The following is a 115,343-nucleotide window of genomic DNA, read 5'->3' as shown; positions in this document are numbered from 1 at the left end:
GGAAAAGATTTACCTAAAGACAAGCTGGAAAAAGCCGTGAAACTTTCCGAGGAAAAATACTGCGGGGTAACTGCCGTTTACAAAAAAGCCATGGAAATAGAAAGTGAAATCAGGATAGTGGAATAAATTGAAATTCTTCTGGTTTGAGTAAAAGCAACGGTTTCTGTTGCTTTTTTTTGTGCTTTGAACAAATTAAAGACTTTTTTGTCTTTTATAATTGAATTTAAAAATCAGAAATTGAAACAAAATTTGAAAACAATGAAAACAATTGGAAAATTAACAGGAATGATTGCATTGGTTGCAGTGTTTGCTATGCAGGTACTTGCGACCGATTACAAGCTGGATAAATCGAACAGCACAGTGAAATGGAGCGGGAAAAAAGTAACCGGAGAACATTACGGAACCATTGATTTAAAAAGTGGTAATATGGAAGTGGACGGCAACAAAATTAAGTCGGGAACATTTGAGATGGACATGACTGCTATTGTTAATGAAGACCTTTCAAATGAATCGATGAATAAAAAGCTCGTTGGCCACCTAAAATCTGACGATTTCTTTTCGGTTGACAAACACCCGGTATCAACTTTGGTTATTAAAGAAGTAAAACATAAATCGGGGACCACTCATTCTTTTGCCGGCAGTTTAATTATTAAAGGAATTAACAATCCGGTAAATTTTGACGCAGAGGTGGTTATTGATGGTGATAATCTTAGAGCCAAAGGAAAAATGGATGTTGATCGTACATTATACGATATTAAATTCAGGTCTGGCAAATTTTTTTCCGACCTGGGTGATAATCTGATTTACGACACGTTTACTCTCGATTTCGATGTGGTTGCAACGGAGTCGGAAGGTACAGCACTGTTGGAAATGAAGTAATTTATTAAACAGAAGAACACGAAAATACCCTGGAGAAATCCGGGGTTTTTTCTTTAAAATAAATTGATTATGGAAACAATAATACACAAATCCTCAGAACGGGGGCATGTAGATCATGGCTGGCTGAAAGCTACACACTCATTTAGTTTTGGCAATTACCATAACCAGGATAAAATTCATTTTGGGAAACTAAGGGTGCTGAATGACGATATTGTTGCTCCATCCCGGGGTTTCGGAATGCACCCGCACCAGGACATGGAAATTATTACCATTCCGCTTTCGGGTGCATTAAAACATGCCGATAATATGGGAAATGAAGCGGTAATAACTACAGGAGAAGTGCAGGTTATGTCTGCCGGAACAGGGGTTTTGCATTCAGAGCACAATGCCTCTGATACCGAACCGGTAAATCTTTTCCAGATTTGGATATTTACCGACCAGAATGGTCACAAACCCCGGTATGGTCAAAAATTCTTTTCGCCTGAAGGACGCCAAGGAAAATGGCAGTTGCTTGTTTCCTCAGACGGTCGGGAAGATTCGCTTCGTATTCACCAGAATGCCTTCATTTCAACAATTAACTCCGATGAACTTGCTGAAACTTTGTATCAGCTTAAATCGCCAGGAAATGGAGTTTATTTTATGGTTACTGAAGGTTCAGTGATAATTGAAGAAACAGAACTCGGAAAACGCGATGCTGCCGGATTTTGGTCGTTTAGCGAACCACTTAAAATTCAGTTTAAAAAACTTTCAAGCTTAATCGCTATTGAAGTGCCCATGCATTAAATCAATTTTTCAAAAACCCGGTTTCATTTTTTTCGTAGTAGTTTTTGTACTTTAGTTTTTAATTCAAATCCTGAAATTATGATGAAATCGGTAAACCCTGCCACCGGGGAAGTTATTCAAACGTTTGAAACGCATTCTGAAAAGGGGGTGGAGAAAATTATCAATTCGGTTGATAAATGCTGGCAGCAGTGGAAAAAAACCTCTTTCTTTCAGCGAAGTCAGATAATGCAAAACCTGGCAACTTTGCTTAAAAGTAACAAAGAAGAACTTGCCCGTTTGATGGCCATGGAAATGGGAAAAGTGTTGCACGAAGGAATAGCTGAAATTGAAAAGTGTGCATGGGTTTGCGATTATTATGCAGCAAATGCCGAAAATTTTCTGGAAAATGAAGCCATTGAAACCGATTTTTCCAGGTCGTATGTCAGTTACCAACCTCAGGGCACCGTGCTGGCAGTAATGCCCTGGAATTTTCCTTTCTGGCAGGTATTCCGGTTTGCAGCGCCCACCATAATGGCCGGAAATACTGCGGTTTTGAAACATGCCAGTAATGTTCCCGGTTGTGCCATGGCCATAGAAGATCTTTTTCGCGAAGCCGGTTTTCCCGAAAACGCTTTCCGTACCCTGCTTATTAAAAGTGATCTGGTGGAAGGGGTTATTAAACACCGGGCCGTGAAAGGAGTCAGCCTTACCGGAAGCACACCTGCCGGTAAAAGTGTGGCGTCTGTTGCCGGAAGTGTTTTAAAAAAATGCGTGCTTGAGTTGGGAGGAAGTGATCCGTATCTTATTCTGGATGACGCTGATTTGGTTTCTGCGGCCAAAACCTGTGCAACAGGAAGGCTTTTGAATGCCGGACAAAGTTGTATTGGAGCCAAACGCTTTATTGTGGTTGATAAAGTTTATTCCGAATTCCTGGAATATTTTACTTATGAAATGAATAAAGCAACCTTTGGCGACCCATGCGAACCCGAAACAACCATGGGGCCATTGGCACGTACCGATTTACGCAACGAACTGCACAAACAGGTTTCCCTTTCAGTAAAAAAAGGCGCTGAGGTGGTTATTGGTGGGGGAATTCCCGACCGTAAAGGTGCATACTACCCTCCTACTGTTCTGGATAATGTAAAACCCGGAATGCCTGCTTATGATGAGGAATTGTTTGGTCCCGTTGCCTCTGTTATCCGGGTAAAAGATGAAAATGAAGCTGTGAAAATTGCCAACGATTCAATATTTGGACTTGGTGCGGCTGTATTTTCGAAAAACATCAAAAAAGCTGAAAAAATTGCCGAAACCCAGTTGCAGGCAGGATGCTGTTTTGTCAACGATTTTGTGAAATCGGATCCCCGCCTGCCTTTTGGCGGAATTAAGGAAAGCGGTTTTGGCCGGGAACTCTCTTCGCATGGCATCAAGGAATTCATGAATGTAAAAACGGTAGTCGTAAAATAATTTGGGTGGCGCGGTTTCCGAACCGCGCATTTTATCCTTCTCGCAAAGCGATCACTTTGTGACGAACCGTGCATTTTACAATTTACTTCATGGTGAATATTGTCGATCCACTTTCTGGTAAACCGCATATTTATTCCTCAAATTTTTTAGTTTTACCTCATTGTTTAATCAATCAATCATTACCTGATATGAGAAACCTGTTTTATATCCTCTTTTTTTTCTCTGTTATTCTGAATTCTTGCAAACAGAACGATTCGTTAACCGAGCGAGAAATCAACTTCAATTCCGGCTGGAAATTTATCCGGGCTGATATTCCCGGAGCTGAAAAACCTGATTTTGATGATTCTGCGTGGCGAACACTTGTTTTGCCTCACGATTACAGCATTGAAGATCTGCCTGAAAAAGAAGGTGTAAAACAAATCGGGCCTTTCTCAGAAGAAAGTGAAGGAGGAATTTCCACAGGGCATGTGGTGGGCGGAACAGCCTGGTACCGTAAACATTTTACGCTGAATAACACCGATGAAGGCAAAATCGTTAAAATCCTTTTCGACGGTGTTTACATGAATACCGATGTGTGGATAAACGGGCATCATCTGGGAAATCATCCCTATGGTTACACCGCGTTTTCGTTCGATTTAACTGATCATTTGCTTCCTGTCGGAGAGGAAAACGTACTTGCGGTTCAGGTGAAAAACGAAGGCCAGAACTCCCGCTGGTATAGCGGTTCGGGCATTTACCGCAATGTAACGCTCTTAAAAACCAATCCGGTGCATGTGGATTTGTGGGGAATTTTTGTGCGCACAAAAGCCGTTTCAACTGAAAATGCTACAGTGGCGGTTGATGTCAGGCTGATGAATGAATCCGCAGAAGATAAAAGGGTAACACTAAAAATGGAATTTCGCGATTCGGACGGGAAATATGTCACTCATTTTGAAGATGAAAAAGAACTGGCTGCCGGACAGAAAACGACGTTTAAACAGGAATTCGGGCTGCCGGATTACCGGTTGTGGTCGCTGGATAATCCTGAATTATATACACTTGTTGTACAGTTGGTTGACGGGAAAAAAATTATTGATGAGGTTATGGAAACCTTTGGAATCCGCACCATCGAATTTTCGGCTGAAAAAGGATTTTTGCTGAATGGCGAAAACGTACTGCTCAAAGGCGGTTGCCTGCATCACGACAACGGTCCGCTGGGGTCTGCTGCATTTGATTACGCTGAATTCCGCCGCGTGAAAATCATGAAGGAAAACGGGTTCAATGCCATTCGTTCTGCCCATAATCCCCCATCGAAAGCATTTCTCGATGCCTGCGATCAACTGGGTGTGCTGATTATGGACGAGGCATTCGATATGTGGCAGGTTCCCAAAAAACAGGAGGATTACCATTTGTATTTCGATGAGTGGTGGGAAAAAGATTTGGAGTCGATGGTGCTGCGTGCCCGGAATCATCCGTCGGTGATTATCTGGAGTGTGGGCAACGAAATAAAGGAACGTGCCGATTCTTCGGGGCTTGAAATATTTAGGAAGCTAAGGGCAAAAGTGTTGGAGATGGACGACACCCGGCCTGTAACCCAGGCTATTTGCGGTTTCTGGGAAACGCCGGGCAGATCGTGGGAAGATTCTGAACCGGCATTTGCCCAAATGGATGTGCATGGGTACAACTATCAGTGGCAGCAATATGAATCCGACCATGAAAAATTCCCGGAGCGGATTATCATCGGCACCGAGTCGTTTCCCATGGAAGCCTTCGAAAATTGGCAAATGGTGGAAAAACATCCGTATGTTATCGGTGATTTCGTATGGACCGGTATGGACTATTTCGGCGAATCGGGCATTGGAAGCAGCAAGCTCGATAACGAGGATATTCCCTTTCTTCCGCCCTGGCCCTGGTTCAACGCCCATTGTGGCGACATCAGCGTGCTGGGTTACAAAAAACCGCAGATGTATTTCCGCGATGTGGTTTGGCGCAATAGTGAGCTCGAAATGCTGGTCCATGCGCCCATTCCCGAAGGCCGGGAAGAAATTATCAGCAACTGGGGCTGGCCCAACGAAATGAAAAGCTGGACCTGGGAAGGCCACGAAGGTAAACCGCTGCAAGTTTCCGTTTACACACGCTGCGACGAGGTAAGGCTGGAAATGGACGGCGAGGTCATCGGTACAAAACCGGTTTCGGAGGAAACCAAACTCACTGCCCGTTTTGATGTAACTTACCAGCCCGGCGAACTCGTTGCAGTGGGTTTGAAAAACGGACAGGAAACAGTGCGGCAGGTACTGAAAACTGCCGGCAAACCAGCCCGGCTGAAAATTACTGCCGAACGCGAAACCGTTTCTGCTTCCTATAACGATTTGGCTTATTTTAACGTGGAAGTACTCGACGAAAACGGCCTGCTGGTTCCCCATGCCGAGATTTCTGTGGAGTTTGCCATAGATGGTATTGGAACCTTGCAGGCAGTGGGCAACGGCAATCCAACCGGTATGAAAAGTTTTCAGCAACCGCAGGTTTTAACCTACCGGGGAAAATGCCAGGTCATTGTCCGTTCATCAGATCAGCCCGGCGAAATTTCGGTTACAGCCCGTTCCGAAGGGTTGGAACCCGGAACCGCAAGAGTGGATGTTTATAATTGAGCTGTATTTACTTGAGCAGGTGACTATTGATCTTCCTGGTGAGCTGGTGACTTTCCGTCACCTGCTCACTATTACTTTATTCTTTAACATTTTCATTACCTTTTTGATTCTGACTTGGGATCCCTGCTCAATTTCTGAGATTTTACCTGCAATCCTCCAACTGGCGGATCAGCTCGTGTATAGTAGTTTCGGAAACGACTATTGAGCAGGTGGACTTGGAGCCACCAGCTCCAAACGCCTTCGGTTCACCAGCTCAATCACGAGATTTTCACCCCCAATTCAGCGGCTTTCTCCCTGTTTATAAGCTTACCGTCTCTTAATCCCACATAATCACGGTACGAAGAAAACTCCCATTCAGCCGGTGTTTTTACCAGGCCACTTTTTACCGGATTTTGATGAATGTAATCAAAGCAAACCTGCGGATATTCCTTCTCCGGGTCAATAATATTGATGACGGTTCCGTACCTGGTCTCAAACCAGGCTGGAGTAATTCCGTCAATTTCGGTCAGGCAAATGGCTTTGGTTCTGTGCTGAAAAAGACTTCCCGTGAATTTGTTTTGATTCTGAATAGCCCGCGTGTAAGACCGCAGCATAATTGAAATGGAATCATTCAGCATCCGCTTCTTCGTGAGCTGGTGACTTTTGATTTTCCGGGTGAGCTGGTGACTCTCCGTCACCTGCTCATTATTACTTACCTCCACCGCCTTCACATAAACCATCAGATGAAAATGGTTTGGCATCAGACACCAGGCCAGAATATCTGCATGGGGGAGAATATGTTTTCTGATTTTTTTCAGGAAAAACAGGTAATTTTCCCCGGAAAAGAAAATGGGTTGTGAATTATTTCCCCTGTTGTAAACATGGTAGATGTGATCTGTGGCAAATTGCATGTCGATTGTTTTAGTTCTGTTTTTGACTTATAAATACGGAATTTTATTTTCTTCCGGGCTTTTAACATGATTCTTTTTAGTTGATTGGGCTGATTGAGCTGGTGACTTTGGGTCACCTGCTCAATACCGCGTTAGTTGAAAACACTATTGAGCAGGTGGACATAGAGCCACCAGCTCAACTTCGGGGCGTTCACCTGCTGACTTGGGCTCAGCTGGTGAATAACTTTATGTGTATTTTTGTTTTTCAGGAATTACCCCTCTTACTCCGCCTTCCGGATTTTTAACATCGCTTTTGTAACGCGGAATTAAATGAATATGCACATGCGGAATTGTTTGACCGGCTGGTTCATTTACGTTTATTCCAATGTTGAATCCGTCTGGATTAAATTTTTCGGAGATGATTTCTTTTGTTTTATTTAAAATGAACCAACAAGCCGATTGTTCTTTAAATGTAAGAGCAAAATAATCGGCACAATGCCTTTTGGGAATAATTAAAGCATGTCCTGTATTTACCGGAAATTTATCGTAAATCGCATAAGTAGTGGCCGATTCAAGAATCAATTCTCTTTCCGGCTCGGGATTACAAAAGGGGCAATCTGTATTTTTTTGTTTTATCTGGTTGAAATGCCGGTATTCATAAATTTCAACATTTTCATTTTTGAAAATGGATTTATATCCCAGTTTCACAATGCATTGATAGGTTGGTTTTTGATGAATTTTGTGTGTCCTGAATCCTTCGTATTTAATATCTCTTCTTACTGCAAAGTAAGCTTTTCCTGTGGGTTTCAACAATCGTGAAATTTCAATTAAAACATTGGATTGTTCTTCCGGAAGTAAAACATTTAAAACATAAAAACACAAAATTGTATCAAATTTTCCAGTTGGAAATTCCGGGAAATAATGATTATCGTAGCCTGTTATTTCAATTCCTTTCGATTTTAAAACCTCCACATCTTTTCCAAAGCCACAGCCAAAATCAAGCGTTTTGCCCTGAATCAGGTTTTTATTCAACAAAATTCTGGCAGGATAAGAAAGCTTGTCTCGTTCTTTGGCTGTTAAGTGATTATATGGATTTTCGCGTTTCATTCCAAAAATTCAAAACCGTTATTTGATGCAATGGTAACCAAAGGCTGAAATACTTCTTTAAATCGTGTTTCTGTAAAACTATTTTCAATATCAGGTAAAACAGTCAAGTAATCCAAAAGAAACTTGCTTTTGGGAGATTCTTTCTTTACAATTTTTACAGCTGTTTTTTGAAGTGAAAAAAACGGTGTGAAATAGGTTTCCAATGGAGGTAATCTGTTCTTTTTAGAACTATTAAAGGAGGGATCGGCAGGAATCAAATTCCAAATTAAATCGTGTGAAACAAAACTGTGCGGGATAAAATGTTCCATCGCATAACTTCCAACGTTCAGTTCTTTACCTGTATAAATACATTTTATGAACCCCATTTCCTGCAATGCAATATCCCAGAAAAATTTCTTTTGGTTTTCCAGATTTCCTCTGGATGGGGGTTTAATCAATTTGTTGGGAATGTCAGGAACACTGGAATTTCTTACCTGTAAAAACAAAGATAAATTCCAGTAGCAGAAATCTTTAAGAATCTTTGAATTTGCCGTTAAATAGTTTATCCATTCCGGATTTATTTTAATAATGTCATCATGTAATGCATAAAGGCACTGATTGTCGAAAGACTTTGAAGCGGCAAAAACATAATTTTCACTTTTTTTTACAAACCAGGGACTTAAAAAACGATGAGGTACATTTTTATTGAAATGCCAAAGCAGTTTTCCGGTGTCGTAATTTTTTGAAGCTGTTAAATGGCTGAAGACCTTTTGCTGTTTTTCATCAATTGGAATATTTTCAATATCCTTTATTTTCTTTACAGTATTTTGAATTAAATCGAGCTTACCAAATGAAACATTGAAATAGTTTACAGTGTACCATGAATTTGAGATCATTCGTGCAAACAAATTTCGTTTAGGAATGAGGTGATTGCCGGTTTCAATTTCCTGCAAAATGGAAATTAGCCAATAAAATTTGTATGTGGCAGTTGTGTTGTTAAAGCACGCAGCCAAATGATTAACGGGCAAATGTTTTGAATTGGGTAATCGCATTTCACTCATTACAAAGAGTATATTTTCCCGTAAAGATAAAAAATCAAAAAGTTATTGAAAGATTAAGCGAATTGAAGTTGTTTTTTTTTTTTATTGAGCAGGTGGACTTTAAGCCACCTGCTCAACTTCCTTCGGTTCACCTGCTGACTTGGGCTCAGCTGGTGAATGATTGTTATGAGTAGTGTTACTGCAAGAAAACCACGATTGAGCAGGTGATCCGCCAACTGGCGGACACCAGATCAACTTTCTTCGGTTCACCTGCTGACTTGGGATCAGCTGGTGAATATCCGTCACAAATTAATTCTGAATATTTTTTACAGCCGTTTCTATGCGCTCAATGGTTTCTTCTTTTCCCAGGATTTCGCAAATTTTGAACAAATCGGGTCCCATGTTTCCACCTACCAAACTTAAACGGAGCGGATTCATAATGGCTCCAAAACCCCAGTTTTTTTCGTTCATAAATGCAGAAAATACTTTTTTTATTTCTTCTGCCTTCCAGGTGTCAACAGACTTAAACTCTGCTGTTATGGCGGTAAGTTGTTCCGGTGTGTCTTCCTTCCAGCGTTTTTTTACGGTTTTTTCGTCGTAAGAAGTTGGCGCTTCAAAAAAGTAGCTTCCCTGTTCCCACAGGTCTGAAAGGAATTCGCAGCGTTCCTTGATTTCAGCTACCACGGAATAAATTTTTTCATCTGAAGCAGAAATTCCTTTTTCTTTTAAAACGGGATTGAACAGTTGGGTCAACTCTTCCTCTGTTTTTTGCTGGAAATAATGCCGGTTGAACCATTTGGCTTTTTCGGGGTCGAACCGCGAACCTGATTTTACCACACGTTCCAGGCTGAAAAGTTCAGTCAGTTCGTCCAGTGAAAAGAATTCCTGTTCTGTACCCGGATTCCAGCCCAGCAGGGCCAGCAAATTGATAAAAGCTTCCGGAAAATAACCATCTTCGCGGTAGCCGCGGAAAACTTCGCCGGTGGCGGGGTCTTTCCATTCCAGCGGAAAAACCGGGAAACCCATTTTATCGCCATCGCGTTTACTCAGTTTTCCTTTTCCCTGCGGTTTCAGAATGAGTGGCAGGTGGGCAAACTTTGGTTTGGTGTCTTCCCATCCCAGGGCGCGGTAAAGCAGCACGTGCAGCGGCATAGACGACAACCACTCTTCGCCGCGGATTACATGGGTAATCTCCATCAGGTGGTCGTCCACCACGTTGGCCAGGTGGTAGGTGGGCATGCCGTCAGATTTAAACAGCACTTTATCGTCGAGGCTTTTTGTGGTATTAAACGTTACGTTTCCGCGGATGATGTCGTTTTCGGTAACATTTTCGTCTTCAGGCATTTTAAACCGGATAACGTATGCTTCACCGACAGTCATTTTTTGCTGTACTTCCGCTTCGGAAAGGTTCAGCGAGTTGTTCAGCTTTTCGCGTGTGCCAATTCCGTAAGAAAAGGTTTCTTTTTTGGATTCGGCGTCAGTTCTGAGTTTTTCAATCTCCTCCGGCGTGTCGAAAGCGAAATAGGCCCAACCCGATTTCACCAGTTGGTCGGCATATTTTTCATACAACTCTTTGCGCTCGCTTTGCCGGTACGGGCCAAAATTACCTCCCATTCCTGGACCTTCGTCGGGATGCAGGCCGCACCATTTCAGGCTTTCCACAATGTATTCCTCTGCTCCGGGCACAAACCGGTTCTGATCGGTGTCTTCGATGCGAAGGATAAAATCGCCACCCTGTTTTTTGGCAAAAAGGTAGTTAAAAAGTGCGGTGCGCACGCCACCCATGTGAAGCGGCCCTGTTGGACTTGGGGCAAATCGTACCCGTATTTTTTGGTTGCTCATTGTTCTTTTTTTTATGATTCTTTGCAAAGATAGGGGAAATAAAAAATACACTTCTTTTACTTGAAATTAGTTTTTGGGAGGAGATGGAATATCCAATTGTTTACAAATTAATTCGCATATATAATCGTCTAAATCCGGGTGCCGTGGAATTACGGTTCTTTTACCATTGGCCGTGTTTTGGTATTTATCGTGCTTTTTCCCATGCTTAATAAAACCACAGTTGTGTTGATTCAGGTATTTGATGAATTTTCTGCGTTTCATGGATTAAACAAAATTCAACTCTTCTTCTGCAATCATATCACCCATAGGATTATACTGTTCACGTATATCTTCAAAATAAAGCTCCAGCGCATCTAAAATATTTTCTTTTAGCTCTTTCATGTCTTTTCCCTGGGTAAATACTTCCGGGATTTCTTTCAACTGTCCTACTAAATACCCGCTTTTCCCTTGTTTTATAACCATCGTAAGTCTCATAATCACAAGCTTTTTTACAAAAATAATCATTTCTATTCTGAATTTCCTTGCCTTCAATGAAAAAACACAACCTCTTTCCAAAATATTATACCTTTGTGGTCTGAAATTTTGGTGAATATGGAGCGAAGAGAGATTGAAATTATGGCGCCGGTGGGTTCGTACGAATCTTTGATGGGGGCCATTCAGGGCGGGGCCGGTTCGGTTTATTTTGGTGTGGAGCACCTGAACATGAGATCGCGCTCGGCCAATAATTTTTCGCTTGACGACCTTAATAAGATAGTGGACGTTGCCACCTCGAACAAGGTAAAGACCTACCTTACCCTGAACGTGGAGATTTTCGACAACGAAACTGACCAGATGCATGCCATAATTGATGCGGCCAAAAAAGCCGGCGTTTCTGCTGTAATTGCCGCTGATATTTCGGTGATTATGTATGCCCGCTCCATTGGCCTTGAGGTCCATATTTCCACACAGGTAAATATAACCAATTTTGAAGCGGTGAAGTTTTATGCGCAGTTTGCCGATGTGGTGGTTTTAGCACGTGAGATGAACCTGGGACGCGTTTGGGAAATCAGCAATCAGATAAAAGAACAACAGATTAAAGGTCCATCGGGAAAGATGGTGAAGCTGGAGATGTTTGTGCACGGAGCACTCTGCATGGCCATTTCAGGAAAATGCTACCTGAGTCTGCATGAAATGAACTCGTCGGCTAACCGTGGAGCCTGTTTGCAAACCTGTCGTCGCGCCTACACAGTTACCGACAAGGAAACAGGTGCCGAACTGGAAATTGACAACGAGTACATCATGTCGCCCAAAGATCTGAAAACCATTCATTTTCTGAATAAAATTCTGGATGCCGGTGTTTCGGTTCTGAAAATTGAAGGCCGCGCCCGTTCACCCGAATACGTAAAAACCACGGTACAGTGTTACCACGAAGCGGTGGAGGCTTATTTGGAGAAAACCTTCACCGAAGAAAAAATAAAAAACTGGGATGAACGGCTGGCATCGGTTTTTAACCGTGGCTTCTGGGACGGTTACTATCTCGGACAACATCTGGGAGAATGGAGTGCCAACTACGGGTCGAGGGCTACCAAACGGAAAATTTACATTGGTAAATGCACAAATTACTTCACCAATATTGGCGTGGCAGAGTTTAAACTGGAAACCCAAAACCTGAAAATCGGTGACGAAATAATTGTTACCGGACCAACAACCGGCGTGGTTCAAACCGTTGTTCAGGAAATCCGGTTCGATATGGAACCCGTTGAAGAAGGTTTGAAAGGACAACACATTTCTGTTCCGGTTGAAATTAAATTGCGGAGATCGGATAAAATATTTAAAGTGGTGGATGCCAGCGAGGTGAAGGAAAGACGGTAATTTTTTTTAGGAATTTACCATTTAAAAATCGCAACAGAAAAAATGAGGAGTAAGAATAATGTCAGTTTTTTACCCGCTGGTTTGGAATTTTGGTCAGTAAAGTCATATCTTCATGGCTGAAAAATAACCAATCATTATGAAACGTTTTCTTGCCCTCTTGTTTCTGTTTATTTTAGTTTACGGAGTTGCTTCGGGGCAAATTTTCAGATACCGGTTAAGCGCCAACAGTGGTATGTTTTTGGGGGAAGTTGGTAAACCTGAAGCTACTCCTCCGGTAAAAAATTCACATCCGGGCAGTGAGGAATTTTCAGCAGTTTATAAACCGGGCGTTGAACTGGAAATAATGTCGCCTGTTATCCCGGATTTTGAGTTGGGTTTGCAATTCGGTTATTCAAATTTTGCAGGCCAAACTCCAACTCCGCCATTGTATAATTTCTTTCTGTCGCGTTTTAACCCGCTTCCCGACAATTACAAATATCCTGATGAAGCATTAATTTACGATACCAAAATATTGAATATTCTGGGAACGGCCCGTTTCTATATTTTGCCGTTTAAAAGCAATATGAATATATTTTTTAAACTCATGAGCGGTGTTTCTTTTACAGGCACTGATTTTACTTTTGAGAATCCCGTTTACCGGGTTGAATACGATGTAGGTGTGCTGCATTCGCGGGGCACCAAAAACAGTGATTACCCGAAAAAAGCTGCTTTTACCGGCGGATTGGGGCTTGGCACCACCTACCGTTTGTCGGATAAACTGGATATTTATTTTGATGCCACAACATCGCTTATAAATTCTGATATTGTGAACGGAGTACCCAATTACAATTACATCAGCACGGACGGGCAATCTACAATGGAGCGAACCAATAGTTGGGCAGCAGTAGCCCAGGCCAGCATTGGCCTTACTTATTCCGCCATTCCCGACCGAAGATATAATAAAAGCAATTTTACGCGTTCATCAAGAGTAAACAAAAATCTTTTCAACAGGAAAAAGGGAGGAAAATCCTTTTCAAAACGAAGGAGATAAAAAAAGCAGTGAATGTAATATCCACTGCCTTTTTCCCAAATAAATTTTTACTTTTTACCTGCCTTGAATCAGCTTCAACCAATCAAATCTGTAAGTCCATTTATAAAAACAATTATTCAAGACAATACTAAAATTACGGTGCGCCGGCATCATTGTTTCAATATTGCCGTGGTTTAACAAATTTTAACCGGTGTACATACCATTAAATCAGGTTAGGCTTTCAAAAACTTTCTCAAGGAGTTTTTTAGTTGCCAAAATACCTTCTTTTTCAGGCAATTCGATTCCTTCGTATTCAATTCCAACCCAGCCTTTGAAACCCGAATCCTTTACAATTTTCATCAGGCGGTAAAAATCTGAGCGTGTTTCATTTCCTTCCGAATCAAAAGCATGCGATTTGGCGCTAACTCCTTTGGCATAAGGCATCAACAATTCTGTTCCTCTATAGCGATCGAATTCTTCGCCGGTTTGGTGGTTGATGATGAAGTTTCCAAAATCGGGCAAAGTTCCCACCCGCTTGTGGTCAACCAGTTCCATTACGCCAGCCAGCCATTCGCCGTGGCTCGACCAACCGCCGTGGTTTTCAACAATTACGTTAATTTTTTGGGTGTCTCCATATTCGCATAACATGCGTAATCCGTCGGCTGCCAGTTTTTGCTGTTCTTCAAAACTTCCCTGGCTTCCGGCATTAACCCGTATGGAATGACAGCCCAGAAATTTGGCAGCGTCAACCCATTTTTTGTGGTTTTCAACTGTTTTCAACCGTTCTGCTTTTTCCGGATGGCCAACCATGCCTTCGCCGTCGCACATGATTAAAACATTGGTAACGCCTTCGTTTTTGCATATTTTTTTCAACTCGGCAAGATAAGTCATATCCTTTGCCTTGTCTTTAAAAAACTGGTTCACATACTCAACTCCCTTAATTCCGTTTTCAGCAGCGAAACGAGGGAAGTCGAGGTTTGTCATTTCGTTGGCAAACAGTGTTTTATGCAACGACCATTCGGCAAGAGATATTTGGAATGGTGATTTTTTAGCAGCCCATCCGGCAAATGCAGGGGAAACAAGCATCGTTCCGGCGGTAGCAGCCAGTGTTGCTTTTAAAAAGTTCCTTCTTGATGTATTTTCCATTTTATCGTATTTTAATTTGAATGATGAAATTACAGTTTTATATTTTAAAAAAGATTCTTTTCCGGTATAAATAGTAGCATAAAAGCCATTCGAGCGCCAAAACGGTTAACGAAGTTACCAGCGCCATCAGAAATTCGGGGGCATTGAACCAATTCAGAAAACCTTTGGTAAAAATGCCAACAAATCCGTTAAACCATTGTCCACCAATTGTATTTGAGAACAGGTAAATAAAAATTGGATTCATTCCAACAATCACAAACGGAAATATCCAGCGGTTAATTTTTTTGATGTCGATGAACCAGTAACTGAGCGCCAGTACCAAAAGCGACCAACCACCCGAAGCCAGTACGAATGATGAGGTGGAAATGCGTTTAATGATTGGTGTAACTGAAGTCCAGTGCAGCAGGTAACCAGCCGCAAGGATTATAAAACCACCAATTAAAAGCTTTTTAAGTTTTTCAGCCGCCGGTTTTTCAGAAAGCAGCAACTGGCCGGCTACAACTCCCCAGATGGTGTGGGCAGCAGTTGGAATAAAATTAATGGCAACCCAACCACCGCCGGGATTGATTTTTCCCATTAAAACCATGTCCATCCATGAACCAAAATTGTGGTCTTTCACAAACGGTTGATTGTATCCTTCCAAAGGAAAAGTGCGGTATAATATTTCGGTCAGCAATAAAAGTCCGAAAGAAACGATAATTTGCACCGAAGGTTTGTAGCGCATTAAAAAGTATGCAATAAAAATAGTAACTGAAAGCTGCGAAAGCACGTTCCACAATTCCCAAACCAACTCGCGACGGTATCCGCAGTGCAAACCAACTCCAAATGCCAGCAGCAAAATGCACCGCTGAACAATGTGCCTTGTAATTTTTTGTCTGGTATCTCCTTTTTTCCGTCTTTTTGCATAAGAAAACGGCATGGCCACTCCAACAATGAACATGAAGAATGGCTGCACCAAATCCCAGAAACGTAATCCGGCCCAGGGATGGTGATGAAACTGCTGAAAAAAGGATTCCAGAAAAGTTCCGGCAATGGGTTCTTTAACTAAAACACTCCATAGGGCGGTTCCTTCTGCTACCAGAAGGAACATGGTAATTCCCCGAAAAAAGTCGAGCGACAACAAACGGGTTCCGGTGGGATCAAGTCCTTTTTGATTTACCTGGTTCATGAATGAAATTGATTTCGTTTATCGGAAAATTCATTTGTGGAAAAGTGAAAAAAAAATGCAAAAGATTTTTATACGTATTTAAACCGCTTGATATTCTTTTTCGGTGTTTTTTCAAACTCTTCGCTCACCATTTCAAACGCACTTATTTGTTCATAACGCGGAAGTTCTGCGTTCAGTTTTTTACGGTTTTCTTCCATGGCGGCTGGTAGTTCTTCCATCGAAATGTTTTCGGCTTCCATGGCCTCAAAATCGGGATATACTTTCGCAATCAGTTTCCCCTGATGTTCGGTAACTACGCATTCGGCCACGTAAGGCAGGTTGCAAATTTTGGCTTCAATTTCTTCAGGATAAATGTTTTGGCCCGAAGGACCCAGAATCATATTTTTGGAACGGCCCCGAATAAAAATAAAGTTGTTTTTATCTATCACGCCCAAATCGCCGGTTTTAAGCCAGCCATCTTCCGTGAAAGCTTCTTTGGTGGCTTGTTCATTTTTAAAGTATCCGGTCATTACATTTTCACCTTTAACCTGAATTTCGCCTACCATGTTGTACGGATCTTCTGAATCAATGCGAACTTCCATGCGGTCAACCAACCGGCCTGCCGAACCAGTCATGGTTTTGTCCCAGGCTTCATAACTGATAAGTGGCCCGCACTCGGTCATTCCATACCCAATGGTAAATCTGAAATTAATGCGCCGGAAGAATTTTTCCACGTCGGCACTCAGCGGTGCGCCGCCAATAACAATTTCGAAAAACCTTCCACCAAAAGTTCCTTCCAGTTTTTCTTTTATTTTTTTAAGCAGAATATTTTGAATACCAGGTGTTTTCAGCAGAAGTCGCATGATTGGTTTTTCGATGGTTGGCAGAATCCGTTTTTTATAAATCTTTTCAATAATGAGTGGAACCGACAAAATGAGATGAGGTTTCACCTCGCCAAAAACCTTGGTAATAATAGCGGGTGAGGGCATTCGGCTTAAAAATGTAATGTGGCAACCGAGTGTTACCGGGAATAAAAATTCGAACAAAAGGCCGTAAACATGTGCCATGGGTAAAAATGATACGATTTTATGACCCGGTTGTAACGGCATGTGTTCCCGGGCATAAACAATATTTGAAACCAGGCTTCTTTCGGGTATCATCACACCTTTTGTAAAACCTGATGTACCAGAAGTATATGAAATAATGCAGGTATCTTCGGGTTTCCAGACCTCAAATTTGAAATTTTCTTTTTTCAGTTTATTTTCTTTGTAATACTGAAATGCGTCGGACAGTTTAAATTGAATATTTTTATTTTTGGCTGCATGCAATGAAAAATCTTCCAGAACCAAAACAGCCTGAAGTTTTTCTGCTTTGTCAAAATCAATTTTGCTGAGCAGTGTTTTTGCGCCAATGATAAGTTTTGCCTCTGAATGATTGATGATGTGGTTGGTGTTGCTTTCGTTAAAATCGGGCAAAATAGGAACAATAACTATTCCTGATGACAAGGCAGATAAAAATACGGCGGCCCAGTTGGCTGAATTCCGTCCAAGTACGGCAATCTTATCTCCGCGTTGTAATCCTGACAATTGATAAAACAGGTGAAGCGATTTTATGGTAGCTGCAATATCACTGTACTTGAAATCGCTTCCTTCGTAATCTGTAAATGCAGGGCTATTCCAGTTTTTTTGAAATGCTTCGGTGTAAAGATTTGATAATGTTTGATTTGCCATTGTTTTTGAATTTTATTTGTTCAAATGTAGAAAAAATAGAGACTAAACGCACCAAATTAAAAATGATATTGAATGGATTTGAGAGATAAAAACGAATTCAGTTTTGTATTTTAACATTTTTTAAGTTTGATATTAATACATTGAATTACAAGTTTTTATTTGTTAATAAAATTAAAAAGTTTAATTAAAATTAAAATAGTATAAACATTTTGGCTACTTGTTTTTTATAGTGTTGAAGTTCTTTATTAAAACAATTTAAAAAAACAAAAACATGAAAACAATGAAAACAACAATTATTGCAGTTGCCTTAACAGTTTTGGCAAGTTTCGCTTATGGTTCAGGAAATGTAAAGTTAAATATGAACCAAACAGAGGCTGACAGAGCTTTTGTGGAAATTTCGAATGCTACGTTAACACAATTTGAAATTAAAGTTGAAGATGTGTACGGGGATTTAATTTTCAGGAAAAAAACAATGGAGCCCGCTACGAGTTACAGAAAAAATTATGATTTTTCAGCTTTGGATGACGGAATTTACACCCTTTCTGTAAAATCTGAAAAAGAAACCAATATGACAAAATTTCAAATTGAACGCAATGAGATTAACATTTTGGAAGAACGTAAAGTTGTTGAACCCCATTTTGCTATGGATGGGAACAATTGGAAAATGTCTTACCTGAATTTTCCGATGGAAAAAACCAACATTTATATTTACGATGGCAGCCAGTTGGTTTACACGAAATCTATTGACCCAACTTTTGCCATCCACGAAGGACTTGACCTTTCAAAATTGATTCCGGGTGATTACCAGGTTGTTTTTACAACCCCACAGGATATTTTTGAACATGATGTTACCGTGAATTAACAGGGAAAATTCTATATTTTTTTGAAAAGCCGGGATGTGGTAATTTCCCGGCTTTTTTTCTGCTGTAAAAATCAGTTTTTTAACCACAAAAGTGGCTTTGTAAATGGTATCTTTGCAGCGTGAAAATATGAATTACCGTTTTACATATCAGCAAGACACAACCCGGTTGGAATTACCAGTTGAAAATAAATCAGGAATTCCTGAGGCAGGACAATTGAATATTGAACGAAATGCCCCGCTTCCGCTGGAGCCAACTCCTGAACGAAAAGCAGAAACAAAAAAAGCTGATACGCTGAAACCTCAACCAAAAGCAAACGGGCCAACCACGGCGCAACAACGCTATATTTGGTGGCAGCAGGAAAATAAACTGGTAGTGGGAGATTCACGCTATATAGATCCGCGCACCGAAATTCAATTGGTTTCGCCTTCAAATAATGATAATGTTGGGTTGCAACTACCGGCACACCAGTTAAATCAAAATAACTACGACTGGCTTACTTTTTTGCTGTTGGTGGCCCTGGCAGTATTTGCGTCTGTGCGAACTACCTGGAATAAATACATGTTGCACCTTTTTCAATCGGTAGTGAATAATGCCACCTCTATAAGATTATTTCAGGAAAAAAATACTTCGGATTTACAAGGAGCTTTTCAACTTGACATAGTGTTTTATCTGGTTTTTTCAGTTTTTACTTTCCAGCTTCTGAATTTTTTTCAGGTTGATTTGCCGTTTAAAAACGGCAGGCTTTTTTTATTCAGTATAGGTTTAATTGTTGCCTATTTCCTTATTAAAAAATTAATATACAGGTTTTTTGGCTTTTTAATTGAAAAGGCTGGAGAAACAAAAGAATACCTTTTTAACATGAATAATTTTACACGGGTGGCTGGCATTGTACTCTTTCCGGTGGTTACAGTTATTGCATTTTACCCGTTCAGCAATATTAAAGTGCCGGTATTTTCCGGAATATTTCTGGTAGGAACAATTTATTTTTTACTGATTACAAGAGGATTTACAATTTTATTGAATAAACAATTTTCTATATTTTATCTCTTTTTATACTTTTGTACCCTTGAATTTTTACCCTTGGTTTTACTTTATAAGATTTTGGTGGTATAAGAGATTGGGTATAGTTTAACTTAAAGAAGCAAATTTTGAAAATCAAGAGTATTCTGGTTTCACAACCAAAACCGTCAACGGCAAAATCACCTTATTTTGACCTGGCCGAAAAAAACAATATAAAAATTGATTTCAGGCCGTTTATTCAGGTTGAAGGTATTTCGGCGAAAGAGTTCCGGCAAACGCGAATCCATATCCTGGAGCATTCTGCCGTAATTTTTACCAGCCGTACTGCAATCGATCATTTTTTCAGAATCAGCCAGGACCTCCGGCTTACCATTCCCGACAGCATGAAATATTTTTGTATTTCTGAGGCCACAGCCTATTACCTTCAGAAATATATTGTGTACAGAAAAAGAAAGATTTTTTATGGAAACGGAAATTTTTCTGATTTAATTGCGCAAATGAAAAAGCACAAGGATGAAAAATTCCTGGTACCGCTTTCTGATATTCACAAACAGGAAATTCCGGAATTGCTTGAAAAAGGCGGATTTAAATACACCAAGGCCATTTTGTACCGCACTGTTAGTAGCAATTTGTCTGATTTGCGGGATGTGAATTACGACATTTTAGTGTTTTTCAGTCCTTCGGGAATAAAGTCGTTATTCCAAAATTTCCCCGATTTTCAGCAAAATGAAACACGGATTGCCTGTTTCGGGCCAACCACAGCGCAGGCAGTTCGCGAAGCCGGCTTACGGCTCGACATTGAAGCTCCTACTGCCCAGGCACCTTCAATGACGATGGCTTTGGAACAGTACATCATTCATGCAAACAAAAACAATTAGAAAGAAAATATTTACCTTTGAAAGGCTGTCGGCAAATGAAGCAGGCAGCCTTTTTTATTGACTCATGAATAAAAATTCAGAAAGTAGTAAAGTGTCTGATTTTTCGTTTAAAAAAGCAGAACGTTTGTGCAGCAAAAAGCAAATTGAAAAATTGTTTTCTGAAGGAAATTCATTTTTGTTTTATCCGCTGAAAGTTGTTTACACTGACATTGATTTTGCCGGACCATTTCATGCCAAAGCAGCATTTTCAGTTAGTAAAAAGCGGTTTAAAAAAGCAGTGCGGCGTAATTTAATAAAACGCCGTATGCGCGAAGCTTACCGTTTAAACAAACATGTACTTGCCTTTGAAGAGAATTACACTAAAAAAATTGTTTTTTTTATTTATGTTGGCAAAGAAATTCTCGATTTCAAAACCATTGAAAAGACGATGAAGAGAGCCCTGATTGCTTTGGCAAAAACATCTACTCCGAATCCATAATTTCGGTTTGCATACGAACCGAATCTTCGTGAATTAACTGGAACAAAATTTTCACAAAAGTTTCGTTTAAATCGAGCGCTTTACCAATGTTTACGCGGTTATCCATAAGTTGTGCCCAACGGTTAATTTGTAAAGCCGTAACATTGTTTTCCTTTTTGTACCGGCCAATTTCTTTTACAATTTCCACCCTCGAAGACAACATTTCAAGTAACTCAGAGTCGATGGCGTCAATCCGGCTTCGGAGCATATCCAGGCGAGTTTCAAACTCAGGGTTATTGGCTGTTTGGTGCCTGATTACCAGTTTATCGAGCAGTTTGGCCAAATCAGCCGGGGTAACCTGTTGGGCAGCGTCGCTCAATGCACACGATGGATCGATATGCGATTCCAGCATCAACCCTTCCATGCCCATATCAAAAGCTTTTTGGGAAATTTCAAAAAGTAATTCCCTTTTGCCGGCTATGTGGCTTGGATCGCAAATAATTGGCAGGTTGGGCATAACACGGCGCAGTTCAATAACCGTTTTCCAATTGGGATAATTCCGGTAAATTGTGTCACTGAAAGGAGTGAATCCACGGTGAATGGCGACAATATTTTTTATGCCGGCCCGGTAAATGCGTTCAATGGCACCCACCCAAAGCTGAACATCGGGGTTTACAGGGTTTTTTACCATTACAACGGTGTTGCTTCCTTTTACAACATCAGCAATTTCCTGCACTACAAACGGGCTGGCAGTTGACCGTGCTCCTATCCAAACCACATCAAGACCTGCTTTCAGCGCTTCTTCAGTATGTTGTGCGTTGGCTACTTCGGTACCAACCGGCAACCCGGTTTCTTTTTTTACCATTTGCAGCCATTTTAAACCAATTGAGCCAACCCCTTCAAATGATCCCGGACGTGTGCGTGGTTTCCAAACACCGCCGCGATAAACAAAAACCCGTGGATCTTTGGCCAGTAGTTTTGCTGTTTCAAGCGTTTGCTGTTCAGTTTCAAGGCTGCATGGCCCGGAAATTAGTAGTGGATTGTTAATGTGGGGCAGCCACTCCTTTATCGGATTAATTTCAAAATTTGTACTCATTTCGATTTGGTATAAAGTTTCACAATTTTTTCTTCATTTTTTATGAAATGCGGGTTTTCGCCATCAAGAATGGTTCTTATTTTATTGGCATTTAAAATTAGTTCTTCCAACTTATCAAATTCGTTATTTTTCATGCAGTCGCGAAATTGCTGCAAGTGCTGGATATACACATTCAGAGAGTTAACCACATATTGGTTGTTTTGTTCAAAAATTGGTTTCCACATGGAGCATGAGCTTTTTGCCAACCGAACAGTTGAACGGAATCCACCGCTGGCCAAATCGAAAATAATGTTGCGGTCTTCTTTGGCCTGAACTGCATTAGCCAGGGCAAAGGCTGCGGCATGTGGCAAATGCGAAACAAAAGCTGTGCTGTGGTCTTGATCATCAGACGACATGTAGGCAATATCCATTCCAAGAACCTGGAACATTTTCTCAATCAAAGCCAGGTGTTGCGGACCGGAATCTTCGTGATCACAAATTATGGCAATTTTTCCTCTGAACAAGTCATCGATTGCAGCAGTTGGGCCTGAGTTTTCTGTTCCCGACATGGGATGGGCCGGAATAAACTGTTTTCTTTTCGGGTGGTTTTTAACCAGGTCGGTAATCATTTTTTTGGTTGAGCCCATATCGGTGACTGTTGTGTTGCGGTCAATTCCGTCAAGTACAGCAGGCAGCACTTCAAGTTCTTTATCTACAGGGATGGCGATAATAACCAGATCGGCATTTTTTATTCCTTTTTCAAATGGCTCAACCCGATCAACCAAGCCCAGTTCAAGCGCCTCACTGGCATGAATTTCGCTGGAATCTACACCAGTAAGTTCGGTTGCAAATTTCGAGCTTCGTAAATCTTTCGCCAGCGATCCGCCAATAAGTCCAAGTCCAATTATTGTTACTTTCATTTTTAAAACTTTTCAAAAAAAAAGGCCCCGGAAATTCCGGGACCTTTAGCAAAATATGTTTTTATATAACAATACCCTACTGGTTGATCCCGATTTCAGAACCAAAATAAAAATACCAGTAAAAAGATGTATTGTTAATAATAGATTTCATTTTCTTTCAATTTGGAAGCAAAGATAGATAATATTTTTAATAACGAATTAATTTTTTTGTGAAAACCTGATTCCCGTTTTCCCTGATAACAACCAGATACATGCCGGTATTTGTGTTTTCAATTTCAATTTGGGCAGAAATATTTCCCGATATGTGAGAAAGCAATTTGGAATTTACTTTCTGTCCGTACATGTTATACACTTCAAATTGAAGTTCTTCTACCATTTTGTTTAAATGAACGTCTATTCTGAATGAACCAGTAAACGGATTGGGATAAATCTGAATATTTCCGGGTGACAAAACCGGCAAGGCTGATGAAACCGGAGATTGAATAAGCAGGTTATCGATTGCCCAGCCCCAGCCATTGGCGTAAGGATCTGAAAAAAGCCGGAACCTGAAAAGAATGGTATCGCCGGCTGAAAAGTTGCCATTTTCGAGAATGTTTATTTGCCTGTTTATAAACAAATCAGGACTTCCGGCAGCAGTTGAATTGTTTCCTGTTATGGAATTGTTATAATTTGTTTCCCACGAAGAATTTTCTCTTGCATCGTAACCGTCTGTTACCGGCAACCAGGTTTCGCCATTGTCTTTGCTGCCTTCCACAATTACAAAATCCCAAAACTCGAAATCGCCAAAAACCGTTCCGTTGGTTCCGGGTTCAACCAGCACAATTTCATCAAAACTCATGGTGGCATTTTCAGCCAGAATAACAGGGTATTTCAGGATGGTTTTAAAATTGAATTCCGAATCATCTATTTCAGGACTGGGATAGGGGTGAGGGCTATGCAAAGCACCGTTTTCAAACCCATTTTCTGTAAACACGGCAAAATCTGAAAGAATAAAATCTGAAGTGGACATATCGAAATTATTCTCGTAACCTGCAACGGGATCATACATTTTTTCTACAATAAACGAAAAACTGCCCTTTAAAGGAATTCTACGGGTATTTTGTGCCACAGAAGAGTCTATTGCAACCACGGAATATTCAACTAAATCGCCATCATTTAACTGTTCAGTAAAAAAAGGAAAGATGGAAGAATATAACTTACCCGATTTATATAAAAGACCAAATGATGGTTGCGGCTGACCATTAACGGAATATTCCACGAAAACCGTATCAATTCCCAGATTGTCATCGGCCAAAACATTAATTTCCAAACTTTTACCTGTGAAAAAGTAATACGGGATAGGGTCGTGTTCAATTTTTGGACGAATGATATCTTGTCCGAAATTTATTGTAAAAAATTCGTTTGGAGCCTCAGATGGATTTCTGAAAGTCCGGCCTTTAGTATCATCAGCGCTAATATAATATTGAACCAGGTTGCTGCCGGGGTCAGGTGTCCATTCTGCTTCAAACTTGCCCGAATCATTAATTAACAAAGGAACAGAGTCGGTTTTAACCATAAAAGTATCTGAAGATATCACTACAAATAACTGATTTGTATCTAACGGAAAATCGCTGGAGATATTTACCTCAAACTGCAAGGGTTCCACTTCTTCACGGTCTTTAACCGGAGCAAAATCAAGCAACATGTTTTTCCATCCCAAATCGGCCAGAATACCCATGGTAAGCGGACCTGGATCGTGAATTGCCTGTCCCCTTCCGATGGAATGAGTCATTAGTGAGTTGATATTTCCGGACGGATAGGTATTATCGTTCAGGTGATAAATACTTGAGCCGCCGTCCCAGGAAGAGGGCGCATAAAGCCTGGGCCTGGCATTGTTCCCATCAGCCTTCGCAACGGGACTGTTTGCATACAACAAACCTGAAACAAGTGCATTTTTTAAAGGTTCTGAAGGATTTGTGTAAACCGAAGTATCAATCAAATTGTCTCCGTTAAATCGCTCAACCATCCTGTCAAAAGATGTTGCATCACCGTCTTCCCAAAACCCATATCCTCCTAATTGGTTGTCAACATAAAAAAATCCGGTAAAGCCCAGTCCGTGGCATATTTCGTGCAAAACAACCGAAACAAAATCATACATTAATACTGGGGTATTGCCATCGGTGCCGAAGTACCAGTCAATTTCTTTATTAAAATCAGCCACAATGTCGGGGCGGACAGAATCGGTAAGTTCTTTGCCTAAAATTTTTTCTGCAAGTGCTATGGGGTAATAAATTCCTTTTTGCGGAGCTCCTTCAAAATTTTTTTCAAAATCGGCAGGCGCACAACTTCCCAAAACATTTTGTCCTTTTGGCCGCCAATTTGCCTGAATATGAATAGGTACAGGCGATTCAATTAACTGCTCGAGAATGCTTACTGCGTAATCAAAAGCATCTATTGCATCTTTTGGAAAAAGACTGTATGTAACCACAAAATCAGACTTTTTTTCGGCTGATTTCAATCGATTCATTATCTCTGCCGGGGGTGGAGTAAATACCTTCTCCACCTTGTCGGAGGCATAACAAACTGGTGGTGAAAGAACAATTCCCTTTTTTTGCCACAATTTTTGCCCGGTGACAGAAATTGCTCCCACCAAAAATAGAATTACAAGAAGTATTTTATGCATGGTTTATTCTTATTTCAAACTATAGACAAATTTCGAAACTAAAAAGTTTGAAAATAAGATAAGTTTACAAATACCCACGCAAAAAAAATAAAATTCAGTTGATTTTCCGTTTCTTTTTAGAAGTCAATAGTTTGTACATTAAAATTGAGGAGGTTATAAAACCTGTCAGTGATGCTCCCAATACTAAAATCAATAAAGTTCCCATTTTTTATTATTTTAAATTATTTATTTGATATTCAATTGTATATAAAAACAAACTAATTTTTTACAATTTTGCTGGTAGCAACTATGCTTTTTCCGTTGCTAATGTTTACCAGGTAAATTCCGGGGCTAATTCCCGACAAATCTATTTCTGCTTTTGACGTATAAAATGTTTCAATTCCTGTTTCGTGCCGAATTGTTTTTCCGTACAAGTCACTCAGAATAATTTCAACCGGTTCATTTTCTGTTATTTCAGACCATTCGATAAACAAATGATTTTTGGCCGGATTTGGATAAACCTGGTAACTGCCTTTTGCAAAAAGTTCTTCAGTGCCGGTTTTCAACTCCTGAATTTTAAGGTTGTCGATAGCCCATCCAAAGCCGTTAACCAAGTTGTCGGAAGCCAGCCTGAAACGGAAAAGTACTGTATCACCGGCTTCAAGACCCGTATTCCGGGTCAGGTTAATTGTGCGATTTACAAACATACTTTCGTGAGGTGTGGCTTCGGATGTGTGGTTCGAAAAACTATTACGAAAGGCAGAATACCAGGTATCATTTATCCCCGAATCATATTGTTCTGTAACCGGCAACCAGTTTTTTCCCCCATCCTTGCTCGCTTCCACAACCACAAAATCCCAGTTTTGCGGTTCAGTTTCGCGTGTACCAGGTTCAACCAAAACAATTTCATCGAACGAAATTTGGCCTTCAGGTTGAATAATTACCGGGTATTTTAGCTGTGCCACCAGGTTGTATTTTTCATGCTCAAGTGCCGAAACCGGATAAGGATTTTGGGTGTGCAGGAGGTTGCCTGAAAAACCGTTCAAGTTTGAAATACTAAAATCGGAAACTACAAAATCGTTATCGGCTTCGTTAAAATCGGTAAAATATCCGGTTACTGCTTCGAATGCTGAATAAATTTCCACCCTTTGAAAACCCATTGCTGGGAATGACCTTTTGTTTCCTCTCGAAGAGTTATCAATAGCTGTTAAACGGTATTCCAGTATGTCAGTCACTCCAACCTGTTCAGGAAACTGCAACTTGCCGGTATAAAGTTCATTTTCTTTATCTTCGAGCTGAAAAGGTTCTTGCAAAACGCCGTTTATTTTATATTCAACAGTTACTGATTTAACGCCCAAATTATCATTTGCCTCAGCACACAGCTCTATTTCAGGCACTGTTCCGGCAACAATCTTAACCGGATTGTGAAAAAGATTTGGCACATAGTAATCTGGTCCAATGCGCAATGTAAAATTTTTTGCAGGTGCTTCTGCCGGGTTCCTGAAAACACGGCCTTTAGATGTTTTTGCTTCAATAAAATATTGAATTTTGCCGGAAATAAATTCAAGAGGAAGGTTTCCTTCAAAATTATAGGCTGTTCCGGTTTGTTTCAATTCTGCAATTTTGGTTGACGAGAAGTTATCAGTAGAATAAACAATTTTTACACTTGAAAAATCTTCGTCAGATTCAGAAATTACTCCCATTTTTACAGGAATTTCGGCCACTGCTTCTTCACTGTCTTTAAAGGGTTTAAAATCAAATTTAACCGAACTCCAACCTAATTCTGAAAGAATTTCCATAGTAATTTCACCCGGATTATGAATGGCTTCACCTTTACGGGCAGAAGGAGTCATCAGGCTGTTTTCTTCACCGTATGAATATCCTTTAAGGTGATAAATGCTCGAACCTTCGTTCCAAACAGACGGTGCATAAATCCAGTCAACAGTACTCACCTGGCTTGCTGAACCTTCCTGGCAGAACTTCAGGTTGTCTGATGTAAGTTGTCCGTGCAATTCCTTTGATGGACTTTTGAACAAGGTATTATCTGCAATTTTCTGGTTTTGGTTATTAAAAATGAAATGGTCGTAAATGCTGGGCAGATTATTATTGTTGTTAAAAAATCCTGTTCCATCTGCGCCTTTAAGGAATCCGGAAAAACCGAGTCCATGTGTTATTTCATGAAGCACAGAGCTCACAAAATCATATTGTGTTAACGGTGTATTTCCATCGGTACCAAAATACCAGTTGTATTTATTATTGAAATGGCAAATAATGTCCGGGTTGCCAGGGTTCAAATCTTTGTTGCTTAATTTTTCGGCCAAAGCAACAGGGTAATAAGTGTTTGGAAGGGGAGTTCCGTTAAAATTGTTGAAAAAAACTGCCGGACGGCCTTGCGCAAGAATATTTTCATTCATGTATTCCCAGTGTGCATCAATATGAATGGGCACTGAAGAAATTATAAGTGATTCCCAGATAGAAACAGCGTATTGAAAGGCCTGTTTGGCTTCTTCAGGAAAGTTGTAATAGGTAACCTTAATTGTTGATTGAGAAGTTCTTGCCGATTTTAACTGGTTAAACTTTTCAGGAGGCGCAATGAATGTTTTTTTTACCTCATCAAGAGCTATATTTATCAGGTTTTCGCTTTGGGCAACAGTTTCCGTTAAGCGTTCCTGAGCCCTCACATTGCCAACTAAAGCAATGAGAAGGACTAATTGAAGCGTCCACTTCATCGTATTTCGAAATTAAGGTTTGTAAAACAGTAGCTAAAGTAAAGCATGCAGGAACATCCTGAAAAAATTCATTGCTGATTTAAAAAGGTGAGATATGCTGAAATCGTATCAGCAAATTACTGATATCTTATCAGTTTAAGTAGTTGATTATTAGTAAAGACCTTGGTAATACATCCTCATTCATCATATTTTTTCCGGTAGAGATTCATTTCATTCGCAAAAAAACAATACATTTGTATTTGTTGAAGTTGTTAATATTCAATAGGTTTAAATATATTGTATCAAACATATTAAATCAACTCGGAGGCGCTTAGATGAAAAAAATCCTTGCAATTGACGACAATGAAATAAATTTAGTATTGTTAAATCAAATAATAAAACTGTATTATTCAGATTTCACTTATTTGCAGGCAACTTCTGGAAAAGAAGGTATTGAAATGGTACTAAAAGAAAAACCTGAAATAATATTACTCGACATTTTAATGCCTGAAATGAATGGTTACGAAGTTTGTACTTATTTGAAAAACAATTCACAAACCCGGCATATTCCCATTTTAATGATTTCGGCTTTGGGGCAGAATCCCATGGAGCGTACCAAAGGGCTGAATGCAGGTGCCGATGCTTTTATTTCGAAACCTTTTAGTCAGGATGAACTTCGCGCTCAGATTGATGTGGTGCTGCGTATTAAAAAAGCAGAAGATTTACTTCGGAAAAGAAATGAAAGCCTGGAAGTTTTAATTAAAGATCAGACAACAAAATACATGCAAAGTGAAGAGCGATTTCTTCAAATATCTGAGCATGCACTTGAATTTTACTGGGAACTGGATTCGAACGGAATTTTTACCTATGTTAGTCCGGTAATTGAAAAAATTCTCAGAGTAAATCCTGAAGATATTATTGGTGAAGAAAGTTATATATCACTTTTTCAGCTTAAACCTGTGAAAGTTGAAAAATCGGTACTAGAAGAAAGTTTTCAGAATAAATCGAGTTTTAAGGATATTGAAATTGAGCTGAAAGTAAAAAATCAGGATAAAAAATGGCTTTCGGTAAGCGGGTTCCCGATATTTGATAAAAATGACAAGTATTTTGGGTTCAGGGGTGTGTGTTACGACGATACCAAACGGAAACAAGCCGAAATTGCCCTGAAAAAAAGCCTGGTGCAAATTAAAAATTACCAGAAAAAGCTCAAGAATCTGAATACCGAAATTACCCTGGTTGAGGAAAAAGAACGAAGAAGAATAGCTGAAAACCTTCATGATAGCCTTGGTCAAACACTTTCACTTGCTTTCATAAAACTTTCTTCTATTGTTAATGAAGAATTTACGCCCCACGTAGAAAAAACAATTACCGAAATTTCAGATTTACTCAATAAAGCCATTTCAGAATCGCGCACTTTAACGTATGACCTTAGTCCGCCAATATTATATGAACTGGGTTTGATTCCGGCCTTTAAGTGGAAACTTGAAGAATTAGAAGAAAAACATGGTTTGCAAACCTTACTAATTGGCGAAGACCATAAAATTGGAATAAGAAAAGAATTTAATATTTTTCTTTATCGTATTGTAGCTGAATTACTCAACAATGTAATAAAACATTCGCAGGCAGATTTGGTAGAGATGGAAGTAAAAAAAGAGAAAAAATATTACTATATTTCAGTACGCGATAATGGCATTGGTTTTAAACAGCAAACGAATAAAAAGAGTTACCTGAATGGCGGTTTTGGTTTGTTAAGTATAACCGAACGGCTTGACAGTATAAAAGGTCGGCTCGAAATTAAATCAGTTTTAGGAAAAGGAACGAAGGCAACAGTAATTATACCAACGAGCGAAGGATAAAAAAATATGGCAACAAAAGTATTAATTGCAGATGATCATCAACTCTTCAGAGAAGGGTTAGTGAACTTAATTTCTTCGGCTCCCGACATTGATGTTATAGCCGAAGCAAAAGACGGAAAAGAAGCTACTGAAAAGTCTCAAAAGCTAAAACCCGATGTAGTTTTAATTGACATTGGTATGCCGGTGATGAATGGTATTGAAGCCACTCGAATTATAAAAAAGGAAAATCCGAAAATAAAGGTCATTGCAGTTTCTATGCATTCCGACAGGCAGTTTGTTAAAGGAATACTTGAAGCCGGGGCCGATGGATACCTGTTAAAAAACTGTACTTACCGCCAACTTATTGATGCCGTGCAATCTGTAATTTCGGGTAAAAAATACTTGAGCGATGATATTACAGAAATGGTCATTCAGGGCTACCTCGATCCGGAAGATGAGCATCCTGATGGCCAGATGGATCTTTCTGAAAGGGAGTTGGAAGTACTGAAACTTTATGCTGAAGGAAAATCGACCCGTGAAATTTCTGAAAAATTATTCATTAGTGTAAAAACTGTGGGTACCCATAAACAGCATATTTTTGAAAAGCTTGACCTCAAAAGCAATGCCGACATGGTAAAATATGCCATTAAGGAAGGATTAATTCAGCTTCAATAGAAAAATTTTACAAGCTTTCATCATTGGCTACTCCCAAAACTCCCAGGTAAAGTAATTTTGCCGCATCTTCCATTATTTCAGGAGTCAACACATCCGTTTTATCCAGTGGATGGTGATAATAAACCGGAAACACCGAATTACGGGTCCAAAGTAAAAAAGTATTTATTCCGGCATTTTCAAACAACGAAGCATCTGAACGTGGACGTCCGAAGTTTTTACGTTGCTCAGAAGCTGCCAGTTCGCGATGTAAAAATTTTTCATTTGCCGTTTCAAAATGATCAAAAAGTTCGGGGAAACTTTTCCCGTTCGAAACAAAAAATCCCGTTCCGTTGCCCACCATATCCAGGTTTATCATCATCACCGTTTTTTCGATTGGAAACAGCGGATCTTTCACATAGTGGGTGCTGCCATATAATCCACATTCTTCACCCCCAAACAAAATGAAAAGAACTGAGCGTTTTGACCGAATTTCAGATTTAGCCAGCGCTTTTGCAGCCCCTAAAATATCGGCAACACCCGATGCATTGTCCAGCGCCGATGGGAAAACTTCCCCCAAATAGCCTTGCCCGTCGAGGTGCCCGCCAATAATAATGACTTCATTTTTAAGAACCGGATCTACGCCTTCAATCATTCCAACCACATTGCACGATTCAGCATCAGGAAAATGTTTGGTTTCAGCAGAAATGTTGACAACCTGATTTGGATTCAACGCAAATGAAACCGGCTTCATTTCACCGAGCGACTTTTTTACTTCACTGTAATTTTTTCCTGAATCGGTAAAAAGTTGTTCAGCAACCTTTTCATCAATATGAACATATACAAAGTTTTCGAGGTGAACTGTATTCGGATTGGCCAGTTTGCCTACATATAAAAGTCCTGCTGCACCTTGTTTTACAGCATTTCTTAATTTATAGTGATGGTAAGCATAAGGCGTCCATTTTTCCAGGATGGAATCATTTTTAGTATAAGGCGTTCCCGATTCCATAATTACGATTTTTCCTTTCACATCTACATTTTCATAATCATCGTATTCCAGTTCGGGGGCAGTTATTCCAAATCCAACATAAACCAGCTCGCCCGAAACTGTACCTGACGCAGAATTGGATCCGGGAAAATAGTCTTCAGGAAAAGTGTAGTTAATTTTTTTATTGCCTTTTGCAGTATAGGAAAAACTTCCGGTTGAATACACTTCGGAATATGCATTTGGAAAATATTGAAAGTAGCTGCCGTTGCTGGCTGGCAAAATTCCCAAATCTTCAAATTTACCTGCGCACCACCTGGCAGCTTGCAGGTATTCAGGTGAGCCAGACAAACGGCCTTTGTATTTTTCATCACTTAATTCTTCTGCAAATTCAAGTATTTCGTGGCTTGAAATGGAATGGAACGTGTTTAATAATTTATTAGGTTTGGTTTCCTGAGTAAAACCCGCAAAATGGAAAGCAGTAAATAAAAGCAGAAGAAAAGGTTTTTTGAGATGCATAAATTTCAAATTTGAAAAATCAAAAGTAAAAAAATGAATTGAACTTCAAACAAAAAAAGCCCCGGGACAACTCCCGGAGCTTTCGGCCTTTTCAGCAATATTCAATCCCAATCAATCAGATATTTAATTACTTGCCAAAAAGGATTGTTTTCAGGAAATTAAAGCAGGCTTAAAATTTCAATATCCAGTTTAACTTTTGATTGTGCTGAAACTGAAATATTGTTTAAAAGCAAATTATTTATGGTGCTGTTTGCATTTAAAAATCCCTGGAATGAAAAGTGGTTTTCACCGGTTTTTTCGTATGAAGCCAGGTGAATTTCGTAATCGCCTTCTTCCAGGAAAGCGAGTTTGTAACTTCCGTCAGACTCAACTTTTGCACTTGTAACTGCATTGGCAAACAATACATTACTGTCGCCGCTGCCGGCACTTTCAGCCGAAGCATTAAACTCACCCTTTTTGTATATAAATACATAGGTTTGTGCATCGGTACCAAAGGTGTTTTCAATTTCTCCCGATACTTCGCCACATTCATCAATAATTGCAGTACGAATGGCATTTTGCAGTTCAGCGGAGGTAACAAATTTATAATCGCTGTTTCCAGAACCTTCCTGGTTCCGAACCACTGCTTTTCGCAAATCGAAATCTACAACAACCGAAGTTTCGGTATCCTGTGAAACTTCAAATGCTTTTGATACCGAAATTTCTCCGGATGTATTCGTTTCGGCAAACAAATCATGTTTTGTCTCATCTTCAGTTAAAACATAACAACCTGGCGAATTGCCTGAAGCATCGGCTTCTTTGTCGAGTACCAGCGTTATCTGGTTGTATGATTTGGCGGCGACATCACCGCTTAGCAACAGTTTTGTATTTCCATTTTGGTAGGCCGAAATTTCAATGGTTTGTTTGGTAAAACCCTCCACTGATTTTCCGTCTATTTTTACATCGGCAACTGTTACAAATGTGCCCTGAACATTAAGATCATCTGAAGGAGCATCGGTTAATTTTACTGTTAGCGTTCCTTTTTCAGCATTTTCGAGGTCATCATCTTTTGTACATTGAACAAATAAAACTACTGAAAACAAGAGCGATAATGCAATAAAAAAACTTTTTCTTCTCATGGTATCTTTTTTTAAATTAAGTTTTAAAAATTTATTATTTCACTTCAATTACTGCGTATTTGGTTAATTTCCAAAATTCATTCGGGTCTTCAATTTCCAGGTATGCAATTAAATCGTCCTGGTAAACGAAGCGATAAGAACTGTCGGAGTGTTCTGAAATTACTTCTGCTTTTTTGGCATAAAGTGGAATGGTTTGCGTGTTTCTGATATCAAGCTCTGTGAAATAATTGTCATTCATTTCTTTATTGAGGGTTTTGTTTTTACCCAGAATTCCCAGAATTCCACCTTCGCGGGTAACCACACCGTTTTCCTTCAATTCTTTAAATGTACCAAATGTCCAGTAAGCTTTATGAAGCTCGTGATCCAATTGTTGAAGTTTTTCCGTTTTATCCACAATGGAATCGGTCATAACACTTATGGAATCATACATTACCAGAATTTCCTGCGACATTTCGGTAACTTTCATGTCCAATTCTGCAAGCTGAAAATCTTTTTGCTCCAGTTCGCGTTGCAATTGCACCACCACCTCGTTTTGTTCCTTCAAATCGCTGGTGAGTTTTGAAATCCTGTTCCTGAATGATGCAAGATCGACATTCGATGAGGCAAGTTTTTCATTCAGCTCTTCAATTTTTTTCTCACTTTCTTCCAGCATGGTATTCATTAACGCAATGTCTTCAATAATCCGTTCCTTCTGATCCGGACTTCCTTCCTGCTGTTCCAGTTCAAGCTGTCCGCGTTTGTTTTTAATGAACGTGATGTTTTGCTCAATTTCGCTAATGGTACCATCCAGATCATTAATTACAGAATCTCTGGTTTCAATTAACGAGTTCAGATTGTTTTTTTCAACATACAACTCGCTGATTTTTGCATCCTTGTTGAGGATGATAATGAAACCTGTAATGGCTATTAACAAGACAATTGCTCCGGTAACAATATTCCGGAGAAGTGATTTTTCCCATTTTTTCGACTTTTTTTCTTCTTCAAAACCTTTTTCCATGGCTTTTTCCTCCCAAATTAGTTTAACATTTTACCGGCTTTTAAAATAAACTGTTCGTTTTTTAATATTCCTTTTTGCCGGAATAGTGGATATTAAACCAATTGAAGTGCCAATTGGCAAATACGTGAGCAATGACCTTTAAATCAGATTTTTATGTTCTAAAATAATTGTCTGAAATCTTATCTGTTTGATAAAGGTTTATCAAAATGATAAAGTCGAATTCAAATTTTGGAGGAATCTTAAACCGGATTATTTGGTTTTTTTCATCATACGATAAACAGTTGCCACGCCAATTCCAAGTTTTTCGGCCACAAGCGAAGTATTGTTGTTGTATTTTTCAAGGTATTTTTTTAGAATTCTGAGGTTGTATTCTTTTAACGTCATTTCCTGATCGGTGATATCTGGCATAAGTGCCTCGTTTTCCAGAACAATGTGTTCATTGGTAATTTCGTCGTTTTCAGCCAACGTAATGGCCAGTTCCATAACTGATTTAAGTTCCCTGATATTTCCCGGAAAACTGTAGGCCAATAGTTTATCAACTGCCGATTTGGAAAGAGTTTTAGCCGGAATGCCGTTCTCTTCGCAAAATCCATTCATAAAATGTTTGGCAAGCAAAATCACGTCGTTTCCGCGGTTTCGCAATGGCGGAAGTTCTATGTGCAATCCGTAAAGGCGGTAATAAAGGTCTTGCCTGAAAGTTTTTTTCAGCACCAGTTCCTGCAGATTTTGGTGTGTTGCCACAATAATACGGCAATCGGTTTTCACCGGCTTGTTGCTTCCAATGCGCACTATTTCCTTTTCCTGCAAGGCCCTCAGTAATTTAGCCTGAAGTGCTATATCCAGTTCAGCAATTTCATCCAGAAAAAGAGTTCCGCCGTGGGCTTCCTCAAACCTGCCAATGCGCCTGTAATTGGCTCCGGTAAAAGCTCCTTTTTCAAATCCAAACAGTTCGCTTTCAAGTAAATCGTGCGGAATTGCAGCCACATTCACTGCTACAAGCGGTTTGTCTGATCGTGAAGAATTGTAATGAATGGCTTTGGCAACCAGCTCTTTCCCGGTACCTGTTTCGCCGGTAATGGTAACTGAAATTCCGGTGCGTGTGGCTTTTTCAATGGAACTGTAAATTTCCTGAATTGCAGCGCTATTTCCTACGATAGTATTCTGGTAACTGTATTTTTTTTTCACCTCACTGCGCAACGAAATGACTTCGCGTTTCAGCCGTTCACCTTTTCTGATGTTTTGAACCGTGTTTAGCAGCCTTTCGCGAATATCGTTCGATTTTACAATGTAATCGTAAGCGCCAAATTTAAGCAACTCAACCACTACCTCAATTTCGCTTTGTTCTGAAATCAGAATCACCTGAATATCTTCGTTTTCGGCCTTAATTTTTTTTAGCATTTCCAGCCCTTTAATGTCGGGAAGCCGGTAATCAAGCGTGATTAAATCGGGAGCTTTATGCAAATTATCGAGGCATTCTTTGCCCGTTGTGAATGATTCAATATCGTAATCAGGATTTAAGGAAAGGTTGTGCACGAGCAATCTGTTATACCACTCGTCGTCTTCAACTACAAATATTCTGAAAGGTTTCTCGTCCATTTTTTGGAATAATTAAGCTTGTTTCTTTTTTCTTGCAATAATGATTGGAAGATAGCCATTTTTTTTTGGCACAAAAAAATGAAAAATCATTTTTGTTTCATTTCCCAGTTGGTTAAATATAATTCTAAAAAAGCGATTACTTCGGCTGTTTCTGATTTTACTGAAGTAAATAGTTCCGCAATTTCGTTTTCATCAGCATTTGTTTCCGATATGTTTTCAAGGCTTTTTAGTTTTTTGTAAAGATTTTCAGCCTTAAAATGTTTGGTGGGTGCAGCCATTTTATGTGCAGTTTCCGAAACTGTTTCCCAGTTCTTTTCAGCCACTGCTTTTTCCATGATTTTCAATCCGTCTTTCGAAGTTTTGAAGTAAAGCAAAACCATTTCTTTGAAAAATCCGGGATCGCTGACAGCAATTTTTTCCAGTTCATCCGGATTAATTTTGGGCACAGTATCAACGTTTTTGGCCGATAATTCGTTATTCCAAAACTGCGAAACAACGTCAAACAGTTCTTTTTCGGAAAAAGGTTTTACTAAAAATCCCGCCATTCCTGCCTTTTTGCTGGCTTCCTGGTCTGCCGTCCGGTCCGATGCTGTTACCGCAATAATGCAGGAATCAGATTTCTTTTTCAGGATTTCCTGTGCAGCTTCCAGCCCGTTTCTTTTCGGCATACGCATGTCCATAAAAATCACATCGAAATTGTTTTCCATAGCAAGGTGAATCGCTTCTTCACCATTTTTTGCCTCCTGGTATTTTACTCCCCATTTATCTAAAATGTTCATCAGCACAAACCGGTTAAAGTCTTCATCGTCAGCAATTAAAACTTTTCGGTTTTTAAAGTGTGCCGGAATTTCAGGAGCAAAAAAAGTTTCGTGAACAATTTTAGATTTTTCGCCCGGTAAATATGGAATTGAAACCGACATGGTGGTGCCAACACCGGGTTCACTTTCAACTGAGATGGATCCGTTTTGCAATTCCACCAGTTTTTTTACAATGGCAAGTCCAAGACCCGTCCCGCTGTATTTTTTGCCGGAAAGGTTTTCTGTTTGCACAAACTCATCAAAAATAATTTGCTGGTTTTCTTTGGAAATGCCAATTCCGGTATCGGCAACTTTGAAGTGGAGCCATATTTTTTTTGCACTTTCCGGTTCAGTTTTTACATGTAGTTCAACTTTTCCGGTTTCGGTAAATTTTCCAGCATTTCCAAGCAGGTTTATTAATATTTGTTTCAACCTTAGCGGATCGCCCAGCAAGGCATCGGGGAGTGTACTTTTTTGATTGTAAATCAATTCAATTCCCTTATTTTTTGCTTCTGCTTCCTGCACTCCGGCAACTTCTTCAAAAACCGAAGCCGGCGAAAAGTGGACTGCATCGAGCGATAACTTTTTGGCCTGAATTTTTGAGAAATCAAGCGTATCGTTTATAATTGATTTCAGGTGATTTGCTGAATGCGCCAGAACAGCCAACTGTTTCTGGTGCGATTCGCCCCGGCCCTGCGTTTGCAATTGCTCGGCCATGCTGTAAATGGCATTTACCGGAGTGCGCATTTCGTGGCTGACATTGGCTGCAAACTGCTCTTTTGCGAGGGCCAGGTTTTCTGCTTCTTCCTTGGCTTTTTTTAATGCCCGCTGGTATGCGCGTGCTTTACGCTGGTAGTTGAAAAGCAGAAAAATAACTGCTAAAAGTAAAACCATTGCGGCTGCCGAAAACATGGCCAGCCGCTTGTACGTGATTTGAGCCAGCCGGTGCGCTTCTTCAATTTTTGAAATCCGTTTATTTGATTCGTAACGCTCGCCCCACTGGACAAGCTGGTTCAGGCTATTCCCGATTTCTCCATTCCGCTCAATTAATTTCGATTCAAGAATGTTGATTTGTGAATCTTTTTCTTTTATCGATGATTCAATATCCTGAATTTCATTTCGTAGCTGGGTTCTTTCCAGGTTTTTTTCAACCAGTAAAGTGTCAACAATTACTTTTCTTTTCCCCAAAATTCCTTTTAAAAAACCTTTTTCCCTGGTTTCAGTAATAATGGTATCAACCTGTGTTACTTCAAGTTGCGAATAAATTTCACTGAACGTGGGTTCATTATTTAATGATGAATTGTGCAAATCAAGAATTCCCTGCCAGATATCGAGTTTTTCGAGAGCCAGGTTGTGAAAGGAATCAACAACACTGGCATATTCTGTGGAATAATTGGTTTGCAGATTTTTCAGTTTATTGCGCACTGCTTCACCTGTTTGGTGGTAGGGTTTCAGGTTTTGTTCTTCGTTGGTGAGCACATATAAACGCACTGAGTTTTCGATTGCAGCCAAATCAGATGCAATGTCTTTTATAATAAAAAGCTGATAATCGGGAGTAGTTTCCTGTTGTATAGAATAAACAATGTTTGAAAGACTTTTATAGGCCAGATACCCGGTAGCAATTACCGAACCTGCAATAATAACAGCCAAAAGTGTAACCTGAACTTCAATTCTTAATTTTGCCATCAAATCAGTAATTTACAATTTTCTGATTTCCAAACCTGTGGATTTGATTATCTAAACGTAAACTATCTTTTTTTGTTGAGTTTTAATTCACATTTGAGAAAGCAAAAAATAAAATGGCAGTTTATTTTCCGCGGGCCAGGTCAATTCCCATTTTCTGCCCTTTATATGTTGCTTTTGAAAATGCCTTAAGCACCTGTTTTTCGTAACGTTTATCCACCTCGAAAAAAGAGAAATTTTTCATTACCTCAATGGCTCCAATTTCTGCGCTTTTATCAGGTAAATGCTCATTTACCAGGTCTATAATCGTTCGTTTGTTAATTCCGTTTTTCTTGCCGAGAGTAAAAAAGAACCTTGAAAATTCATATCCTCCTCTTTTCCTGCTACCTCGGTCGCTTCTGTCACTTCGGTCGTTCCTGTCATTTCGGCCACTTCGTTCAAAGCGGTCGCTGCGTCCTCTTTTGTCTCGTCTTCCTCTTTCCTGCGGTTCATAATCACGTCCACTGTGCCGCGATTCATCTACATTGATGTCGGGTGCATTTTCGTAATATTTCAAAAAGCGGTTAAACTCAATGGAAACAAAACGTTTAATCAGGTCTTCCCGTTCGAGCCACGAAAGTTTTTTATAAATAACCGGCATAAACTGGCCAATTTCGGCCTCGTTCACCTCGGTTTTTTCCATTTTGTCGATGAGGCTGAACAGTTGTTTTTCGCAAATTTCCTTGCCCGATGGAACGGCTTTTTGAATGAAGGTTTTGTTTACTTTTTTCTCCACCTGGCGCAGTTTTCCTTTTTCGCGCAGGTGAATAAGAGTTACTGAAATACCTTTTTTCCCGGCTCGTCCGGTGCGTCCGCTGCGGTGAATATATATCTCCGGGTCGTCAGGCAAATTGTAGTTGATAACGTGTGTGAGATCAGTTACATCGAGACCACGGGCAGCTACATCAGTTGCCACCAGCATCTGCAAATGTTTTCCACGGAAACGCGCCATCACGTGGTCGCGCTGTGCCTGGGAAAGGTCGCCGTGAAGCGCATCGGCGTTATAACCATCCTGCATCAGTTTGTCGGCAACGTCTTTGGTTTCTGCGCGGGTTCTGCAGAAAATTATTCCGTAAATATTCGGATTGATATCTGCTACTCGTTTCAATGCAATGTAGCGGTCTTTTGCGTGAATTACGTAATAATGATGTTCCACATTTTCGGCGCCGGTATTCTTTTTCCCCACCGAAATTTCGTGTGGATTGGTCATATATTTATTGGCAATGGAAACAATTTCTTTGGGCATGGTAGCCGAAAAAAGCATGGTTTGCTTTTCTTTAGGCGAAGTTTCCAGAATGGCATCCAAATCATCCTTGAAGCCCATGGAAAGCATTTCATCAGCTTCATCGAGTACGAGCCATTTTATTTCGTTTACTTTCAGCTTTTTGCGCTTAATTAAATCGAGTGTGCGGCCCGGAGTTCCCACCACAATGGATGCGCCCCGTTCCAGTTGATTTATTTGATTTTTAATGTCGGCCCCGCCATAAACAACTACAATATTTATTTTCTTTGTGAATTTCGAAAAGTTGTTTAAATCGCTTGCAATTTGCAGTGCCAGCTCCCTTGTAGGGCTCAGAATTAATGCCTGAGTGTGATTTCCCAAATTGTCAATCTGTTGAATTATGGGCAGGCCAAAGGCAGCAGTTTTTCCTGTTCCGGTTTGTGCCAGTGCTACCATGTCGGTGTTGTTTTCCAGTAAAAAAGGAATGGTTTTTTCCTGGATGGGTGTGGGCGTTTCAAAACCCAGCAATTCAACTGCTTGCTGAATTTCAGGGCTGAGGCCCATCTCGTTGAATAATGTCATGTAAATACCTCTAAAATTTGTGGGCGCAAAGGTAACCTTTTTTAATGTATTTCAGGGATTTATATCATTTTCTTTCATGTTTTAACAAATATATAATTCTGATGGCTGGTTTTGCATTTTTTAAAACCACTGTAAAAGTAATTTCAACTGAAATCCGTTACATTTGTTTGATTTTTGTACTAATTCAGTTGAATTGTATGGAAAATAAAAAAAATATAAAACTGACTTCTTATCATATTCTGTTGCCGTTAGCAGTATTGGCAATCATGTTTAGCTCTTTTGGTATGCAGGCGCAAAACGATACTATAGTGCCGGTTGATGAAGATCCGGAAAAACTGTTGCGGAAAATAAATATACGGGATTTTACGGATGGCGGATTTAACTTTTGGGATGACGATTTTTCAGGTCATTGGGCAGGAGTTGATTTTGGGTTCAATTTGTTTGTTAATCCGGATTATTCAGGATATTCCAGTGAATTTATGGAAAATGACATTTTGCGTTCCAATTCCACCTATCTCAATTTTTTTCAGCAAAGTATCGGATTTCAGCGAAATCGTAATACAATTGGAATGGTTACCGGCTTAGGTTTGCAACTAAAAAGTTACCGGCTTGAACGCAATACTACCATCGAGCGGCTCGAGAATGGCAGAATTGAACCTCAAACCCTTTATTTCGAACAAAATCAAAAATCGAAATTGTCGGTTGTTTCGCTTATGGTTCCTTTACTTGCTGAATTTCAAATTCCTGTAAATCATTATAAAAACCGGCTTTATATTTCAGGTGGAGCTTTTGGTGGAATTCGTTTGGGAAGCCACACCAAAATAAAATACCGGATTGACGGGAAAAAGGAAAAACTGAAAACACCCGGACATTATTCTTTACAGGATTTTAAGTACGGTTTGATGTTTAGAACCGGATACCGTTGGGTAAATGTTTTTGCAACTTATGAACTGACACCACTTTTTAAGGAAGATAAAGGACCGAAACTTACTCCGGTAACATTCGGAATTACATTTATTAGTTTTTGAATTTACAGCTATGAGACCTTACATTTTAGAAGAAACCAACTGGAAACAGATTAAAAACCAGAATTACGATGTGGCAGTGCTTCCGTGGGGGGCAACTGAGCCACACAACTACCATTTGCCGTATGGGACCGATTCGCTGGAAACAGCCCGTATTGCTGCCGATGCAGCTAAAAAAGCCTGGGACAAAGGCGCTAAAGTTATGGTGCTTCCTGCTATACCGCTGGGAGTTCAAAACCCCGGACAGATTGAAATGGCTTTCTGTCTACACACGCGTCCTTCCACCCAACTGCTGATTTTGACAGATATTGTCAGGGCACTTTATAATCAGGGAATACGAAAGCTTGTTGTGATGAACGGACATGGAGGAAATGATTTCAAACCAATTATCCGCGAAATTTTACCCCAGTTTCCCGGTATGTTTATCGCCCTGAACGAATGGTTTAAAATGGTTCCCAATTCCGATTATTTTGAGGAAGACGGCGACCATGCCAACGAAATGGAAACCAGCATTATTATGCACTATTTTCCTGAGTTGGTATTGCCGCTGGAAGAAGCGGGCGAGGGGAAAGCAAAAAAATTCAAATTGAAAGGGCTGAATGAAAATACAGCCTGGACGCCCCGGCAGTGGAATAAAGTTTCGGACGATACCGGTGTAGGAAATCCGAAAAAAGCTTCAGATGAAAAAGGTAAAAAGTTTTTGGATGATGTGACAACGAAAATTGCAACGTATTTAACTGAGCTGGCCACGTGCAATTTGGACGATTTGTATGAATGAAAAGTGCAAAAACCAATAATTATCATTTCTTAAACGCACAGAATTTCTGTTATTTGAGAATAAATAAAAAACAGAAACAACATGAAACTCTTACTGATTAGCAACTCAACCATGGCAGGGGAATCCTACCTGGACTACCCAAAATACGAAATCCAGAAATTTCTTGGTAAAAACCCGGTTACAGCTTTGTTTATTCCTTATGCTGCCGTAACTTTTTCGTTTGATGAATATTGTGATAAAGTGGAAGAACGTTTTGCCGAAGTGGGTCACCACATAGTTGGAATTCACACCTTTGCAGACCCGGTAAAAGCTGTTGAAGATGCCGAAGCCATTGTGGTGGGTGGCGGAAATACCTGGCAATTGGTTCGAATGATGCACGACCGCAAACTGATGAATCCCATTCGGGAAAAAGCTTTTAACGAAACGCCCTACATCGGCTGGAGTGCCGGCGCCAACGTGGCCTGCCCTACTTTACGCACAACCAACGACATGCCCATCATCGATCCGCACGGATTTGAGTGCATTGGTCTGGTACCTTTCCAGATTAATCCGCACTACCTTGATGCCAATGCACAGGGACATGCAGGCGAAACCCGCGAGCAACGTATTGAAGAATTTATTGAATTGAATCCCGAAATATTTGTGGCCGGTTTGCGCGAAGGAACCATGCTGAAACTGAAAAACGAGAAACTGAAACTAATTGGCGACCGGAAGTGCCGCATATTTAAAAAGGGAAAAGAACCGGTAGAACTTTCATCCGATGACGATTTCAGCTTTTTAATGAAAAATGGATTTCAGGTCTAAATTTTAACAGTTAATTAGTGTTTCCATAACCCTGTATTTAAATTTGATTGAATTTAAGCTGGTTTTTGTTTGCCTGGAATTGAACGTAAACAATTCACTACCTTTGCAGTGAAAAACCGGACAAAAAATGGAACTTCTTTCAAATAATTATTTCGCCCTGTTTTTAATTGTAGCCCTTGGTTTTATCCTGGGTAGAATTAAAATTTTCGGCCTTTCGCTTGATGTATCAGCAGTTATTTTTGTAGCCCTGGTTTTCGGTCATTTTGGGGTTGTCATTCCCGAAGACTTTCAATATCTCGGGTTGGTATTGTTCATCTTCACCATCGGAATTCAGGCTGGCCCCGGCTTTTTCGAATCGTTTAAAAAAGAAGGCCGGCAACTGGCATCGTTTGCCACATTACTTATTGTAGTTGCTGCACTCATCACTGCTGCAACGGTTTACATTTTCAAAATAGATAAAAATATTGCCGTTGGCCTTTTCACCGGAGCGCTTACAAGTACACCCGGTTTGGCGGCTGCTATTGATATTACAGGTTCGCCGCTGGCTTCAATCGGTTACGGGGTTGGCTATCCGTTTGGGGTAATCGGAGTCATTTTATTTATCCGGTTTCTTCCCAAAATACTGGGCGTTTCATTAAATAAAGCTGAAGATGATTACCGTTCGAAAATGAAAGAGGAATTCCCCGAAATTCTTCGCCAAAATTTTGTGGTGGAAAATGAAAATGTTGTTGGCAAATCTATAGGAGACCTGAAAATAAGGTACATGACCAAAGCAGTGGTCTCCAGGGTTGTTCATAATGGACTGGCCATTACACCCAAACCCGAAACCATTTTGTATAAAGGCGATTTAATAAAGGCAGTAGGAACAGAAGAGGCATTAAAACGGGTACAATTACTGATTGGCCCGCCAACCGAAGAAGAAATTCCGCTGGACCCAAATTACGATGTGCGTACGGTTTTGGTTACCAATAAAGAAGTGGTAAATAAAACCATCGGGCAAATAAACCTGCTGCATACTTACAGTGCCACCATTACCCGCATTCGCCGGTCGGGGATTAATATTTCGCCCACACCCAACTCGAAACTCCAGTTTGGCGACAAGTTGATAATAGCCAGTAGCAAAGCCAATATGGAAATGGTAGCCCGCATTTTTGGCGACGACCAGAAACGTCTTTCCGATACTGATATTCTGCCTGTTGCACTCGGAATTATTTTGGGTGTTTTGGTTGGTAAAATAAACATTGCGTTAGGGAATTTTTCATTTAGTCCCGGGCTTACAGGCGGGGTGCTTATTGTTGCGCTTGTGGTAAGCCGCCTGGGCAAAACAGGCCCCATTCTTTGGACCATGAGTGGGGCTGCAAACCAGTTGCTGCGGCAGTTGGGCCTTATCTTTTTCCTGGCAGCCGTGGGTACAGGAGCGGGTGCTGATATTGTGGATACTTTTGAACAATATGGCTACCGTTTGTTTCTTTTTGGTGGCGTCATTACTCTTGTTCCAATGGTTTTGGCAGCATTGGTGGGCAAATGGTTTTTTAAAATGAACCTGCTAAGTATGCTGGGCGCCATCAGCGGCAGCATGACCAGTACCCCGGGACTGGCAGCCGCCGATTCAATGACCGACACCAATGCACATTCCATAGCTTATGCAACCGTTTATCCGGTGGCTATGGTGCTACTGATTGTTGTTGTGCAGTTAATTTCGCTGTTTCTATAGCAGGTTTCAGCGCCAGGCCGATTCTACTTTGTAAATATTGAGCTTGTTTACAATAACTTCGCCTCCATTTGAAAACAACACCAAATCTTCGGCCCCCTTTTCGGGTGTAAAATTGTTTGAAATAGCCACCAGTCCTCCGTTGGCAAACACTTCAACAGAGGCACGGTCAATCAGTATTTCAAGTGTTATTTTATTGTCAATGGGTTGAAGTGGAGCTGTGGTCCCCAGTAATGATAAAGTGCCACGTTTTACATCGTAAAGTAATTCTGTTCCGGCCTTTTTCTTGCTGTGGCGAAGATAAAATCCAAAATTATTGCAGGTTTTAATGTCAAATTCCCCGATGATATGTAAACAATCACCGCTCACTTTTTTTATAATATTTTGGTTAATTCCCGGAATCAGTTTTTCGTTTTCCCAATCGTAATTTTTACCCTGCAGCAACTCAATTTCAGCAACAGGCTTCCGGGTCAATTTATATCCAAAATTAAATTTGGTAAGTTCCAGTTCGGTGGGGAAAGTCATCTGGCCGTTAAACGGCATATCCGGAAAATTTCCTCCCTTCATCCAGGCAATCTGGATAACCCGGCCGTCTTCTTCGGGAATGTTGCTCCAGGTTTGGGTGGCGTAATAATTTTTCCCGAAGTCGCTTTTCATTTTGGCAGTTTCGGGCGAAAATTCTTCCCCGTCGAAGTTGCCAATCAGGTAGCTTCCATCGCCGTCGAACAGCACCCATTTGGTTTCCTCGGGACGGTTGCTTGCCTGCATGGGTACCAAATCGGGGCACTCGTAAAACCCGAAAATATGGCTTTTATATTCCCAGTTCACCAGGTTTTCCGATGTATAAAACGAAACGCCTTTGGATCTTTCCTCTTCCGAGGTTTTACGGTACAGCACCATCACGTATTTTTGCGAAGGTTCATGCCAAATTACTTTGGGGTCGCGGGCATCGTCGGTTTCATCGTAAGGAATTATAGGATTTCCTTCGTATTTTTCCCAGGTTCGTGCACGGTCGGTGCTGTAAGCAATTCGCTGCCCGCAATGCTGGCTGGTGTAAAAAGCAATCAGTGTTTTTACATCGCCTTGCTGTTTTCCCAGTAAATTCTTGTCATCCACAATGGCCGACCCCGAAAAAGCGGTACAGTATTCTTTGTCTTCCGAGTTTTCATCGGGATAAAGCGCAATGGGCAGGTGTTCCCAGTGGATCAAATCAGTACTTATGGCATGACCCCAGTGCATAAAGCCCCATTCTTTGCCTTTCGGATTGTATTGGTAAAACAGGTGGTATTCGCCGTCGTAATACACCAAACCGTTGGGATCGTTGTGCCAGTTTTCCTCCGGTGTGAAGTGAAACTGAGGCCGGTACAGTTCGTTGTAATAGTTTTTATCCGGTTTTGAAGCGGTCAGCAAAAAAACCGAAGCCAGTGCAAATAAAGTAATTACAACATTCTTCATAACGTATATTTTTTCTGAATTTTGGTCTGTTAATACGGTGTGCAAGATATGAATTTATTGCTTTTATTGAAGTTTTTTTATCTCATTCTCTATGCACCTTCCCAGTTGGTTTTTTCCTGGAAGTTTTAAAATCACCAGGATTCTCAATTAATGCAGACAGTGTCTGCAACATTGAACCGGGTCTAATTTTGCCTCCTAAATTAAATCTTTCAAAAACAACATACAAGCAGCTTCATATTCAAAATTGTAGGGGATGGCATCAATGAACAAATTTTCTTCGTATTTAAAACTCAGGGGAGTATAAAAACTTTCAGAATGCGGATAAATTAATGCTAATTGAAGGCTGCCATTTCCCGACTGGTATTTTTTTCCGTAGGCATAAAGCTGGTACATGTCGGCTTGAGAGATATTGTAATTGTTTTGTGAAAAGTGCTGGTTAATCATCTTCCATTTGGTGTCTGCTACAATTGTTTTGCAATCGGTATGAATGACCAGGTCGGGTCTCAGTCTAAACTTTTCCTTGGAAATATTCAGGTCTGTCAGTAAATATTGGTTTCGATCCTGAAGTGAAATTTCCCAGTGAGGATGAAATTGTTTCAATTTTGAAGCCACATACGATTCAAATAGAACTTCCATGGGAAATAAAATAGCTGTGTTCAGGTTTTTCCCTTTGTAACTGGTGAACGACTCATTCTGAAGAAAAATCTTTGCCCACTGCAAGGCATTCTCGTAATAACTAAAAAGCCGGTTTTGACCGTTTAAATGCTGCAGGTCTTTTTCGAGATTGGAACAAGTTTTTACTTCATCGAACAAATCAATCAAACTGATAATTTGCCGGATGTTTCGGGGCGATTTGCTCTTTCTTTTCAAGTAAACCAACGCCGTTTTGAGAATCCGGTTTTGAGGAATATCGGCTCTAAACTCATCGAAATTCACAAAAAACCGTTCGCGGTGAATCAAATTGCTTTTCAAATTCTGGTTAAAAAGCAACCGGCCTTTCAGGTATTTCTGGTTTTCTTCCCTTGCAACATAAAAATGCTTTATCCCTCTTTTCAGTAAATGTTCCATCTCTTTCAGAAATACCGAGATGAAAATTTCCAGAATAGGCAGCCGGGCCGTTTTAATATGTGCCTGGTCGATTTTTTTAAAGGGCGAATCACGAAGTGTTCGAAGCATTTTAAGCAAAACAGATTTACTCTGCTTTATTAAAACCGGTTCGTTGTAGCAGGCAGCGTGATATATTTTTGGAAGAATTTCAATTATGGTTCCCTGACGTGTTTCAATGACGCCTACGTAATTTTTTACTCGGATAAAATCTTTCCCTTTTCGGCGATGCATCGAAAACGCCTGCTCAATTTCGCAACCGGGATCGTTATTTTCGGCCACAAAATTTTTCAGGCTTTCAAACGATTTGGCATCCATATAAATTTCGTTAAAACTATCAACTGGCTTTTCAGGAAAAAACTCCTTTTGATTCCAAATCGTACCAAATTCACAAATATGTTTAACTTCTGGCATTTATTCGTGTAATTGTTTTTCAGGTTTTTGATAAATGGATATAAACGATTCTTCATTTATCAAATTAAAATTGCCCGACACTAATTCAGAATTAATTTCGTAAATGATTTCATCTTCGTAATCTTCCACATCAAAACCGAACAGTTTTTTCTCCTCCTCAACACTGTAATTCTTTTTAATTTGAATGAGTTTTTGTGATTCCGATTTTTCCCAGCTTTTATTATCACCCAACACCAGTTGAATTTTCTCCCAGTCGTTGTAAAAATATTCCTGAAGCAATGGAATAATTTTATCACGGAAGACTTCGCATAATTCATTTTTACTTTTTATGCGGATGAAATACGAATGCCCGATAGTATGATCGCGATCCAGCAAAAACTCGATGCGTTCGTTTATTTTTGCCAGAAGTAGTTGCAGATTAATTTCTTCCACATTTTCATTCAGCAATTCCGGTAGAGGCATCATTTCTTTAAAATGAAAACGGCGACGCAGTGCCGTGTCTATAAGCGCAATGCTGCGGTCGGCGGTGTTCATGGTGCCAATAATCCACAGGTTTTGCGGAACCGAAAATTTCGATTTTGAATAAGGCAGAATCACTTCCAGTTCGTTTTCACCGCCCTGCCGCTTGTCGGGTTCAATCAACGTAATCAGCTCACCAAAAATTTTGGAGATGTTTCCGCGGTTAATTTCGTCAATGAAAAGCGCATACGGTTTTTCCGAGTCTTTTCGGGCTTTTTCGGCAATTCGGAGAAAAATACCCGGTTCAATTTTGTATTTCAGTTCTTCATCTTCGTCAAATCCTGGCCTGATTCCTTCGATAAACTCCTCATAGCTGTATGATTGGTGAAAAGTAATCATTTCAAAGCGTTTGGTAATTTTATTGTCAGGCTGATAATTTTTCCAGCTTTCGAGCTTTTCAACCAAATCGGGTAAAATTTCGTCCACGAGATTTTTATCGACTGACCACACCGAATTTTCCTCCTTCCAGAAAATTTGTGTTTCGCTGCGTTTGGCTACACCCACATTGGGGCATTCCTGTTTTGTAAAATGTTGCAACCAAAACCAAACCGTGTTGCGGGGCTTGCTGTTATTCGATTGGTTGATTTTTTCTGCCAGCAAATCATGCTGAACCAATTCGTTCACTTTGGCTTTTCCCAGTTCATACAAACAAATGGTAATCACTTCCCACCATTTCAATTCGCTAACCAGTTCAAATGTGAAAAGCTCAATTGATTTTCCTTCTGATTTATCAATGAAATGGTTCACATAATTTCGAGTGAGCTCATAGGTTTTACCCGTTCCGGGCGGTCCGTAAAGAATGAGGTTTTGGGGGAAGTTGAATTGGTTGATATCATTTTCTGAATTTTTGTTTTTTACCTTAACATCGTTGTTCGAAAAAGCAATTTGAAAGATTTTATGGCGGTATGCTTTTTCAAAAACAGCTTTTCGGTATGCCGGATTATCATATTTGATATACCCCGATTGGATTCCGTAAAATAGATTTTCCTTGCATATTTTTAACCACTCGTTTTTATATTTCTCTATAATATTTCTATCTCTTCTAAAGTAAACATAAATCGCGGGTGTTTCAATTCCTGGAACTTCGGCAAAAATTTCATGATTTATGTATCCTGGTTCCTTCGATACATCGTCTAATAAATTTGCAGGAAGTGTTATTCTAAAAGAATCTTTTGAAGTTTTAAAAATGTATCGTTGATTAACTGTTGCCGCTAATCTATCTGATTTTTGTACTGAACTAAATACCAGCCGTTGGTCATTTTTCTTTAAATCGAAATATTTGATAAAAGAGTCAATCATTTGAAAATGAAAATGAATACTTTTTTCATCCTCAATAGATCGGATTTGATGAATGAGTTTTAGTTCATCCTCTGAAACAAAAATGGCTTGAGAATTTATCATTTTCTTGATTATTTCATATTGCTCTTTTGTCGCTGAAAAATTTGTTCCCTGATTTCCGGCTTTGAAGTCTAAAAATTCAGAGAGTGAAATCAAATCATCTTTTAGTATTGGATTATCCTTTTGGTTGTGAATGATTGATATTTCGACATAATCCTGATTGCTTTGAGAATTGGTTTTAACATCCGATGTTGTTTCACATAGGGCATAGCATCCACTGTTTTTTCCAACCATCCAGATAATTACTTTATCCCCTTTTTTGATGTCCTTTTTAAAAGCATTTACATGCCAGATATCCTGTCTGGTTTCATTTGTCCAGTGTTCGCGTAAATCCCATACTATAGGATTACACTGAAAAATCCAGTAATTGGGTGGAGCATTTTTATCTAAAGTGATATACAGCACATCCTGAGCTAAAATATTTAAATTTTCATCCTTCCAGACATTTTTGGGCAATGTTGCATTGGTCAATTGCCAAAGTTCATTATCTCCTGCTAAATATTTTTCTTTAAAATTTTGAATGAGTTTTAAATAATGGGAATATTTTTTGCCTTTACGGGCTTTCTTTTCATTTAGCAGAAGACAAAATTTAGTATAAAAAGAGTCTTTAAAAAAGGTATATTTTTCAGGATAATGAAAAGTCAAATAAACACTTATTGTTCTTTCATCCTGAAAACCATTTAGTTTTTGATCAAGACTTTTTATTATAGAATCCGTTTTGTTGGAAAATGCTGCTATCCTTTCATTTAGATCAATAGACTCGTTGAATAAAAGTGTGAATAAGTTTTTTAATTCCTTCGGTTTATTCTTTGCGAGATAATTAATTGAAGTAAATGCCAAATTATAAATCAGATTAAAGTGTTTTTCGAGGGATAATCTCAACATTTTTGAAAAGTCATCGGCTTCAATATTCCAATTTTTTTGAAAATGTTGTATAGCCTCGTATTTGAAAAATTCATCTTCGTGTCCGTCTTTCTGCTTGATTTCTTTATATCGTTTTATCAAATCAAGCACTGGGTTTTGGTTGTCGTGCATATTTTATTCTTTTAGTTTTTATTTTGAAGGTTAAATATAAAACCTTTTTACTGCAAATCCAGCGGATTTGAAAGTTTATAGAAGGAATTAAATGTTCGGGATTTGATTATTAAATTTTGAAAGCAACATTAAAAACAATCAATGCGCTGATTGTTTTATATGAATTTTTATCAATACGATGATAATTTTAATTAAAAATATTATATTTGCATTGATAACTTAGAACAAATGGAGGTATTAATTCAACGATTTTACGAAAAATATGCACAAACTAATGTTAATTCAATCCGAGATTTTGAACAGAAAGTGGATTGGAACAACCGGGTTATTGGCTTAAAAGGAAGCAGGGGGGTTGGCAAAACTACGCTTCTTTTACAGCATATTAAAAAGAATTACAAACCCTCTGGCAAAATTTTATATACCAGTCTCGACCATTTTTGGTTTGCCGAAAACCGCCTTTACTATCTTGCCGATATTTTTTATAAAAAAGGCGGGGAAATATTATTCTTAGATGAAGTACATCGTTATCCAGACTGGTCGGTTGAGTTAAAAAATATATACGATGATTTCCGCGATTTAAAAATTGTTTTTACCGGTTCGTCGTTGCTCCACCTGGAGAAAAGCCGTGCCGATTTAAGCCGAAGGGCTGTACTTTACAATATGCCCGGACTGTCTTTAAGGGAGTTTCTGAATTTTCAAACCAACAATAGTTTTCCGGCGTACACTTTGCAGGAAATTATAAACAAACATGTTGAAATTGCAATTTCTGTATTGGAAAAATTAAAACCGCTTAAGTTTTTTCAGGATTACCTGAATTATGGTTATTATCCTTTTTACCTGGAAAATATCGACTCATTTCATCAAAAATTAAGCGAAGCAGTTCATACTGTTCTCGAAGTGGATATTCCTCAGTTCGAATCCATTCAAACTTCGCATATTCTGCTTTTAAAAAAGCTTTTACAAATTATTTCTTCTTCTGTTCCATTTAAACCCAACCTGCAATCTATTAGCCAGCGCAGCGGAATAAGCATAAACACACTAAAAAAATATATTTATCTGCTCGACCGGGCAAATATTATTTCTCTGTTGCATGCTGATTCAAAAGGAATGAGCAACCTGAGCAAACCAGAAAAAATATTTCTTCAGAATACAAATCTCATGTATAACCTGTCAGGCGAAAATCAAAATATTGGAAACCTTAGAGAAACATTTTTCCTGACCAACCTAAAAGAGGTTGGCAAAGTTGAAGCCGCCAAATCAGGTGATTTTTTTGTAAACGATAAATATACTTTTGAAATAGGAGGCAAATGGAAAAACCAGAAGCAGATAAAAAATATTTCTGATTCATTTATCGTAAAAGATGAAATTGAAACCGGAAACGATAACATTATTCCTCTTTGGCTGTTTGGATTTTTGTATTAAAAAACATTGTATGAATTACGAAGGCAACATACTGAAAATGCGCACTGAACTGGCAAAACCGGTTAATTATTTTCTGCCGGTGGGCGGGCAGGAGATTAAAATGAACGACCTTATTGGCAAAGAAATAAGCCTGCATTTCACCGGGCAAATCAACTGTATTTCGTGCGGAAAAATTACCAAAACCTCATTTAACCAGGGGTTCTGCTACAACTGTTTGCAAACGGCGCCAGAGTCCAGTGAGTCGGTTGTGCGGCCCGAGTTGTCGAAATCGCAATTTGGCATTGCGCGTGACATGGAGTGGGCGGAAAAACACGACCTCATCGAACACACTGTTTACCTGGCCGTGGCCAGCGAGTTAAAAGTCGGCGTTACCCGTCACCACCAGATTCCCACCCGGTGGATTGACCAGGGCGCAAGCTTTGCCATTCAACTGGCTAAAACGCCAAACCGCCATATTGCCGGAATCATCGAAATTTTTCTGAAAAAACATTTTACCGACCGCACCAACTGGCAGGCCATGCTGAAAAGCGATGGCAACACGGAAATCAACCTTCAGGAAGAAAAGAAAAACGCCCTGCAGCTTTTGCCGGCAGAACTTCAAAAATACTATTGCGAGGATGATGAAATCACCTCCATTGAATATCCGCTTTCAGATTTGCCGGAAAAAGTAAAAAGCATCGGGTTCGACAAAACGCCTGATATTGAAGAAGTTTTGAAAGGAATAAAAGGCCAGTATCTTGTATTTAAAAACGATATAGTTTTGAATATCAGAAAACATAATGGGTATTTTATTCAAATTAAAAGCCCCTCTTAATCTCCCCCAAATGGAGAAACTGAAAAAGAGACCCATTTTTATTTTTAACTGACAATTCTCCTACTTCCCCAAAATAAAAATTGCTTTATTTGCTAATAGAAAATAATTTTGGAGGCTTCCTTCGGAAAAACCTTTTAAAAGATTGAAAAATGGAAAACATGGACTGGCAAAATTTAGGATTCGGGTACCGTGATACCGACTACAATATTCGTTGTTACTACCGTAACGGACAATGGGGCGAACTGGAAATCAGTTCATCGAACCAGATTAATATTCACATGGCAGCTACTTCGCTGCACTATGGGCAGGAGGCTTTTGAAGGGCTGAAAGCGTTTAAAGGGAAAGACGGTAAGGTGCGTATTTTCCGAATGGATGAAAATGCCAAACGACTGCAAAATTCATGTGATGGCATTTTGATGGCCAAATTGCCGGTTGAAAAATTTATGGAAGCCGTGCGACTGGCCGTAAAAATGAATGAGCGGTTTGTGCCACCTTACGATAGCGGTGCAGCGTTATATATCCGTCCATTGCTGATTGGCACCGGCCCAGAGATTGGCGTTAAACCTGCCACCGAATACCTGTTTATGGTGTTTGTAATGCCGGTTGGTCCTTATTTCCCCGAAGGATTTAAACCCACCGATTTGGTAATTATGCGTAAATACGACCGCGCCGCCCCACAGGGAACCGGAAAATTCAAAGTGGGCGGAAATTACGCCGCCAGCATGGGTGCCGGAAAGCTGGCTAAACAGCAGGGATTTTCAGCCGTTTTGTACCTCGACAGCAAGGAGAAAAAATACCTCGACGAGTGTGGCCCCGCCAATTTTTTCGGAATAAAAAACAAAACATACGTTACACCACTCTCAGACTCCATTTTACCATCTATTACCAACAAAAGCCTGATGGTGCTGGCCGAAGAAATGGGATTGAATGTGGAACGTCGCAAAGTTCCCTACGAAGAACTGGCTGAATTCGAAGAAGTAGGCGCTTGCGGAACTGCCGCTGTAATTTCACCGATTAAAGGCGTTTACGATGCCGATAACGACAAGTGGTTTAAATACGGCAACCAAAAAGAAGCCGGCGATTGGTCAACCAAACTGTACAACAAGTTGCGGGCTATTCAGTACGGCGACGAAGAAGACAAATACGGTTGGGTGGAAGTTTTGTAAGAATAGCCTCTCCTAACCTCTCTAAAGGAGAGGGATTAAAGAAAAAAAATACAAAGCTCTGGAGATTTTTCCAGAGCTTTTTTATTTGGGATGGCATCCCTCGAAAGGATGCTATCCCTTGATTACCTTAAAATATTTTCTTGTTCTGTAACATCTCCTTGACTTGTTCGTCTTATGCAATGAACAGTGTTCAAAAGCAGCCAATGACAGTAAACGAATACAATGAAGCAGTAAATTTGTACTCCGACCGGCTTTTCCGGTTTGTGCTGAAAAGCATCCGGGACACTTTTGCGGCGGAGGATATTGTGCAGGACAGCTACGAAAAACTCTGGAAAAATGTGGAAAATGTGGACGGCGCCAAAGTAAAATCGTACCTGTTTACCACGGCATACCATACCATGATTGACCGCATCCGGAAAGAAAAACGGTCGGCATATTCTGAAGAACTTAACCTGCCCGAAGAAAGCCATGAAAACAATTATTCCGATTTGGGTGAAATACTGAAAGAAGCTGTTAACCGGCTGCCCGAAATTCAGCGCATGGTTTTATTGCTGCGCGACTACGAAGGCTATTCGTACAACGAAATTGGCGAAATTGCCAACTTAAACGAATCGCAGGTAAAAGTTTACATTTACCGGGCGAGGGTATTTTTGAAGAATTACATTGGTAAAATGGAAGCGGTGGTTTAGGCCTCCTCCTAACCTCCTCCAAAGGAGGAGGAATAAGAAAAGAAGAAGGAAAATTGCGATGCAAAAAGAGAGAGAAATGAAGATTACAAGAGATAATTACGAAGAATATTTCCTCGATTACCTGGAAGGGAATCTGGATGAAAACCTGGTGGACGATTTTATCGACTTCCTCAGGCAAAATCCTGATTTGAAAGCCGAACTGGAAATGGCCGGAACTGTAAAAGTGGAATTGGAAAACGTTTCATTTGCCAAGAAAGGAAAACTCTACAAAGAAAAATACGACCTGGAAACGGAATTCAACCGGGCGGCTGTGGCTCGTTTGGAAGGAGACCTTCAGGAAAACGAAAAAAACGAATTTGAAAATTACCTTACCAAACATCCTGAAAAACAGAAGGAAGCTGCTCTATTTGAAAAAACCAGGCTGAAAGCCGATGAATCCATTTTTTTCCGGAAGAAAAACAAACTTTACCATTATTCAGCCGGAAAAACCATTTTGCTGTGGTCAACCCGGATTGCCGCTGTTTTGGTGCTTGCTTTTATGGTTTACCGGGTAGCTGATAACATTTCAACTCAAAATAATTTGCCGGAAAACCAGGTTGCCGTGTCGGAAAAGAAAACGAACCCCAAACCGGCAGAACCAACCGTTATTCCTGAAAAAACGGAGAAAAAAGAAGAAGTTGTACCAATAGACAGGAAAGTAGCTGAACCCCTGAAAAAAGAGGAGCCCAAAGCAGAGCCCGTTAAAAGTTTACGCGAAACAACAAAAGGCAGAATGGATCATGAAAGGATTGCAGAAGCCAGAATTCCGGTTGAAATTCCCGAAAAACTGTCTGGAAAGATGGCATTTCTTGAATTCCAGCAACCTGCAATGGCTCTGGCTCAAATGAAAGTTGCATTACCTGAAGCTCCGGATGATGTTTATGAAGAACGTCTCCTTGCTGATGTGGTAAAAGAAAAAACCGGACTTGGCAGCATTTCATTAAATAAAGTGGCCCAAGCCGGCCTGAACCTGGTTTCAACTGTTTCGGGTGAAAAATTCAGTTTCGATACCAATACCGACGGACAAATTACAGAACTGAATTACGATTCCCGACTGCTGGCTTTTTCCATTCCCACAAAAAACGATTGAGATAAGCAATAAAACACACCCCTGTAAATCGCAAAACCTTCAATCGCAATTTTCCCTATTTAACCATTTCGCAATTTAACCGTTTTACAATTTGAACATTCATGCATTCTCTCATTAAAGCATCAAAAAAATTTTTCTTCCTGTAACTTTCTTTCCACCCTGTCCGTCTGAGCAACAGAACATTTAAAACAGAAAAAAATGAAACGATTAATCAGCATTATCTTATTCAGCTTCCTGGCAATAAATCTTTTTGCACAAACCGATACTACAAAGGTGGGTTCGAAAAACAAAAACGTGGTTACCGTTATCGAAAATGGCCAAAAAGTCCAGGTAAAAGTGGGCAATGAAAAAGGAGTGGAAGTAATTACTGATGAATGGGGAGATACTACTCATGTTAGAATTGGCCGCCGCACCTTTAGAGTGATTGAAGGCGGAAACGGTACTTACGTAAAAATTGACAAGGAAGAACGGCAGAAAAACTGGACAGGCAGTTTTAATCCGCACTGGGCAGGACTGGAATTTGGAATGAACATGTACCGGCAGTCCGATTATTCCATGTACTACAATTTGGAAGTTCCGCAGGATTTTATGGACCTGCATTACGGAAAATCCATAACTGTGAACCTCAATTTTATGGAATGGGCATTTAAAAACGAAGCCAATAATTTCGGACTGGTTACCGGACTTGGATTCAGCTTTATGGATTTTACCTTTGACCAGCCCATTACTATTGAGAAGGAAGGCGGCAATGGTATTATTATGCCTGTTGGACTTGACCCCGATGGTTTGAAAAAAACTAAGCTGAATGTGACTTACCTTACCGCACCCCTGATGCTTGAAGTAAAAACTCCGCTCCGGGCCGGTAACTCACGGCTTTACCTGGCAGGTGGGGTTATTGGAGGAGTAAACATCGGTTCGCATACCAAATACAAATACCGGAATGACAAGGAAAAATCGCGCAGCAACTTCAACCTGAACCAGTTTAAATACGACCTGACCGGACGAATTGGATTCGGCGATTTCACCGTGTTTGTTAATTATGGGATGACACCGTTATTTAAGGAAGGCCGTGGCCCCGGACTTCATCCGGTTACTTTTGGATTTTCATTTCCGAATATTTAAAATATTTCGGCTACTTTTAATGCTCAAAAACCTGATATGAAGTTTTTGAGCATTTTTCCTTTTGTTAGCTTTATTTTTCTGGCAACCACACTGATTGTTCGAATTATTTATCTTCGAAAAAAAGGAATCAGGGTGAGCTCCAAATCGGGGGAAAAACCGAAATTTTTGGTATTTCTTTATCCTGTTTTCGGCTTGCTTTTCCTGGTTTGGTTAGCCGAACTGGCCAATCTGGCTTTTCAGTTTTCGTGGTCGTTTTTGCCGGAATTTGTAACGAAATCACTGCTCAATTTTCAATGGCTTCGTTATGCCGGAGTAATATTGATTTTCATTTCCCTTGTATTTTGGGTACTTACCTTACTGGATTTCAGGTATTCGCTGCGGTTTGGATTTGATGACAAAAATCAGGGAGAACTGGTTACCCGAGGCGTTTTTTCACAATCGCGCAATCCGTTTTTTCTTTCCATCGACTTTTTTTTTACAGGACTTGCACTGTTTCATCCCAGCATATTCTTTTTGATAATGGCTTTATTAACACTAATCAGCATTCATTTTTTCATTCTGAAAGAAGAAAAATTCCTGCGGAAACATTACGGCGAGGCTTACAAAAAATACCAGGAAAAAACCGGCCGGTATTTTTAGGAGATTATTTCACATGAAGCAGTTTTTCACCTCTATATTCAAACCAATCGTCGTTGGCAATAATTTGAACGGTATGCACTCCCGGTTTTAGTTCCGGTTTAACGCTGGCTTCCCAAATGTGTTCCGAATCGTAATCGCCGCCCATTTTTCGCCAGGGAACCTCACCCAGTTGTTTTTCTTTTTCCTTTTCATCCAATCTCACCGGATCGATTTGAGGAATTCTTTTCATTTCAATCCATTCACCATTGTCCCCTATTTTCATTTTCACCGCCGCATCAGGCAACGCATTGTAAATATTGGCAATCACTTTAATTTCATTTTCAGATGAAACTGCTTCGGGAGCATGAATGTGCATCTGAACATTTTCAGGAACTCCGGCAGTTTTCCATTCCAGTTTCCAGTCGTTTTTATCGATGTGCAAAAAAGCATAACCGTTTGGTGTTCCGTCCGACATCATGGTATGCGGAATTCCAAACTCATTGGGTGCACCGGTCCACCAGGCCCCGCAAACCGTTCCCATGCTAATCATGTGCAGCGGCTCATTTCGGGGGAATCCGGCTTCCTGTCCGATAAATTGATGGTAATGCCGGTGAGTATGGGCAACCAGCGAAAGACTGTTTGAATGACTGGCCAGCAAGTTATAGAATTCCTGTTTTTCAGCCTCATCATGCCATTCCCTTGAGCCCTCCCATGGAATGTGCGCCATTAAAACCAAAAGCTGATCATCATCCAGGCGCTTTATTTCATTTCTGAAAAATTCCAGTTGATTCTCGCCAAGCCCGGTGCGGTAGTAACGTTCGTCACCATCAATTATCCACCGTACATTGTCGAGCACAATAAAATGTGCAGGGCCATGGCTGAACGAATAATAAGAAGGCCCGAATTTTTTGTACCAGGTGCCGCGCGCCTCAATGCTGTTGTTGCCGGTATAATCAAAATCATGGTTTCCAGCCACATACCACATTGGAATTCCAATGGGCGAAAGGCTCCCGGTAAGGTGATCGTAAATGGATAAATCATCGAAAACCACGTCGCCCAGCGTTACGCCAAAATCGGCATCGGTTCCAATCAGTTCAGGAATAACATCTTTTGACATGAAATAGATTTCTTTATTATCGCGGGGCTGGGTATCACCAAAAATGAGTGCTTTTATTTTATCCGGTTCTTTTGAGGGAAGCAGAGGAAAATCAACCGATAAGGGAAGCTGTCCTGTTGGCGCAAGCCCTTCGTATTTTGTTCCTGAAATACCGGTGGTACTGTACATTTTATAAAATCGCGGAATCTGATTTTCGTCAACCGGTACTGCCCAATTTCGGGGTTTGATAACAAATACAGCCGAATTATTGCGAAGCGGAAGTTCATACTCTCCTTTTCGGTCAGTTACAGTAACATCGCGGCTATTTGATACTGCAATATTTTTAAGTGGCTTGTCTCCGGAATCGAAAACGCCATTTTCATTTTTATCGTGAAAAACAATTCCTTTGACTGTTGATTGTGTTTGTGCATAAAGTGAATAATTGGTTAATGCTGTCAAAAGAAGCAATACTGTTGCAAAAACCAGTGTTGACGATTTTCTCATGATTCCTGTATTTTATTTTTAATGAATAAGCTTAAACGAAAATAACATTTGCAGAAAATAAAAGTTGATTTTTGATATCGGAAACTTTCCGGGAAAAATAGTGATAGCAAGAATAGAATTTGGGATTTCAGCAAGACATCTTTAAAATCAGTTGGTTACTGCTTTAAAATAAAAATCCCCTCATCGGTGCAAAACCAAATGTTGTTTTGATTATCCACTTTTACGCTTTTAATGAAAACCTCGGGTATTTGGCCTTCGGTGGAGCGGCGCCACTCCTGTCCGTCATAAACAAAATAGCCGGGATAATCGCCCTCAACTGTTCCATATCCGTAAACCCAGACATAATCACGCTTGTCGATAAACATCCGGGGTAAAATTGAAAAATGAAAATCCGTTTCAAATTTTTTCCATTTTTTCCCATCGAAAAAAGCCAGATAGTTTTCATTACCAAATGAAGATGATAATGAGTAATCTACAGTCACAAATGCTTCACCTTTCGAGTTAATGGCAAGACTTGAAATCCAGTAAAAACTGCCATCTCCCCCGAGTTGTTTCCAGTTGTTCTGATTATCAATTCTAAAAACGGCAGAATTTCCAACGGTTCCCAGCGTCGCAAAATACACCCGGTTGTCCCGGTCCACTTTCAGGTTCTGAATGACATGCTGATTCAGGATTGAATTTTCAGGAGTAAAAAGGCTGAATGTACCGCTGTCATAACACATCAAACCACCGAGATTGTGAGCAGCACTGCCAAACCAGACTTTTCCATTGGGAGCAACTTCCACTTCATTCACATAATCACGCGGCAATCCGGCATTTTTAGAAGTGTAAAAAGTAAATTCGCCTTTGGAAAATCGAGCCAGGCCTTTCTCTTTTGTTCCCAGCCAAACTCTTCCGTCGGGCGAAACGGAAACATCCTGAATTACTGTTCCGGCTGAGTAGGATTGTGTGTTCAAACCATCGTAAAAAATCAGGTTACTCCCCGAAGCAATCCAGGCGTTTCCATCCTTGTCGAAGTCAACACAGGTAATGTTTTCGCCCTTTAATACCCATTCCGAAATGTCAAAATTGATTTCCTCTGAAAATTCGTTTAGTACAATTTCGTCGTCTTTATTGCAGGAAAAAAGAAACAAAAGCAGGATGAAGAAAAAATAGAATAGTTTCATAACGGTTTTTTTATCAAGATGATAAAATCGGTTTTAAGGTTGCGTCAGGATTAAATAAAGTAGCTGGAATATTGAACAGGTGATCCGCCAGCTGGGGGACACCAGTTCAATTTCTAAGCTCAACGTTAAAATACCTTTTCGCCTGCAATCCAGGTACTTTCAATTTTTGCATGTAAAACTTCCTGCTGCGAAGCAGTCATCAAATCGGTGTCAAGAATCACAAAATCGGCATATTTGGCGGGCTCGAGACTGCCTTTTTCCTTTTCTTCGAACGAAGCTTTGGCCGGCCAGATGGTCATGGACCTCAACGCCTGTTCGCGTGTTAATGCCTCCTCAATCAGGAAACCGCCTTCGGGCCAGCCATCGTGACCAGTGCGGAAAACAGAAGCATAAAATGTAAACAGTGGGTAAATTTCTTCTACCGGAAAATCGGTGCCATTGGGCAGCCAGCCCAATTGGTTAAGTAATGATTGGTATGCGTAAGCTCCGTTATTCAGGCGTTCTTCACCTAAGCGGTCGCCGGCCCAGTACATGTCGGACGTAGCGTGCGTAGCCTGCACCGATGGAACAATGGAAAATCGGGCAAACTTCTCTATATCATCAGGATAAATAATCTGAGCATGTTCGATGCGCCAACGGCGGTCGTTTTTACCTTTCAAAAATTTTCCGTAAGTATCCAGCATGAGGCGGTTGGCGCCGTCTCCAATGCAGTGAGTGGCTACCGCAAAGTTGTTTTCGTAAGCCTGCCGGCAAATGTTATCGTAATATTCCTGTGCTTCAATCTGAATCCCGCTGTTTCCAGGATCGTCGGAATAGTCTTCCAGCAGCAGTGCACCCCGCGAACCAAGTGCTCCATCGGCAAAAAGTTTTATGGTATTCACAACCAGGCGTTCCTCCTTTTTCGGACCGTTTTTCACAAAATATTCGAAGTTCTCTTCCGAAGGATTCAGCATGGCGTTGATACGCATTTTCAACTCGCCGGATTTTTGCATCTCTTCCATCAGCAAAGCCGTTGACTTATCCAGTCCGGCATCGGTAACCGAAGTGAGTCCGGCACCAAAACAGTTTTTCTGTGCTTCCAGCAGGCCAAGCCTTTGCTGTTCAGATGTAATTGGCGGAATCAGCCGCGAAACCAGTCCCATGGCATTGTCGATGAGAATTCCGGTGGGTTGGTCGTTTTTCAGTTCCACCAAACCGCCTGTCACTTTGGTTTCGGCAGTAATTCCGGCCATTTCCAGCGCTTTGGAATTGCACCAGCCGGCATGCCCGTCAACCCGAACCAGGTAAACCGGGATGTCGGGAAACAGTTCATCAAGTTTGGTATTATCCGGAAATTCAGCCACTTGCCAGTCGTTTTGGTCCCAACTTCGACCCAAAACCCACTCGCCGCCAAATTTTTCGTGGTGCGCCACAATGATTTCATAAATCTCTTCGGGTCCCGATGTTCCCCGCAAATCGGCATATTGCATCAGGTTTTCGCCATAACCGTTAAAATGTGTATGGGCATCATTAAATCCGGGATAAACAAATTTCCCCGCAGCATCCAGAATATTTTCAGAAGTATATTCAGCCAAAATTTCTTCGGTACTTCCGGTTGAAACAATTTTTCCGTCCACTACAGCAAAGCTTTCCACTTTTGTGAACGCATCATTAAGGGTATAAACCGTGCCGTTGGTTACAATCAAATCGGCTGGTTTTTGCGTATTGCATGAAATCATCGCTATCGAAATAAGTAAAACAAAAACAATTTTCCTTCTCATTTTTAGTCGTTTAAGCCTGGAATGACAACAAAGATAAATTTAAAATGATTGGGGATTGATATTTCTGAAATGTAGTAACAACCTCAAATGCTTTTTCGTTGGTAGTAAAAAAATTAATCATGCGGAAACTCTGTGCGTATTTACAGATGATTCCAGCTGTTCAACCATTTCGCTTAAGGCAATGGTTTGGATAAATCCCTTTACTGAAAGGTCTTCACCTAAAGATTCCCAGGTAACTCCAACTCCATTTCCAATTAATTTCCATTGCAGAAGTTCATTTTCTGTGGCATTTTTGAGACGCGGGTAAAAAGAAATTTTTGTTTCAAGTATTTTACCCGTATTTAAAATAATGCCAATCAAATCCAACTCCCTGTCTATAACCAGATTTTTGATTCGCAATCCCTTTTCAAAAATCAGAATATCAAGGGGGTCTTTTGATTTAATGTCTGCTTTATTGTTTTTTAAAGTATTCATCCCACATTCTTTTTAAATAATCTGAATTCTCTTTAATAATTTCTTCAATTTCTTTCTGTTGTTTTGAAGTAAAACCATAAAAATATGCTGTTTCAATAATTGGTTCCAGCCAAACCTTTCCATTGGCATCGGCTTTGGTTATATGAATATGCATTGGTTCAGCATTTTCATTGCTAAAAAAATAAAACCGGTATCCTTTTATTCTTAATACTACAGGCATAACGAATTCAAAGTTACTGATAAAAATTCATTTATCTCACCCCAATAATGAATTCAAAAATACTCTGTAATAGTAAAACAAAAACCCACAAATCTTTCAATAATAAATAGTTAAACATTATTCAGCCGGTAATTCAAGCTGTTTTTTCTGGTTATTTGAATTTTTCCGCCATTTTCTTGCTGGCCTGCATTTTCAACATATTGACATATCTCAATACATTGGTTGATGTTTGACCTCAAATAAATTATTATTGAAAACGTTAAACAATTTTCCAGTTTATTTTTTATACTTTAGCGCGTTAGAAAATTTAAACCAGCGGAATGTTTACAATAGGCATATTTACAACACATTTACCCTACATAGCTTTTGTGGTGTTCTATGCTTTTTTTCTGCTTTTTGGAGTCAACAAAGCTTCTTCCGGAGAAATAGAGTGGGGCGAAAATAACCTTGTACTTAAAGTACCGGCAGGAGAATCAAACGGGTCTGACTCTGCTGAATCCTTAAACTACCATTACCATCAGGGAGCAGGCATTTTTTCGCCCGGAACCAACGAACATTCTGCATTTACAGAAACTATACAACATACTTCATATCCTCCGGAAAATACCCGGAAATGGTATTTTTCACAGGCCCTCTTCAGCCGGCCACCTCCTGTTTTATCATAGTTTGCTTATCCTCCCAGGTTAAAACTAATCTGTGGAACAGGTTTTGAATGTATTAAAACTTCAAAACTCAAACATTTCTTATTTCACTCATTTTCAACAGAAAAGCACAATTATGATAAGCCTCATAGGAATCAGTTACAAAACATCGGCAGTTGAAGTCCGGGAGCAATTCTCGCTGGCAAAAGAAGATATTATTCCCTATTCGGAGTTGCTGCAAAAGGAAACCGGCATTTCCGATTTGGTGGTTTTGTCCACCTGCAACCGCACCGAAATCTATTTTTCGCAGGACAAATACGGTTTCCATTTGGCTGCCAAACTGGTTTACAAAACCCTGAAACATTTCAAAGGAATAGAACAAAAACACTGGCATTCGTTTTACAGTTATGCCGATGAAGATGCTGTGAAACACCTGTTTGAGGTTGCCTCAGGTATCGATTCCATGGTTATTGGTGAAGACCAGATTATCGGTCAAATTAAGGAAGCTTACATGTTTTGCACCGAAGCGGCACTTACCGACGCAGTCCTGATGCGCCTTTTCCAAAAATCATTCGAGGCAGGTAAACGTGTGCGCACCGAAACCAAAATAAAAATGGGAACAACCTCGGTGAGCGGAGCAGCCGTTCAAAAGTGCATCAATCTGTTCGAAAACCTATCCAGCAAACGGGTTTTGATGATTGGCGCCGGCGAAACCGGAAGCCTGGTTTTGCAAAATTTCCATAAGAATGGCAATCCGAAAATTACCGTCACCAACCGCACCGAAGAGAAAGCAAGTAAACTGGCCGGCAAACACAATTGTACCATCTTGCCGTTTGAGCAGATGGCCAGCCATTTGTTTCTGTACGATATTGTGATTGTGGCTACCGGCTCCAAAAATCCGCTGGTAACGCGCGAAATGGTTGAAGAATCGCTTAATATCCGCAAAAACCAAAAACAGGTTTTTATTGATATTTCCGTTCCGCGAAACATTGAAAACAGCATAGAAGAGCTGGATGCTGTTCAGCTTTTTACCATCGACGATTTCAATGAAATCATTCAAACCAACATGGAAAAGCGTAAAGACAGTCTTGAAACTGCCCATGAGATTATCAGTGAAATTGTTGATGATTTTTCTGAATGGCTGGCAAGTCGCTCGTTAAAGCCTGCAATTCAGGCCATTACCTATAACCTGCAGAAAATTTCCAAAGAAGAGGTTTCAGGATACAACAAAGTGGATTCGGAAGAAATTCAAATGGCCATCAATGAATTTTCAAAGCATTTGGCTCAAAAATACACCCGGTTGTTTATTAAAAACCTGAAGGAAATGACAGCCAACGGCAAAAAAACCGATACCCTGAAACTGGTAAACGAACTCTTTAGCATCAGCGAATAATCGTTTTCATGAAGAAAAATTGTGTAAAAATAGGCACGCGGGGCAGTCAGCTTGCCCTGTTTCAGGCCGAATTAACCAAAGCAAAACTGCTGGAAAAATTTCCCGAAATTGAAGTGGAAATTGTAATCATCAAAACCAAAGGCGATAAAATTCTGGATGTAGCTCTTTCCAAAATCGGCGACAAAGGCTTGTTTACCAAAGAAATTGAAAATGCTTTGCTGGCTGGAGAAGTGGATATTGCCGTGCACAGTCTGAAAGACCTTCCCACCACCCTGCCCGAAGGATTAAAGCTTGGTGCGGTGCTGGAACGGGCCGAATTTCGTGATGCACTGGTGAGCAAAGACGGCCGCAAACTTCACGAACTTACAGAGAATGATGTGATTGCCACCTCCAGCCTGCGCCGCAAAGCCAGTCTACTGCGGTACAACAAAAATTTTCAGATTGTGGATATCCGCGGAAATGTGAACACCCGGCTGCGTAAAATGGAGGAAGGTTTTTGCGATGCCATGATTATGGCCGCTGCCGGTTTGCAACGCCTGGAACTGGATAATTACATCACGGAAATTATCAGCCCCAAAACCATTGTTCCCGCTGCCAGCCAGGGAATAATTGCCATAGAATCGCGCATTGGCGACGCAACTACCGAAAAACTTTTAGATGCAATAAATCACGCTCCTTCGTGGATTGCCGGAGAGGCCGAACGCGGTTTTCTGCGTGCCATCGAAGGCGGCTGCCAGGTGCCTGTGGGCTGTTTTTCAAAACTGAACGGAGAAGAAATTACCCTTACCGGTTTTGTTGCCTCAACGGACGGCTCAGTTTATTTGCTCGAAACCGAAACCGGTTCGGTTGACCAACCCAAAGCAACCGGGGAAAAACTGGCTCAAAAACTCATTGAACGTGGCGCTGCAAAAATTATGGAGGAAGTCCGGAATCAATGACGTTACCGCTTCAAAATAAACTGTTTATTTCAACCCGTCCTGCCGGTACTTCCGGCGAGCTGAGCCGTTTATTGCATGAAGCCGGAGCCTCGCTGCTCGAATTTCCGCTTATCGAAATCAAAGCTGCAACTTTGTCTTCGGATGAACAACAACTGTTTTCCCGGCTCGAACAATTTCAGTGGATGATTCTGACCAGCCCCAACGGTGTGCGGTATTTTTTTGAATTTCTGCAGGAATTGACCGGAAGCCAAAAGCTGCCGGAAAGCCTGCAAATTGCCGTTATCGGGGACAAAACCAGCAAAACGCTGGAAAAATACGGATACCGGGCAGCTTTTGTCAACCCCGGTTCCACAGCCGAAGATTTTGTTGAACCATTTGCACGGCACATCGCAACCGAAAATTCAAAAACGAAGATAGTGCTGCCTCTCGGAAACCTTGCCCGGAATGTGATTCAGGACCATTTGGAAAAGTTGGTAGATTGTACCCGAATTGATATTTATCAAACTGAAATGCCCGAAAAAACAGACAAATCCATTGCGAAAAAAATCGAAACCAACCGATACGACATGCTCATTTTTACCAGTCCGTCGGGAATACACCATTTTACTGCGCTTTTTCCGAAACTGAGTAAAAAGAATATTCGTATGGCCTGTATTGGCGATATTACTGCAGGTGCGGCCCGCGAAAAAGGTTTTAATCCCCTCGTGGTTGCCCAAAACAGTTCGTCAGCCGGAATCGTAGAATCCATTTTAAATCATTATATTTCAAAAACATAAAAAAGACATAACTATGACATTTCCAGTAACAAGACTTCGTCGTTTGCGCAGTTCGGAAGTAATCCGCAACCTGGTGCGCGAAACCACCCTCACACGAAACGACCTCATGATGCCGCTGTTTGTTTGTCCCGGGAAAGGCGTGGACAATCCCATCTCTTCCATGCCGGGAAACTCGCAGCTATCTGTCGATAAACTCGTTGAAAAAGTCAAAGAACTGTATGGCAAAGGTGTTCAGTCGGTGTTGCTTTTCGGAATTCCTGAATCGAAAGACGAAACCGGAGAAGTTGCCTGCCAGCATAACGGAATCGTTCAGCAGGCTGTCCGGGCGCTGAAAAAAGAAGTTCCCGGGTTGTACCTGGTTGCCGACATCTGCAACTGCGAATATACTTCGCACGGACATTGCGGCACCATTGTGAACGGCGACGTGCATAACGACCTCACCCTGGAAACCCTGGCCAAACAGTCGGTTTCGCTGGCCGAAGCCGGTGTGGATATGGTGGCGCCCAGTGACATGATGGACGGACGTGTTGGAGCTATTCGTTCGGCACTCGACAAAAAAGGATTTTACAACACGCCCATTATGGCCTATTCGGCAAAATATGCGTCGGCATTCTACGGTCCGTTCCGCGAGGCTGCCGAAAGTGCACCACAGTTTGGCGACCGCAAGACCTATCAGATGGACCCGGCAAACGGCGACGAAGCCCTGCGAGAAGTAGAACTCGACATCGAGGAAGGTGCTGATATTGTGATGGTAAAACCTGCCCTGAATTACATGGATATCATTTTCAGGGTGAAAAATACCTTCAACATGCCGGTGGCTGCTTATAACGTCAGTGGTGAGTTCGCCATGGTAAAAGCCGCGGCTGCCAGGGGATGGATAGACGAAAAAAGAATTGTACACGAACTGCTCACCGGGCTGAAACGCGCCGGCGCCGACATCATTATTTCGTACCATACACAGGAAATTATTCAGGATTTATAGTTTTTAGTCATCTGATGACTTGTTAGTTTTCTCAGAGTAGTCATCTGATGACTTTCTTTAAAATTTTTTAAGAGAATGAATTTCAACAAAAGCATAAAAGCATTTCAGGAAGCACAAAAACATATTCCCGGCGGAGTGAATTCACCGGTGCGGTCGTTTGGCAGTGTGGGCGGTAACCCGCCCTTTATTGCCAAAGCATCCGGCTCAAAAGTTACTGATATCGATGGGAATGAATACATCGACTATGTGGGTTCGTGGGGCCCCATGATTTTAGGCCACGCACATCCCGCTGTAGTGGAGGCCATTCAAAAAACAGCGGCTTTGGGAGCCAGTTTTGGCGCACCCACAGAACTGGAAACGGAAATGGCGCAACTCATCAAAAAGCTGGTGCCGTCCATCGATATGGTTCGCATGGTGAATTCCGGTACTGAAGCCACCATGAGTGCCCTGCGCCTGGCACGGGGTTACACCAACCGCAACCTCGTAGTAAAATTTGAAGGATGCTACCACGGGCATAACGACAGCTTTTTAATTCAGGCGGGTTCGGGCGCCTTAACTTTTGGAACGCCCAACACACCTGGTGTGACCGAAGGAACGGCACGCGATACGCTTAGCGCACAGTTTAACGATCTCGCTTCGGTGGAACAGTTATTCAACAAACACAAAAACCAGATTGCCGCTGTTATTCTCGAACCCATTACCGGAAACATGGGTGTGATAATACCTGAACGGGAATTTATTGAAGGCCTGCGAAAATTATGCAGCGAAAACAACACCGTCCTCATTTTCGACGAAGTGATGACTGGTTTCCGTCTGGGAAAAGGCGGCGCACAGGAGTTGCTTGGTGTTACACCCGATTTAACCACGTTTGGGAAAATAATCGGCGGCGGGTTGCCGGTTGGCGCTTACGGCGGAAAACGGGAAATAATGGAAATGCTAGCGCCCAAAGGACCGGTATACCAGGCCGGAACACTTTCGGGAAATCCGCTGGCCATGGCCGCCGGAATTACTACCCTCAGGCTGCTGGACGAAACTCCGGATTTTTACAAAAATCTGGAAAAAACATCAGCTCTGCTGGAGGAAGGTTTGCAGAACAACCTGAAAGAACTGCAGTTTGACGGGGTAATCAATCGCGTGGGTTCCATGTTTACTTTGTTTTTCACCAAAGAAAACAGTGTAAATTCATTTGCCGATGTCAAAAAATGCGACACTGCATTGTTCGCCGAATATTTCAGGATGTCGCTGGAAAGTGGGATTTACCTGGCACCGTCGCAGTACGAAGCCGGTTTTGTTTCAGCAGCGCATACGAAAGAAGATATTGAAAATACAGTAAAAGCCAGTTACCTGGCTTTGAAAAAATTAAAAGGTTAAAGCATGGCGGAACCCATTTTATTGCAGACTTTAAAAGGAAAACCCACTTCACGCCCGCCGGTTTGGTTTATGCGGCAGGCGGGGCGGGTTTTGCCCAATTACCTGAAATTGAAGGAAAACTACACCTTCTGGCAGATGATGCAACAGCCCAAAGTGGCCGCAGAAGTGACCCTGATGCCGGTGTACGATTTGGGCGTGGATGCCGCCATTTTGTTCAGCGATATTTTGGTGATTCCCTACGCCATGGGCATGGGCCTCGATTTTACCGATAACGGACCGGTTTTCGAAAAACCTTTGGCACAGCGCAGCAATCCGCTGGCAGGGCTAAATTCGGATCCTTCAAAGCTGAATTACATTTATGATGTGGTGGATGAAATCATCAAAACCCGTCCGGCGAATATTCCACTCATTGGTTTTTGCGGTGCGCCGCTCACCGTACTGTTGTTTATGTTGCAGGGGTTGGGCCGCAAAGGCGATTTCCCGGATGCAGTGAAATTTATATACCAACATCCGGAAACTACCCAAAAACTGGTGGATGCCATTACAGAACTTTCCATTGTTTATGCAAAAGAACAAATCAAACACGGAGTAGAAGTATTTCAGCTTTTTGATACACATGCAGGTTTGTTACCGTTCGATTTGTATAAAAAACTGTTTTTGCCAGCAACGGTAAAAATGGCAAATGCGGTCCGGGACGAAAACACGCCTTTTATCTTTTTCCCGAAAGGATTGGGAACTGGCATTGCTGAAATTACACCCGAACATGCCGATTTTTTAAGCATCGACTGGCAAACTTCACTGCCTGCTGCCAGAAAACTGGTGCATCCGAAAATCGGGTTGCAGGGTAACATCGACCCGCGATTGCTCTTTGCAGGCAGGGAAGAAATAGAAAAAACGCTGAACAGTTACATCGAATTCGGCAGTCGAAATCAGAATTGGATTTTCAACCTGGGGCACGGATTTATTCCGGGATTACCTTATGAAAACGCCCGGTTTTTGGCCGATTGGGTAAAAAATACCGACTGGAGACGAAAGAGCTAAAATTTTTGATTCCAAATAAATTGAAAAGCTGCTTAGGAACAAACGATTTCTGAACGGCTTTTTTATTTCATATCGAGTTTTCAACCTGTTTTCGAATCCGGTCAAACACAACCTTACTTTTAACTTCAAATACTAAATTCGTTCGATTAATTCAGTCTTTAACCATTCAAACGCCTCTTTCTGATTATAATTGACACCCGGGCGTAAAAGACCTTCTAAATCTCCAATAAACTCCGGGCTGTTTTCCTTTTCTTCAATATTAGATAAAAATTTCTTTTTCCCCGGAGGCCTTTTCCCTGTTGCGAATGAAGTGTATTCTTTAAAACAGTGTATAATTTCTTCATAATTCAAATTAAAATGTTGGCGGGCATAATTCAAGTCAAATAAGTCCCGTCCTTTACTCCGTTGATATAATGCCCTTAATTTTGTGCCAAGTAATTCATTTATTGTATAAGTTCTGATGTTGGCTATTCCTGAAAACCATTCATTGTTTACTTCATACGAAAAAACAACCCAGTCAAGTAATTTGAAATGTTCCCTGCAATTAATCTCCAGCTTTAATCGCATCCGTATTTCTTCATACTCCGAAGTAAAACGATAAAGAGCTTTTGCTCCGTGTCCTTTAACCTGTGTTACTCTTTCTTCTTCAAAAAATGAGATAACTTCTCCAATTCGTTGCATAATTGGTTTTATTGGACCTGGCTTAACCTGAACCAAATCAATATCTTCAGAATATCTTGGTGTCGGACTGAGATATAATTTGTGCAAAGCTGTTCCACCTCTGAATGCCAGGTTTTCCCTTAGAAATTCATCATTAAAAATTTCAACGAGTACACGTGAGAGAATTAAATCCTGCTCCACCTGCGCAAATTCTTTCCAGGGGGCAAATTTCTGCCATCTTGCAATATATGGACGTGGAATCATAAATCGCTTTCTAATTTAACATTCACATCAACCTTCCATTTATTATTTACGGCTCCCGGTTTTTTGTTGGATTTTGGACTTAACAACACCGGAAAAATTTCCAATGATTTTAAGCGATCAAATATGATTTTCTGAAAATTTTCATTTATTCCCAATTCCCCGAGTATAAAACCAAAACGTTGCAACGTACTTTTACTGGGATACCATCTCAACAGTTCAAGCAAATCTGATTCTTTTAATTCTTCTGTAAGTTCTTCAATGGTGGCAAACATCCTGCTTATTCCCCCCAGCTTAGTTTGATGGTGAATTAAATCAGCTATTGTTAAAGCCGGACTTGATATTTTATACATCCCGGCATCCGATTTTTTAATCTGAATATTTTTTTCAGACCATTTACTTGTTGTAAAAAAACGTATGTCTATATTGTTTTTTGAAATATCATTAAATTTAGGCCTTTCGATGATTACATAATCTCGTTGAATTTGCTGATGGCCTGATCCGTGAAACTTTGCAGCGGAAAAAAGAGCGACGTAGTAATTTCTTTTTAAAAACGAAAATAGTTTCTCACAATAAAGCTGTATCGGCAATTTTTGAGCTGATGAGTATCTGGGTGGAATTATAAGATAGAATCCTTTTCTGAGATTAACAATCTCTCCTTTTTCGGCAAGCCTTAAAAGTTCAAACTTCAATGAAGTTCCTTTACTGCCTGTTTCCCTTGCAACTTCTTCAAGTGAAAAGGAATAATCTTCTACTGATAATAAATATTTGATATATTCTTTAGCATTCACTTTAGTAATTTTTCTATAAAAGTAGCAAATAACGATACTTTACTCAAATTTTTACTAAGATTTTTTAATTTTCTTTACTTGAAAAAATGTATGTTGTATCTTGGCTTTCAGTTGCAAGAAACAAAACAATGCTACCGGCAAACAGTGAAATACAACTTCAATACTTATCTTTGGGCGAATTTTTTACAGAAAATTAAAAACAGAGAACCAGATAAACAGGAAAAACAGATTTACCAGTTTTTGTTGGTTTTATGAAAAATGAAAAGAATTGAAAACATAGCAGAAACCTATCAACATTTGCAGACTGAGATATGCAGCAGTCTTGAAAATGCTGATGGCAAAGGGAAATTCTCTCACGACAATTGGGAAAAAGAGATTGGTGGCGGAGTTACTGCTGTTTTGCAAAACGGAGTCATTATAGAAAAAGGCGCGGTGAACTTTTCGTTTGTCAAAGGAAAGTTTTCCTCTCGAATGGAGAAGTTATTGTGTGAAAAGGCGGAAAATTATGCAGCCACCGGTGTCTCCTCCATTTTACATCCCGAAAATCCGTGGATGCCGATTATCCACATGAACGTAAGGTATTTTGCCCTCGACAACGGCATTTCGTGGTTTGGCGGCGGAATTGATTTGACCCCCCACATCATTGAGCCGGAAAATACAGCGGAATTTCACACTGCCTTAAAAACAACGTGCGACCAGTTCGACAGCCGTTTTTATCCTGAATTTAAAGAGTGGGCCGATGATTACTACTTCCTGCCTCACAGGAACGAAACCCGCGGTGTGGGCGGCATTTTTTTCGACCGGCTCAAATATGACAGTCAGGAAGAATTTGAAAAACTGTTCAATTTTACCGTGGCTTTATCGCAACTCTATCCGGTTATTTACACCAGTTTTATGAAAAAGCATAGCAACCGTCCTTATTCGGAACGCGAAAAAAACTGGCAGGCATTGCGCCGTGGCCGCTACGTGGAGTTCAACCTGATGCATGACCGTGGCACCAAATTCGGACTGGAATCGGGTGGAAACACCGAATCCATCCTGGCCAGTTTGCCGGCAGGTGCAGCGTGGGAATACAACTATTCGCCCCAGCCGGGAGGATTTGAAGAAAAAACTCTCAGTCTGCTCAAAAAGGGCATCGACTGGATAAATCCTAAAAACAATCCATGATTTTTTCAACACACATACCGCTTTTTTTCACCAACCTGCTGAGCCTGGAGTGGCGGATTTTCTACACCTGCCTGGCCACCATCATTGTGAATTTGCCGTTCGGTTACCTGCGCGGCGGACTGCAAAAACTTTCGGTGTGCTGGTTTGTGGCCATCCATGCGCCGGTACCGCTGGTCATTCTAATCCGGCAGTTTCACGGGCTGGAATTAAGCTGGTCGCTGGCGCCGTTTCTATTGGGCAGTTTTTTCATCGGGCAGTTTCTGGGCCGGAAAATCTGGTCGGTTTGGCCTTTACGCAAAAAGCAATACTCGTGCGCTTTGAACCAATGGTTCAACTGATTTTCTTTTCTAAAAAAATTAGTGGTATTTTTCTTTTTCGTTCCCGAAATCACTTCACAAAACCAGCCAGTGCATAAACCAAGGCAGCCTGCCAGTTGATTGCAACTTCGTTGTGGCTGTACGATTCTTCCACATCCACCCAGTCAGTGGCTGTATGGCCGCCACCAACAATGTAGCCGGGCCACGGTGCTTCAATTCCATCAGCTCCTGAGCGGCGGTCGTGCGGGTTCATGGGCGGATTGAGGCCCAGTCCGGTGACAAACGACCGGTTGTAAAAATTGTGCCCTAGAATATGGTTCACTGCATCCAGCGCGGTTTCAACGTAATCGTTGTTCGGTTGAAGTTTATTGGCCACCTGCAGGTTTACCGTTTGGCGGGTAACAGTGCCGTTGCAACCCCAGTAGTAACGGCCTGCCAGCGGACGGTTATACACATCTTCCTGTGCTTTTTTTACCAGTGCATCTGCATTATCGATGATTTTCTGCCGGATGGTTTTTGCAACTTCCGCGTTTTTACCTTCTCTTTTTGAGAGAGCATAAGTGAACATACCCAGGTTGGAAACATCGCTCCAATCCCAGTTTTCATCGATTTCAAACTCCATTTCAGTTGCACGATTTTCAAAATCGGCCAGGCATTGCGGGTCGCCGGTGGTTTGCCACAATTCGGCAGCCGCCCACAGGCGGTCGTCCACATCGCGCGACTGGTAGCCACCCGTGCGAAAATCGCCTTGTTCGAATCTCTTGTATTCAGGATTTTTCTGCAACAACCGGTAGCTTACCCAGGCAGCATCGAGGCATTTTTTGGCATAAGTTGCATCGTACGGTTCAAAATATCGGGCAGCCATGGCCATCATGGCTACAAAATCGGCAGTGGCAGCCGAGCTCCACTCGGTGAAATAGCGTTTTTCATGGTCATCCTGCGGCATAATAAAACCGGAAAAGCTGGTGCGTGTGAGTTTGTGTGAAACTCGCCCTGAGCCGTCGGGATATTGCATTTTCAGAATCCAGTCGATTTCCCATTTCAATTCTCTGAGGAATTCAGGATAACCAGAGGCTGTTTCAGGCAGCTCATAATCAATTTGTTCCAGGTTTTCCTTAAAGTGGTCCCAGGCATAAAACAGCACACCAACCGTAACACCTGCATTTACAATGTATTTACCGTGGTCGCCGGCATCGTGCCAGCCACCGGTGCCGTCGCGCTGTGAGCCGGGATTGCCGATATAATCTTCATACCCGTCGTTGAGGTGACAGTCATCCGTTTCATAAATATTTCCATCGTATTCACCCCTGACGGCCATACCGCATCGCCACAAATAAAAGGCACGATAGCTGGTTTTGGTGGCAAAACGGAAAATATCACCGGCAATTTCAAATTCGGTGGACTTACCTACGCCCGGCACTTCCACGAAATATTTTCCCGGGGTTTTCAGAGCCGAAAAATTGGCCGTCCAAACGTTTTGGTTTACGTCCTTCTGAAATTCGGGTCCGGTTGTTTTTCCGGAGAAAACTTCATTGCCGTTTTCGGCATTCACCACTTTAAAGGATTCACATTGGTGGGGAATAACAGCCGTTTTTTTGTATTCCGGCAAAAACCCAATGGAGTTCAGGTGCACCGGAAACGATTGTCCGAAAACTGAAAATGAAAGGATTAACAAAAAAACCAGGGAGGAAACTACTCTTCTCATTACTGTTGATTTAGGTAAAAAATATTTTTCAGGGTTGAAGATATGGAAATTTTTTTAATTGTGGAATTTACAAAAAGAAGAAGTATTCCCTGATATTCCAAATTGGATTTATAACAACTTTTTAAAAAAATTGAACCAAGTTTACAGTAAAAAGCCTGTCAGTAGAAGTAATCAAATGTTATTTTAAAAAGTTCAAAAGTTCAATTTTAATTAAAAAGCAAGTACTGCTTCTATATAATTTTCAACTTTCTCCTATGTGTATAAACTATTTGACTTATAGTGTGTTGTTGAATCAGGTTATAAAGAATAGGTCGTTTCCACATTAGAAAAAAAGAATAAAATCAGTCAAGTTAAATCAATTTTTAATTTCAATATAAGATATACGTGTCTTTTTATTTTGTATATTATGAATCTGGTAAAATGATAAAAATAACACCATAATTATTAATTAAAATGAAAAAAGTAAGTGATTCTGAGATTAATTCAACACGGGAAGCCATTCAGGAAACGACCCGGATTTTTGAACAATCTATGGCAAATGCAGATGCGGCAGGTGTTGCCGGTTGCTATACGGAAGATGCAGAGTTTATGGCTCCCAACGGTGAGTCAATAAAAGGAAGGAAGAATATTCAAACAACCATGGAGGAATACATCAGCCAGGGTTTTACACAGTACAAAGTAACCTCATCAATTGTGTATGGAAATACTGGTGTGGTTGGTGTACAAACAGAATATAAACTCAGCCAACAAGGTGGAAAAAATATGGATATTGGAAAATCGATTCAACTCTGGAAACAGGAAGATGGCGTATGGAAAATATTCAGAGATTGTTTTAATTCGAATTTACCGGCTGGCTCATAAAATATTTGTTGTCGAATTTCGGTAAAAATCAATTTGATATTCTATTCAAGGGAATCGGAATTTCTGTATTTCATTTATTAACCATTAAATTATTTATCATGCATCAGGTATCTAAACATCACGCAGAACATTTTGCCCGGCAATTATTGCATGCGCATCAAAATCTTTCTGAAGAAAAACAAATTGGGTTGGGAGGCCCCGGCGCTGAAACACTTGAAGCCTTATTTTTAGGCACTCATGGCGGCAATGCCAAATTTTTACATGAAATGCTCACACGTGCCCTGGAGGGTCATATCCAATTCAGGAAAAATTATTATCCTGATGATCCGGATTATATCGATACTTCCATTCAAAACTCTGCTGGTTTTGAAAACACCATGCAATTGATGGTAAATGAGCTTGATAAACTCATTTCACAATTACAGGAATCGGGTACTTTTTTCAGTATGCGCAGCATTGGACACATGTTGTGGGACACAACCATGCCGGGCATTCTGGGTTATTTTGCAGCCTTGCTGTACAATCAGAATAATGTTGCCGCCGAAGCTTCGCCTGTAACAACTTTGCTGGAAATGTATGTTGGAAATGATTTGTGCAAAATGCTGGGTTACGCTGTACAACCTATTGGTCAAAATACTTCAGAAAAATCATTGCCCGATAACCGGATTACGGGTTGGGGTCATATTACATGCGATGGTTCGGTGGCCAACCTGGAAGGATTGTGGATGGCGAGGAATTTAAAATTTTATCCGGTAAGTGTGCGTGCTGCTATCCAAAATGAAGCTGCTTTTCAGAACATTAAAAATTTTGAAGTAAAACTTGCGAATGGAACTATGGCAACGCTTGCAAACCTTGACGACTGGACGGTGCTTAACCTGGCCATTGATGATGTGCTGGATATTCCAAACCGGATAAATAAGCAATATGGCATTGATACAGAAACGATCAACTCGGCTGTTTCAAAATATTCTGTGCAGGAAATCGGGTATCATCAGATTTTGCAAAAATACCTGCCTTCCATTTGTGAATCTCCCGTATCCATCTGTTCAGGAACCAGGCATTATTCCTGGCCAAAGGGAGCAGCCATTTTGGGAATTGGATCGGATAATATGTGGAGTCTTCCGGTAGATTTAAATGCAAGAATGGATTTAGTTCAACTGCGCCAATCGCTTGATCTTTGTCTTGAAAAGAAAATTCCCCTGATGAATGTAGTGGCAATAATTGGAACCACAGAAGAAAGCTCTGTAGATCCGTTGGCTGACATTCTTATCTTGAGGGACGAATACCGAAATCGGGGTCTTGAATTTGCCATTCATGGCGATGCAGCATGGGGTGGCTATTTCAAAACGATGATGAACAGCAGTGATGAAAGTACTCCTCACTCCTTTAAACAAATAGATGAAGCGGGTATGGCAAAACTGCCTATGAGCGATTATGTAATCAATCAGTACAAAGTTTTACATCATGCCGATTCCATAACCATTGATCCGCATAAATCGGGCTATGTGCCATACCCTGCCGGTGGATTATGTTACCGCAATTCTGCCATGCGAAACCTCGTTTCCTTTACAGCGCCGGTGGTATATCACGGCGGCGTTGATCCCACTGTTGGCGTTTATGGCGTGGAGGGTTCAAAACCCGGAGCCGCCACCGCCGCTGTGTATTTAAGCCACAAGGTGATACGACCCAATATGGATGGCTATGGAAAACTTACTGCCGAATGTTTCTTCAACGCAAAACGTTTATATGCAGCCTTGGTCTGTTTAAATATTGCCGACCTGCCTTTTTTTGTGGTTCCGCTTATCCCCATCCCTGCCATACAACAAGGTCTTGGCCCGGCAGCGGTGCAACAGCAGTATGAATTTATCAGAGACAGAATTGTTAACAAAACCAACGACCAGCTTCTTGCCGACCCGGAGGCATTTCAATTATTTAAAATTCTGGGCGGCGACCAAACCATTGTTACCTACCTGTACAATTTTTATAACAGCAACGGTACGCCAAACAGTGACATGCAGAAGGTGAACGACTTCAATAATGAAATTTACAGGAAATTTAGCTATAAACCTTATGAGGATAATACGCGGAATACCGAAATTGTGGTAACCTCTTCCGCTTTTACCCGCGAGTCAGATGGAAATTTACTGATAGACAGTCTGCGTCAAAGGCTGGGTGTGGTAACTGATCCTGATGCGCCCATAAATTTTATTATCTCTACCTTGATGAATCCCTGGCTCAGTAATACGGTAAATGGTTCTTTTATCCCTCAGTTAATTTCAATTATCACAAAAAATGTTTCGGAAATTGCCGAAGATGTAAAATCCGAAACAACTTAATCAGTAACCACTTAATTAATTAATAATGAAAGCAAAAAATATTTTTGGAGAAAATATTGATGAGATAAAATCAAAGTTTTTGCAGGCTACCAGCGATGGCTTTTCGCCAAATCTTGCCATTGCGTTTTGCTCCATTAAGCAAAACAGAAAAGAAATAACCGATTTTTTAAACGAAAAGAAAGTCGATGTTTTTGGTTCCACAACAGCAGGAGAGATAATTGACTCGGAAGTGATGGAACAATCAACTGTTATTATGCTGCTGGATATAAAAAAGGAGCACTACAAAATATTTCAGGAAGCATCGGCGGACACGTTCAAAATATCCAACAACTTAGCCTTGTTTGCCCAATCATCGTTTGCCAACCCCTCTGTGGTTGTAGTTTCAAGTGGACTGACAATTGATGCAGAACAAATCATTCAAGGATTTCATGCTGTAGATAAAGATATTCCTTTATATGGCGGGCTTGCAGGTGATGATTTAACCATGAAAAACTCGTTTGTATTTAGCAATGATTATGAATCTTCTACTGGCCTGATTGCCCTGGTTTTTGACAATGACAAGATAAATGTACAGGGAATTGCTACCAGCGGCTGGGATAATATTGGCATCGAAAAAACAATTACCAAATCGGTTGGTAACGTGGTTTACACCATTGATGATGAACCGGCAGTAGATGTATTTGTAAAATATTTTCAGTTTACTGAAAGTGTGGACAACACCGCTGAAATTATTGCACAAAACTTTGCCCAATACCCACTGCAGCTTACCAAAGACAATGGAAATACGGTACTGAGAGCGCCTTTAATGGTAAATATTGAAAGCCGTGCCTTAATTTTTGCAGGTGGCATTCCGGAGGGCAGCAAAGTAAAATTCTCTGTTCAGCCCGGATTTGATTTAATCGAAAAAACAACCAAACGGGTAAGCGTATTGAAATCAAGTATCCCCGAAGCCGATGCACTCATTATGTTTTCCTGTAAGGCAAGGCACATGGCTTTAGGACCCATGACAGGCGATGAAGTAGGCATGATTAGAAGTTTATGGGATAAACCTTTAATTGGTTTTTTTACCTATGGCGAAATTGGCACTGCAAAAGACAGTACTTGTGATTTTCATAACGAGACCTGTTCGATGGTCATTTTAAAAGAAAAAAGTTAATGGAGCGATTATTAATTAACCAAACAAATCAATTAATTGGAACAACTAAAAAAAATCATCCAGGAGTTAACTATTTCCGAGGAGGATAAAGCATTAATTTTTCAGCAAATTAAGGCCGTTGAAAAAACCATTGCAATTGCTGAGTTTAAATACAACCGCACGGTTTTGGATAAAGCTGCCATAACGAATGTGCTTAATGCAAGTATTCAGGAAATAGAAAAACAAAAAAAGGATATTGAAGCGGCAAAAAATGAGATCAGCCAGAACCTCATTGAGTTGGATGCCCAAAAAAAATTAATTGAAGAAAAAAATATTGCACTTAACAAAGCAATTAATAAACTTAAATCTACCCAGACCCAGCTCATCCAGGCAGAAAAAATGGCCAGCCTTGGCGAGCTCACCGCCGGCATTGCACATGAAATACAGAACCCGCTGAACTTTGTTAATAATTTTAGCGAACTGAGTAAGGAGCTGATTGGCGAAATGAATGAAGAGCTGGCAGTTGGCAACTGGCAGTTGGCAAAAGAGATTGCAGGCGATGTTGAACATAATCTCGAAAAAATAAATCACCACGGCAAACGCGCTGCAGATATTGTAAAAGGTATGTTACAACACTCGCGCACCTCAACCGGACTAAAAGAACCAACCGATATTAACGCTTTGGCCGACGAATACTTGCGGTTGGCATATCATGGCTTCAAAGCAAAAGATAAAAGTTTTAAGGCTCAATTTAAAACCGACTTTGACCCGAACCTTCCCAAAATCAACTTGGTACCGCAGGATATTGGCCGGGTGTTGCTTAATCTGATAAACAACGCGTTTTATGCGGTAAAAGCCCCCCCGCCCCCCAAGGGGGGGATCAAGGAAACCCAATCAGAATATAAACCGCTGGTGATAGTTAAGACCTCTCACCTCCCCCCCTCGGGGGGAATGAGGGGGGCTTGTTTGATTAGTGTTGCAGACAATGGCAATGGGATCCCCGACTCCATAAAAGACAAAATCTTCCAGCCTTTTTTCACAACCAAACCCACCGGGTCAGGTACCGGACTGGGATTGAGTTTAAGTTATGATATTGTGAAAGCGCATGGTGGGGAGTTAAAAGTAGATTCTCAGGAAGGAATTGGTACAGTGTTCAGTGTTATATTGAAAAATAAGGTTTTGTAAATTGTAAATAAGCCTAAAATGACAACTATAACAATAAATAAAACATTTAAAAATTCCTGCACCAAAGCTCTTTTGTTTGGGCTTCAATTGATTCTGTTTTTACTTGTGTCTGGTAATTCAGGATTTTGTCAGAACATTACCTTTAATAAGGTTTTCCCTCCAAACAGGGTTTCTTTCAGTCAACTCACCGATATCACTCAGAATAAAAACGGGACCATGTGGTTTGCGTCTAATATCGGATTATACAACTATAATGGTTATGAAATGATTTCGTACAAAAACAACCAGTTGGATCCAAATTCAATAGCTGGTGATATTTTGCGATCTGTTTGCACTGACAATGAAGGAAATATTTGGATTGCTGTTCAAGGGAAAGGTATAGATAAGTTTGATCCGGTTACCGGTATCTTTACGCATTACAAAACGGATCCCGATGATCCGGGGAGTCTAAGTTCAGATTGGGTGAATGTATTGTTGGTGGACCACGAAGGATTTCTCTGGATTGGTTCGGGGCAAGGATTGGAAAGGTATGACGTCTTAACTAATACATTTATTCATTACAAAAATAATCCGGATGATTCAACAAGCCTAAGTTATAACGAGGTAGTTGCTATTTATGAAGATCGTGAAGGAACTTTATGGATTGGAACCGGCTCTGTTTATGGTGCTGATCAAAATAATTTTGAGGCTGGCGGATTAAACAAATTGGATAAAGAAACAGGAACTTTCAGGCGTTTCAAGCATAATCCTGAAAATAAAAACAGCCTTATCAATAATAAAGTAAGCGCCATTTTTGAAGACAGCAAAGGCACCCTGTGGATAGGAACAGCAGGCGATGGCTTGCATACCATGGATAAGTCAGCAGATTTAATTACAAGGCATCAATATAATCCAAATCAACCCAATAAACTTAGTCGACCACCTCTTAATTCATCCAGTCCTAATGATCATATCAGATTTATCATTGAGGATGTTACCGGAGCAATTTGGATTGGAACTTCAGAAGCCGGGCTGAATTTTTATAATCCGACAACAAAAGAAATAACCCACTTCGAATCGGAGAACAATAGTCCGGGCGCCTTTACCGACCATACAACCTGGGCTGCCTATATTTCACGCGATGGGGTTCTGTGGATTAGTTCATTACTTGGTTCTTTATATCGTATTGATCCTCTGCAATCAGAAATTCCGCATATAGATTTGCCTGATCAGAATGTTCAAAGCTTTTATGAAGATAAAAATGGCACACTTTGGTGGGGTTCAGATAAAATTTATGTTTCCGGAATGGAAAATGAAAACCTTATTCAAAGAATTAACAGTGAATTTCATCAGGCTTCCAAAAACTATAACTATGTGAGAGTTATAAAAGAAGACAGTATGGGAAAAATTCTGATTGGAGGAGGTGGAGGATTGATCATATTAAATTTAATAACCAAAAAATACACACATTATGTGAATGATCCTGGCAATAATAATACACTCAGTAACAACAATATTATATCCATATCGGAAGACAGTAAAAATAACCTGTGGATTGGTACACTCAGTGGCTTAAACCGGTTGAATCCGGCAACGGGAGAGATAAAACGATATTTAGTGGATAATAATAACACAGACTTATTCGGTCCAAATTTTATACACGATGTTCAGTTGGACAACGAAGATAAAACATGGGTAGCATTAGGTTCTGGCCAGGGTTTATGTATGTTAAATGAAGCTAGCGGAGAATTTGAACAATATCAAAGCGCTTACATCGTAAATTGCCTTTTTAAAGATTCGGAAGGAATGCTTTGGGCAGGCACCAGTGATGGACTTTTTTATTTCGATTCAGCTAAAAAAGCATCTGTAAGATACACGGATTTAAATTCTTTAAATGAAATAACATCTGTTTCAAATATAATTGAAGACGATAATAATAATTTATGGATTAGTACAGGCTCAGGAATTATTAAAATAAACGCAAAACGCACTGAAACTATAAACTATGGAACAAATTATGGTGTTTATTCCGAAATGTTGAACCGGGATGCGACCTACAAAGACCGTTATGGCTTTTTGTATTTTGGCGATAAAAACGGATATTATAAATTTCTTCCGACAGAAATAACCACAAATTCAAGGCCTCCCCTGGTAGCTATTTCCGGTTTCCAAGTTTCAGATCAGGCAGAAAGTTCTGTTAGGAGTCAAAAAGAGGACACGTTATCGTTTTTAAACAAAATCAGTTTAAGTTACAACCAGAATACATTTTCTTTTGATTTTGCTGTTATCGATTATTCAAATCCGGTAGCAAATCAACATCTTTTTATGTTGGAAAACTATGATGATAACTGGCGAAAGGCAAATGCAGACAGACGGGCATACTATTTTAATATTCCACCGGGGAAATATACATTCCGGGTAAAAGGCGCAAATAGTTACGGTGTTTGGGCCGAAAAAGCAATTGATGTCATAATAAGTCCACCATGGTGGAAAACAATTTGGGCATATATCGTTTACGGATTTATTTTTATTTCCAGTGTATGGCTTATTCATAATTTCCAGCGCCAGCGTGTAATTCATGCTGAACGGGCAAGAACAGAACAAAAAGAACTGGAACAAGCCCGTGAAATTGAAAAGGCTTACAAAGAACTAAAAGCCACTCAATCCCAACTCATCCAGTCCGAAAAAATGGCCTCACTTGGCGAACTCACTGCCGGCATTGCCCACGAAATCCAAAACCCACTGAACTTCGTAAACAATTTTTCTGAATTAAGCAACGAATTGATTGAAGAGATAGAAGAAGAAAGAGCCAAAAATCCAGAATCCAGAGACGAGAATCTGGTATCCGAGGTTCTTTCCGACATTAAACAAAACCTCGAAAAAATAAACCACCACGGCAAACGTGCTGCTGATATTGTAAAAGGCATGTTGCAACACAGCCGCACAAGCAGTGGTGTAAAAGAACCAACCGATATCAACGCGCTGGCCGATGAATATTTACGGCTGGCTTACCACGGTTTGCGGGCGAAAGACAAATCATTTAATGCAGAATATAAACTGGAAGTAGATGAATCATTGCCCAAAATCAACGTTGTTCCCCAAGATATTGGAAGGGTCTTGCTGAATTTGATAAATAATGCGTTTTATGCGGCCCCCCTGCCCCCGCCAGCTGGCGGAGGTTTCAAAGACCCGAATTACGTTCATAAACCGATGGTCATAGTGAAGACTTCCTACCTCCCCCCTTCGGGGGGAACGAGGGGGGCTGTGACTGGGGGGGCTGTGTGTGTATCTGTATCTGACAATGGCCCCGGCATCCCCGCCTCTATCGTCGATAAAATATTCCAGCCCTTCTTCACCACCAAGCCCACCGGGCAGGGAACCGGATTGGGATTGAGTTTGAGTTACGATATTGTAAAAGCGCATGGAGGCAGTTTAACTATTAATTCAATTGAAGGTGAAGGAACAGAGTTTATTATTCAAATACCATTTAATTAATCTTGTAAATCATTTAATCCTGTAAACTATGGTTCAGACAAAATACGATAGCGCAAAGACAATCAACTTCTTTTTATTGTTTGCAATCTTTCAGTTTTTGGGCTGTAAGCAAGATACACCGCAGATTATATTTCAGGAACCTACACCATGGTTTGAAGCTGCAGCTTTGCCTGATACTTTGTTGCCGCCCGAGGTTATTCAATTAACCACTCCGCCAAAAATCATTCATAATATTGAAAAAAAGGTGGTTCCGCTGAAACACCCTTTTGGCGTGGGGCAACCGGTTGTTACAAATTATGGAGTTGCCGAGGGTTTACCCAGCAATGTTGTTGGTGTCCTTGCTATTGATAAGACTGGAAATCTTTGGGCGAGCGGCATGGACTTTCTAAGTAAGTTTGATGGTTCCACGTTTACCAACTACAGCATTACCAGTTTTTCGGGAAGCAATTCATACGTTAGTGAATTATTAGTCGATTCCAAAAACAATTTGTGGGTAGGCTGCTGGGATGTTTTGTACAAATTCAATGGTCAGTCTTTTACACATATTCCGTTGAGCGAGGATGATAGCAATTTTAGGATTTTTGGTTTTTTAGAAGATAAAAACGGCGCTGTATGGATTGGGAGCGAGAAAGGAATTTTCTGCATTTCCGGCGATTCAATTACCCGTTACGGAACCGAAGATGGATTGCCCGATATTCGTGTCTTTAATATCATCCTAAACAAAAATGGCCGTCCAATTGCAAGAACTGCAAGAGGAAATGTACTTTTTGAGGGTAAAAAATTTGAACCTTTTAACGAAATTCCGAAATCAGACGGAATTAATCCCTCACTTATAAAAACCGACAGTCAGGGCAATATTTGGTTGAGATATAGAAAAAACAATTTTGACCAATTGGGAAAATTTGATGGCGAAAAAGTAACAGTTTTCTCAAAAGATGATGGTTTGGATAACGATGGCTACATCAGGGAAGTATTTGAAGATAAATCGGGAAAAATATGGATAGCTGCTGACAACCAAATATTTAATTACGACGGCAAACGTTTCATGGAATTTCAGGCCGAAGAAACATTTTCCATGTCCCAGTCTTTTGTTGAAGACGATGCGGGAAATTTATGGATTTCCACAACAAACGGAATTTCAAGATTGAGTTTTAATTTTATGAACCATCTGGAAATTCCCCTGCCATCAACTTCAAAATATTCTTATATCAATGCTGTTTCTTTTGATGCGAATGGTCAAAAATGGGTGACTGGTTATGGTAATAATTTAATCCGGTACGACAGAGATGAGGCAACCGTTTACGACTTGTCCGCTTATCTTGGAGAACGGTTTATTTTCACTTTTTATCCCGACTCAAAAGGCTCCGTTTGGATGTGGACAGGCGGCCCTCCTGCCTTACCGCGTAAACTCATCCGGTTCGATGGGGAGAATTTTTTTGTTTATGGCTCCGAACCGGGATTGAAACTTCGGTTCATCAGAACAATAACAGAAGATAAAAAAGGAAATTTAGTGTTTATTGGCGATGGTGGTGTGGCATTATTCAATGAAAATACATTTACCTACCTGGGGAAAGAACAGGGTTTTCCGGAATATGCCACAAGTTTTTTTACCGATAGCAGGAATCGAAATTGGGTTGGTACCCGGGAAGAAGGTGTTTATGTGTTCTCCTCAGACAGTGTGCACGGGATGAATAAACAAAGCGGACTTCCGCACAATTATATCAACGAAATTACCGAGGATCCTTATGGAAACATCTGGCTGGCCACAGATGGAGGAGCAAGTAAATTCGATGGCACTAAACTGACCAACTTTGGCGAGGCTGAAGGAATAAGCAATCTTGTTGCTGGCATCACACCGGACACGATGCGCAATTTGTTGTGGTTTAGCACAATAAATGGCCTGGAAACGCTTCCGTTCGACGAAGTAAATTCACCAAATCCCGTTTTCAGCTTTTATTCACAGCGAAATGGTTTTGATGTTATTTCCAGTCATATTCAGCTAAATACAACTTATTTTAATTTTTTGGGAGTTTGGGGAACCAGTTACAACGGAATTTACCGGTTCGATGTTGACCAGGTACTAAATTTTAAGCCGCCTCATTTGTACCTGCGCAACATCAGGGTTGATAATCAAAATTTATTGTGGTCATTGTTGATGAAAGAAAATCCAGATAAGAAAGACAGTTTGACCTTACTTAATGAATCATTTCTAAAATTTGGAAAACCGGCAGATTCGGAAAAAACAAAAGAATTGATGGCAGGTTTTGGTCAGGTAAAATTTGACAGCCTGCAAAAAGGTTCCCTGATTCCCGAAAACCTCCGGCTTCCATATAACAACAACAGTATTACGTTCGAATTTGCTGCAATTTCGCCATCGTTTGGAAAATACACCCAATACCGTTATAAACTGGACGGATATGACAAAAACTGGAGTCCGTTCAGCACAAAAGATGAGGCCTATTTTGGTAACATGAGCGAAGGAAAATACACTTTTCATCTCGAGGCAAAGAGCGCTTATGGAACTTTAAGTACGCTGAACTACAGTTTTAAAGTTTTGCCTCCATGGTGGCGCACCTGGTGGGCTTATGCAACTTACGGTTTAATCCTGTTGTTTTTTATCCGAAAAATTCACCTTTACCAGAAAGCAAAAACCATTCGCAGGGAAAGGGAACGGTCGCAGCAAAAAGAACTGGAACAGGCCCGCGAAATCGAAAAAGCATACACCGAACTTAAATCCACCCAGGCCCAGTTAGTCCAGTCCGAAAAAATGGCTTCTCTCGGGGAACTCACTGCCGGCATCGCGCACGAAATACAGAATCCATTAAATTTTGTCAATAATTTTTCAGAAGTCAACAACGAATTGCTCGACGATTTGAAGATAGCGATTGCAAACAACGACCAGCAAGAAATTGAAGCCATTTTCAAAGATTTGAAGGAAAATGAAAACAAAATTTCCAACCACGGAAAACGCGCTGAATCCATCGTAAAAGGAATGTTGCTTCACAGCCGAGGCAGTAGCGGCAAAAAAGAACCTACCGATATTAATTCGTTGTGTGACGAATATGTGCGACTTGCTTACCACGGTTTCCGTGCCAAAGACAATTCGTTTAAGGCAGAATATAAACTGGAATTGGATGATACGCTGCCAAAAATTGAGGTTGTGCCGCAGGATTTCGGGCGGGTTTTGCTCAACCTGATTAACAATGCGTTTTATGCGGCCCCCCTACCCCCCGAAGGGGGGTTCAAAGACCCGAATTATGTGCATAAACCAATGGTAATTGTGAAGACTTCTTTCATCCCCCCCACGGAGGGAATGACCCGCCCGGATGACCCGGTCGGACGGGGGGGGGCTTGTTTCGTCTCGGTTAAAGATAATGGCCCCGGCATCCCCTCCTCCATCATCGACAAAATCTTCCAACCCTTTTTCACCACCAAACCAACCGGCCAGGGAACAGGTTTGGGACTGAGTTTGAGCTACGATATTGTGAAGGCGCATGGTGGGGAGTTAAAAGTGGAAAGTACAGAAGGTGAGGGAACAGAGTTTAAAATCCACTTACCCTTAAATAGTTGAAAACATGAATACAAAAAAGACGCAAATGCTAAACAAGGCATACGATGAATACATCAAACTGATGTTGTATGATTTCCCGGTTGAGAGAATCAGTGAAATAGTCGTTAATGATGTTACAGGTTACGGGACCACCGTGGATGAGAAGATTCTTGAATTAAACAGATTGAAAAAAATTGTCATCGACCAGAGGGAACAGGGTGTTGATCTTGATATGCAATTCAGTTTAATGCCGGTGAAACGCAGAATAAGCCCTGATGAAGATACCGCCATTTATATGGATGAATTTGAAATTTCGATGATAGTTAATGAAACAAAAAATGTTCTCTCAGTGCGACTTTCTTCGGTTTTTGAGTTTCGCGAAAATGGATGGAAACTGGTCCATTTGCACGGTTCTAAGGCAGTTGAAACAGAAGAAGATACCTGGCATTTAAGCGAATGGAAACAAAAAAATGAACAACTGCAAAAGCTGGTGGACGAAAAAACAGCTGAGCTAACAATACAAAACCGCGAATTGGAAATTGAAGCGGCTCTTGAAAGAGTTCGGGCCTGTTCAATGGGAATGAACAATAGTGAAGAACTGGTTGAAGTTGTTCGTCTTCTTGACAAGGAAATAGCCGGGTTGGGCATAGAAGTAAATGGTTCGCAAATAGTAACTGATTTTGCCAATTCTGAAAAAAGTGTAAATGTTTGGTATGCAAGAAAAGGACAAAATTATCTGGAAAAATTTCATATTCCGTATTTGGAACATCCCCTTACAAAAAGAGTTTATAATGCTTTGCAAAAAAATGTTGATTTTTATACTGAAAATTATTCAAAGGCTGAAAAAAACAATTATTTCAGGCTTTTGTTCAAATACTCCGATTTTGGAAAGATTCCTAAAGAAAGACAGGAATTTATATATCAATCACCTGCATTGATTAGAGCTGTTGTAGTTTCTAAAAATTCCTTTTTGGTTTTTCACCGTTATGAACTCAAGGAATTTACCAGGGAAGAAGAGGGAATTTTCAAACGATTCGGAAAAGTTTTTGAGCAGGCTTACACCCGCTTCCTCGATCTCCAAAAAGCAGAAGTACAAGCCCGGGAAGCACAGATTGAAGCGGCTTTGGAAAGGGTACGAAGCAAGGCAATGTCGATGCACAGTTCAGAAGATTTAAACGCCACCATTGGCACTTTTTACCGCGAACTGGAGCAGTTTAGCATCACACCCCGCAGATGCGGCGTGGGCCTGTTGCAAAAAAACCGGCTTGCCGAACTTTCTACCATGAACACCGTGGAACAGGGAAATTCCATTGAGATTATCGGGAAATTGAAAATGGAAGGACACTGGGTGCTGGACGGAGTTTATGACAACTGGTGCCTGCAAAAGGAATTTCACCCTGTATTACGTGGAAACGAAATAAAAGAGTACAATCAGATTTTAAAACCGCAAATGGATTTCCCTGAATATCCGAATGATTCTGTCCAGTTTGGTTACTTTTTTTTCTTTCCGGAAGGTGGCGTTTATGCCTGGACCGAAAAGGAAATGAAAGAGGATGAATTGAATATTTACCGCAAATTCACTACGGTACTGAGTCTCACCTACAAACGGTACAAAGATTTAAAAGATGCAGAAGCCAATGCACGCGAAGCAGTGAGGCGGGCTTCCCTTGACAGGGTCCGTGCCGAAATTGCTTCCATGCGGACAGTTGACGATCTTCAGCGAATCACCCCAATCATTTGGCACGAACTTACTGTTTTGGGTGTGCCTTTTTTACGTTGCGGTGTTTTTATCATGAACGAAGAAACTGAACAAATTCAGGTTTACCTTTCAACGCCCGACGGACATTCACTTGCCGCCCTCGATTTATCTTTTCATTCCAGCAAACTGGCGGTAAATACCGTTGACCACTGGCGCAGGGGAATTATTTTTAAATCACATTGGAACAAACAGGAGTTTATTGACTGGATGAAATCGATGATTGAACTGGGACAGGTACAGAACCAGGTAACTTACCAGGGAGCTTCCAAACCACCGGAATCGCTCGACCTGCATTTTGTTCCTTTTAAACAGGGAATGTTGTATGTGGGCAACACTACACCGCTGGAGCCTGAAGAACTGCAACTGGTAAAATCTTTGGCCGAATCATTTTCAATTGCATACGCCCGTTATGAAGATTTCAGGCAACTCGAAGAAGCTAAAAACCAAATTGAAAAAACGTTAACCGAACTTAAATCAACCCAGGACCAACTCATCCATGCAGAAAAAATGGCCAGTCTCGGCGAACTCACTGCCGGCATTGCCCACGAAATCCAGAATCCGCTCAACTTTGTAAATAATTTCAGTGAACTGAGTAAAGAGCTGATTGGCGAAATGAATGATGAGCTGGCAGTTGGCAATGTACAGTTGGCAAAGGAGATTGCAGGCGATGTTAAACAAAACCTCGACAAAATTAACCACCACGGCAATCGCGCCGCCGACATTGTAAAAGGAATGTTGCAACATTCTCGCACGAGTTCAGGGCAAAAAGAACCAACCGATATCAACGCTCTGGCAGATGAGTATTTACGTTTGAGTTTTCACGGTCTGCATGCAAAGGATAAAAGCTTTAACGCTGAGTTTAAAACCGATTTTGATCCTAATCTTCCAAAAATCAACGTCATCCCGCAGGATATTGGGAGGGTTTTGCTGAACCTGATTAACAATGCGTTTTATGCCGTAAATGAGCGGAGCAAAAAAGGAGAAGATGGATATAATCCAACCGTTTCAGTAAGCACCGCCAAAATTGGCGACAAACTGGAAGTTAAAGTTACAGACAACGGCAATGGAATACCTGAAAACATAAAAGATAAAATTTTCCAGCCATTTTTCACCACCAAACCCACCGGACAGGGAACCGGGTTGGGATTAAGTTTGAGTTACGATATTGTAAAAGCGCATGGCGGAGAAATACAAATTGACAGTGTTCAGGGTAAGGGCTCCGAATTTAAAATCATCCTGCCTTACAACAATCTGAAATAAACATTGACTGAAGCGTTTATTGTTGAGTGCTTTACACCTTTCGGAGGCATATGAAAATTGTATCGGTACATTGTTTTTTGTGTCACAAAGGTTCAAATCCCAAATATAATCCTTAACTTGTTTAAGGAAAAATCAAAAGTGCGTAAACTTCTAATAATATGTTATTTATGTACGTGCTGGATTTTTTGATTCGAAAACTAACCAAGAACTTGCATTATGTTGAATATCCTGTTGTTTTTGATGTTAAACATCAGCCCTGCAACCCAGTCTGACAGGCTGTTCGTTGCAAGTGACTCATTATTTGATAACAAAGGTATTATAGAACTTGGTGGACGGAACGGCTGGCGTTTTCATTCGGGTGATGACCTGAGCTGGGCCAATCCGGATTTTGACGACAGCAACTGGATATTTTACAGACCATCAGGCTTAACAGAACCTATTGCTGATTCCTTGTGGGATGGGTATGGCTGGTTTCGCTACCGGTTTGCTGCTGATTCCTCGGTTTATGCAATGACCACGCATTTGTTTTTTTATACATTAGGCTCGGCAGAGATTTATCTGGATGGCAAGCTGGTTCATAAGTATGGTGTATTTTCGACAGACCCTGAAAACGAAAAACATGTAAGGCCCCCAAATGAGTATTATTCTTTCGTGATTTTGCAACCTGGCGATTCACATGTTCTGGCTGTAAGGTTTTCGTATCACAAAGGACAACAATATAATAGACTGGTTAAAATGGATGCAGGCAGATTTGGGTTTAGTATCGCATTGACTACAGATTATGGGAAAAATATGACAAGTGCAAGGGCCAGAGATGCTATCCGGGAATTTTACATACTGGCTACGATGCTGTTGCTGGTTGTTTTGTTGCATTCACTTTTATTTCTTTTGTTTCCGGCTGACCGGTCAAACTTATACATTACCATATTGGCATTTTTGTTGTTTTTACATGTCATTGTAGGCTGGGGTGGCTTATTGTTTGAACTTGATATTCTGTATACGATGCTTTTTAAACGAATTCCATTCATCGTCTTAATTATGGCAGCCCTTTCGATGATTCCCTTTACAATAAGTTCCATGTTTAACCAGAAACCAAGACTTATTCACAAAATTTTGATTTGGCTGTTCCCGGTTTTGGCTTTGGCAAATTTCATTCTTTCAGGCCCTGATATAAACATCCCTATTGCATTTGTTTTAATATGCGGCATCCTGTTTTTGTCTTACCAAGTATTGATAAAGGCTTGGAGAAACAAACAAAAAGGTGTATGGATTATTGCAGGAGCATTTTCATGCCTGATTTTAAGTGGATTTACTTATATTTTTTATTCCAGATTTTCTCAAAATTACAGTATTGGTAGTTTCAGTTCGCTTTTATATTACTTGATTTACGGCTCCATTCCGCTTGGGCTTACAGCGTTTATGGCCAGCCGGTTCCGTGACCTTTACACGAACCTCGAGCAAAAAGTAAAAGAAAGAACCCGCGAACTGAATCAATCATTTGAAAATTTGCGAAGTACGCAAACACAGCTCATCCAATCCGAAAAACTGGCAAGTCTCGGTCAGCTCACCGCCGGAATTGCCCACGAGATTCAGAATCCGCTGAACTTTGTAAATAACTTCTCGGAAGTCAATTCTGAATTAATAGATGAAATGGATGAGGAAATTGAAAATGGGAATCTGGAACAAATAAAAGCAATTGCAAAAGACATCAAAGAAAACGGACAAAAAATCCACCATCACGGTAAACGGGCCGAATCCATTGTAAAAGGAATGTTGCTCCACAGCCGGGGAAGCAGCGGCCATAAAGAAACTGTGGATATCAATGCCCTGTGTGATGAATATTTGCGCCTGAGTTACCACGGTTTCCGGGCAAAAGACAAATCGTTCAATGCCGACTTCAAACTGGAAGCCGATGAATCGTTACCCAAAATCGAAGTGGTTCCTCAGGATATCGGGCGGGTGTTGCTGAACTTTATCAATAATGCTTTTTACGCCGTATCGAAAGAAGCCGAAACTTCGAAGAACGAAAATTACAAACCAACTGTGAAAGTTGTAACGAGTTATTCTCCGTCAGTTGACAGTGGCAAGGGTGGTGTCGAAATCCGCGTGCAGGACAACGGCCCCGGAATCCCTGAGCACATCAAAGATAAAATCTTCCAGCCCTTCTTCACAACGAAGCCAACCGGGCAAGGTACTGGTTTGGGGCTGAGTTTAGCTTATGATATTGTGAAAGCACACGGTGGAGAGATAAAGGTGGAAACTAAACCTGCACGTGCCGGTTCGGAAGGGGAAAGTGATGGCCTGCCCGGCGAACAGACGGGAACTGAATTTACAATCATATTGCCTGCATAAGCATGGTGAAATTATTATCGGAGTACGTTGAGAGTATTTTTTTTGTTTAAATTTAATAGTCTTAAAAATTCTACTTCGTAAGAATAGGAAGAAGAGAAATTTATAAAAAATAATTTTTCATTATAATTTTAAAAGATAATAGTATGGCAACAATTACAGTTTCTTATGATGGTGTGGAATTAATATTGTCTGATAACGGACATACTAATGCAAGTCGCAGTGAACAAATAATCTGGCATCCTGGTACTGGTGTTCATTCCATTACCAGTGTAACAAAAAAAACTTCTTCTCCCAAAACAACAGAAGAATTTTGGGCAAATCCTCCACAACAGAATGGAGTGAATTTTAAGGGGACAATTAATAGTTCGGCTGAAGGCGCATGGGATTATGATATAACTTGTAATGTTGGAACTCAACAAAATCCAGTTTTCAAATCTAAGGATCCAAGAATCCAGGTTTTTTCCAGGTAAATTTATTCAAATAATATTTCCATGTTGCTTAAAGGAAAAGTTTGTTTTTTGCTGATAAATTTTTTGTGTCTTATTTTTCCTGCTGTTTACAGCCAGGATCAAAAAGTGGCAGACAGCCTGAAGATCATTTATAATGAGGGTATGTTAAATGATACGGTCAGGTTAGAGCTACTTAGGCAATTATCCTTCCATGAGGTAAAGGATCTGAACTTGTCTTTAAAATATGCGGAGGAATTAATAAATCTGGCCCTAAAAACCGGAAATAATAAATATCTGCATAGCGGTTATTTTCAAAAAGGAAACAAAAAAAGATTATTTGGCGATTTGGAAGAAGCACTGCAAGCCTATATTAAAAGTGCAGAAATTGCCCGGTTAGACAAAAATGCGAAGGGTGAAGGCAGTGCCTATGGAGCCATTGCCGATATTTACTCTATTTCAAATAATCATCCCAATGCACGGCTTTATTATAGTAAAGGAATTGCTATACTAAGAGAATCAAATGACTCTATTGCTTTGGCATCATTAATTTTAAATGCCGGCGAAGATTTTATGAATAATCAAATTTACGATACTGCTTATATTTATTTCAAGGAATCGGGAATCATATTTGAAAAGCTCAATTACTTAATCGGGAAGGCATACAATATTGGTAATATAGGAATGGTTTACGCCAATACCGGAGAAAGCAATCTAGCTGAAAAGAATATCACAGAAGCTATTGAGATACTGGAAGAAATGGAAGACTATTATCCCATCTGTGTTTATCTTATTTCTTTGGCCGATATTTATATTGATAAAGGAGATGAACGTGCTGCATTAAATTATGCAATAAAAAGCCTGACACTTGCCCGGCAATATGGACTGAAAGAACAAATCCGGGATGCCAACCTGAAACTTTCAGAACTTTATGAACGATCCGGAGACCCTGCAGAATCTTATAAATACTACAAAAATTACATCATTTACAGAGACAGCATAAATAACATCAAAACAGTGCAGAGTATAGCTAATCTTCGCACTGATTTCGAGGTTTCTCAAAAGCAAATTGAAGTGGATCTGCTCAACCAGCAAAAACAGAATCAGCGATGGTTGTTAATAACCATTGCCGGTATTTTATTTTCAACATTTGTATTATTGTATATGTTCTACAGGAACATTAAAAACAAACAAAAGGCAAATGTCCTCCTTCAGGAACAAAAAAAGAAAGTAGAAACCACGCTTACCCATTTAAAAGCCACCCAGGCCCAACTTATTCAATCCGAAAAAATGGCTTCACTCGGTGAACTCACTGCCGGAATTGCCCATGAAATACAGAACCCGCTCAATTTTGTAAATAACTTCAGTGAAGTCAATACTGAATTAATTGATGAAGCATTGGATGAAAATGAAAAAGGAAATAATCCGGAAGTAAAATCAATTCTGAATGATTTGAAAGAGAATGAAAGCAAAATCATCCACCACGGAAAACGGGCCGAATCCATTGTAAAAGGCATGCTGCTCCACAGCCGGGGAAGCAGCGGGCATAAAGAACCAGTAGATATCAATACCTTGTGCGATGAATACCTTCGACTCTCCTACCACGGTTTTCGGGCAAAAGACAAATCGTTTAATGCAGAATTCAAAACTGACTTGGACCCCAATCTTTCCAAAATCAATGTTGTTCCGCAGGATATTGGCAGGGTTTTGCTGAATTTGATAAACAACGCGTTTTATGCGGTTGACAAGAGAGCCAAAGAATTGATCCCCCAACCCCCCGAAGGGGGGATCCAGAACGCCCAAACTAATTATATACCACTGGTAACTGTGAAGACTTCTTCCTACCTCCCCCCTTCGGGGGGACCGAGGGGGGCTTGTTTGATTTCCGTAAAAGACAACGGCCCCGGCATTCCTCCCGAAATCAAAGACAAAATCTTCCAGCCCTTCTTCACCACAAAACCCACTGGTCAAGGAACCGGATTGGGATTGAGTTTGAGTTACGATATTGTAAAAGCGCATGGTGGGGAGTTGAAAGTAGAAACGAAGGAGGGAGAAGGAACTGTGTTTACAGTGTTATTGCCTGCATAGTAATTGTGAATTTCCTATCCATTAAACGTTATACCTAGTAGCGTAATATCATCCGATTGCGGGGCGCCGTTTACAAAATCATTAACATCGGCAAAAGACTTTTTTATAATGGTTTCAACCGGGTGGTTCAGGTTTTCATGCAGAAAATTTTCGAATTTTTCTTCTCCGTAAGCTTTTTCATCCAGGTCAATAGCTTCAACAACACCATCCGTATAAAGCAAAAGCTGGTCGCCTTGTTTCAGGTGTAACTTTTTCGAGTTGAAGCTAAAATCATCCAAAACCCCAAGCGCCAGGCCATCCGTCATTTCAACCTTTTTTATTCCATTTGATGAGAGAATATAGGGAGGATTGTGCCCGGCGTTCACATAGTCAACTTCGCCGGTTTGTGTGTTCAGAATTCCGTAAAACACAGTAACAAACATCGATGAAACACTCTCTTTGCAGAGGAGATTATTTACATAGCGTAAACATTCACCCACCGAATCGCCTTTAAGCCCGGTAGCGCGAATCAGGGTGCGGCTGACAGCCATAAAAATAGCCGCCGAAATTCCCTTGCCCGAAACATCGCCAATTACAAATCCAAGGCGATTTTTATCAATCAGGAAAAAATCGTAGAAATCGCCTCCCACTTCATTTGCCGGAACCATAGAGGCATAAATATCAAAATTTGGTTCGTGGGGAAATGGCGGAAATTTTTTGGGCAGAATGGCCTGCTGAATTTCACGCGAAATATTGAGGTCGTGTTGTATCGAAACCAGTTGATCGTGTTCGGTCAGCCAGCGTCGGACAGAAATAATTTCTCCAATAGTTTTTTTGATGGTTATTTCCAGATCGTCAAAATTTACCGGCTTGGTAATAAAATCGAAAGCGCCGCGGTTCATGGCAGTCCGTATATTGTCCATATCGCCGTATGCAGAAACCATAACCGTTTTCAATCCCGGATTATTTAAATCTTTTAACTTGTTAAGCAACGTAAGCCCGTCCATTTCCGGCATATTAATATCGGAAAGCACAATGCCAATTTCAGGGAATTCCATAATTTTTTCAAGTGCCTCCAAACCATTCGAAGCAAATTCAAAATCAAACGTATTTTCACGAATATGGCGACGGAATTTCTGCCGGATCATCGGCTCCATATCGGTTTCGTCATCCACTACAAGTATTTTTACTGCGGTTTGTAAAGATTGGCTCATGAGAAAAATTTATTTTTCATTTCAGATTTTTAGTAACCTCTTGTTATTTCCCTCGTATCTGGAAAACAACTTTACTTTATGTTTGTTTAAAAACAAACTAAATAATAAGTACTTAAAAGAATTATTTTGTAAATTTGGTAACATGTTACTTTTTGAAATAATTTCTTCAAATGGTTCAATGACGTTTTTTAATTGAAATATGACTTAAAACACAATAAGTATTTTCATACCGGTTTTAATCATAAAAACAGGATATAATGTACAAAAAATAATCATCTAAAAAAAACAACTGCAAATGAAAAATCTATTTACAAAACATTTTCTGCTTTTTGGTATGATGCTGATTCTGGTTTCAGCATGTAATTTTTCTTCAAAAACAAAAGAAAAAAAGGGTACTACTTCAAGTGGGCAAGAGGCTTATGTTGAAGTTGAAACTTTCGATGCTGTAAAAATCAAGGATCAAATTGTGGAAACGATTCGCCAAATGCCCAGCGAAAAAGAAATTGTTGATTTGTTGAATGAAGCCGGTGCTTCCTATATTTTCGATTTAACGGTTCCGTCTGAACAGGGTGAAAAGATGATGACCAAAGCTGATCAAAGTTTCGGGCTAGGCCTTTATTCATTCGATTTACTTTATGCCAGCGTGTATAACCGCGGAGATGTAGTGGCTGAAATAACAGATGTTTCCGAGCAACTTATCGATAATCTCGGCCTCAGGGAAGAACTTATTTCTTCCAAAAATTACCTGGGAAGAATTAAACAAAATGCTGGCAACAAAGATTCACTCGACTACCTTGTGACCCAGGATATGAATCACTTCCACCAGCAAATGGCAGAAGGCGACCAGCCTGATGTGTATGCGCTGTCGGTTATCGGTTCCAATGTAGAGGCTTTGTATGTTTTAAGCCAGACTACCTTATTGGCCAGTAACAATGCAAAAATGCTCCAGATTATGAACCAGCAAACCGAAAGGGTAAAGCTGGTATTTACATTACTCGAATTGATGTCGGGTGATGATAACATTAAACCTTATTACGAACAGTTTAAACCTGTTGTCACCATTTTCGAAGAGAACCAGAACATTACAGAAACTGAACTGGCCGAAATCGGTCCTTTAATGGAGGCGGTTAGAAAAAGCATATTGAAATAACTATTAATGAAAGGTGATTGTCTCAAAGTAAAGTTTCAATCATGTTTGTCATGTTGAGCGTAGTCGAAAAATCTGTTTTTTCAGTTGAATAGTTTTTTCGACTACGCTCAGAATGAACGCAACGAAGACTTTTGAGTTCACCTTTTTATTTCCTTTTTAACAGATACCTTATGAACGAGATTACATTAAATGCCTTAATTAATTTATTTGCATTATTCTCGGCCATAAGCGAATCGAAAAAAGAGGAAGCCATCCGGAATTTCTCATTATACCTCCACCAGCACTTTGGCATTTCCGATGATAATGATTACCTGAAACTTTTTGAAGAGCTGCTCGATTTATACGGAGTAAACGGCGAACCGGTCATTGCTGTTGATATGGTTCAGGAGGCCTATAATATCAGTACAAACATCAGAAGCTGGCTCAAAAAAGATGAGCAGATTATGGTTTTTTTGCGGTTTCTGGAGCTGGTGAAAAGCGGAAATCTCTCAAAAGCTGAACTGCTTTTTGAAACCCTTGCAGAGGTTTTTGAAATCAGTAAAAAGGAAGTCGATAAATTTTTTGCGTTTATATTTTACAGTTCACCCGAGCAGGTAGATGATCCCGATTTTTTACTCATTAACAGGAATGAAAATCCCGGAAAACACAGGTTCAGACATATTTATGAAAAGAAAATCGACGGCGAAATACTTTTTTTACGCTGTTCATTAATCGGGCACTATATTTTTATTTTTCATGGGAACGAATACCTTACCATTGAAGGAAACCCTGTAATACCTGACCGTTTTTACGCTTTTAAGGAAGGAAGCATAATCCGGGGACCTCGGATTTCACCGGTTTACTTTACTGATATTGCTTCCGGTTTTATTGATCAAAGCCAAACTCCGTCATTTGTTTTTTCAGGCGATGAAATTGAGTTTAAATTCAAAAAAAGCAAAAACGGCCTGCACCTGTTTTCCTTCGCAGAACATTCAGGTCAGCTTATTGCCATAATGGGTGGCAGCGGAGTGGGAAAGTCAACTTTGCTCAATATCCTGAATGGAAATATTCCGGTGCAGCACGGCAAAATAAAAATTAACCAGGTTGAATTATTTGATCAAAAAAATGAGATTGAAGGCTTAATAGGGTACGTACCACAGGATGATTTGCTGTTTGAAGATCTTACGGTTTGGGAAAATCTGTATTACAATGCCTCACTTTGTTTCGACCAACTTCCGCAATCCGCCATTGAAGAGAAAGTGGAAAAGGTGTTGCATGAGCTTGAACTTCATTCGTTTAAGGATTTAAAAGTTGGAAGTCCGTTAAAAAAAGTGATTAGCGGAGGCCAGCGAAAAAGGTTGAATGTAGCGCTGGAACTAATCAGGGAACCGGCAATTCTTTTTGTGGATGAACCCACCTCCGGATTGTCGTCAACCGATTCGGAAAAGGTGGTGTTGTTGCTAAAACAGCAGGCGCGAAAAGGCAAATTGATTATCGTAAATATTCATCAGCCTTCATCAGCTATTTTTAAACTGTTCGACAAGTTGTGGATTCTGGACACGGGAGGCCGGCCAATTTATACAGGAAATCCGCTCGACGCCATCATCTATTTTAAAAGAGAGGTGAACCATGTGAATGCCGAAGTTTGCGAGTGCCTGCTTTGTGGAAATGTAAACCCCGAGCAGGTACTTGAAATTGTGGAAACCAAAAAAATAGATAACTCAGGAAACTTTCTGCCCGAACGCCGCTTTACACCTGAGTACTGGTATAGCGAATACCGAAAAAAAACAAAGGTGAAAAAAGAAGATATTACCGAAACGTCTTCTCTTTTGCCTCCAACCGATTCAAAAAAACCAGGGCTTGCGAAACAATTCAGTATTTTTTTCGAAAGGAATTTGAGAATAAAAACCGCCGACCGCCAATACCTTTTCATCAACCTGCTCGAGGCCCCGGTTCTTGCCCTGATTGTTGGATGGTTCACCCGTTTTTCTGAAGGAAACGAATACATCTTTTTCGAAAATAAAAGCCTCATTTCTTACCTGTTCATGGCTATTGTTGTGATTCTGTTTATGGGAATGAGCGTAAGCGCCGAGGAAATTATTAAAGACCGCAAAATACTGCAGCGCGAATCGTTTCTGAACCTGAGCCGGTTCAGTTACCTGAATTCCAAAATTCTGTTCCTGGTTCTCCTTTCGGCTTTTCAGTCGTTCATTTTCGTTTTCATCGGAAATCTGATTCTTGGAATCCACGGAATGACGCTGGCTTACTGGCTCATTCTTTTTTCTGTGGCAGTATTTGCAAACCTTTTGGGATTGAACATTTCAGCAGCATTCGATTCGGTTGTGGCCATCTACATTCTGATTCCGCTTTTGCTGATTCCGCAAATTTTGCTTTGCGGGGTAATTGTGAAGTTCGATGATTTACAAAGTAAAACCGTTGCCAAAGATGCAGTGCCTTTTGCCGGGGAAATCATGGCCTCGCGGTGGGCTTTCGAAGCGCTTGCCGTGGAACAATACAAGGAAAACAGGTACATGGCCCGCTTTTTCGACATGGAAAAGGAAATGGCGCAGGCCAGTTTTCGTTCCGATATTCTGACCACCGAATTGATTGGGCAGGTTGACCTTGTGGATGGTTGGGAAAGACAGGACAGACCCGCAGATGAAATTTCACAGAAACTGTTCATCCTGAAAAATGAAATTGAAAAATTGGACGAAGAAAAAGTACTGCCTGAATTTCAGTTTACAGAAAGCCTGGCACCCGGAAAATTTAATTCCGAAATTGCTGAGCTTTCAAAAACGCACCTGAGCCAACTGAAAGATTTTCACAAAAACCGTTATCAGGAAATCAAGGCGGAGAAAGACAGGTTGATTAACCGGTTGAACAGAGAAAACGGCGATGAGTTTCTTTACAACCAGAAAATGAAATATCACAACAAATCGCTGGAAGTACTGGTGCGCAATTCTGAAACAAAAGAGTTTTTCCGCGAAACGCCTGAGGGCTATATGCAAAAAATTGCACCCATTTACAAGGACCCCGATTTCTCAAACGGAAGAGCACATTTCCTGGCTTCCGAAAAAAACCTGTTTGGTATTACATTGGGCACCTTTGTTTTTAACCTGGGAATTTTATGGTTAATGGTTGCTTTTTTATACATTGCTCTTTATTACAACTGGTTGCGGAAATTGTTGGGAGTTTCAGGTCAGTTTAAACATTTTAAAAGTTTCTTAAAAAATGGGAAACCAAAAAATTAAACAGTTCGTTATTGAGAACCAGATAAAAGAAATCTCATTTTTGGCTGAAAAAATTGAAAAAATTGCCGAAGAGTGGGACTTATCACCCACACTGGCCATGAACTTGAACCTGGTGATTGAGGAGGCGGTTTCCAACATTATTTTTTATGCATTTCCCGACAAAGCTAAACACGAAATCAAGATATCAGTGTCGATAGACAAACAAATACTTACGATTATAATTACTGACGACGGTATTCCGTTCAATCCTTTAAAACACGAACAGCCCGACATTAATTTGCCTGCTGAAGAAAGGCCCGTTGGCGGGCTCGGAATTTTTCTGATGTCGCAGATTATGGATGAAATGGAGTACAACAGGAAAAAAAATGAAAACATATTGACGTTAAAAAAAAGTATTTAAAATGAATATTAAAAAAGAAAAAATAGGAGATTTTACCGTCCTGAAAATTAAGGGAAGAATTGATACTGTGCACTCAACAATTTTGGAAGAAGAGGTTAACCAGCTTTTTGAAAACGGTGAAAAGAATCTGATTTTCAACTGCGGGGGAATGAATTACATCAGCAGTTCCGGGTTGAGGGTATTCCTGGTTGCACAAAAAAAAGCCATGGCGCTAAAAGGTAAACTTTTACTGAGCAACATGCAGCCTGCCATTCAGGAAATTTTCAGAATATCAGGGTTTTCGAATTTATTCAAAATTTTCGAAACCCAGGAAGCAGCCCTTGAAAATGAACGAAATTGAATAGAATAAAATGAAACTTTCTTTGATTCCTTTCATCCTTAGCTTTTTGCTGTCGCAGCGATTATTTCGTTTTTCGAAAATAAACAACCACAAACAGTGGGAAAAATGGTTCGGCTATGCCCGGTTTTTTACAATGTTCCTTTTTGCAGCCGAAGTTATTCTTTCGGCTTCAGGCACTACCCGGTGGATATGGCATATTTTTCTGGTGTCTTTGCTTCTTTTTACTTTTCAACAAAAAGAATTACGGACACTGCGAATGTTTCTGCTGGCATTTGCACCTTATGTTGCCGTTTCCATATTGAGAGATTTTACCCAGGTTATTTTAACGAATTTTTATAACCGGTGGGAAAATTATTTCGAAAATGCAGTAATGCTTTCGGTTATCTGGCTGGCAGCCATTTTGTTCAGCCAGTACAGACAGAACAAGGCAGCCGAAAAAGAACGTTTAAAAAGGCAGAAAGAAGATGAAATTAACAGGGCCATTGCCATTCGAAAGGTTGAACTGGAAGGCCTGGTTGCCGAACGCACGACTGAAATTACCAAACAAAAAGAGGAACTGGTAAAAGCACTCGAAGAACTGAAAGCTACTCAGGGCCAGTTAATTCAATCCGAAAAAATGGCATCGCTCGGTGAGCTGACTGCCGGCATTGCACACGAAATTCAAAACCCGCTGAACTTCGTAAATAATTTTTCTGAAGTTAGCAGCGAATTGCTGGATGAAATGAAAGAGGAGCTGGAAGCAGGACATACCGGTGAAGTTGTTGCACTTGCAGGCGATATAAAACAAAATCTTGAAAAAATCATTCACCACGGAAAACGGGCCGACGGCATCGTTAAGGCCATGCTTCAGCACAGTAGAAGCAGCACCGGGGTTAAAGAGCCCACTGATATTAATGTGCTGGCTGATGAATATTTACGATTGGCCTACCATGGTTTAAGGGCAAAAGACAAATCGTTTAATGCTGCCCTGAAAACCGATTTCGATGATTCACTCGGAAAAATAAATGTTGTACCTCAGGAAATGGGTAGGGTAATCCTGAATTTACTCACCAACGCTTTTTATGCAGTTAGCGAAAAGAAAAAACAGTTGGAAAAAAATATTCCGGTTGAAGGAAGTCAAACAGAACCTGAATCCTACAATCCAACCGTTTTGATTTCCACAAAAAAACTGAAAGGGAAAGTGGAAATAAAAGTCAGTGACAACGGAAATGGCATTCCAAAGGCAGCAATGGAAAAAATATTTCAGCCGTTTTTTACCACCAAACCCAGCGGAAAAGGCACCGGCCTGGGATTAAGCATGAGCTACGAAATAGTTACAAAAGCGCATGAAGGCGAACTGAAGGTGGAAAACAACGAAGGCGAAGGTGCAACATTTACTATCATTTTACCGGTTAAATAAAAACATTTACAATGAAGATATTGGTTGTTGACGACGAAAGAGATATTCAAACACTGTTTGAACAGCGTTTCCGAAGGGAAATCAGAAGCGGCGAATTTAGTTTTGATTTTGCTTTTTCGGGCGAAGAAGCATTGAAATACCTGGAGAGCAGAAAACAGGAAGCCGTTCTGATTCTTTCGGATATAAACATGCCTGGCATGAGTGGACTTGAATTATTGAAAAACATCAAGGAAAAATATGAAAAACCACCGCCGGTTGTTATGATGATTACAGCTTATGGCGATAAAGAAAATTACAACCAGGCTATGCAACTTGGCGCCGACGATTTTTTAACCAAACCCGTTGATTTTACAACGCTAAAGGAAAAGTTGAAATCAAGGATTCTTTGATAATCATATAGAAACAAATTCATTCTGTTCGTAATTATTTCCAAAAAACGTAACTTATTCAGCAAATAAAAATTTCAATCTCAATAGGATAGTTTTTCAATAAAACTTTACAGCTATGAACAAAAAATTATGCACCGTTATTTTCGTTTTTCTTTTGACAGGATTCATCAGTTTTGCTCAGCAAAATCCACTATGGTTAAGGTATCCGGCCATTTCGCCTGACGGAACAACGATTCTTTTTAACTACAAGGGCGATATTTATAAAGTTCCCTCAGACGGAGGAACTGCCATTCCGGTTACAATTAGCGACGGCTATGAATTTTCTCCGGTTTGGAGCAACGATGGGGAGAAAATCGCATTTGCATCCGACCGGTTTGGGAATTTCGATGTTTTTGTGATGCCCGCTGCGGGTGGCGAGGCAACACGGTTAACGTTTCATTCAACCAACGAAAAACCAAGCAGTTTTACCAATGACGATACTGAAATTGTTTTTGCGGCACTTCGACAGGATCTGCACACAAATGTCCAGTTTCCAACCGGTGTTATGCCCGAACTTTACAGCGTTCCGGTAACCGGGGGCAGGGTAAATCAAATTCTGACTTCGCCTGCTCACGATGCTACATTTAGCCCCGATGGGACCAAACTCATTTTTCACGACCAGAAAGGGTATGAAAGTGAATGGAGAAAACACCACACATCCGCCGTAACAAGGGACATTTGGGTTTATGACATGGAAAATAAATCATACCAGCAATTGTCTGATTTTGAAGGGGAAGACCGTAATCCGGTTTTTGCTGATAACGACAAATTCTACTATTTAACCGAAGAAAGTGGTTCTTTCAATGTACATCAAAGCTCTTTAAGTCATCCGGGTGAAAATGTGGCCGTCACCAGTTTCAAAAACCATCCGGTGCGGTTTCTCACCAAATCAAAAAATAATACGCTGTGTTTTAGCTACGATGGAGAGATTTATACCATGAGGGAAGGTGAACAGCCTGAAAAAGTTGAAATTCAAATGGGCTACGACGGCAGGGGTGACTTACACAAACCGGTTCCGGTAAGTAATTTTACTGAGGCCAGATTATCGCCCAACGGAAAAGAATTTGCCTATGTTTTTCGGGGTGAAATTTTTGTGAGCAGCATTGAACACGGCACCACAAAACGAATTACCAACACAGCACGCCAGGAAAGAAGTGTCAGTTTCAGCCCCGACGGTAAATCGCTGATTTACTCAGCCGAAACCGACAGCAGTTGGAACATTTACACCAAATCGCTCGTTCGCGAAGAAGAACCTTACTTTTTCATGTCAACCATTCTGAAAGACGAAACTGTAACAGCCACCGCTGCCGAGGAATTTCAGCCTGAATATTCGCCTGACGGAAAAGAGGTGGCTTACCTCGAAAACAGGACAACACTAAAAGTCCTTAATCTTGAAACAAAAAACTCACGGGTTGTTTTGGCACCGGAGCATAATTATTCATATTCCGACGGCGATCAATATTTCACCTGGTCGCCCGACAGCAAATGGCTGCTGGTGAGTTTTGGCCCGAAGGAGAATATTTTTCAACGGGAGGTTGGTTTAGTTAGCGCTTCCGGCGACGGTGAAATTAAAAACCTCACCCAAAGTGGGTACATTGAAGTTGGTCCGAAATGGGTAATGGACGGAAAAATGATGATTTACGGCTCTACCCGCCAGGGAAATAAATCGGAACAGGGAAGAACAAGTAGCGGGGATGTGTTTGGGCTCTTTTTTACACAGGAGGCTTTTGACGAATTCAACTTAACCAAAGAAGAAGCTGAGTTGGCCAAAGAACTGAAGGAAAAAGAAAAAGAAGATACCGATAAAGATGCTGATACAGAGAAGGATAAAAAAGACAAAAAGAAAAAAGAAGAAGCTGAAAAAGAAGAAGAGAAAGTTGAAGATTTAAAATTTGACTGGGAAAACATAGAGGACCGGAAAAAGCAACTAACCGTGCACACATCGGACCTGAACGACTGGCTGTTGTCGGAAGAAGGCGACAAGCTTTACTATTTAACCAGTTTCGAAGAGAAAAACAATCTTTGGGTTACCGATTTAAAAACGAAAGAAACCAAACTTTTTTCCAAAATTAATGCCGGCCGCACTTCCATGGAGCTTTCTGATGACGGCAAATTCATTTTTGTTCTGGCCGATGGAAAACCCATGAAGGTTGATGTTGCTGACGGGAAAAATACGCCCATCAAAACTTCGGGGGAAATGGTGCTGCAAACCGACCGCGAACGTTCCTATATTTTTGAGCACTGCTGGAGGCAGGTTCGTGAGAAATTTTATGTGGAAGATTTGCAGGGAGTTGACTGGGATTTCTACTATTCAGAATACAAAAAATTCCTTGCTCACATTAACAACAATTACGATTACGCTGAATTTTTAAGTGAAATGCTTGGAGAACTCAATGCTTCGCATACCGGTGGAAGATATGGTCACCGGGCAGAAGGAGGCGACCAGACTACTTCTCTGGGTTTGCTTTTCGACTACAATCACAAATCCAACGGGTTGAAAATAGCCGAAGTACTGAAAAAAGGGCCTGCTGACCGGGCAGCTTCAAAAATAAAAGCCGGACATATTCTTGAAAAAATTGATGGGGATGAACTTTCGTTGTCGGTCGATTTTTACCAGTTTTTAAACCGGAAAGAAAAGAAAAATGTGTTGCTTGATTTGTATAACCCTGAAACGCAGGAGCGCTGGCAGGAGGTAATCAAGCCTGTTTCGCTCGGCGAAGAAAACCAGCTTTTGTACGAACGCTGGGTGGAATCGCGAAGAGATGAAGTGGAAAAGCTTTCGGACGGACGACTCGGGTATGTGCATGTTCGTGGTATGAACGATGCCAGTATGAGAACGGTTTACGAAGAAGCGCTGGGAAAACACATTTCGGCAGAAGCGCTTGTAGTTGACACCCGTTTCAACGGCGGAGGAAACCTGCACGACGTACTTTCTGATTTTCTGAATGGCAAAAAATACATGGACATTATTCCACATGGGCAGTACATTGGTTCACAGCCTTCCGACCGCTGGACAAAACCATCCATTGTCGTAATGGGCGAAAGCAATTATTCTGATGCCCATCTGTTTCCGGTGGCTTATAAAATTAAAAACGTGGGCAAAAACCTCGGAATGCCTGTGCCCGGCACCGGAACGTTTGTTTGGTGGGAAACCCAGATTGACCCGACCATTGTATTCGGAATTCCCATGGGCGGCTGGAAACCTCTGGATGGTCCTTTTTTGGAAAATAACCAGTTGGAACCGGATATCCGCGTGATGAACGAACCCGATAAAATGGCTGTCGGCAGAGACCAGCAAATTGAAGAAGCCGTGAAAGAGTTGTTGAAATAAGTGCGGCAGTATCTGTAAATTCATTTTTGGCGCGGATTAATCACCCTCCTTCAACTTAAAACCCATATGTTTTCGTGGGGGAGGCTTTTCCTTTTTTTCAATTAACTCGTCCAAATAGCTGAAAAGCAGTTCGATATTTTTGTTCTGACTTTGTAGTTTCATTTTTATTTCTTCAATATCAAGCTTAAATGTTAAAGTGTCCATCAAAATGATACATATTTTAACAAAAACTTCGATAATTTTTATACTTATCTGGGAGGCTTTTCCGCTTTTTAATACATTCGCCAACTGGAGAACCCCGTGTTCTGTAAAAACCAATGGCAAAGATCCACTCAAATGTTGTTTTGAAGGTGTTGCATTTTGCGATACCATAATTTCAACTTGTTATTCCGTTAATTGGAACATAAAAATTTTTGGGAATTTTTCTTTATTTCATCTGACCTGTTCCCGTAAACGAATTGCCTTTACTTCAAAAAGTTCTGCCAAATTTCAAAACAACTTAGGTACGATTGCAAATTCGCACCGGCGGATAGAATGACCATTGAAATTATCTATTTTTAAGAAGTTTTATTTCAAAATTGTAAATTAAACCAGTTATGGTACGGGCAAATCCGCACTAATGGTAGGGAAACTGAAATTGAATTTTTTAAAAGAATTATTAGTAACCCTATATATTCTGATCTGCTATTATAAAAAAAAACTATTAATTTTCGTAGGTTTAATTTATTTTCGGTTGTTAGATTAAAAAACTAAACTATGTACAAGGTGAAATTTGCAGATAGATATTATACTTCTGAACTAAGCAGAAACAGAGATGCGTATTTTAATGAATCGCACTTGATCGGGGTTTTGAAATTGGAAGAAAGAAGGAAAACAAAAAATGGTTTAGCATTTGCATTATGTACTGGAGCAATTATTGGTTTAACATATTCAAGTTGGACTATCGCAATTATTATTTCAACTGTGATTGCAATTTTCATTTGGATAATTGTTAGATCGTTTATTGAAAAACAAATAAATCTTGTTACCGAATATGCAGAAGTTTATTACGAGAATATGATTCGTTTACAGAGAGATTTAAACCACGAAGTAATTGAACCATTTTTTAAAAGATATATAACAATTGATCAAATTGATGAAAAAATTCCAAATTTGGTTAATTATATAAATCACCGAGAGAAATTAAATCTTATAGATGATGATATAAAATTGATGATAGAAAATTATGAATGGGAAAAGTTTGAAGAAAAAATAAATAATTCTATTGCCAAGTTAGATAAAATAACTACTACCAATATTGCAAAAATGTTATTAGAAAGATTCCCAAATATAAATTTTGACAATCATAATGAGATAAATGAATTATTGGAATCGTTTGAAAATTTTCAAAAAGATAATAAAAGGTATTGTGATATTGACATTCTAGAAAAAGAGATTTTTTCTCAATATAAAGTTCAACAAGCCATTGAATTTGGTAAAAAACTAAATAGAAACAATAGCAATAGATTGACAATTGCTGAAGTTGAAAATATGGACGGATTTGAATTTGAAGATTTTTTGGCAGAATTATATAGAAAAGCAGGTTATAAAGTTCATATAACATCCAAAAGTGGTGATCAAGGTGCTGATTTAATAATCGAAAAGGATGGCATTAACATTGCAGTTCAAGCTAAAAAATATTCTGGGAAAGTAACCAACAAGGCTGTTCAGGAAGTGGTTGCCGCAATGAAATACTATGACTGTGATAAAGCAATTGTAATAACAACGGGGTATTTCACAAAAAGTGCAATTGAATTAGCAGATAGAAATAACGTAATTCTCAAGGACCAAAAATCATTAAACATTTTAATAGATTCCATCTTATAAATTTCATTTCTCCTTAATCAATTTAATAGGGAAGTGATAACACTCTTCGCTGGAACAAATTTGAAGTTAATGCTATAATGCCAACTGTGACTCAAAACTGCCACCTTCTTCACCCTCCCCAATTATCCCGGTCCAGACTCCGGTAATGAATGGCTTCCGAAAGGTGGTGGGCGAGCACGTGTTCTTCTGCTTCGAGGTCGGCAATGGTGCGCGCCACTTTCAAAATGCGGTCGTAAGCGCGGGCCGAGAGGCCCAGCTTGTCCATGGCGTTTTTAATAAGTTCGTTGCCGGCTTCGTCCAGTTGCACGTATTTGCGAATGAGTTTGGAGCTCATCTGCGCGTTGGAATAAACGCCTTTGTGTTCGGCAAACCGTTCTTCCTGGATCTTTCGTGCAACAATCACCCGTTTACGAACGGTTTCGCTGTTTTCGGAAGATTCCATTTCAGCCAGCTTTTTAAATGGCACTGGCACCACTTCCAGGTGAATGTCAATGCGATCGAGCAACGGCCCGGAGATTTTGTTCAGGTATTTCTGCACCACGCCCGGCGCGCACACACAGTCTTTGGTGGGGTGGTTGTAGTAACCGCACGGACATGGATTCATGGATGCCACCAGCATAAAACTGCTGGGGTATTCCACCGAAAATTTTGCCCGCGAAATGGTAATCAGCCGGTCTTCCAACGGCTGGCGCATTACTTCTAAAACGGTGCGTTTGAATTCGGGCAGTTCGTCAAGAAACAAAACGCCGTTGTGGGCCAGGGAAATTTCCCCTGGCTGAGGATAATTTCCACCGCCAACCAGGGCCACGTCCGAAATAGTATGATGCGGACTGCGAAACGGCCGCTGTGTCATCAACGAAGTATCTTTTCCGATTTTTCCGGCCACCGAATGGATTTTGGTTGTTTCCAGCGCTTCCTTCAGTGTAAACGGCGGCAAAATGGTTGGAATCCGTTTGGCCAGCATGGTTTTCCCCGACCCGGGCGGGCCGATGAGAATGATGTTATGACCTCCCGCTGCAGCAATCTCCAGTGCCCGCTTCACGTTTTCCTGACCTTTTACGTCGCTAAAATCGAGCGGATTATTGTTGATTCGAGCGTAAAACTCGGCACGGGTATCCACAATGGTTTGTTCCATGTTTTCTTCACCGTTCAGAAAATCGGTTACCTCGCGCAGGTTTTCGGCTCCGTAAACTTTCAGTTTGTCCACCACAGCAGCTTCGCGGGCATTTTGTTTGGGCAGAATAAATCCTTCAAATCCTTCCTTGCGCGCGTTAATGGCAATGGGCAAAACGCCTTTTATGGGCTGCAGCGAACCGTCAAGCGACAATTCACCCATTAAAACATACTTCGCTAATTTATCGCTACTGATTTGATTGGAAGCTGCCAAAACAGCAGCAGCCAGTGGTAAATCGTAAGCCGAGCCTTCCTTGCGGATGTCGGCGGGTGCCATGTTGATTATGATTTTATAGCGGGGCCAGCCAAATCCGTTCAGGCGAAGAGCCGATTCAATACGCTGCTGACTCTCTTTCACCGCGCTGTCGGGTAGTCCAACCAGCAAAAATTTGATGCCCTGGGTAACGTCAACTTCAATGGTAATGGTAGTTGCATTTATTCCGAAAACTGCGCTGCCGTAAGCTTTTACCAACATGAGAATGGGTTTAAATTTGATTCATTTAATTTTTCAAAGTATAAATGTAGAAAATTAATCAGAAAATACAGGACTGAAAACCTCTCAAGTGTTAACTTTAGGGGCGAAAGCATGATGTTTTAAATTCTTATTTAAGGTAAATGATAAATCTGCAATTACCTGAAAATTATGATATTATTCTTTTTTATCTGGGATTTATTATCCTTGTTGCCACTATATTACCACGTATTTTGTCGAAACATTTGATAACGGCGCCTATTGTTTACCTGATTTTGGCAGTGGGTGTTTTTGTTTTTTTTAAGGAAAGCCCGCTTCCACATCTGGCTGAAAGTCCTTATTTGGGTAAAAGACTGACAGAAATGGGGGTTATTATTTCACTCACTGCCGCAGGACTGAAATTGAAAAGGCCCTTTGCCTGGGAAACCTGGCGTTATGCTACACGTTTACTGCTGATTACCATGCCGCTGACTATTGGCTTAATTGCGCTGTTCGGTTGGTGGATGCTCGGTTTTGCACCTGCTACAGCCATGTTACTGGGTGCCGTAATTGCACCTACCGATCCGGTGTTGGCTTCCGATATTCAAACTACACCTCCACATCAGGACGATTCATCGAGTGCCCGGCTGGCACTAACTACCGAAGCCGGACTGAACGACGGGCTGGCTTTTCCTTTTACCAATATGGCCATTGCCATGGCGCTGGTGGGTTCACATCCTGCTTTGTGGTTTACCGACTGGCTGTTCACCGATTTTTTCTATAAAATCATTGTTGGCACACTCATCGGAATCGGTTCGGGATGGATACTGGCAAAAATTATGTACTGGCTACCCTATCCAAAAACTCACAGTTCGGTGATATCTACCGGACTTCTCGCACTAAGTCTTACTCTTTTACCTTATGGTTTGGCAGAAATAGTTCATTCATACGGATTTATTACTGTTTTTGTGGCTGCCTGTACATTTCGTTATCAGGAAAGTACGCACGAACAATTGGAAACTCTGCATGATTTTTCTGAAGAAATAGAGCGAATTCTCGTAGCAGTTTTATTCACTGTGGCAGGTATTTACATCAGCCATGATTTTCTTAACGATTTTCGATGGTTTATGATACCGGCGGCACTGATAATTTTATTTATTATCAGGCCTTTAACGGGGATTGCAGGCTTGTTGGGAACCAGGCTGCCAGGAGTAAAAAAGCAGATTATTTCCTTTTACGGAATCCGCGGAATCGGTTCCATTTATTACCTTTTGTATGCCTTTTACCATGCTCATTTCGAACAGGCTCGTGAAGTGCTGGCATTGGTTGTGGTCGTTATTCTCTTTTCAGTTTTCATTCATGGACTCTCGGCCCGGTTTGTAATGAACCGATATGTAAAAACTACCTGATTAAGAGAGATTTTTAACCCGGTTTATAAAAATAAATTTCAAACTCAGCTTCCGAAATTTCGTTTACCCAATGCTGAACCGATATGCTGGCAGCTTTGTCAATTAAAGGTGCAGGAAGAAAAGGTGCCAGGAGTTTATAAATTTTTCCTTCGGAAAGTTGTTTCAAATCGGCCATCACCTGGTTTACCGGATGTTCGCCGGCAGCCAGCATTTCCCGGGCATTCATTTCTTTATGAACCGTTTTTTCGTCAACCCACCATGGTTTTACTGTGTTGTAACCACTGCCAGCGGTTTCCCCAAGCAAATCCTGTCCAACCTCTTTACGCAACCGATTGATTAGGTCTTCCACTTTTACATTGCCAATGGCCGCAGCCTGTTGCAAGGTGGCAATTTTAGCCACGGTTTTCCGCAGTACCGGATTTTTCAACTTGCTGAAAGCCGGCACATAGTCGATGAGTACCTCTTCGAGTTGAGGCCAGGTTTCTATCAGTTGCAACACTTTTGTTTTGGGTGATATGATAATATTTTCTTTGTTTTCCATAATTTCTATTTGTACGATAAAATGCGTTGTTCCCCTTCAAGCGCCCGGTATTCAGTAAGGTTTTGCGATACTTCAAGTGTTCCGAGGTACTCCCCTTTTTCGTTACGTAATGCAAAATATTCGATGTGGATAAATTTTCCGCCCAGATTAATCCAGAAAGGCGCCCGATCTTGTTTTCCGCTTTTAAAATCTTCCAGAATTTTGTCTACAATATGTGCGCTGGCCGGTGGGTGGCAGTGCCTAACGTCGCGATTGAGAATAGCGCGGTTACGCTGGAAAATACGTTCTGTTCCCTGGGTAAAATATTTTACTTTGTCGTTTCGGTCAACAAAAGTCATGTCAACCGGCACGGTATTCAAAATGGCCAGTAACTCTTCCGCAGTAAAACCACCCGAAGGAAGTTGAATGTTACCGCCCTCTTTCTGTGCTTCGTTAATATTCTCTGCTTCCATGCCATCCGGTGTCCATTCGGTTGGCGGATCGTAAAGACAAAAACCAATTTCAACCGACTGTTTGCGAATCTGGTACCAGTCGCCATCGGCCAAAGCATCCATAGCCATCGGGAAAAGGATTTCCTCTTCTTTTACGGTCATTTCCACAACTCCTCTGGCAGCAGGAATCAGCACAAGCTCGGCAGAGGCGATTAAATCATCTTTTGTGAGGTCCGGAGTATGCAAAATTTCGATGCTTCCTTTGAGCAGTTCCCTGATTTCATCGTGTTTTCCCCACATTACCTTGGGCGGTCCGGTAACACCAATTTTTTCGAGATAAGGAAAAAGCAAATATTCTTTTCGCTGGTAATGCTTGTCCACATCCACCAGTTGGTTGAATCCGGCTTTTAGCTGAAGGACCGTTTCTTCAAAGTGTTCTTCTTTTACATATTTCAGTGCATTAAGCTGGGAAAGCACATTTCCGGCCACACGTTTCAGCACTTTGTTCTCTTCCAGCATTACATCCACCGGATGACCTTCGGGAATGGTTTTGGCCGCCGAAAGATCGACCCGGCCTTCCAGCACCGCGGAATGTGCATCACAAAGTTTCAGTACCTCTTCTTCAGGCAAACCTTCGGAAATGAGTTCCTGTTCCACTTCAACTACTTCACCGTAGGGAATATTGCTGAGGCTTACCAGTAACTCTTGCCGCACTCCTTCTTCCGATTCACCCTCATGCAGTTTCAAAATAAGTTCTTTCAGTTTGGCTTTTCTGAATTTCGAATTGTCAATATGTTCACTCATAATATTGTTTTAAAAAGGTTAAAAAAAGGAGACCCAATATATATGAGCTCCTTTTTTGAATACCCAATAAAATTAAAGAAAAAAGATTATTGTATCAAATTAACTGTTTAACTTCTTCTCTTTTTCAATACTCCAGCCGAATTTCAGTCCGAATACAAACCAGACCAGAGCTACGGTTCCCAGTGCAAAAAGTGTATCGCCAAATACTCTCAGCCATTTAAAGGTGTTAATGAGCGGAGTTTGCAAAAATTCAGCAGAACGGGCATACCACAAACCTTCCTGCACGCTGGCAAATGTTTGGGCAAGACCGATGGGCAAAACGCTGATGAGAACCATTGCTGCCAGGCCGATGTTGATAGCCCAGAAAGCAAATTTCAGCCATTTTTCTTTCCATACTGAAACTGTATCCATATCACGCAGAACGAAAAGCATCAGACCGATTCCCAGCATCCCGTAAACGCCGAACAGTGCTGTGTGCCCGTGAACCGGAGTGGTATTCAGACCCTGCATGTAATATAGCGCAATGGGTGGATTAATGAGAAATCCGAAAATTCCCGCCCCCACCAGATTCCAGAAAGCAACGGCAATAAAACTGTAAATAGGCCATTTGTAGGCTTTTATCCAGGTTGAACTGCGGTATATTTTTAAATTGTCCCAAGCTTCGTATCCCATGAGCACAAGCGGAACCACCTCGAGAGCACTGAACGATGCACCAATGGCCATTACGGCTGTTGGTGTTCCGGTAAAATAGAGATGGTGAAATGTTCCGAGAATACCTCCCGAAAGGAAAATAACCGTTGTAAACAGAACGGCCAGCGTGGCTGTGGTTGCTCTTACCAGTTGCATACGAACAAAAAGAAAAGCCATAACCACCACAGCAAAAACTTCGAAGAAACCTTCCACCCAGAGGTGAACCACCCACCAGCGCCAGTATTCGGCTATGGCCAGATTGGTCTGGCGGCCCCACATCAGACCGGCACCATAGAATAAGGCAATGGCAGCAGAAGCAATAAGAAACAGGATTAAAAGATGGCGGCTGTCGTTTCGTTGTTTTAGTGCTGGTAAAATTGCCCTACCCATAAGAAACAGCCAGATGAAAAGACCGGCAAAAAGAAATATTTGCCAGAAACGGCCTAACTCAACGTACTCGTAACCCTGGTGTCCGAACCAAAAATTCTGAACAAGTCCCAGTTTCTGCATAACACCCATCCATTGGCCGGCCAATGAACCAACCACAATAACCAGGAGTGCCCCGAACAAGACATCCACACCAAGTTTTTGAAATTTGGGTTCCACACCCGAAATGGCAGGTGCGTAGTAAAGCCCTGTAGCAAGCCATGATGTAGCAATCCAGAAAATGGCAATTTGCACGTGCCAGGTTCGTGAAATGGAGTAGGGAAGCCAGTCGGCTAAAGGAATGCCGTAAAATGCCTGGCCTTCAACTCCATAGTGGGCAGTAATTACACCCATTACAACCTGAACCAGAATGAGTAGGGTAACCACCCAGAAATATTTTAACGTCGCTTTTTGCGAAGGGGTTTGTCCGATATCTTTTAAGGGATGCGAGGTTGGAGGTTTCAGTTCTTCTTCCTCTTTTCTGGAGGCATAATACCAAATCATTAATCCGATGCCAGCCAATAGAATAATTACACTGAAACCTGTCCATAGAATCATTGCACCGGTGGGGGTGTTTCCAATCAGTTCGTCGGCAGGCCAGTTGTTGGTGTAGGTAATGTCCTGGCCAGGCCTTTCGGTAATACAGGCCCACGAAGCCCAAAAGAAAAAAGCATTCAACAGTCTGACTCTTTCCGGATCTTTCAGAGAATTTTCGGGTACGCTGTAAGCATCACGCAAGTGAGCCAATTCCGGATCATTTGTAAAAAGACCGCCATAATGAGCGCTGTTGTTTTCAATGGCATCGGCCCTTAATGATGAAATTGTAATGATTTTTTGTTTTGGGTCGAAGGTATTTGTGCGCATATCGCGCTGAAGTAAAAATCGTAATGATGCCTGCTGGTCTCCGGTAAGGTCATCGTAAACTTTACCGTGTGCATCCAATGCCAGCCTGTCGAGCATATAAACTGCTTCACGGTGGAGCCAGTCGGCTGTCCAGTCGGGGGCCTGGTATGCCCCATGTCCCCAAATTGTTCCCAACTGGTGCCCACCAAGCGATTGCCAAACATTCTGACCATCCTTAATGTCCTGTCCGGTAAATAAAGTTTGTCCGTTTTCGGTAACAACCTTTTC

Annotated in this window: 88 protein-coding genes (2 of these 88 only partly in view); 52 read left to right on the top strand and 36 right to left on the bottom strand. The window is 40.7% G+C overall.

Annotated elements, in window-relative coordinates; translation table 11 throughout:
- The 5 genes from ACESMA_RS00975 to ACESMA_RS00955 form a co-directional block, all read left to right on the top strand.
- Positions 1–126 carry the 3' portion of an OsmC family protein gene (locus ACESMA_RS00975; RefSeq protein WP_372946873.1) on the top strand. The gene continues 291 nt to the left of window position 1, outside the view, so 126 of the gene's 417 nt are visible here — the last part of the coding sequence; its start codon lies off the left edge, out of view; the stop codon is at positions 124–126.
- Positions 127–258: 132 nt separating this feature from the next.
- The gene (locus ACESMA_RS00970) at positions 259–879 is read left to right on the top strand and encodes a YceI family protein (protein WP_372946872.1); all 621 of its coding nucleotides are present in this window, start codon (positions 259–261) and stop codon (positions 877–879) included.
- A gap of 69 nt (positions 880–948) precedes the next feature.
- Positions 949–1,662, top strand: a complete 714-nt coding sequence (locus ACESMA_RS00965; RefSeq protein ID WP_372946871.1) for a pirin family protein — start codon at positions 949–951, stop codon at positions 1,660–1,662.
- A 78-nt stretch (positions 1,663–1,740) separates the two neighbouring features.
- Positions 1,741–3,105 (top strand): NAD-dependent succinate-semialdehyde dehydrogenase, encoded by a 1,365-nt coding sequence (locus ACESMA_RS00960; RefSeq protein WP_372946870.1) that lies wholly within the window; start codon positions 1,741–1,743, stop codon positions 3,103–3,105.
- A 188-nt stretch (positions 3,106–3,293) separates the two neighbouring features.
- Positions 3,294–5,732: a glycoside hydrolase family 2 TIM barrel-domain containing protein gene (locus ACESMA_RS00955; protein ID WP_372946869.1), complete on the top strand. Its 2,439-nt coding sequence runs from the start codon at positions 3,294–3,296 to the stop codon at positions 5,730–5,732.
- 257 nt (positions 5,733–5,989) lie between these two features.
- Here ACESMA_RS00955 and ACESMA_RS00950 read toward each other — a convergent pair whose 3' ends face one another.
- The 6 genes from ACESMA_RS00950 to ACESMA_RS00925 all read right to left on the bottom strand — a co-directional run bounded on the left by ACESMA_RS00950 (position 5,990) and on the right by ACESMA_RS00925 (position 11,043).
- The gene (locus ACESMA_RS00950) at positions 5,990–6,622 is read right to left on the bottom strand and encodes a transposase (protein ID WP_372946868.1); all 633 of its coding nucleotides are present in this window, start codon (positions 6,620–6,622) and stop codon (positions 5,990–5,992) included.
- A gap of 225 nt (positions 6,623–6,847) precedes the next feature.
- Positions 6,848–7,708, bottom strand: coding sequence for an HIT domain-containing protein (locus ACESMA_RS00945; protein ID WP_372946867.1), 861 nt, complete (start codon positions 7,706–7,708; stop codon positions 6,848–6,850).
- The gene (locus ACESMA_RS00940; RefSeq protein WP_372946866.1) at positions 7,705–8,748 is read right to left on the bottom strand and encodes an HNH endonuclease domain-containing protein; all 1,044 of its coding nucleotides are present in this window, start codon (positions 8,746–8,748) and stop codon (positions 7,705–7,707) included. Before ACESMA_RS00940 ends, ACESMA_RS00945 begins: the two co-directional genes overlap by 4 nt.
- Before the next feature lie 288 nt (positions 8,749–9,036).
- Positions 9,037–10,569 carry a glutamate--tRNA ligase gene (gene gltX / locus ACESMA_RS00935; RefSeq protein WP_372946865.1) on the bottom strand — a complete coding sequence of 511 codons (1,533 nt, stop codon included), beginning with the start codon at positions 10,567–10,569 and terminating at the stop codon, positions 9,037–9,039.
- Between the two features lie 66 nt (positions 10,570–10,635).
- On the bottom strand, positions 10,636–10,830 hold the full coding sequence (locus ACESMA_RS00930; protein WP_372946864.1) for a type II toxin-antitoxin system HicA family toxin: 195 nt from the start codon (positions 10,828–10,830) through the stop codon (positions 10,636–10,638).
- Positions 10,831–10,833: 3 nt separating this feature from the next.
- Positions 10,834–11,043 (bottom strand): type II toxin-antitoxin system HicB family antitoxin, encoded by a 210-nt coding sequence (locus ACESMA_RS00925; protein ID WP_372946863.1) that lies wholly within the window; start codon positions 11,041–11,043, stop codon positions 10,834–10,836.
- A 117-nt stretch (positions 11,044–11,160) separates the two neighbouring features.
- Between ACESMA_RS00925 and ACESMA_RS00920 the strand changes: the two genes are divergently transcribed.
- Together ACESMA_RS00920 and ACESMA_RS00915 are read left to right on the top strand one after the other, a co-directional pair.
- Positions 11,161–12,420, top strand: a complete 1,260-nt coding sequence (locus ACESMA_RS00920; RefSeq protein ID WP_372946862.1) for a peptidase U32 family protein — start codon at positions 11,161–11,163, stop codon at positions 12,418–12,420.
- Positions 12,421–12,556: 136 nt separating this feature from the next.
- Positions 12,557–13,450 (top strand): hypothetical protein, encoded by an 894-nt coding sequence (locus ACESMA_RS00915; RefSeq protein WP_372946861.1) that lies wholly within the window; start codon positions 12,557–12,559, stop codon positions 13,448–13,450.
- 207 nt (positions 13,451–13,657) lie between these two features.
- Here the strand turns inward: ACESMA_RS00915 and ACESMA_RS00910 are convergent, their stop codons facing one another.
- From ACESMA_RS00910 to ACESMA_RS00900, 3 genes are all read right to left on the bottom strand, one after another.
- The gene (locus ACESMA_RS00910) at positions 13,658–14,575 is read right to left on the bottom strand and encodes a TIM barrel protein (protein WP_372946860.1); all 918 of its coding nucleotides are present in this window, start codon (positions 14,573–14,575) and stop codon (positions 13,658–13,660) included.
- A 37-nt stretch (positions 14,576–14,612) separates the two neighbouring features.
- Positions 14,613–15,743 (bottom strand): acyltransferase family protein, encoded by a 1,131-nt coding sequence (locus ACESMA_RS00905; RefSeq protein ID WP_372946859.1) that lies wholly within the window; start codon positions 15,741–15,743, stop codon positions 14,613–14,615.
- A gap of 68 nt (positions 15,744–15,811) precedes the next feature.
- Positions 15,812–17,452, bottom strand: a complete 1,641-nt coding sequence (locus tag ACESMA_RS00900; protein ID WP_372946858.1) for an AMP-binding protein — start codon at positions 17,450–17,452, stop codon at positions 15,812–15,814.
- A 271-nt stretch (positions 17,453–17,723) separates the two neighbouring features.
- On the opposite strand from ACESMA_RS00900, the gene ACESMA_RS00895 reads away from it, so the two are divergent.
- The 4 genes from ACESMA_RS00895 to rnpA all read left to right on the top strand — a co-directional run bounded on the left by ACESMA_RS00895 (position 17,724) and on the right by rnpA (position 20,691).
- Positions 17,724–18,314 (top strand): T9SS type A sorting domain-containing protein, encoded by a 591-nt coding sequence (locus ACESMA_RS00895; protein ID WP_372946857.1) that lies wholly within the window; start codon positions 17,724–17,726, stop codon positions 18,312–18,314.
- Positions 18,315–18,441: 127 nt separating this feature from the next.
- Positions 18,442–19,428: a DUF4271 domain-containing protein gene (locus tag ACESMA_RS00890; RefSeq protein ID WP_372946856.1), complete on the top strand. Its 987-nt coding sequence runs from the start codon at positions 18,442–18,444 to the stop codon at positions 19,426–19,428.
- Positions 19,429–19,463: 35 nt separating this feature from the next.
- On the top strand, positions 19,464–20,213 hold the full coding sequence (locus ACESMA_RS00885; RefSeq protein ID WP_372946855.1) for a uroporphyrinogen-III synthase: 750 nt from the start codon (positions 19,464–19,466) through the stop codon (positions 20,211–20,213).
- Between the two features lie 64 nt (positions 20,214–20,277).
- Complete coding sequence (gene rnpA / locus ACESMA_RS00880; protein ID WP_372946854.1) at positions 20,278–20,691, top strand: ribonuclease P protein component; 414 nt, start codon at positions 20,278–20,280, stop codon at positions 20,689–20,691.
- On the opposite strand, the gene ACESMA_RS00875 is transcribed toward rnpA, so the two are convergent.
- The 4 genes from ACESMA_RS00875 to ACESMA_RS00860 form a co-directional block, all read right to left on the bottom strand.
- Entirely contained in the window at positions 20,675–21,766 is a 1,092-nt protein-coding gene (locus tag ACESMA_RS00875; RefSeq protein WP_372946853.1) for a chorismate mutase, read from the bottom strand. The genes rnpA and ACESMA_RS00875 overlap by 17 nt on opposite strands.
- The gene (locus tag ACESMA_RS00870; RefSeq protein WP_372946852.1) at positions 21,763–22,665 is read right to left on the bottom strand and encodes a prephenate dehydrogenase; all 903 of its coding nucleotides are present in this window, start codon (positions 22,663–22,665) and stop codon (positions 21,763–21,765) included. Before ACESMA_RS00870 ends, ACESMA_RS00875 begins: the two co-directional genes overlap by 4 nt.
- Before the next feature lie 187 nt (positions 22,666–22,852).
- Positions 22,853–25,327 carry a T9SS type A sorting domain-containing protein gene (locus ACESMA_RS00865; RefSeq protein WP_372946851.1) on the bottom strand — a complete coding sequence of 825 codons (2,475 nt, stop codon included), beginning with the start codon at positions 25,325–25,327 and terminating at the stop codon, positions 22,853–22,855.
- Positions 25,328–25,584: 257 nt separating this feature from the next.
- The gene (locus tag ACESMA_RS00860) at positions 25,585–28,035 is read right to left on the bottom strand and encodes a T9SS type A sorting domain-containing protein (protein ID WP_372946850.1); all 2,451 of its coding nucleotides are present in this window, start codon (positions 28,033–28,035) and stop codon (positions 25,585–25,587) included.
- 314 nt (positions 28,036–28,349) lie between these two features.
- On the opposite strand from ACESMA_RS00860, the gene ACESMA_RS00855 reads away from it, so the two are divergent.
- The gene (locus ACESMA_RS00855) at positions 28,350–29,870 is read left to right on the top strand and encodes a response regulator (RefSeq protein ID WP_372946849.1); all 1,521 of its coding nucleotides are present in this window, start codon (positions 28,350–28,352) and stop codon (positions 29,868–29,870) included.
- A 6-nt stretch (positions 29,871–29,876) separates the two neighbouring features.
- Positions 29,877–30,524: a response regulator transcription factor gene (locus ACESMA_RS00850; RefSeq protein WP_372946848.1), complete on the top strand. Its 648-nt coding sequence runs from the start codon at positions 29,877–29,879 to the stop codon at positions 30,522–30,524.
- Between the two features lie 7 nt (positions 30,525–30,531).
- Here the strand turns inward: ACESMA_RS00850 and ACESMA_RS00845 are convergent, their stop codons facing one another.
- The 6 genes from ACESMA_RS00845 to ACESMA_RS00820 all read right to left on the bottom strand — a co-directional run bounded on the left by ACESMA_RS00845 (position 30,532) and on the right by ACESMA_RS00820 (position 40,038).
- A complete protein-coding gene (locus ACESMA_RS00845; RefSeq protein ID WP_372946847.1) occupies positions 30,532–32,004 on the bottom strand; it encodes a M28 family peptidase in 1,473 nt (490 codons plus the stop codon).
- Positions 32,005–32,162: 158 nt separating this feature from the next.
- Complete coding sequence (locus ACESMA_RS00840) at positions 32,163–33,122, bottom strand: DUF4382 domain-containing protein (RefSeq protein WP_372946846.1); 960 nt, start codon at positions 33,120–33,122, stop codon at positions 32,163–32,165.
- A 34-nt stretch (positions 33,123–33,156) separates the two neighbouring features.
- A complete protein-coding gene (locus ACESMA_RS00835; RefSeq protein ID WP_372946845.1) occupies positions 33,157–34,119 on the bottom strand; it encodes a hypothetical protein in 963 nt (320 codons plus the stop codon).
- A 249-nt stretch (positions 34,120–34,368) separates the two neighbouring features.
- Positions 34,369–35,715: a sigma-54-dependent transcriptional regulator gene (locus tag ACESMA_RS00830; RefSeq protein ID WP_372946844.1), complete on the bottom strand. Its 1,347-nt coding sequence runs from the start codon at positions 35,713–35,715 to the stop codon at positions 34,369–34,371.
- Positions 35,716–35,801: 86 nt separating this feature from the next.
- A complete protein-coding gene (locus tag ACESMA_RS00825; RefSeq protein ID WP_372946843.1) occupies positions 35,802–38,198 on the bottom strand; it encodes an ATP-binding protein in 2,397 nt (798 codons plus the stop codon).
- Positions 38,199–38,319: 121 nt separating this feature from the next.
- The gene (locus ACESMA_RS00820) at positions 38,320–40,038 is read right to left on the bottom strand and encodes a DEAD/DEAH box helicase (protein WP_372946842.1); all 1,719 of its coding nucleotides are present in this window, start codon (positions 40,036–40,038) and stop codon (positions 38,320–38,322) included.
- 197 nt (positions 40,039–40,235) lie between these two features.
- On the opposite strand from ACESMA_RS00820, the gene ACESMA_RS00815 reads away from it, so the two are divergent.
- From ACESMA_RS00815 to ACESMA_RS00800, 4 genes are all read left to right on the top strand, one after another.
- Positions 40,236–41,066 (top strand): outer membrane beta-barrel protein, encoded by an 831-nt coding sequence (locus ACESMA_RS00815; RefSeq protein WP_372946841.1) that lies wholly within the window; start codon positions 40,236–40,238, stop codon positions 41,064–41,066.
- Positions 41,067–41,076: 10 nt separating this feature from the next.
- Positions 41,077–41,841 carry a creatininase family protein gene (locus tag ACESMA_RS00810; RefSeq protein WP_372946840.1) on the top strand — a complete coding sequence of 255 codons (765 nt, stop codon included), beginning with the start codon at positions 41,077–41,079 and terminating at the stop codon, positions 41,839–41,841.
- Positions 41,842–41,922: 81 nt separating this feature from the next.
- The gene (gene pepE, locus ACESMA_RS00805) at positions 41,923–42,645 is read left to right on the top strand and encodes a dipeptidase PepE (RefSeq protein ID WP_372946839.1); all 723 of its coding nucleotides are present in this window, start codon (positions 41,923–41,925) and stop codon (positions 42,643–42,645) included.
- 127 nt (positions 42,646–42,772) lie between these two features.
- Positions 42,773–44,359: an aspartate:alanine exchanger family transporter gene (locus ACESMA_RS00800; protein WP_372946838.1), complete on the top strand. Its 1,587-nt coding sequence runs from the start codon at positions 42,773–42,775 to the stop codon at positions 44,357–44,359.
- 6 nt (positions 44,360–44,365) lie between these two features.
- On the opposite strand, the gene ACESMA_RS00795 is transcribed toward ACESMA_RS00800, so the two are convergent.
- From ACESMA_RS00795 to ACESMA_RS00785, 3 genes are all read right to left on the bottom strand, one after another.
- Positions 44,366–45,811 carry a glycoside hydrolase family 32 protein gene (locus ACESMA_RS00795; protein ID WP_372946837.1) on the bottom strand — a complete coding sequence of 482 codons (1,446 nt, stop codon included), beginning with the start codon at positions 45,809–45,811 and terminating at the stop codon, positions 44,366–44,368.
- 195 nt (positions 45,812–46,006) lie between these two features.
- Positions 46,007–47,329: an McrC family protein gene (locus ACESMA_RS00790; protein WP_372946836.1), complete on the bottom strand. Its 1,323-nt coding sequence runs from the start codon at positions 47,327–47,329 to the stop codon at positions 46,007–46,009.
- A complete protein-coding gene (locus ACESMA_RS00785) occupies positions 47,330–50,281 on the bottom strand; it encodes an AAA family ATPase (RefSeq protein ID WP_372946835.1) in 2,952 nt (983 codons plus the stop codon).
- 228 nt (positions 50,282–50,509) lie between these two features.
- Between ACESMA_RS00785 and ACESMA_RS00780 the strand changes: the two genes are divergently transcribed.
- The 7 genes from ACESMA_RS00780 to ACESMA_RS00750 all read left to right on the top strand — a co-directional run bounded on the left by ACESMA_RS00780 (position 50,510) and on the right by ACESMA_RS00750 (position 57,262).
- Positions 50,510–51,703 carry an ATP-binding protein gene (locus ACESMA_RS00780; RefSeq protein ID WP_372946834.1) on the top strand — a complete coding sequence of 398 codons (1,194 nt, stop codon included), beginning with the start codon at positions 50,510–50,512 and terminating at the stop codon, positions 51,701–51,703.
- Between the two features lie 10 nt (positions 51,704–51,713).
- On the top strand, positions 51,714–52,517 hold the full coding sequence (locus tag ACESMA_RS00775) for a DUF2797 domain-containing protein (RefSeq protein WP_372946833.1): 804 nt from the start codon (positions 51,714–51,716) through the stop codon (positions 52,515–52,517).
- Positions 52,518–52,666: 149 nt separating this feature from the next.
- Positions 52,667–53,683, top strand: coding sequence for a branched-chain amino acid aminotransferase (locus tag ACESMA_RS00770; protein ID WP_372946832.1), 1,017 nt, complete (start codon positions 52,667–52,669; stop codon positions 53,681–53,683).
- A 203-nt stretch (positions 53,684–53,886) separates the two neighbouring features.
- Positions 53,887–54,372 (top strand): RNA polymerase sigma factor, encoded by a 486-nt coding sequence (locus tag ACESMA_RS00765; RefSeq protein WP_372946831.1) that lies wholly within the window; start codon positions 53,887–53,889, stop codon positions 54,370–54,372.
- Between the two features lie 76 nt (positions 54,373–54,448).
- Entirely contained in the window at positions 54,449–55,501 is a 1,053-nt protein-coding gene (locus ACESMA_RS00760; RefSeq protein ID WP_372946830.1) for a hypothetical protein, read from the top strand.
- A 198-nt stretch (positions 55,502–55,699) separates the two neighbouring features.
- A complete protein-coding gene (locus ACESMA_RS00755) occupies positions 55,700–56,623 on the top strand; it encodes an outer membrane beta-barrel protein (protein WP_372946829.1) in 924 nt (307 codons plus the stop codon).
- Between the two features lie 36 nt (positions 56,624–56,659).
- Positions 56,660–57,262 (top strand): methyltransferase family protein, encoded by a 603-nt coding sequence (locus tag ACESMA_RS00750; protein ID WP_372946828.1) that lies wholly within the window; start codon positions 56,660–56,662, stop codon positions 57,260–57,262.
- A 4-nt stretch (positions 57,263–57,266) separates the two neighbouring features.
- Here ACESMA_RS00750 and ACESMA_RS00745 read toward each other — a convergent pair whose 3' ends face one another.
- The 5 genes from ACESMA_RS00745 to ACESMA_RS00725 form a co-directional block, all read right to left on the bottom strand.
- On the bottom strand, positions 57,267–58,841 hold the full coding sequence (locus ACESMA_RS00745) for a calcineurin-like phosphoesterase C-terminal domain-containing protein (RefSeq protein ID WP_372946827.1): 1,575 nt from the start codon (positions 58,839–58,841) through the stop codon (positions 57,267–57,269).
- A gap of 155 nt (positions 58,842–58,996) precedes the next feature.
- The gene (locus ACESMA_RS00740; protein WP_372946826.1) at positions 58,997–60,007 is read right to left on the bottom strand and encodes a hypothetical protein; all 1,011 of its coding nucleotides are present in this window, start codon (positions 60,005–60,007) and stop codon (positions 58,997–58,999) included.
- A 125-nt stretch (positions 60,008–60,132) separates the two neighbouring features.
- Positions 60,133–61,767: an amidohydrolase gene (locus ACESMA_RS00735; RefSeq protein ID WP_372946825.1), complete on the bottom strand. Its 1,635-nt coding sequence runs from the start codon at positions 61,765–61,767 to the stop codon at positions 60,133–60,135.
- 117 nt (positions 61,768–61,884) lie between these two features.
- Positions 61,885–62,241: a DUF2442 domain-containing protein gene (locus ACESMA_RS00730; RefSeq protein ID WP_372946824.1), complete on the bottom strand. Its 357-nt coding sequence runs from the start codon at positions 62,239–62,241 to the stop codon at positions 61,885–61,887.
- A complete protein-coding gene (locus ACESMA_RS00725; protein WP_372946823.1) occupies positions 62,219–62,461 on the bottom strand; it encodes a DUF4160 domain-containing protein in 243 nt (80 codons plus the stop codon). Before ACESMA_RS00725 ends, ACESMA_RS00730 begins: the two co-directional genes overlap by 23 nt.
- A gap of 320 nt (positions 62,462–62,781) precedes the next feature.
- On the opposite strand from ACESMA_RS00725, the gene ACESMA_RS00720 reads away from it, so the two are divergent.
- The 7 genes from ACESMA_RS00720 to hemE all read left to right on the top strand — a co-directional run bounded on the left by ACESMA_RS00720 (position 62,782) and on the right by hemE (position 69,603).
- The gene (locus ACESMA_RS00720) at positions 62,782–63,126 is read left to right on the top strand and encodes a hypothetical protein (protein ID WP_372946822.1); all 345 of its coding nucleotides are present in this window, start codon (positions 62,782–62,784) and stop codon (positions 63,124–63,126) included.
- A 112-nt stretch (positions 63,127–63,238) separates the two neighbouring features.
- Positions 63,239–64,495: a glutamyl-tRNA reductase gene (gene hemA, locus ACESMA_RS00715; RefSeq protein ID WP_372946821.1), complete on the top strand. Its 1,257-nt coding sequence runs from the start codon at positions 63,239–63,241 to the stop codon at positions 64,493–64,495.
- Between the two features lie 8 nt (positions 64,496–64,503).
- Positions 64,504–65,433 (top strand): hydroxymethylbilane synthase, encoded by a 930-nt coding sequence (gene hemC, locus ACESMA_RS00710; protein WP_372946820.1) that lies wholly within the window; start codon positions 64,504–64,506, stop codon positions 65,431–65,433.
- Positions 65,430–66,209: a uroporphyrinogen-III synthase gene (locus tag ACESMA_RS00705; protein WP_372946819.1), complete on the top strand. Its 780-nt coding sequence runs from the start codon at positions 65,430–65,432 to the stop codon at positions 66,207–66,209. Before hemC ends, ACESMA_RS00705 begins: the two co-directional genes overlap by 4 nt.
- 13 nt (positions 66,210–66,222) lie before the next feature.
- A complete protein-coding gene (gene hemB / locus ACESMA_RS00700; protein WP_372946818.1) occupies positions 66,223–67,191 on the top strand; it encodes a porphobilinogen synthase in 969 nt (322 codons plus the stop codon).
- A 75-nt stretch (positions 67,192–67,266) separates the two neighbouring features.
- Positions 67,267–68,562 carry a glutamate-1-semialdehyde 2,1-aminomutase gene (gene hemL, locus ACESMA_RS00695; RefSeq protein WP_372946817.1) on the top strand — a complete coding sequence of 432 codons (1,296 nt, stop codon included), beginning with the start codon at positions 67,267–67,269 and terminating at the stop codon, positions 68,560–68,562.
- 3 nt (positions 68,563–68,565) lie between these two features.
- On the top strand, positions 68,566–69,603 hold the full coding sequence (gene hemE / locus ACESMA_RS00690) for a uroporphyrinogen decarboxylase (RefSeq protein ID WP_372946816.1): 1,038 nt from the start codon (positions 68,566–68,568) through the stop codon (positions 69,601–69,603).
- Positions 69,604–69,735: 132 nt separating this feature from the next.
- Here the strand turns inward: hemE and ACESMA_RS00685 are convergent, their stop codons facing one another.
- A complete protein-coding gene (locus ACESMA_RS00685) occupies positions 69,736–70,527 on the bottom strand; it encodes a nucleotidyl transferase AbiEii/AbiGii toxin family protein (RefSeq protein ID WP_372946815.1) in 792 nt (263 codons plus the stop codon).
- Positions 70,524–71,315, bottom strand: coding sequence for a type IV toxin-antitoxin system AbiEi family antitoxin (locus ACESMA_RS00680; protein WP_372946814.1), 792 nt, complete (start codon positions 71,313–71,315; stop codon positions 70,524–70,526). Before ACESMA_RS00680 ends, ACESMA_RS00685 begins: the two co-directional genes overlap by 4 nt.
- Positions 71,316–71,573: 258 nt before the next feature.
- Here ACESMA_RS00680 and hemF point away from each other — a divergent pair, with 258 nt between their 5' ends.
- Together hemF and ACESMA_RS00670 are read left to right on the top strand one after the other, a co-directional pair.
- Positions 71,574–72,482 (top strand): oxygen-dependent coproporphyrinogen oxidase, encoded by a 909-nt coding sequence (hemF, locus tag ACESMA_RS00675; RefSeq protein ID WP_372946813.1) that lies wholly within the window; start codon positions 71,574–71,576, stop codon positions 72,480–72,482.
- Positions 72,479–72,820 (top strand): hypothetical protein, encoded by a 342-nt coding sequence (locus tag ACESMA_RS00670; RefSeq protein WP_372946812.1) that lies wholly within the window; start codon positions 72,479–72,481, stop codon positions 72,818–72,820. Before hemF ends, ACESMA_RS00670 begins: the two co-directional genes overlap by 4 nt.
- Positions 72,821–72,869: 49 nt before the next feature.
- Here ACESMA_RS00670 and ACESMA_RS00665 read toward each other — a convergent pair whose 3' ends face one another.
- Positions 72,870–74,504, bottom strand: coding sequence for a glycoside hydrolase family 9 protein (locus ACESMA_RS00665; protein WP_372946811.1), 1,635 nt, complete (start codon positions 74,502–74,504; stop codon positions 72,870–72,872).
- Between the two features lie 453 nt (positions 74,505–74,957).
- Between ACESMA_RS00665 and ACESMA_RS00660 the strand changes: the two genes are divergently transcribed.
- The 10 genes from ACESMA_RS00660 (at position 74,958) to ACESMA_RS00615 (ending at position 94,950) form a co-directional block, all read left to right on the top strand.
- Entirely contained in the window at positions 74,958–75,365 is a 408-nt protein-coding gene (locus ACESMA_RS00660) for a YybH family protein (protein WP_372946810.1), read from the top strand.
- A gap of 98 nt (positions 75,366–75,463) precedes the next feature.
- Positions 75,464–77,701: a pyridoxal phosphate-dependent decarboxylase family protein gene (locus ACESMA_RS00655; RefSeq protein ID WP_372946809.1), complete on the top strand. Its 2,238-nt coding sequence runs from the start codon at positions 75,464–75,466 to the stop codon at positions 77,699–77,701.
- A gap of 25 nt (positions 77,702–77,726) precedes the next feature.
- Positions 77,727–78,857 carry an FIST signal transduction protein gene (locus ACESMA_RS00650; RefSeq protein ID WP_372946808.1) on the top strand — a complete coding sequence of 377 codons (1,131 nt, stop codon included), beginning with the start codon at positions 77,727–77,729 and terminating at the stop codon, positions 78,855–78,857.
- A 36-nt stretch (positions 78,858–78,893) separates the two neighbouring features.
- Complete coding sequence (locus tag ACESMA_RS00645) at positions 78,894–80,021, top strand: ATP-binding protein (protein ID WP_372946807.1); 1,128 nt, start codon at positions 78,894–78,896, stop codon at positions 80,019–80,021.
- 18 nt (positions 80,022–80,039) lie between these two features.
- Entirely contained in the window at positions 80,040–83,495 is a 3,456-nt protein-coding gene (locus tag ACESMA_RS00640; protein ID WP_372946806.1) for a two-component regulator propeller domain-containing protein, read from the top strand.
- A gap of 28 nt (positions 83,496–83,523) precedes the next feature.
- A complete protein-coding gene (locus tag ACESMA_RS00635; protein WP_372946805.1) occupies positions 83,524–87,066 on the top strand; it encodes a two-component regulator propeller domain-containing protein in 3,543 nt (1,180 codons plus the stop codon).
- A gap of 4 nt (positions 87,067–87,070) precedes the next feature.
- A complete protein-coding gene (locus ACESMA_RS00630; RefSeq protein WP_372946804.1) occupies positions 87,071–90,064 on the top strand; it encodes an ATP-binding protein in 2,994 nt (997 codons plus the stop codon).
- 216 nt (positions 90,065–90,280) lie between these two features.
- On the top strand, positions 90,281–92,416 hold the full coding sequence (locus ACESMA_RS00625) for an ATP-binding protein (RefSeq protein WP_372946803.1): 2,136 nt from the start codon (positions 90,281–90,283) through the stop codon (positions 92,414–92,416).
- 143 nt (positions 92,417–92,559) lie between these two features.
- On the top strand, positions 92,560–92,886 hold the full coding sequence (locus ACESMA_RS00620; protein WP_372946802.1) for a hypothetical protein: 327 nt from the start codon (positions 92,560–92,562) through the stop codon (positions 92,884–92,886).
- Between the two features lie 210 nt (positions 92,887–93,096).
- Positions 93,097–94,950, top strand: a complete 1,854-nt coding sequence (locus ACESMA_RS00615; RefSeq protein ID WP_372946801.1) for an ATP-binding protein — start codon at positions 93,097–93,099, stop codon at positions 94,948–94,950.
- A 14-nt stretch (positions 94,951–94,964) separates the two neighbouring features.
- Here the strand turns inward: ACESMA_RS00615 and ACESMA_RS00610 are convergent, their stop codons facing one another.
- Positions 94,965–96,143, bottom strand: coding sequence for a SpoIIE family protein phosphatase (locus ACESMA_RS00610; RefSeq protein ID WP_372946800.1), 1,179 nt, complete (start codon positions 96,141–96,143; stop codon positions 94,965–94,967).
- A gap of 295 nt (positions 96,144–96,438) precedes the next feature.
- Between ACESMA_RS00610 and ACESMA_RS00605 the strand changes: the two genes are divergently transcribed.
- The 7 genes from ACESMA_RS00605 to ACESMA_RS00575 all read left to right on the top strand — a co-directional run bounded on the left by ACESMA_RS00605 (position 96,439) and on the right by ACESMA_RS00575 (position 106,421).
- A complete protein-coding gene (locus ACESMA_RS00605) occupies positions 96,439–97,293 on the top strand; it encodes a hypothetical protein (RefSeq protein WP_372946799.1) in 855 nt (284 codons plus the stop codon).
- Between the two features lie 170 nt (positions 97,294–97,463).
- Positions 97,464–100,523: an ATP-binding cassette domain-containing protein gene (locus tag ACESMA_RS00600; protein WP_372946798.1), complete on the top strand. Its 3,060-nt coding sequence runs from the start codon at positions 97,464–97,466 to the stop codon at positions 100,521–100,523.
- Positions 100,504–100,923 carry an ATP-binding protein gene (locus tag ACESMA_RS00595; protein ID WP_372946797.1) on the top strand — a complete coding sequence of 140 codons (420 nt, stop codon included), beginning with the start codon at positions 100,504–100,506 and terminating at the stop codon, positions 100,921–100,923. The genes ACESMA_RS00600 and ACESMA_RS00595 overlap by 20 nt, the downstream gene beginning before the upstream one ends.
- Before the next feature lies 1 nt (position 100,924).
- Complete coding sequence (locus tag ACESMA_RS00590; RefSeq protein WP_372946796.1) at positions 100,925–101,263, top strand: STAS domain-containing protein; 339 nt, start codon at positions 100,925–100,927, stop codon at positions 101,261–101,263.
- A 10-nt stretch (positions 101,264–101,273) separates the two neighbouring features.
- The gene (locus ACESMA_RS00585) at positions 101,274–102,662 is read left to right on the top strand and encodes a sensor histidine kinase (RefSeq protein ID WP_372946795.1); all 1,389 of its coding nucleotides are present in this window, start codon (positions 101,274–101,276) and stop codon (positions 102,660–102,662) included.
- An 11-nt stretch (positions 102,663–102,673) separates the two neighbouring features.
- Entirely contained in the window at positions 102,674–103,051 is a 378-nt protein-coding gene (locus ACESMA_RS00580) for a response regulator (protein ID WP_372946794.1), read from the top strand.
- A 115-nt stretch (positions 103,052–103,166) separates the two neighbouring features.
- Positions 103,167–106,421 (top strand): S41 family peptidase, encoded by a 3,255-nt coding sequence (locus ACESMA_RS00575; RefSeq protein WP_372946793.1) that lies wholly within the window; start codon positions 103,167–103,169, stop codon positions 106,419–106,421.
- Positions 106,422–106,457: 36 nt separating this feature from the next.
- Here ACESMA_RS00575 and ACESMA_RS00570 read toward each other — a convergent pair whose 3' ends face one another.
- A complete protein-coding gene (locus tag ACESMA_RS00570; protein WP_372946792.1) occupies positions 106,458–106,625 on the bottom strand; it encodes a hypothetical protein in 168 nt (55 codons plus the stop codon).
- 552 nt (positions 106,626–107,177) lie between these two features.
- Between ACESMA_RS00570 and ACESMA_RS00565 the strand changes: the two genes are divergently transcribed.
- Positions 107,178–108,287: a restriction endonuclease gene (locus ACESMA_RS00565; protein WP_372946791.1), complete on the top strand. Its 1,110-nt coding sequence runs from the start codon at positions 107,178–107,180 to the stop codon at positions 108,285–108,287.
- 109 nt (positions 108,288–108,396) lie between these two features.
- On the opposite strand, the gene ACESMA_RS00560 is transcribed toward ACESMA_RS00565, so the two are convergent.
- A complete protein-coding gene (locus ACESMA_RS00560) occupies positions 108,397–109,935 on the bottom strand; it encodes a YifB family Mg chelatase-like AAA ATPase (protein ID WP_372946790.1) in 1,539 nt (512 codons plus the stop codon).
- 140 nt (positions 109,936–110,075) lie between these two features.
- Here ACESMA_RS00560 and ACESMA_RS00555 point away from each other — a divergent pair, with 140 nt between their 5' ends.
- Positions 110,076–111,320, top strand: a complete 1,245-nt coding sequence (locus ACESMA_RS00555; protein ID WP_372946789.1) for a cation:proton antiporter — start codon at positions 110,076–110,078, stop codon at positions 111,318–111,320.
- A 13-nt stretch (positions 111,321–111,333) separates the two neighbouring features.
- Here ACESMA_RS00555 and ACESMA_RS00550 read toward each other — a convergent pair whose 3' ends face one another.
- From ACESMA_RS00550 to ACESMA_RS00540, 3 genes are all read right to left on the bottom strand, one after another.
- Positions 111,334–111,861 (bottom strand): DUF1858 domain-containing protein, encoded by a 528-nt coding sequence (locus ACESMA_RS00550; RefSeq protein WP_372946788.1) that lies wholly within the window; start codon positions 111,859–111,861, stop codon positions 111,334–111,336.
- A 5-nt stretch (positions 111,862–111,866) separates the two neighbouring features.
- A complete protein-coding gene (locus ACESMA_RS00545; RefSeq protein ID WP_372946787.1) occupies positions 111,867–113,096 on the bottom strand; it encodes a DUF438 domain-containing protein in 1,230 nt (409 codons plus the stop codon).
- Between the two features lie 99 nt (positions 113,097–113,195).
- A protein-coding gene (locus ACESMA_RS00540) for a nitric-oxide reductase large subunit (RefSeq protein ID WP_372946786.1) crosses the window boundary here: on the bottom strand, positions 113,196–115,343 show its 3' portion. Its footprint extends 108 nt past the window's final position; the window shows 2,148 of its 2,256 coding nt (coding positions 109–2,256); its start codon lies off the right edge, out of view; its stop codon occupies positions 113,196–113,198.

The sequence above is a fragment of the Mariniphaga sp. genome (genome assembly GCF_041687215.1).
In the GTDB taxonomy this organism is placed as follows: domain Bacteria; phylum Bacteroidota; class Bacteroidia; order Bacteroidales; family Prolixibacteraceae; genus Mariniphaga.
This window is presented reverse-complemented; position numbering and strand designations above follow the sequence as displayed.

Coding starts and splice junctions, on each gene's coding strand:
- ACESMA_RS00575 (WP_372946793.1), top strand. CDS start 103,167: ATGAACAAAAAATTATGCACCGTTATTTTCGTTTTTCTTTTGACAGGA.
- ACESMA_RS00650 (WP_372946808.1), top strand. CDS start 77,727: ATGAAAGCAAAAAATATTTTTGGAGAAAATATTGATGAGATAAAATCA.
- ACESMA_RS00630 (WP_372946804.1), top strand. CDS start 87,071: ATGAATACAAAAAAGACGCAAATGCTAAACAAGGCATACGATGAATAC.
- ACESMA_RS00910 (WP_372946860.1), bottom strand. CDS start 14,575: ATGGAAAATACATCAAGAAGGAACTTTTTAAAAGCAACACTGGCTGCT.
- ACESMA_RS00790 (WP_372946836.1), bottom strand. CDS start 47,329: ATGCCAGAAGTTAAACATATTTGTGAATTTGGTACGATTTGGAATCAA.
- ACESMA_RS00590 (WP_372946796.1), top strand. CDS start 100,925: ATGAATATTAAAAAAGAAAAAATAGGAGATTTTACCGTCCTGAAAATT.
- ACESMA_RS00905 (WP_372946859.1), bottom strand. CDS start 15,743: ATGAACCAGGTAAATCAAAAAGGACTTGATCCCACCGGAACCCGTTTG.
- ACESMA_RS00800 (WP_372946838.1), top strand. CDS start 42,773: ATGGAACTTCTTTCAAATAATTATTTCGCCCTGTTTTTAATTGTAGCC.
- ACESMA_RS00875 (WP_372946853.1), bottom strand. CDS start 21,766: ATGAGTACAAATTTTGAAATTAATCCGATAAAGGAGTGGCTGCCCCAC.
- ACESMA_RS00970 (WP_372946872.1), top strand. CDS start 259: ATGAAAACAATTGGAAAATTAACAGGAATGATTGCATTGGTTGCAGTG.
- ACESMA_RS00950 (WP_372946868.1), bottom strand. CDS start 6,622: ATGCAATTTGCCACAGATCACATCTACCATGTTTACAACAGGGGAAAT.
- ACESMA_RS00845 (WP_372946847.1), bottom strand. CDS start 32,004: ATGCATCTCAAAAAACCTTTTCTTCTGCTTTTATTTACTGCTTTCCAT.
- rnpA (WP_372946854.1), top strand. CDS start 20,278: ATGAATAAAAATTCAGAAAGTAGTAAAGTGTCTGATTTTTCGTTTAAA.
- hemA (WP_372946821.1), top strand. CDS start 63,239: ATGATAAGCCTCATAGGAATCAGTTACAAAACATCGGCAGTTGAAGTC.
- ACESMA_RS00960 (WP_372946870.1), top strand. CDS start 1,741: ATGATGAAATCGGTAAACCCTGCCACCGGGGAAGTTATTCAAACGTTT.
- ACESMA_RS00725 (WP_372946823.1), bottom strand. CDS start 62,461: ATGCCTGTAGTATTAAGAATAAAAGGATACCGGTTTTATTTTTTTAGC.
- ACESMA_RS00775 (WP_372946833.1), top strand. CDS start 51,714: ATGAATTACGAAGGCAACATACTGAAAATGCGCACTGAACTGGCAAAA.
- ACESMA_RS00610 (WP_372946800.1), bottom strand. CDS start 96,143: ATGAGCCAATCTTTACAAACCGCAGTAAAAATACTTGTAGTGGATGAC.
- ACESMA_RS00785 (WP_372946835.1), bottom strand. CDS start 50,281: ATGCACGACAACCAAAACCCAGTGCTTGATTTGATAAAACGATATAAA.
- ACESMA_RS00810 (WP_372946840.1), top strand. CDS start 41,077: ATGAGACCTTACATTTTAGAAGAAACCAACTGGAAACAGATTAAAAAC.
- ACESMA_RS00605 (WP_372946799.1), top strand. CDS start 96,439: ATGAAAAATCTATTTACAAAACATTTTCTGCTTTTTGGTATGATGCTG.
- ACESMA_RS00870 (WP_372946852.1), bottom strand. CDS start 22,665: ATGAAAGTAACAATAATTGGACTTGGACTTATTGGCGGATCGCTGGCG.
- ACESMA_RS00545 (WP_372946787.1), bottom strand. CDS start 113,096: ATGAGTGAACATATTGACAATTCGAAATTCAGAAAAGCCAAACTGAAA.
- ACESMA_RS00850 (WP_372946848.1), top strand. CDS start 29,877: ATGGCAACAAAAGTATTAATTGCAGATGATCATCAACTCTTCAGAGAA.
- ACESMA_RS00860 (WP_372946850.1), bottom strand. CDS start 28,035: ATGAAGTGGACGCTTCAATTAGTCCTTCTCATTGCTTTAGTTGGCAAT.
- ACESMA_RS00580 (WP_372946794.1), top strand. CDS start 102,674: ATGAAGATATTGGTTGTTGACGACGAAAGAGATATTCAAACACTGTTT.
- ACESMA_RS00550 (WP_372946788.1), bottom strand. CDS start 111,861: ATGGAAAACAAAGAAAATATTATCATATCACCCAAAACAAAAGTGTTG.
- ACESMA_RS00755 (WP_372946829.1), top strand. CDS start 55,700: ATGAAACGATTAATCAGCATTATCTTATTCAGCTTCCTGGCAATAAAT.
- ACESMA_RS00890 (WP_372946856.1), top strand. CDS start 18,442: ATGAATTACCGTTTTACATATCAGCAAGACACAACCCGGTTGGAATTA.
- ACESMA_RS00825 (WP_372946843.1), bottom strand. CDS start 38,198: ATGGCAAAATTAAGAATTGAAGTTCAGGTTACACTTTTGGCTGTTATT.
- hemC (WP_372946820.1), top strand. CDS start 64,504: ATGAAGAAAAATTGTGTAAAAATAGGCACGCGGGGCAGTCAGCTTGCC.
- ACESMA_RS00570 (WP_372946792.1), bottom strand. CDS start 106,625: ATGGACACTTTAACATTTAAGCTTGATATTGAAGAAATAAAAATGAAA.
- hemF (WP_372946813.1), top strand. CDS start 71,574: ATGAAAAGAATTGAAAACATAGCAGAAACCTATCAACATTTGCAGACT.
- ACESMA_RS00750 (WP_372946828.1), top strand. CDS start 56,660: ATGAAGTTTTTGAGCATTTTTCCTTTTGTTAGCTTTATTTTTCTGGCA.
- ACESMA_RS00900 (WP_372946858.1), bottom strand. CDS start 17,452: ATGGCAAATCAAACATTATCAAATCTTTACACCGAAGCATTTCAAAAA.
- ACESMA_RS00865 (WP_372946851.1), bottom strand. CDS start 25,327: ATGCATAAAATACTTCTTGTAATTCTATTTTTGGTGGGAGCAATTTCT.
- gltX (WP_372946865.1), bottom strand. CDS start 10,569: ATGAGCAACCAAAAAATACGGGTACGATTTGCCCCAAGTCCAACAGGG.
- ACESMA_RS00795 (WP_372946837.1), bottom strand. CDS start 45,811: ATGAAGAATGTTGTAATTACTTTATTTGCACTGGCTTCGGTTTTTTTG.
- ACESMA_RS00965 (WP_372946871.1), top strand. CDS start 949: ATGGAAACAATAATACACAAATCCTCAGAACGGGGGCATGTAGATCAT.
- ACESMA_RS00640 (WP_372946806.1), top strand. CDS start 80,040: ATGACAACTATAACAATAAATAAAACATTTAAAAATTCCTGCACCAAA.
- ACESMA_RS00655 (WP_372946809.1), top strand. CDS start 75,464: ATGCATCAGGTATCTAAACATCACGCAGAACATTTTGCCCGGCAATTA.
- ACESMA_RS00660 (WP_372946810.1), top strand. CDS start 74,958: ATGAAAAAAGTAAGTGATTCTGAGATTAATTCAACACGGGAAGCCATT.
- pepE (WP_372946839.1), top strand. CDS start 41,923: ATGAAACTCTTACTGATTAGCAACTCAACCATGGCAGGGGAATCCTAC.
- ACESMA_RS00565 (WP_372946791.1), top strand. CDS start 107,178: ATGTACAAGGTGAAATTTGCAGATAGATATTATACTTCTGAACTAAGC.
- ACESMA_RS00945 (WP_372946867.1), bottom strand. CDS start 7,708: ATGAAACGCGAAAATCCATATAATCACTTAACAGCCAAAGAACGAGAC.
- ACESMA_RS00930 (WP_372946864.1), bottom strand. CDS start 10,830: ATGAAACGCAGAAAATTCATCAAATACCTGAATCAACACAACTGTGGT.
- ACESMA_RS00740 (WP_372946826.1), bottom strand. CDS start 60,007: ATGAAACTATTCTATTTTTTCTTCATCCTGCTTTTGTTTCTTTTTTCC.
- ACESMA_RS00815 (WP_372946841.1), top strand. CDS start 40,236: ATGGAAAATAAAAAAAATATAAAACTGACTTCTTATCATATTCTGTTG.
- ACESMA_RS00855 (WP_372946849.1), top strand. CDS start 28,350: ATGAAAAAAATCCTTGCAATTGACGACAATGAAATAAATTTAGTATTG.
- ACESMA_RS00770 (WP_372946832.1), top strand. CDS start 52,667: ATGGAAAACATGGACTGGCAAAATTTAGGATTCGGGTACCGTGATACC.
- ACESMA_RS00720 (WP_372946822.1), top strand. CDS start 62,782: ATGTTTACAATAGGCATATTTACAACACATTTACCCTACATAGCTTTT.
- ACESMA_RS00830 (WP_372946844.1), bottom strand. CDS start 35,715: ATGGACGAGAAACCTTTCAGAATATTTGTAGTTGAAGACGACGAGTGG.
- ACESMA_RS00620 (WP_372946802.1), top strand. CDS start 92,560: ATGGCAACAATTACAGTTTCTTATGATGGTGTGGAATTAATATTGTCT.
- ACESMA_RS00780 (WP_372946834.1), top strand. CDS start 50,510: ATGGAGGTATTAATTCAACGATTTTACGAAAAATATGCACAAACTAAT.
- ACESMA_RS00665 (WP_372946811.1), bottom strand. CDS start 74,504: ATGAGAAGAGTAGTTTCCTCCCTGGTTTTTTTGTTAATCCTTTCATTT.
- hemB (WP_372946818.1), top strand. CDS start 66,223: ATGACATTTCCAGTAACAAGACTTCGTCGTTTGCGCAGTTCGGAAGTA.
- ACESMA_RS00760 (WP_372946830.1), top strand. CDS start 54,449: ATGAAGATTACAAGAGATAATTACGAAGAATATTTCCTCGATTACCTG.
- ACESMA_RS00600 (WP_372946798.1), top strand. CDS start 97,464: ATGAACGAGATTACATTAAATGCCTTAATTAATTTATTTGCATTATTC.
- hemE (WP_372946816.1), top strand. CDS start 68,566: ATGGCGGAACCCATTTTATTGCAGACTTTAAAAGGAAAACCCACTTCA.
- ACESMA_RS00625 (WP_372946803.1), top strand. CDS start 90,281: ATGTTGAATATCCTGTTGTTTTTGATGTTAAACATCAGCCCTGCAACC.
- ACESMA_RS00635 (WP_372946805.1), top strand. CDS start 83,524: ATGGTTCAGACAAAATACGATAGCGCAAAGACAATCAACTTCTTTTTA.
- ACESMA_RS00925 (WP_372946863.1), bottom strand. CDS start 11,043: ATGAGACTTACGATGGTTATAAAACAAGGGAAAAGCGGGTATTTAGTA.
- ACESMA_RS00820 (WP_372946842.1), bottom strand. CDS start 40,038: ATGACATTATTCAACGAGATGGGCCTCAGCCCTGAAATTCAGCAAGCA.
- hemL (WP_372946817.1), top strand. CDS start 67,267: ATGAATTTCAACAAAAGCATAAAAGCATTTCAGGAAGCACAAAAACAT.
- ACESMA_RS00585 (WP_372946795.1), top strand. CDS start 101,274: ATGAAACTTTCTTTGATTCCTTTCATCCTTAGCTTTTTGCTGTCGCAG.
- ACESMA_RS00840 (WP_372946846.1), bottom strand. CDS start 33,122: ATGAGAAGAAAAAGTTTTTTTATTGCATTATCGCTCTTGTTTTCAGTA.
- ACESMA_RS00745 (WP_372946827.1), bottom strand. CDS start 58,841: ATGAGAAAATCGTCAACACTGGTTTTTGCAACAGTATTGCTTCTTTTG.
- ACESMA_RS00955 (WP_372946869.1), top strand. CDS start 3,294: ATGAGAAACCTGTTTTATATCCTCTTTTTTTTCTCTGTTATTCTGAAT.
- ACESMA_RS00730 (WP_372946824.1), bottom strand. CDS start 62,241: ATGAATACTTTAAAAAACAATAAAGCAGACATTAAATCAAAAGACCCC.
- ACESMA_RS00915 (WP_372946861.1), top strand. CDS start 12,557: ATGAAACGTTTTCTTGCCCTCTTGTTTCTGTTTATTTTAGTTTACGGA.
- ACESMA_RS00670 (WP_372946812.1), top strand. CDS start 72,479: ATGATTTTTTCAACACACATACCGCTTTTTTTCACCAACCTGCTGAGC.
- ACESMA_RS00705 (WP_372946819.1), top strand. CDS start 65,430: ATGACGTTACCGCTTCAAAATAAACTGTTTATTTCAACCCGTCCTGCC.
- ACESMA_RS00735 (WP_372946825.1), bottom strand. CDS start 61,767: ATGAGAAGGAAAATTGTTTTTGTTTTACTTATTTCGATAGCGATGATT.
- ACESMA_RS00765 (WP_372946831.1), top strand. CDS start 53,887: ATGACAGTAAACGAATACAATGAAGCAGTAAATTTGTACTCCGACCGG.
- ACESMA_RS00595 (WP_372946797.1), top strand. CDS start 100,504: ATGGGAAACCAAAAAATTAAACAGTTCGTTATTGAGAACCAGATAAAA.
- ACESMA_RS00940 (WP_372946866.1), bottom strand. CDS start 8,748: ATGAGTGAAATGCGATTACCCAATTCAAAACATTTGCCCGTTAATCAT.
- ACESMA_RS00895 (WP_372946857.1), top strand. CDS start 17,724: ATGAAAACAATGAAAACAACAATTATTGCAGTTGCCTTAACAGTTTTG.
- ACESMA_RS00835 (WP_372946845.1), bottom strand. CDS start 34,119: ATGGAAAAAGGTTTTGAAGAAGAAAAAAAGTCGAAAAAATGGGAAAAA.
- ACESMA_RS00920 (WP_372946862.1), top strand. CDS start 11,161: ATGGAGCGAAGAGAGATTGAAATTATGGCGCCGGTGGGTTCGTACGAA.
- ACESMA_RS00555 (WP_372946789.1), top strand. CDS start 110,076: ATGATAAATCTGCAATTACCTGAAAATTATGATATTATTCTTTTTTAT.
- ACESMA_RS00560 (WP_372946790.1), bottom strand. CDS start 109,935: ATGTTGGTAAAAGCTTACGGCAGCGCAGTTTTCGGAATAAATGCAACT.
- ACESMA_RS00685 (WP_372946815.1), bottom strand. CDS start 70,527: ATGATTCCACGTCCATATATTGCAAGATGGCAGAAATTTGCCCCCTGG.